This window comes from Bradyrhizobium sp. Kon69, assembly GCF_055807515.1.
In genome coordinates this window covers 56,475-171,817 of record NZ_JBVVOS010000013.1, presented here as the reverse complement: position 1 = coordinate 171,817, position 115,343 = coordinate 56,475, and the positions used below count along the sequence as shown (strand labels likewise).

The window sequence follows — 115,343 nt, the reverse complement described above, 5'->3', positions numbered from 1 at the left end:
GCCCCGAGCCGACATAATCGCCGATCTGCTTGAACGGATCGGTCTGCGCAATGCGCTCCGGCATGATGAAGGCGCAAGGCGAGTTGTTCTTGCCAAGCGCATAGAGCATCTTCGGGAATGGCTGCTTCAGCACCCATTTGAACGTGCGGTCGTCGACAGCGGTGAGCTCCTGCTGCAGCGCCTTGAGCATCAGCCCCATCGGATCGCGCGCCGCCCAGCGCGTCAGGCTCGCAACGACGTCCTTGCTTAGCACCGGCTCGCCATCGTGGAATTTGAGCCCCGGTCGCAATTTGAACGTCCAGGTGGTGCCGTCGTCCGTCACTTCCTCGGATTCGACCATCTGCCGCTGCGGCTGCAGCGCGGAATCGACGCCGTAGAGCGTATCCCAGACCAGCGCGGCGGCATTGCGCACGACATATTGCGTGCCCCAGATCGGGTCGAAATTGGCGAGGTTTGCCTGCGGCACGAAGCGCAGAGTGCGCGCCGAGGCGCCTTGTGCGATCGCCGGGGCCGAAAGGCCGCTCAATGCCAGACCGCCTGCGCCGGCCAGTCCCTTCAATACGGTCCTGCGATCCATGAAATCCTCCCAATAGTGCCGTGATGCCGGCCATCGTTGGCCAAGAACAGGTGAAACCAGAGCTCATTGGCGTGCAAATGGTATGCCACTAGCCGGACCTTCGCCAGCGGGATATCCGCACCATCTGGGCCGGTCGAGACCTCAAAGCGCGGCCGCCAGCACTGGGCCGGTCTCGATATGCGGAATCGCCTCGACCAGCTTGCGCGTGTAGTCGGTCTTGGGATTGTCGAACAGCGCCCGGCTCTCGCCCTGCTCCACGATGGCGCCATTGCGCAGCACGATGGTGCGGTCGCAGAGCATGCGCACCACGTTGAGATCGTGGCTGACGAACAGAAGCGCGATGTCGTTCTCGCGCCGCAAGCGGTCGAGCAGTTGCAGCACCACCGCCTGCACGGAGACGTCGAGCGCAGCGGTCGGCTCGTCCAGCACCAGAAGCCGCGGCCGGCAGGCAATGGCGCGGGCGATGCCGACGCGGGCCTTCTGGCCGCCGGAGAGCTGATGCGGAAAGCGCGGCAACAGATCCAGCGGCAGCCCCACGCGAACGGCGCAGTCTTCCACCCGCTTGCGCAGCGCATCGCCCGCACGCATACGATCGAGCCGCATCAGGGGATGGGCGATGCAATCGAAAGCCGTGAAGCGCGGATTGAGGCTCTCGTTCGGATCCTGGAACACCATCTGGATGTCTTTGCGGAACTGCGAGCGGTGAAAATCGCGCGACGCCACGTGGCCGATCGACTGCCCGTCGAACACGATCTCGCCTTCGCTCGGATCGATCAGGCGGCAGATCATGCGCGACGTCGTGCTCTTGCCAGACCCGGATTCGCCGACGAGGCCGACGCTCTCGCCGCCGGCCATCGTCATGGAGAAGTCCGCCACCGCCGCGGCGCCCTCGTCGAAGCGTTTTGCGAGCTTGCGCACTTCCAGCAGCGGCGGAGTCCCGTGAACGGGCTCCTGCCTGGGTCTGCTGACGACAGCCGCGTAGCCTTCCCGCTCCTCTTCCGTCACGAGGTCCGCGATCCCGGAGGTCGCGGTCGGCGACGCTGCCACCAGACGCCTGGTATAGGCGTGCTGCGGCGCGCCGAACAGCGTCCTGGGGCTTGCTTCTTCGACGATGCGGCCGCGCTCCATCACCGCGATACGGCGACAATATCGCGCCGCAAGTCCGAGATCGTGCGTGATCAGGATCGTCGCCATGCCGCGTGCGGCGGCAATCTCCGCCAGGAGGTCCATCACCACCTTCTGCGTGGTAACGTCGAGTCCGGTCGTCGGCTCATCGGCGATCAACAGCGCGGGATTGCAGGAAATCGCAATCGCGATCATGACGCGCTGGCACATGCCGCCGGAAAGTTCGTGCGGATAGGCGTTCATCCGCGTCTCGGGGTCGCGGATCTGAACGGCACGCAACAACTCCAGCGCCTCGGCGCGGGCGGCGTCCTTCGAAATCCGCTTGTGCGTGAGGATTGCGTCCGCGATCTGCAGGCCGATCGCGCGGATCGGATTGAGCGCCGCCCGCGGGTTCTGGAAGATCATCGACATCGCGGCGCCCTGGAGCTGCCGGAGATCATCGCCCCTGAGTTTTGTCACGTCCTGGCCGCGAAACAGGATTTTTCCGCTGGTGACGCGCCCGGCTGCATCGAGCAGGCGCGTCGTGGCAAAACCGGTCACCGACTTGCCCGATCCGCTTTCGCCGACGAGGCCGAGCATCTCGCCGGCTTCGACCGTGAGCGTCACGCCGCGCACGGCCTCGACCATCCCTCGTCGCGTCGAGAATGCGACGTGGAGATCGTCGATCCTGAGCAAGTCCCCGCTCATGTGCGCATGCGCGGATCGAGAATGTCCCGCATCCCGTCACCGAGGAGGTTGAAGCACAGCACGGCCATCATCAGCGCGAGGCCCGGAAAGGCCACCAGCCACCATCGCCCCGTCGAGATGAAGCGGGCACCCTCCGCGACCATGATGCCCCATTCCGGCGTCGGTGGCTTGACGCCAAGGCCGATGAAGGACAGGCCGGCGGCGTTCAGGATGGCCCAGCCGAGATTGAGCGATATCTGCACGGCCATCGCCGGCAGGATGTTCGGCAGCAGGAAGCGCAACACGACCGAGAAATGACTCTCGCCGCAGGAACGCGCCGCCTCCACCCAACCGACATTGCGCCGGACGTTGACCTCGGCGCGCGCGAAGCGGATGTAGAACGGAAGATTGATGATCGCGGTCGCGATCACGATGTTCTCGATCCGGTTGCCGAGCGCCGCAACCATCGCCATCGCCAGCACGAACAGCGGAAAGGCCATCATGACGTCGACGAAGCGGCCGACCGAGCGGTCGAGCCTGCCGCCGGCATAGCCGCAGAAGGAGCCGACGACGGCGCCGATCACGAAGGAGATGCCGACCGCCGAGACCGCGATGGCAAGGTCGAGGCGGGCCGCAACGACGAGGCGGCTGAACACGTCGCGACCGAGCTGGTCGGTGCCGGCAAGGTGCGCCGCGCTCGCCGGCTGCAGGGCCTCCGAGACATTGGAGACGATGGGATCATAGGGCACGAGCCACGGTCCGAAGATCGCGACCAGGACAAACAGCAGGACGCCCGCCGCGGCGACACCGGTCAGCGGGTTGCCGCGCAAAATCCAGACCGAATGGCGGAGGGTTGCGCTGGTCATCCGATCGACACCCTGGGATCGGCGATGCCGTAGCAGATGTCGACCACGAGATTGACCAGCACGAAGATGCCAGCCATCAGCAGCACGAAACCCTGCACCGGCGCATAGTCGGACGACAGCAGCGCGTCGAGCGCGTAGGAGGCAACACCCGGCCAGGAGAACACCTTCTCCACCAGGACATTCGCGCCAAGCATGGTCGAGAACACGATGCCGGCAATGGTGATGACGGGAAGGATCGCATTGCGCAGCGCATAGGTGACGACGACCTTCTGCCAGGACAATCCGACCGAGCGCGCGGTGCGCACGAAATCGCTGCCGAGCGAGACTAGCATCGAGGCACGGGTGATCCGCGCCAGTGGCGCGATGACGAACAGGGCCATGCTCACCGCCGGCAGGATCAGCTGCTTGCAGGCCGCCCACCAGCCCTCGATGTCTCCCGCGAGCAGGAAATCGATCGACAGGAATCCGGTGCGCTGCGGCGGCAGCGAGGTGAAGACGTCAATCCGCCCGGTCGGATCAGGTGCAAGACCGAGCAGATAGTAGAACACATAGATCAGCAGCAGGCCGGACACGAAGGTCGGCACGCAGACGCCGAGCGCGCAGAACAGCCGCACGCCGTGATCGACCAGCGATCCCGGTTTCAAGGCTGCGACCACGCCGAGCGGCACCGCCGCGATCAGCGCGATCAGGAGCGCCGTGAAGGTCAACTCCAGCGAGGCCGGCAGCCGTTCGCGCAGGTCCTTCAGGACCGGCTGTCCCGTCATCATGGAGCGGCCAAGATTGCCGCGGCCGATATCGGACAGATAGAACACGAGCTGCTCCGGCACCGACTTGTCGAGCCCCATCTGCTTGCGGATCTGCTCGATCTCCTCCTTGCCGGCATTGGGCCCCGAGGCGAAGAACACCGCGGGATCTCCGGGGAGGACCCGCATCAGCAGAAAGGTGAAGACCAGCACGCCGAACAACGCCGGCAGCGACGACAGAAGCCGCCTCCCCGCCCGCGCCACCGTCGCACCAAGACCGGTCATCACCTTTCAGAGCCTCTGGCCACTTCTGACATCACTTGCGGCTGACGTCGCGATAGTCGACCTGACGATGGAACTCGTAGGTATAACCCTCGATCGACGAAGCCATCACGGCGTCCTGGTTCGGCTGCCACAGCGGAATCTGCGGCATCTCGCTGAAATGGATCGCGTTGAGCTTGCGGCCATCGTCCTCATACTTGGCCTTGTCGGGCTCGAAGCGCGCTTCCTGCGCGATCGTCGCCAGCTCCGGATTGTTGATCGAGCTGTAATTCCAGCGCTGATTGCCGGTGTAGAAGTTGCGGTAGAAGTAATCGGTCGAGGGCAGCCAGGCGACAATGCCTTCCGTGAACAAGGGCAGCTTCTTCTCGTTGATCTGCGTCGACATCTGCGCGTCCGGCAGCTTCTGGATGTCGACCTTGATCCCGATCTTGGCAAGCGATTCCTTCACGAGAGCCGCCATCGGCTCCGCGGTCGAGGCCTGGCCCACATTGAAGCTAAAGGTGGTCGAAAAACCCTCCGGGAGTCCTGCGGCCTTGAGATATTCCCTCGCCTTGTCGAGATCGGTCTTCACCGGCGCCTGGAACGGATAGATGCCGTTCAGCGGCTTGCCATCCGGCCAAGTCGCACCGAACAGCGGGGCACCACGGCCGAACAGGGCGGCCTTGAACATGTCCTCATAGGGCAGCGCGAAGGCGATGGCGCGGCGGACATTGACGTTGTCGAAGGGCGGGATCTGGTTGTTCATCGAGACGAAGGTGATCGAATTGTATTGCGGCGTCGAGATCACCTTGAGCTTGCCCTTGGCCTCGAGCGACTGCACGTCGCTGGCCTGGAGATCGACGACGAGATCGGCGTCGCCGCGCTCGACCAGATTGGCGCGGGTCGCGGGCTCCGGCACGGACTGCACGATCACGCGCTTGAAAAACGCCGGCTTGCCGGGCGAGCCGCGGTTCCAGTCCTCGTTGCGCTTGATGATCACCTGCTCGCCGGGCTTGAAGCTCTCGATCACGTAAGCACCGCTGCCGGCGGTGTGCTCCTTCAGCCAGGCGGTGGCCCAGGGATCTTCCGGGGTCGCGTGCTCCTTGGCGACCTTGGAGTTGATGATCAGCGGGTAGACCGTGGCGAGATTCGGCAGCGCGAGCTTGTCGGGCTTCGGCAGCGTCACTTCGATCGTGAGGGGATCGATCACCTTGAACTGGTCGGCCGACGTCAGCGATCCCGTCAGCAACTGTGCCTTGCCGAGGATCGGCGCGGTGACGCATCGATCGAGCGACCATTTGACGTCCTCGGCGGTGACGGGCGAGCCGTCCTGGAACTTGGCATCCTTGCGCAGACGGAACGTCAGCTTCAGTCCGTCCGGGCTGACGTCGTAGGATTCGGCGAGCTCGCCGGTGATCTTGTCGAGATCGAACACCCATTTGCCGTTGAGCTGCTTGCGGCCGAACGCGACAAGGCGGTCGTAGGTGCTCATGCTCAGCGCGAAGGATTCGCGCGTCGAGCCCGGGATGTTGGGATCAAGGGTGTTGACGGACGCGCCGGTGACATAGCGCAACGTCTCGGCCCTGGTCTGCGCTTGCGAGGGCGCGGTGGCGACGAGCAACAACGCGGTGGTGGCGAGCACGAAGGATGCCGACCTGAAAGACACAAAACGCATTTGTTTTCCCCAAAATTCTCGACAGGAACGCCAGCAGGACAGGTTAAGAAAGAAGCAAGTTGCGCGCCAGTCTCATGATGCGCTGTTGTGGACGCTTTGTCGCGGTGGCGCATGAACGATCATCGAGATTCCTGCATTTTTCGCGCTGACCGCGTGACCATGGCCTGCGGCACGTCATAGGCGCGGAGCGAGGCCCAGTGCCGTTCCACATCGGCACGAAACAGGCCGCGCGTCAGGCCATTCACCAGCTTCGGCACTGCGGTCGTCATCGCGTTGATCGGCGATCCCGACGGACCGAAACTCATGGTGGAGGCGATGGCGAAAAGATGGATATTCGAGATCCACGGCGTCTCGCCCGCGACACGCTCGGTGAAGGCGTAATCGTCGGCGAGATAGGGAAAGCGGCCGAGCCGCGCGCTGCGTTCGCTCTCCGGGGGATGGTAGCGGTCGGCCCAGGTTGCGATATTGCCGGCAAATTTGCGCAGCTCGCCACGCCCGGAAAAATCCATGTCGATGCCGGTGCCGCAGATGACGAAATCCAATGCGATGACGCCGCGCGGCGTCTGCAATTCGATGCCCTTGCCGGTCTCGCGCGCGGCCTCAAGCGGCGCGCCCTCGTGCAATGTGAAATTGGCATGGCGCGCACAGCGATCATAGGTCGGCTGCGGAAAGCCTTCGCGCATGTCGAGGATGGTGCGCATGAAGCGCCAACGCCAGGCATCGTCGAGATCGCTGAGATGGCGGAGGAAGCCGCGGAAGGTCAGCCAGCGATAGGGCTGGATCAGCTGGATCTGCGCCCGACGACACAGCAGATGCACCTCCGTCGCGCCAGCCTCCAGTGCGGTCGCCGCATTATCGAAGGCAGATGCGCCGGCGCCGATTACGGCGACGCGCTTGCCGCGAAGCTTTTCGAAATCGATGTCGTCGGCGACGGTTGCGACCGAGCTCATGGGCAGATAGCTCAGCGGCTCGGGGATCATCCAGTTCCCCATTCCCTCCTGCCCCGTCGCCAGCACGATCTTGCGCGCATAGAGCGTCTCGACTTCATCGCCACGTTTCACGCGTGCGGCCAGCAAACCATCCGGCGCCGGCTGGATCTCCAGAAGCTCGCAGCCGTTCCGCACCGGCAATGCGATTGTACGTCGCAGCCAGAGCAAATACTCGGCCCAGTGCTCCCTCAGGATCAGATTCAGCGTCTGCCAGCTTTCCTTGCCGAAGCGGGCTTCGTGCCAGGATTGATAGGTCAGGCTCGGGATGTCGAGGTCAGGTCCCGTATAGTCCTTCGGGCTGCGCAGCGTCGGCATGCGGGCATAGGTGAGCCATGGCCCCTCCTTCCCCTCCTCGGCCTTGTCGAGCAGCAGGATGTTGCTGACGCGGGAGCGCATCAGGCCGAAGCCGATCGCGATGCCGGATTGGCCGGCGCCGATCACGAGCACATCCAGCGCCGGCTTACCGTCCGGTCCCTGCTTCGGTTCGAGCCAGGCGGCACCGGGATGCGCGATCCGGGCGAGATCGGCGCGAACGTTCACTTCGAGCTCTGTCAGCGCATTGCTCATGCCGCGAGCCAGCCTCCATCGACCACCATCACGGTGCCGGTCGTGAACGAGGATGCATCGCTTGCGAGGTGAAGCGCGGTCTGCGCGATCTCCTCGGCCTGGCCGAACCGCTTCATGACATGGCGGTTGCGGGAGGTTTCCCGCACCTCGTCCGCATTGGCGTGTCGGGCAAAGCTGCGGCGAAGCATCGGCGTGTCGATCGCGCCGGGTGCAATCGCGTTGACGCGAATGCCGTCGGTCGCAAAATCCACCGCCATCGTCCGCGTCAGGCTGATAATCGCGCCCTTGGCCGCGATATAGGCGCTGTTGCCCTTGCCGCCGGCAATCGCAAGCTGCGACGCCAGCGTGATGATCGAACCACTCTTCTGCCGCTGCATCTGCGGCACGGCCGCTCGCGCCCACAGCCAGGTGCCCCCGACATTGGTGCGGAACACCGCATCCCAATCTTCAGGGCTGGTGGTTAGCACCGTGCCGCCGCAGGAAAAGCCCGCGGCGGTCATCAGGATATCGAGCCGGCCGTGCCGTGCCACGACGTCGTTTGCAACAGTCCCGGCGAAATCAGCATCCCCGACGTCGCCAACATGCGTCATGGTCTCGCCGACCAGGCTCAGGGTCTCCTGAAGTCCCGCGGCATCGCGATCGACCAGAGCGAGATGCGCGCCCTCTTCCGCGAACAGCTTGGCGCTGGCACGGCCGATGCCGGAGCCCGCTCCCGTGATGATGGCCGTGCGCCCCTGCAGCCGCATCTCAGATCCACTTCTTGTGCTGCGTCAACCAGGCGCTCATCGCGGCCGCCGACTCGGCGCAGCCAAACCTCGCCCGCCAGCCGAATTCATCCGCCATCCGGTTCACCGACAGCGGTGCGCGATAGGCCCCATGCAGCTTGATGGCCGTGCTCTCGCCAGGCACCGCGAGCCGGCACTCCAGGCCAGGATGCAACGCTGCAAAAGCCTCGCCCCATTGCAGCGCAGGCCAAAGTTCTCCGCGGGAGATGTTGTAGAGCCGATGGCGCGGCCGCTCGGCTTCAATCAGCAGTGCGACGGCCTCGGCCGCATCCGGCGCGTAGATCCAGTCCCTCATGCCCGCTTCAGGCATGATCGCCAGCTCGCCGCGGGCGAACGCGGCCAAGATCTGGAACTGGAGGCTTGGCGTGTCGCGCACGGAGCTCGGTCGCTCCCACGGTCCGAACAGGGCGCTCAGCCGTACGCTCAGGAAATCGCCGCCGAAGAGTTCGGCATGGCGCGCGACCGAGCGCTCCGAGGTGAACTTGCTGATGGCGTAGAACGAGACCGGATCGCAAGGGGTGTCCTCGTGGAGAATCTCGACCCGTGCACCCGCAGCACCATAGGCCGATGCCGAGGAGAGATTGACGACCCGGCGCACGCCATGACGGATCGCGGAGAGCAGGATCGGGATCTGCGCCATCACATTGATCTCGAGCACTCGCGCGGTCGATGCCCTCTCCAGTTCATCACCGGCGGTGATCGCAGCGCCAAGCACGATCGCATCAACGCCTTCGGCGATGAGGGCATCGATGGCATCGGCGTCGGTGATATCGCCCTGCACGGCTTTGAGCCGTGCGCCGTAGCCGGCAAGAGACCGCCGCGCGGATGGCGGCAACTCTGCACGATCATACAGCGTGACGTCACGCCCACGCGCGAGCAGCACCTCGGCGAGATTGAGGCCGACAAAGCCGGTGCCGCCGAAGATGACGATTTTCATCGCGCGCGATCCGCCATCACAGTAGCTTCGCTCCGAAATTACGTTCAGGATCCATGTCGGCCACGAGCCGGCCGGTGGGCTTGGCCGCGTCGCCGCCGCTGCGTGCCAGGAACTGGCCGCTGCCGGCGCTCGCGAGGCACTTGTTGCCGTCGATGATCACCCGGCCGCGCGACAGCACCGACACCGGCCAACCCTTCAGCTTCCGTCCCGCAAACGGCGTGTAGCCGGTGAGATCGTGCATCATCTCGTCGGCGATCACGGTCTCGCGATCGGGATCCCAGATCGCGATATCGGCATCGGCGCCGACCGCGATCGAGCCCTTGCGCGGATGCAGATTGTAGATCTTGGCCGGCGCGGTCGCCGTCAGCTCGACGAATTTTTCCAGGCCCAGCCGTCCTTTCGACACCATCGCGTCGAACAGCAGCGGCAGGCGCAGCTCCAGTCCCGGCAGGCCGTTGGCGACCTGCTTGAAGTTGGGATTGGGACCGGCGCGCAGCTTGCCGGTCTCGTCGTAACGATAAGGCGCGTGATCCGACGAGATGGTCTGGAGATCGCCGAGCGACAGCGCCTGCCACAGCGCCTCCTGGTCGGCATGCGTCCGCGGTGGCGGGCTGCACATCCACTTGGCGCCCTCGGCACCCGGCTTGTCGAGATCGGCCGCGGTCAGGAACAGATATTGCGGACAGGTCTCGGCAAACACCTTCAACCCCTGCCCGCGCGAATCCCGGATGACCTTGGCGCCCTCGGCGGTCGAGACGTGGAAGATCATGATGGGCTGGTCGATCAGCGCCGCCATGCCGATCAGCCGGGTAAAGGCTTCCGCCTCCGACACGCGGGCGTGGCTGACGGCGTGGTATTTCGGCATCGTATAGCCGCGCGCGAGCAGCCGCTTCACCATCCAGGCGATGATGCCGTGGTTTTCGGCATGGGCGCACAGCATCGCGCCGGACTGGCGCGCGGCCAGAAGAATATCCAGCAGCGGCTCGTCGTCCACCTTGAGCCGGTCATAGGTCATGAAGATCTTGATCGAGCCATGGCCCTGCTTCACCAGCGCCGGAATGTGCTCCTCGACCGTTTCCTTGGTCGCATCCGCAATGATCATGTGAAAGGCGTAGTCGATCACGGCGCCCTTTTTCGCCAGCGCGTGATAATCCTCCACCACCTGCGGCAGCTTCATGCCGACATGCTGGGCGGCAAACGGGATCACCGTGGTCGTGCCGCCAAAGGCGGCCGAGACGGTCGCGCTCTCGAAGGTGTCGGCGTTCATGATGCCGGCAGCGGACAATTGCTCGATATGGGCATGGCTGTCGACGCCGCCGGGCAGCACCAGCTTGCCGCGGGCGTCGATCTCGCGCTTCGCGGACGGAAGCCCGCGGCCGATAGCGGCGATGGTCTCGCCGGAGATGGCGACGTCGGCCTCGAACACGTCGGTCGTGGTGGCAACGCGTCCGCCGCGGATGATTAGGTCGTAAACTGGTTCAGTCATGAGGCACTCCGTGATAGCCTAAAGCCAAGTGATCGCCATTTCGCAGGAAGACCAGCATGTCTCGGCCGCGCATTCTCGTCATCAATCCGAACTCGAACCCCGCGGTCACGCAGGGGCTCGAGGACGCGCTGAAGCCGCTCGGTTTCGAGGGCGGGCCGGAGGTGGTCTGCCAGACGCTGGCCGAGGGTCCGTTCGGCATCGAGAGCCAGGCCGATGTCGATAGCGTCGCGATGCCGCTGCGCCGGCTGGTCGAGGGCGACAACAGCTCGGCTGCCTTTGTCATCGCCTGCTACAGCGATCCCGGGCTTCAGGTCTGCCGCGAAGGCACCGACCGCCCCGTGTTCGGCATCGCCGAGTGCGGCGTGCTGACTGCACTGGCTCGCGCCGAAACCTTTGGCGTCATCGCGATCGCCCAGCGCTCGATCCCGCGTCACATGCGCTATCTCAGGCAGATGGGACTGACCGAACGCCTTGCCGGCGAGCGGCCGCTCAACATGAGCGTCGCGGAAACCGCCTCGGGCGAAGGCACGCTGGCCAGGATGATCGAAATCGGCCGCGCGCTGCGCGACGAGGACGGCGCCCGCGCCATCGTGATGGGCTGCGCCGGCATGGCGCGCCATCGCGGTCCCCTCGAAGACGCGCTCGGCATTGCCGTGATCGACCCAACACAGGCGGCGGTCACCATGGCGCTGGGTACGGTGCAGTTCTCGAACCACTAGGCGTCCTTCAGCTCTTTGGCGTCCTGCCGCGCGAGCCACTGCGCGTGGCTCTCGCGGACAAGCGCAAACGTATCCCGCTGCGTCGTGTAGAGATTGCCGAACATGCGACCGATCGGCCGGTAGGCGTCGAGGTCGACATACATGTTGGCCTCGTCGACGAGGCCCTCGCGGGCGTGAACCCGGAGCACCTCGCCGACCAGCAGATCGCGATCGGGCGAAAAATTCAGGGCGACATGGCGCCGGCATTCCAGCGCGAACGGCGCCGCGGCGAGGCGCGGCACCTTCACGTCTACAGAGGGAAGGGTCGCGAGCCCTGCCGCAGCGACCTCGCTGTCGCCGGACGGAAAATCAACCGCGCAGTCGTTCATCGCCACCGACAGCGCCTCGTCCACCATGTGAACGACGAACTCGCCGTCGCGATGGATGTTGCGGGTGGTGTCCTTCGGGCTGTGATCCGGCTTGTGCTGGAGACCGAGCACGATCAGCGCCGGGCTCTCCGAGAACACGTTGAAGAAGCTGAATGGCGCGGCGTTGACCGCCCCGTTGGCATCGAGCGTCGTCACCAGCGCAATCGGCCGTGGCACCACCACGCCGCAGAGCAGCTTGTAGCGGTCGCGCGGATCAAGCTCGCGCAAGGATATGCCGGATGTGCTCTGGCCAGTCATCGACGTCACGTCTCCTGCGGCGGCACCGCACCGGTACGGCTGGTGATCAGGCCGTAATGCTCGATGCGGCGGTGCTGCGCGAAATTGAAGATCGTGGTCTTGCCGAAGGTGGTGGCATCGAGGTCGCAAGCGTGGACCAGCAGTTCGTCCTCCTCCGTCTTCGCTTCGGCGACGATTTCGCCATTGGGATCGACGATCAGGCTGCCGCCGAAAAGCCGGTGTCCGTCCTCGTTGCCGGCCTTGGCCACCGCGACCACCCAGGTCGCGTTCTGATAGGCGCCGGCCTGCGCCGAGAGGCGGTTGTGGAACAGGCGTTTCTCGACGCCCTCATCGCTCCTCTCCGCATTCACGGACGGGGTGTTGTAGCCGATCAGTACCATCTCGACCCCCTGCAAGCCCATCACGCGATAGGTCTCCGGCCAGCGCCGGTCGTTGCAGATGGCCATACCGATGATGCCGCCGAGCTCGCGCCAGACATTGAAGCCGAGATCGCCCGGCTCGAAATAGCGTTTCTCCAGATGCTGATGCGAGCGCTTGGTGTCGTATTCCACATGGCCGGGCAAATGGATCTTGCGATATTTGCCGACGATCTTGCCGGAGTTGTCGGTCAGGATCGCGGTGTTGAAGTGATGCCCGTCCGGCGTCAGCTCCGCATAGCCGAAATTCATCGCCATCTGGTGCTGCGCCGCGCGCTCGAACAACGGCCGGGTCGCCGCGTTCGGCATCTCGCGCTCGAACCAATTGTCGAACTCGGCCCGGTCCTCCACATACCAGCGCGGGAAGAAGGTCGTGAGCGCCAGTTCCGGATAAACGATCAGGTCGGCGCCCTTGCTCTTGGCCTCATCCATCAGCGCGATCATGCGCTCGACCACGGCCTCGCGGCTGTCGGCTTTCTGGATCGGGCCCATCTGGGCGGCGGCAACATTGACGATACGCATCAGCGATTTCCTGGTGATGTCCTGGGCCAAGCCACAATTTCAATAATGTGCCGGCGCGCGGCAGCATAACGCAGCATCGCCCGGACTTTCCAGCCGGCGCTTGCCGATCGGCATGGTGTGCACTGCATGGTCGGCAATCACTTCCGCTCCTCATCGGCAATATCCAGGCCATGGTCGAGTGCATCGAGAAGCTGCCCGGCCTCATGCTCGGAGATCACCAGTGGCGGAGCGAGGAACAGCGAGGTCTGCTCGCCGCTGGTGCCGATCACGGCGCCGGCCTCCAGCGCCCGCTCCGCGACGCGCGAGGCGATCGGCACCTCGGTGGTGTCGGCATGCCAAGAGCGCCAGTCCGGCCCGTGCAACTCCACGGTCCAGTGCAGCCCCTGCCCCGCCACGCGCCGCACGCTCGGATGTTTCTGCGCGATGGCGAGCAAACGGCGGGTGAACAGCTTTTCGAGGCTCTTCACGTGCTCGAGAATCTTCTCTTCGCTGACGACCTTCAGGTAAGCGCTAACGGCGGCCATGCTGATGGGATGCCCGCGCAGCGTGCCGTAATTCTGCCAGCTCGTGCCCTTGAGCCGCTCGACGATGTCATTCGACACCACGACCGCGGCAACCGCCGCCGCGCCGCCGCCGAGCGATTTTCCGAGCGTCACGATGTCAGGTCGGCTTTCGGCTCCCTGGAACGCGAACCATCGCCCGGCGCGGCCTGCTCCGGTCACCACTTCGTCGGCGATCCAGTATGAGCCAACCTGCCGAGCGCACCGCGCCACCTCGTCCTGGTAGGCGCCATCGTAGTAGATGCCGCCTTGCGTGTAGTCGATGATCGTCGCTGCGGTATCCGAAAGCAGGCGGGTGGCATCGGCAAGATATTCGCTGGGCGGGGTGTTGTTGGCGGGCGCGCCGTAGATCGCGCCATCTGGCGCTGGCAATATCCGCACCGGCGCCATCGGCGCCGGCAGCTTTGAGCCGCCCGAGTGCACCGCAAGGCCGCCATGCCATTGCGGCTGCACCGTCATGCTGCGCGACAGGCCCGTAATGCCGTGATAGGCGCGTTCGCGCGTCGCCAGCGCGGACCGCTGCGTCAGGGCCTGACAGAGCGACAGCGCCATGTCGTTGGCCTCGCTGCCGCTGATGCAGAAGCGCACCGCGCCGACCCAATCCTCTTCGCCACTGAAAGCGGTGGCCATCAAGTCGTCAGCGGCCCGCTCGCGGCCGACCCAGGTCCAGCCCTCGTTCACGACGGGCGTATCCGCGGCGCGGCGGATCGCCTCCACCATCGCGGGATGACGATGTCCGAGGCCGCCGCCGGTGTTGCTGCCGTCGATGAGCTTGCGACCATCCGACAGATGAAAATAGACGCCCTCGCCGCCGACCACGGCCATGGGCGCGCTGTCGCCGGCATTCAGCCCGGTTCGCAACAATCTGCTCATTGCAATCCCTTCATTCCGCAGCCTCGGCACCGTAGCCACCGCCGCCGCAGGTCTCGATCGTGACGAGATCGCCTTGCTGCAGCACCAGGTTCGACTTGCCGTCGATCGCGACGCTCGCGCCCTGCCGGATGAGCGAGATGCGGCAGGCCTTGCCGGGTTCGCCGCCCTGCATGCCGAACGGCGCGATCACCATGCGCTCGATGCAGGTGGTCAGATGCATCGACGGCGCCAGAATGCGATAGCTACGAATGACGCCGTCCCCGCCGCGATGTGCGCCAGCGCCGCCGGACTGCCGGCGAATGGCCTGCTGCTCGACTTGAATCGCGTAATTCGCCTCGATCACCTCGACCGGCGTGTTCGAGGTGTTGGACAGATGCACCCGCGTCGCCGAGATACCGTCCCGATCATGCCGCGCGCCCTCGCCACCGCCGTGAACCTCGTAGAGCATCTTCCACGAACCGTTCTGCCGCGGTTCGGCGAAGAAGAGGACGCCCGCCGTGGTCGCCCCGCCGGCCGACAGACGTTCGGGAATGGTGTGCTGCATGGCGCGGCAGATCGCATCGACGATGCGCATCGAGGTCTCATGGTTGCCGGCTGCAACCGAGGCATTCCAGCCCGGCTCCAGGATCGAGCCCGGGCGTGTGATGATGGTCAGCGGCCGCAGCGCGCCCGCGTTCTGGTTCATGTCGCGCCCGCTCATGATGCGCGCGGCATAGGCCACCGCAGAGCGGGCCATGAACGGCGTGGTGTTGCAGAAATTCGAGACGCGGTCGCAGCTTCCTGAAAGATCGAAGGTCGCTTCGTCGCCTGCGATAGTGATCTTGACATGAATGCGCGCGGGCGCGTCATCGACGCCGCCGTCGTCCAGATAATCTTCGCCCTCGTAGATGCCATCAGGCAGATCGCGCAACGCCTCGCGCATCTCGATTTCGGAGAGATCGTGCAGGCGCGACTGTGCCGCCGTGAAGACCGCCTTGCCGTGCTCGCGGCAGAGCTCGACGATGCGCTTCTCGCCGGCTTTCGTTGCGGCGATCTGGGCGAGCAGATCGCCTTCGCAGGAGTCGGGATCGCGAACATTGGCCTTGAGCAGCTGCACGATCGGCGTATTGACGCCACTTGCCGTGGCGATCAGAACCGGCGGAATGCGCATCGCCTCCTGGAAGGTGTCGATGGCTTTCGCAAAATAGCTGCCGGGCCAGGTGCCGCCGATATCGGGCCAATGCGCGAGGCTGACCGCGAACGCGACGATCTCGCCATCGACGAAGACCGGCCGCACGACCTTGACGTCGTTGAGATGATTGCCGCCGAGCGGGCCGACATTGTAGATCAGTGCGTCGCCGTCGTTCAGGCTGTCCCGCGGCACCACTTTCAGCAATTCGAGGACCGTATAGGCCATCGCGCCGAGATGGATCGGGATGTCGCGGCCCTGCCCGACCAGGTCGCCGCGGGCGTCCGTGATCGCCGACGACAGGTCGCCGGCCTCGCGCAGCAACGGCGAGCGCGCCGAGCGCGTCATCACCAGGCTCATCTCCTCGGCCGCGGCCGAGAGCCCGTGCCTGATGACCTCGACGACGAACGGATCGAGCTTCATGCTGCCCTCCGCGTCAGGAACAAATTGCCTGAAACATCCGGCCTCGCCTGCCAGCCGGGCGGGACCATCACGGTCGACCATGCGTCTTCAATGATGGCCGGGCCGCTGACGATTTCGGTCAGCGAGGCGCGGTCGATGATGCTTGTCGCGATGTCGTGAAAGCCATCGAACGAGCAGATGCGCTCGCCTTTGGAGACCGTTCTGACCGCGACGGCCGGCCGATTCACAACGGTCGTCGATGGACGGCGTGCCTGCACCCGCACGGATTCGATGACGCAGCTCTCGCTCGTCGCATAGCCGAACAGCTGGTGGTGCCGGGCCAGAAAATCCTTCTTCAGCGCGATGACGTCGAGCGGTCGCACGAACGGCACCGGAATGGCGTCGTTCTGCGCGGCGTAGCGCATCAAGGCCACCAGCTCGACCCGAATTTCAGTCATGGCAACGCCGTTGGCGATGAGCGGCGCCGAGGCATCGTCAATCAGCGTTTCGATCCGCTCCGACATACGGGCGAAGTCGATGCCGTCGAGCGCAGCGCGCAAGGTTTGCTGCTGGAGGAAGCTGAAATCGGCGGTGAGACAGCCCAGCGCCGAGAACGCGCTCGATGCGCTGGGAACGACGATCTCGGCGATCCCGTAGAGATCGGCAAGGCCCGCGGCATGCATCGGGCCACCACCGCCAAAGGCGAGCAGCGTGCAGTCGCGCCCGTCGATGCCGCGCTCGACCGTGACGCGGCGGAGCGCGCGCGCCATTGTCGCATTCGCGACCTTGATGATGCCGAGCGCGGTTTCGGTCAGGTTCAGCCCCAGAGTGCGCGCGATCGGCGCGATGACATTAGACGCTGCCTGGATGTCGATTCCGATCCGGTCGCCGAGCCTGGTTTCAGGATTGAGATAACCGAGCACGGCGTTGGCGTCGGTGATAGTCGGCTCGGTACCGCCGCGGCCGTAGCAGGCCGGTCCCGGCTCGGAGCCGGCGCTTTCCGGTCCGACGGTCAGGCCGCCGGGACCATGGCGCACGATCGATCCGCCGCCCGCCCCGATGGAATGAACCGCAAGCATCGGCTGACGCAGCGGCTTGTCGCCGAGCATGCGGCCGTCTGTCATCTCCGCCTGGCCGTCGACGATCAGGCACACGTCGGTGGTGGTGCCGCCCATGTCGAACGTCAGCATCCGCGATGTGCCGAGCTGACGCGCGATGCTGACCGATGCAGAGACGCCGGCCGCCGGACCCGACATCGCCATCACCAGCGGCCGCCGCTTCACCGCCGAGATCGGGACCATGGCGCCGGCCGAATGAAACACCTGCAGGCCAGGGCCGATCGGCAATCGCTGCTCCAGCTCGCTGAGATATTCCACCGCGATCGGCATGGCGGCCGCGTTGAACACGGTCGCCGAAGTCCGCTCGTATTCGCGCGCCTCGGGATTGACCTCGTGCGACAGCGAGACGTGGGCAACGACGCCCTTGAGCCGCTCGCCGAGCATTCTCTCGTGGACGGGATTCACATAGGCATGAAGCAACGCGACCGCGACGCTCTGCACGCCGGTCGTTTTCAGCCACGCCACCAGGCGCTCGATCTCCGCTTCATCCAGCGCCTTCAGCACCCGGCCATCGTGATCGAGGCGCTCGGCAAGCCCAAAACATCGTTCCGGCGGCACCAGCGGCGGCGATTTCGGCGGGATGTCGAGACGGTAGAGATCGCGGCGGCGATAGCGCGCGATCTCCAGCACGTCGGCAAAGCCTTCGGTCGCGACCAGCGCCACCTTCGGCAGCCGTCCTTCGACGAAGGCGTTGGTCACGCGCGTGGTGCCGTGGACGAAGCGCTTGACCTCGCTCTTGCGCAGGCCCACCGCCTCGATCGCCTCCAGCATCGCCTGAACCGGAGCCTGCGGGCGCGATGGCACTTTCGCGATCCGTGCCTCCGCGGGGGAGTGTCGGATCGCGATGATGTCGGTGAAGGTGCCGCCGATATCGGTGCCGACTTCCCAGTGATTTTCGTCAGCGCTCATGTGTGGGTCAGCTGCGGACGACATTCGAACCGGACGCCGGGTGGTTCCCGTCCGTCCCGAAATTCAATCCCAAGCCGAGCGCGCTCATCGTCATCCCCTGTCATGCCACCGCTTGCGAGCGTGCGACAGAGCGATGGGCTCGGGATAGGGTCAGCGTTGTCGCAACGCACTGGAGCAGCCCGCAACCGGCGCGGCGCGCCAAGGCACATTTTAGTGCAGCGCTGCCCGCGGGGAGTGCAAATTCCTGTGGATCGTTCCACGCGGGATAAGTGCAGCGCACCACGTATTTCCCCGGACGAAACGCCACATCTGCTGCACCGCAATTCATGCGCCGCGCACTCGCTGTCTAATTTGCAGGCGATCGACTGGCGCTACGGGCCATGAGATTGCTTATGAGCTATGCATGGCAGTCGGCTCAGCCTCTCTTTATTGTACGATCAGTAAGCGTGGTTTTGCCCGCTCAACGCATCGCGACCAAGCGGCGCCAGCCGATGACGATTCCCGTGACGGAGAACACAAAGCCGAGGGCGCAGAGCCCGACGACCAGACCGTCGCGCAGCAACGGACGCGCGACGAGAACCGGAAAATCCAGCGTGTGCAGCGCGCCGTAGAGCCAGCGATAAGCCCGCCGCGATGGATCCAGCCTTTGCAGCAAATTGCCGTCGGCGCCGTCGATGTCGAACCAGAGGTCACCGCAGTATGAGCGGTAGACCGGGGCGCCCGGGACATTGGACCGCGCGGGATAGTCGTCGTTGTCGGCAAGTACGGACGGACCGCTGCAGCCGGCCGCAAGGCGCGCGGTCAACCGCTGGACCTCCTGCACATCCAGAGATCCCGTTGGTCCGCCGCGGCGCGCATCCCCTGCCTTGATCAAGGTCTGAGCGGCAAGTCCCGTGCGATCCCGCCGATAGAGAGTGCCGTTGAAGGCAAACCATTCGATCTCGCGGGTCGACGGCGATACAGGCTGCCGATCGAGCGATGCAGCCGCCGACCAGTTCGGTGCAGCGTTCATCACGCTGGATTCGGCCGAGGTCAATTGCCCACGCGAGAACAGCCGGCCGTGATCCATGGAGAGCCAGCCGCTGAAAATCCAGGTCAGTACGAACACCATGGCCGCGAGGCCGATGAGATGATGCAGGGCATGCCAGCCACGATAGGGCGAGCCGATCAGACCGCCTCGAGGTTTGATCCGCGCAAGCCCGAGCACAGCGCCAAGCAACGCCGCGATCAGGGCCAGCAGCGACAAGGTCCAGACCACCCGATCCCACAGCGACCAGTTGCTTCGCAGGACTGTTGGATAGATCCAGTGCAGCACGCTCCCGACGAGATTCCATCCGCGCTCGCGGCGCGTCGTATCCAGGACGATCTCGCCGGTGAGCGAGGAGACATAGAGCTCCGTTGCGGCGGAGTCCCCCAGGGTAGCCCGAAACAAGGGCCGATGGCGGTCAAAGCCGTTCGGCACGCTCCATTGGTCGTAGTCCGAGCGCGCAACGATCGCGGCCCGCGCGGCATCTAGCCCGCGGCTGCGGGCGTGATCTCGCGCGATGGCTAGCGCGACGTCGGAAGACGCGACCGACGCGCCGGCCCCGTCGGAGGCACGAACAGCGCCCGCGCGCGACGGCCCCGCGACGACATAGACCGGTCCGTCGTTGCGCTGGATCAGACGAATGCGCGTCGCATCCGCGATCCCGCTCGCGGCCACGGCATCGGCGACCGCAAGCTGCCTCGTCTCAGCGCGATCGAGCGGCAGGAGCCCGGCAAAGCGTTCCGCTTCCGTCAACGACGGAAACGGAACGAAGTGCATCACGATTCCCGTCGCGAACCACATCGCGAACAGCAGGCAGAACGCGATCCCGAGCCATCGATGCAGCAGGACGATCGCGCGCATCATCGATCAGCATCCTACCATTTGAACGCGGCCGAGAGTTCATAGGTGCGCGGCGCGCCCAGCAGGATCTGGTCGGGATAGAACGGATCGCCCCAGATCGCATAACGCTTGTCGGCGATGTTGCGCACCCGGAAGGTCAGGCGGGCCTGATCGACCGCATTGAACACGGTCTTGGGGATGTCGACGAAGGCATAGACATCGGCCACGGTGTAGGCCTTCAGCGTCACGGTGTTGGCATCGGCGTTGTAGCGGTCGCCGACGTGGCGGCCGGTGATGCCGAGCTCGACCGCCCATGGCGTGAAGAACCGGTACGACGCGCCGGCATTGGCGACGACGCGCGGCACGTTCGGCGGCGTGTTGCCGGAGAACGAGCCGCCGACAAAATCGTAGTCGGCGTAGCGCGCATCGACATAAGCGATGTTGCCCCAGAGACGCAGAGGCTCGATCGGCCGCACGGACGCGGCGAGCTCCACGCCCCTTGATTCCTGCCGCCCGGCCAGGTTGAGCTGCATGCCGCCGGCCGCTGCATAGACGTTCTTGCGCAGGATGTCATAGGCCGAGAACGACCACTCCGCTCGATTGTCCCAGAACAGGTGCTTGACGCCGGTCTCGTAGGTGCGCGCGGTGGTCAGGTTGAGCGGATCGGTCGGATTGAGCAGGAAGATGTTGTTGGCCGCGATGTCGGCGCCGGTCGCATATTGGCTGAAGAAGGTCAGGCCCGGAACGGCTTCCCAGGTGTAGCCGATACGGCCCGTCGTCGGGACCCAGGATTGCGAGAACGGGAAACCCGCGTTCACAAGCCCGGTCTTGTCGGTCGAGTTGCGGTCGAGCCCGATATGCTCGACGCGGAGGCCGCCGACCAGCGCGAAGGTCCGTGTCAACTTCAACCGGTCCTCGAACGACAGCGCCTCGTTATCGATCCGCGCGGTCTGCTGCTTAGTCGTGAGCAGGCCGTAATAGCCGCGATCGGGATTGACCAGCGAGACGGAATCATCGGGGAAATTTGCGGCGCCCGGCCTCACGAAATCAAGGTAGCTTGACGACAGCGTCGTGACCAAGCGGTTGTCAAAGCCGGCGATATTCGCATCCCAGATCAAGTCGGTGATGTTGCCGACCAAGCGTTGGCTGTGCGCGACATAGAAGCGCCCACGGTCGACCATGTTCGTCCCGGAATTGAACGCCTCGACCTCGTTGTTGAGCCACGTGCGCTCTGCGCCATAACCATAGGCCTGGCTCTTCAGCGTCAGGTCGGGCGCCAGCTTCAGCTCGAAACCGCCGCGCAGCCACACCTCCTTCGCCACGTTCTTGTTGTCGAGGACGTTGTAGTTGGTGTTGAAGGTGCGGTCGTCGATCGTGACGGCCCCGAGATCAGTCTTGTTGAAATAAGTGCCGGAGACGATCCCCGTCGTCGCATGCGAGCCGCTGAAGGCAATCGGCACCAGCGGCGCACCCCAATAGGCTTTCGAGCGGTCTTCCCGATACTCGATCGCGCCCCAGACCTTGAGACTGTCGGAGATGCGGTAGTTGAGCTGGCCCGACACGTCGAGCGTCTTGGTGTTGGTGTCGTCGGCAAAGCCGTTGAGCGAGGAACGGCTGACGTCGAAGCGGTAGTCCAGCCCCTGCACATTGGTGCTGCCGCCCGAGCCGTAATGCGCCCGGAACGAATTGAGCGAATCCCAGGAGAAGTCCGCCTCGTTCCGGACCGGACCGGTGTGCGGCTGCTTGGTGACGAAATTGATCGCGCCGCCGGCGGCGCCCTCGCCTGACATCAGTGACGCCGGCCCCTTCAGGAATTCGACAGCCTCCAGATTGGCCGTGTCCATGATCCGCGAAGTCATGTTCTGCGGACCGATCTTGATGCCGTTGTAGAGCGTGTTGATCTGGCTGTTGGTGAAGCCGCGCATGGAGAAAGCCGACGGCTCGGCCGGATTGTCGCCCGCTGTGACACCCACCGCTCCCTGCGCGACGTCGGACACGGTGCGATAGCCCTGCTCGCGCATGATTGCGGCCGAGATCACCTCCACGGTGGCGGGTGTTTCGCGCACGGTCAGGCCGAGGCGCGAAGCGCTTTCGGCAACGGCGTTGGTGTTGAGCGGCGTCTGTGCCGCCGTGGTCGGCACGACGGGCTTGGGCACTGCGGATGCAGTCTCCGGCCGGCGCGCTGCTGCGCGGCGTGAGCTCTGCGTGTCCCGTCCGGCCGGCCTGGCCTGCCTGCGGGATTGTGGCGCCGACACCTCGACGGGCGGCAGTGGCTCGCGGGCCTGCTGCGCCAAGGCCGCTGGCATGTCGATGGCGACGAAAGATGTGAGAGCGGCGGATGCCAGTAGGAAACGGCGTGGTCGTACGATACGAAGGGAAAACACGGTCTTGGACCTCGGAGTGACGTCAGTGGCACGTCACCGCGAACCAGGGTCCCATCGTCCGGCTTGCAGCCTTCCGATGAAGCCGAATGTCTGTACTCCCCGACCGACATCTTCGCGTGTGACCACGGCTGACGGCAGGTCTCCTGGCTCGCGGGTCATTACCTTGCGTCGCCTTCCCGGGACCGAGATACCCAGTGGCATGTGATGCAAGATTCGCCGCTTACAGTTGCGGGGGCAGCCACGGCATTGGGGACAATGTCCCCGCACCGCATTCCCTTTTCATCCCCTCTCGGGGAAACCGTCGCGAGCATCTAGGATTACGATCCAGACAGAGTCAATGTGCCAGTTGCGGCGTTATTGCCACAACGAGCAGTTTCCTTGGAGATAAGCATGGAAGGCGAGACCTTCCTTTGGCTGATACGACATGCGCCCGTCGATGGCGTCAAAGGGACGATCCATGCCGCCGACGCACCGGCCGATCTCGGCGCTCGCGCGCAGCTGGAGGCGTTACGGCAGCGCCTGCCGCGGGACGCGGCGAGCTATGCGAGTCCGTCGCGGCGCACGGTCGAGACGGCCCGCGCGCTGGGGCTCGAGCCGCTGCAGCTGGACGAGTTCAGCGAGCAGAACTTTGGCGACTGGACCGGCCGTCGGCACGACGAGCTCGCCGCGACCGGTGGCGAGGCCTATGCACGGTTCTGGAGCGATCCTGCGCGCGGACGGCCGCCGGGCGGCGAAAGCTTTGAGGAACAGGTCGCGCGCGTCCGGCTGGGTCTGTCAAGGATCGGCGCCGGGGCCGCGACGCTCGTCGTGCATTCCGGCACGATCCGCGCGGCGCTGTGCATCGCGCTCGATCTGACCCCACAAGCCGCCCTGCGCTTTGTGATCGATCCGCTGTCGCTGACCCGGATCGACCGGCTCGCGACCGGCTGGCGCGTCGTCTGCGTCAATCAGCCGATGATTTGATCAGGCCGGACGATCAGGCACATTGGCCTGCGCAAAGGTCGCCATGCCATTGTGGAGCGCACAGGCCGACCGCACCAGCGGCAGCGCGATGGCCGCGCCCGATCCTTCGCCGAGCCTGAGATCGAGGCTGATCAGCGGCTGCAGATTCAGCGCGCGAAGCACCAGCCGATGGCCCTGCTCGGCGGATTGATGCGAGGCCAGCAGGAACGGCTGGCACGAGGGGTTGAGCCGCGCCGCCGCCAGCGCCGCCACCGACACGATAAAGCCGTCGATCAACACGGGGATGCGGCGCTGTGCAGCCGCGATAATTGCACCGCAGATGGCCGCAATCTCGAGACCGCCGACGGCGCACAGGATCTTTTCGGGCGAAGCGCCCGCAATGCCATGGCGTGCGATCGCAGCGTCGATCACCCGCGCCTTGTGCACACGGCCGGCCGCGTCAACGCCGGTCCCGCTGCCCGCGATCTCCTCAGCGCTCACACCGAGCAAGCCGGCCGCGATCGCCGCCGATGTCGTGGTGTTGCCGATTCCCATCTCGCCGAAGATCAGAAGATCGGGCTGCCCGGCCTGCGCGCGCGTCACCGCACGTCGGCCGGCTTCGAACGCAAATGCCAGCTCTGCGGGGGTGAGCGCAGCTTCGATGCTGAAATCGCGCGTGCCGCTGCGCGGCTTGTCGGTCACGATTCCAGCCATCTCCTCCTGCGCCAGCGTGCCGGAATCGACGACCTCCAGGCTGGAGCCCAGCTCACGCGCGAGCACCGAGATCGCAGCACCGCCGGAGGCGAAGTTTGCCAGCATCGCGATGGTCACTTCCTGCGGATAGGCCGAGACGCCCTGCGCGACGATACCGTGATCGCCGGCGAAGATGGTGATCGGCACCCGCGCCGCGCGCGGTTGCTCATTTGCTTGCAGGCCCGCAAGCTCGATCGCGAGCTGCTCGAGCCGGCCGAGCGCGCCGGTCGGTTTCGTCAGTTGCGCCTGCCGCGCCACCGCCGCCTCGCGGTGGACTGCGGAGATGTCGGGGCATTTTTGGGTGACCCATTCGGGGAGCATGCTGCCTCGCTTGCCTCACGGCCTGCGCTTGAGGATGTAACTGTCCATGATCCAGCCGTGTCGTTCGCGCGCCTCTTGCCGCACCGCGACGATGCGCGGGCCGATCTCGGCCAGCGCGCCGGACATCACGATCTGATCGGGCATGCCGAGATAAGCCCCCCACCAGATGTGCAGGCCTTCCGGATCGAGCGACTGGAACGCCGTGCCGCCGTCGAGCATCACCACCACGGTATCGACACCTGTCGGCCAGCCGCCATCGCGCAAGCGGCGTCCCGTCGTGACCAGGAAGGGCTCGCCGATGTCGTTGAGCGGCAGCGCATGCGTCGCACACAGCGCCTGGATCGAGGTGATGCCGGGAACGACCTCGATCCTTGGCGAGGGATCGAGCCGCCGCGCAATGCGCAGTGAAGAATCATAAAGCGAGGGATCGCCCCAGATCAGCAGCGCGACCTTGCCCTCGCCTTCAAGATGATCTGCGATCGTCTGCGACCAGGCAGCGGCCACCGCATCGTGCCAATCGTCCACGCCCTTGCGATAATCCGCTTCAGCGGCGTCACGGACGGGCAGATCGAACTCAGCAATGCGCGTCGTGTCGCTGGTGAGCACATCGGCGCAGATCGTCCGCCTGAGATCGGCGAGATCGGATTTTGCGGTTCCCTTGCGCGGGATCAGGACGAGATCGGCCGCGTTGATGGCGGTGATCGCGGCGCGCGTGAGCTGCTCGGGATCGCCGCAACCGATGCCTATCAGGGAGAGCGTGAGCATCGTAGCTGCGAAGGGCGGCCATAACGGCCGCCCACTCGCTTGTCTCTAGGCCGCGTTGTGCAAACGCGGCGTGACGAGGCCGGCCGCGGTGACGCCGCGCAGCGACTTCGCCAGCGCCAGCACGCCGAGATCGGCGAGCGGCTCGATCACGATGACCAGCGCATAGGACGCGGCGAAGGTCGCAATGTTGGCGAGGTTGGTCGCACCGAAGCCGGAGCCATAAATCGCCCAGAACGCCACCCAGGCGATGACGCCGGCCTGATAGGTCGTCGAAAGCGCCAGCGCCTGGCGGTACTTCAGATCGACATAGGCCGTGTTGCGCGAAATGATCCGCGTGGCGATTGCCTGGATCCCGAACAGCGGCACCAGCAGCGTGGTGACGTTCATGCCATATTGCGGCAGGTCGGGCGGCTCGAAGAAGATGCCCTGGAACAGCAAGCCGAACGCGAGGCCGAAGGCCGCAGGCGCAGCTCCAAACAGCAGGAACAAGGTCGAGCCGAGGATGAAGTGCACTTCGGAGACGCCGACCGGGAAGTGCGGCAGGATCTCAAAGAAGATAAACACGAGTCCAGTGGTGGCGAGCGTGCGCGCCGCGAACGAAATGATGCCCTGCTCGCGCACGGTCTCGACCGCGAGTTTCAAGGCAACACCGCCCACGGCGATGCCGGTTGCGTAACTCAGCACGAGCTTGGCGTCCGAGACTAGTCCGGGTTCGATATGCATGGCTCAGATCCTTCTTGCCGTCACACCCGACGGCCTTGGCCTCAAAACGTGCACGGCCGGTCTCCTGGCTCGCGGTTCACTGGGAGTCTCCGGCCTTCCCGAGCCTTGCGGCCCAGTGGCTGATCGAAGTCCCTCACCGCTGACAGTCGCGGGGGCGGCTGGGGTTTTGGGCGCCGCAACTGGGTCCGCCCATCCCCATTCCCGATTATGCTCCAGCGCTTTGCGCCGCGTCGAGCACCATGCATCCTCTGTGTGCCCCTTTCGCCAGCCGGGCGTCAAGGGGCGAAGGGCGGACGAGGCGGTCATGACCGATAATCCCCCGCCAGCGCGCCGAACAGGATGACGGCCGCCGTGGAGGCAGCCCCGCCCCGCGCAAGCTGCTCGGCAAGTTCCGAAATGGTGGTGCGGACCAGCCGCTCATCGGGACGGCCGAGCGATTCGGCAAACAACGCCGGCGTGGTTGGGGCGAGCCCGTGCTCGATCAATTTGACGACAAGCGCCGGAAACGTCCGCCGGCCCATATAGACCACGGTCGTCGCCTCGGGATCGGCCAGCGCTACCCAGTTGAGGTCTGGCGGCAGCTCGCCGGTGACGTCCGCGCCGGTAATGAATTGCACCCGGCGCGAGGTATGGCGCCGGGTCAGGGGAATCCCGGCCTGAGCCGCAGCCACGCAGGCCGTGGTGACACCGGGAATGATCTCGTAGCCGATGCCCGCTTCCCGCAGCGTCTCGAGCTCCTCCTCGAGCCGGCCAAAGATGCCGGCATCGCCCGACTTCAATCGCACCACGCGCGCGCCTGTTACGGCATAGTCGACCAGCAATCGATTGACGTGGTGCTGCTTGGTCGAGGCCCGTCCTGCCCGCTTTCCCACCGCGACGAGATTGGCGCCGGGCCGGGCCAGATCGAGGATCACGCCTGAAGCAAGATCGTCATAGAGCACGACGTCGGCCTCGCGCAGCCGCGCGGCACCCTTGAGCGTGAGCAGCTCGGGATCGCCGGGGCCGGCAGAGACAAAGGAGACAAAACCGCTCACCGGTCCTCCGCGATCAGGTGGAAGAACGTGCCGGTGGCTTGTCCCCGCCGCGAGCCGGTCTCGGCGATGACCGCGCCTGTCGCGTCGTGCACGACCGCCAGCGGCGTGTCGGGCTGCGCGACGATCGTCGAATAGTGGAATTCGTGGCCACGCAGGCGTGCACCGGCCTGATGACCCGGCATCGGCGCGGCGAGCTCCGCCAGACGATAGCCCAGATGCATGCGGCGTTTGGCAAAACTCGTCTCCAGGCCGAGCAGGCCCGTCATCTCGTGGCGGATGCCGTCGGCGTCGGTCAAAGCGGTGCCCAGCACCATATAGCCTCCGCACTCGCCGTGCACCGGGCGCGTTTCCGCGAAGGCCCGCAATCCGCTGCGGAAGCGCGCATTGGCAGCGATCCTGCCGGCCTGCAGCTCGGGATAACCGCCCGGCAGCCAGCACACATCGGCGCCCGGATCAGGGCCTTCATCGGCGAGCGGCGAGAATGTCGAGATCTCCGCACCCGCCGCGCGCCACGCTTCCAGCATATGCGGATAGACGAAGGAGAATGCAGCGTCACGGGCGAGCGCAATGCGCTGGCCGGGCGGCGTTACGTTCACGCCGCTTGCGGCAGGTTGCGGCGACCAGGTGGCAGCCGAACGAAGCACCGCGTCGAGATCAACATGCTCGGCAACGAAGCGTGCGGCCTCGTCGATCAGCTTGCCGATTTCCGCCTGCTCCTCGGCCTGGACCAGCCCGAGATGCCGCTTCGGCAGGCTGATCTCGGCATGGCGCGGCAGCGCGCCGAACACGGCGATGCCGGCGTCCAGCAGCGCACGTCGCACGAGGGCTTCGTGGCGCGGGCTCGCAACGCGATTGAGCACGACGCCCGCAAGACGCACACCGGGACGGTAATCGCGAAGGCCCGCGGCAATCGCCGCCGCCGTTTGGGCCTGTCCTGAGGGATCGATCACCAGCAGCACCGGCCAGTCCAGCATCTCCGCGATGTCGGCGGTCGCCCCGGTGCCGCAGACGCCACGCGCGGCGACGCCGTCGAACAGGCCCATCGAGCCTTCGGCCAGCACGACGTCGGCGTCAATGCCGCGGCTGACGAGATGCGAGATTGTCCCACGATCCATCGCCCAGCTGTCGACGTTGACCGAGGCGCGTCCCGTAGCGGCGGCATGAAACGCGGGGTCGATGTAATCGGGGCCGCTCTTGAAGCACTGCACCCGCAATCCGCCGTTGCGCCAGGCGCGGGCGAGCGCCAGCGTCAGCGTGGTCTTGCCAACGCCGGAAGCCGGCGCGGAGATGACGAGCCCTGCCGCCATCACGACACCTCCGGAAAGCGCGGCTCGGCGCCCACGGGGCGATAGCGGCGGTCGTAGTCGGCGGCATAGAGACGGCTCTCGGAAAAATCCGCCGCGCCCAGCGTCCTGCCGACCAGGATGAGCGCGGTGCGCTCCATCTCGCTGCCGACATTAGCGTCGAGTGTTGCGAGCGTGGCGCGGACGATGCGCTGGTCGGGCCAGCTCGCACGCCAGACGATCGCGACCGGGCAGTCCGCGTTGTAATGCGGCGTCAGCTCGGCGACGACCTTGTCGAGCAGATGGATCGACAGATGGATCGCGAGCACCGCGCCGGTGGCGGCGAAGGCGGCGAGCTTCTCGCCTTCGGGCATCGCACTGGCGCGGCCCGGCGTGCGCGTCAGCACCACCGTCTGGGCAAGGCCGGGCAGCGTCAGCTCGGCCTCCAGCGCAGCCGCGGCGGCCGAGAAAGAGGGAACGCCAGGCGTCACCGTGTAGGGAATGTCGAGCGTGCGCAGGCGGCGAAGCTGTTCGCCCATCGCCGACCAGATCGAGAGATCGCCGGAATGCAGCCGCGCGATATCCTTGCCTTCCGCATGTGCGGCGGCGATCTCCGCCACGATCTCGTCAAGCGACAGCGGCGCCGTATTGACGATCCGCGCGCCGGGCGGGCAATGCGCCAGCACGCCTTCGGGGACAAGCGAGCCGGCATAGAGGCAGACCGGACAAGCGGCGATGAGGTCGCGGCCGCGCAACGTCAGCAGGTCAGGAGCGCCCGGCCCGGCACCGATGAAATGCACCGTCATGCGCCGTCTCCTTCCGCGATCGCCGCGGTCGCGGTGCGATCCTGCGAGACCACCCGCGTCGCGATCAACCGCGCACGAGGTCCAGCTGCCGCCAGCGCTGCGGCCTCGGCGACCGATCCCGTCCCGAACTTTTCCGCGACGAGTTTTGACTGTGTTGGCGTGTCGATGCCAACCAGCATTTCGGCGGCGACCGCCTTGATCGGCAAGCCGCATTCGCGCGCAAGCTGCTTCAGCGCCTGCGCGTCCGCTTTATCACTCACGGTCGCGACCGCCGCAAGGCCTTCGGGACCGCCCGCCGCCATCAGCACCTCGCGCAGCGAGGCTAGCGTGACATCCTTCCTGAATCCGAGCCCGGCGACCTTCATCGGACCGCGCTCCATTGCACCACGGGTCGCACCGCCTCCCAGGAGCGATAGCGGCCGAGCGGAGTGGCGTGCGCAATCTCGACCCGGATCAAGTCGCCGCCGTGGCGCTGGTGCAGTTCACCCACCAGCGCTTCCGTTTCCAGCGTCACCGCATGCGCAACGAGTCGCGTTCCGGATGCGAGCCGCGACCAGATGGCATCGAACATCGCTCCATTAAGGCCGCCGCCGATGAACACGGCGTCAGGCGCGTCCAGCGCAGCAAGGGCTTCAGGCGCTTGACCTGTAACGATGGTGATCCGATGTGCCAACCCGAACGCCGCTGCATTGCTGCGAATGTTGGCGGCGCGATCCTCGCGCGCCTCGATTGCGATCGCCGCCCCGCCGCTCAGCGCCCACTCGACCGAGATCGAGCCGGAGCCAGCACCAATGTCCCACAGCCGTTCACCGGGACGCGGCGCCAGCGCCGAGAGCGCGAGCGCACGGACCGGACGCTTGGTGATCTGGCCGTCATGGACGAAGAGTTCGTCCGACAGTCCCGGGCTGCGGGGAAGGCCCTGCGCTCCTCTCGCCTCCACGGCCACCGTGACCAGACTGCCAGCAAGATCGCCTGCGAAGCCGTCGGCGCGACACTCGTCGATCCTTTCGCGCGGCCCGCCAAGCGCGGTGAGTGTCCAGAAAGCCGAGGCGCCCCAACCGCGCGCCGTCAGCCATTTCGCTAGATCAGCGGCCGCTTTGCCGTCGCGTACGAGGCAAATGATGCGCGCATCGTGCGCCAGATGCGGCACGAGACGCTCGAATGGCGCGGCGTGGAGACCGAGACAGGCAACGGATTCCAGACGCCAGCCAAGTCGCGCAGCGACGAGCGAGAAGGTCGACGGCGCGGAATGCGCAATCCACTCGCCGGCCTCCAGCTTTTCCGCGAGGCTTGCGCCCACCCCATGCCAGAACGGATCTCCGGAGGCGAGCACCGCGGTTGGGCGCCCGCGGCAGCTGAGCACGACCTCCGTATCGAACGGCACCGGCCATGGACGGCCGCGCCCGGTTATGCCGGCCAGTGCAAGATGCCGTTCACCGCCGAAGACAGTTTCGGCGTCAGCAAGTGCCTTTCGGCTTGCCTCGGACAGCCCGGCAAGGCCATCTTCGCCGATACCGATGATGGTCAGCCAGGGATCAGCCATGACGCGCGCCCTCATTCTGGGCGGAACGGCCGACGCGAGCCTGCTCGCGGCGGAGATCGCGCGCGCCGGCATCGACGCCGTGTATTCCTATGGCGGCCGCACCCGCGCGCCCGCCGGTCAGCCGTTGCCGACGCGCATCGGCGGTTTTGGCGGCGTCAGCGGTCTTGGCGATTACATTCGTCGGCAAGACATCACGCATGTGATCGACGCGACGCATCCCTTTGCCGCCGAGATGAGCCGCAATGCGGTCGCGGCATGCGCGGAAACCGGCACGCCGCTGGTCGCTCTCGAGCGTGCGCCCTGGACCAAAGCGCCCGGCGACAGCTGGATCGAAATACCTGATGTCGACGCCGCGGTCGCCGCACTGCCCGAGGCGGCGGCAAATGTGTTCCTCGCCATCGGCCGCCAGCACATCGCGCCGTTCGCGACCAGGCCGCAACACGCCTACACGCTGAGATTCGTCGATCCGCCCGAAGCGCCATTGGCCTTTGCTGCGGATGTCATCGTGTCGCGTGGGCCGTTCACGCTCGAGGGCGAGCTGGAGATGCTGCGCGCGCGAGGCATCACCCGGATCGTCGCCCGCAATTCGGGTGGTGACGGCGCGCGCGCCAAGATCGACGCTGCGCGGGTACTCGGCCTGCCGGTGATCATGATCGCACGACCGCAACTGCCGGAACGATTGCGGGTCGAGAGCGTGGCCGAGATCATGCAGTGGCTCGGTCATCGGGCCTGCCTCGGCGCATAGACCCAGCGGCCGACGCGGCGCGTCTGCGAGTTGCCGACGATCACCAGCGTGCGCATGTCGGCCATTTCAGGTGTCGCTTCCTTCAGCCTGACGGTCTCGATCTTTTCATCGGCGGCGCTGATCGCGCGCGCGAAGATCACGAGGCGCTCGCCGCAGCCGGCCTCGTTCAGCACTGCGAGCGCACGGCCAAATCCCTCCAGCCGACTCACCGAGCGCGGATTATACATCGCAATGGCAAAATCGGCGTCCGCGGCGAGCCGCAGGCGCTTCTCGATCACCGCCCACGGCTTGAGATTGTCGGAGAGATTGATCGCACAGAAATCATGGCCGAGCGGCGCGCCGGCGCGCGCGGCAGCCGCCAGCATCGCGGTGATGCCGGGCAGCACACGGATCGGCAGCTCCTGCCATTGCGGCGCGTGTTCGAGCGCCTCGAACACGGCGGAGGCCATCGCGAAGACGCCGGGATCGCCGGAGGACACGACGACGACTTGTCCGCCTTCGGCCGCGAGCCGCAGCGCCTCGCTCGCGCGCTGCAGTTCCTCGCGGTTGTCGGATGGATGCAAAGTGAGGCCTGCCCGCGCTGGCACGCGCGCGACATAGGGCGCATAGCCCAGAATGTCGGTCGCGGCGGCAAGCGCCGCGGAGACTTCGGGCGTCACCAGCGCATCGCTGCCCGGCCCGAGGCCTGCGATGGTCAGCGTGCCCGTCATTCGGCGGCGTCCGGATGCCGGCCCTTGCCGTGCACGAGTACGATCGCGAAATAGGGGCAATCGGCGGCATCGATCTCCGCGAGCCGCACCACGCGCTCGCCCGGCATGGTGCCGCGCTCGACCAGCCAGGCATCGTCCAGCCGTCCGGCGGCAGCGAGCGCGCGGCGGACCTTTGCGAGATTGCGCCCGGTCTTCATGACCACGAGCGCATCGGAATCGCGCATGCGGCGTTCGAGCTCGTCCTCGGCGAGCGTGCCCATGAGCACCGTCGTCACGTCATCACCGAGCGCGATCGGCTGTCCCACGCCATTCCAGCAGCCGACCATGCCGGGAATGCCGGCGATCACCTCGATCTCGACACGGCCCTGCAGGCGCGTGTGCAGATGCATGAAGGAGCCGTAGAAGTAAGGATCGCCCTCGCAGAGCACGACGACATCGACCGCGCGCGCCAGCCGCGCCAGACGTTCCGCCCATTCGTCATGGAAGCCGGCCAGCAGCTGGACATATTCAGGCGTGTCGAAGGCGATTTCCGTGGTGACCGGATATTCCATCGGATATTCGGTGACGTCGGCAGCCAGCATGCCCTCGACGATGCGGCGCGCCTGGCCGGGCCGGCCCTTCTTGCGGAAATAGGCGACATGCTTTGCGCCGCGCACCGTGCGATCTGCGCGCACGCTCATCATGTCGGGATCACCGGGGCCGAGACCGCAGCAAATGATGCGTCCCATCGCTATTCGCTCCGGCTCGCCAGCGCGTTCACGGCGGCGACCGTGATCGCGGAGCCACCGAGGCGGCCTTCGACCGTGAGCGCAGGGACCTTCGGATCGGCCATCAGCGCAGCCTTGGACTCCGCCGCGCCGACGAAGCCGACGGGACAGCCGATGATCGCCGCGGGCCGCGGGCAGCTCCGGTCCTCCAGCATGTTGAGAAGATGAAACAACGCGGTCGGTGCGTTGCCGATCGCCACGATGGCGCCGCCGAGATGCGGGCGCCACAGCTCCAGGGCCGCAGCCGAACGGGTGTTGCGCATGGACTGCGCGAGCGCGGGAACGCTCTCGTCGCCCAACGTGCAGATGACGGCGTTGGCGGCGGGAAGCCGCGCCCGCGTAATTCCTTCAGAGACCATGCGCGCGTCGCACAGGATCGGTGCGCCCTTCTGCAAGGCCGCGCGTGCGGCGACCGCCATGCCTGATGTGAAGCGGATATGCGCTTCGAGGCCCACCATGCCGGCCGCATGGATCATTCGCACCACCACCTGCTCCTCGTCCGGCGTGAAGCGCGCAAGATCGGCTTCAGCGCGGATGGTCGCAAAGGACTGCCGGTAGATCGCCGCGCCGTCGGTCTCGTAAATGTGCGGCATCAGTGCCCTCCCATCAGGATGGAGGGATCTCTGACGATGTCGTCGCGGTTCAGCCCCCGCAGGATGGGCTCATCGCGCGTCGACCCGGCGCGCACGAGGTCGAAGCCGGCGCCGGTCGCAACCAGAGTGATGGCGGCGGGACCGGAATGGGCGCAGCCCTTGGCACAGCCGGAGACGTGGAGCCGTGCGGCCGCGCCGATGTTCGGCGCCAGGGCCGCAGCAAGACCGCGGGTATCGGCATGCGCCTCGCGACAGCGTGGCGCGCCGCTGCACGCGATGACGCGCAGCGCAGGATCGTAGGCCTCGGTGATGAGACCGGTCGCGTTCGGCATCGCGCGCTTGCCTTCGCTCAAAACCATCCGCCATGGCGTCATGCGCAGCGCATGTCCGCAGCCGGCGAACTGGTCGAGGGTCGGATGCGCCATCTGCCCGAAGGCGACGCCGACCATCGCACCTTGCGAATAGAGGCCGGGACGCGCCGCCGCCATGATCGGCGCCGGCTCGGCCTCGCCGCGCAATGCCTCCGGCAGGATTGCACCGGCTGCAAGATGCGCCGCCATCCGCCCTCGCCCGCCTCTGGCGCCGCCTGAGGTCACGAACCAGTTGGCGAATGCGAGCGCCGTGGTCACGGCCTCGCCGCGCGCGACGGAGCGGCCGAGTTTGTCGCCATCAGCCCGCACCAGCAGTCCGCCGGCACGATCGCGCTCGATCCGCACGTCCGCGGAATCGCCCGCAAGCACGCGTGAGGTGCCGTCATCGATGGCGAAGCCGAATTTGGTTGGAAGTTCGAGCTGGCTGTCGGCGAGCGCCTCCTCGAGTTCGGCGGCGAGCGATTGGGTCGCGTCGCCGGCACGCCAGAACGGAGTCACAAGGATATTGCGACGGGATTCGGTCTCAGCGTCCGGGTCGAGCAGCGCCAGTTGCGAAAGGCCGTCGAGCAGCAGCCTGTGGCTGGTCTCGTTGACGCCCCTGATCTGGAGATTGGCCCGGCTGGTCACGTCGATCAGGCCGTTGCCATGGCGTTCGGCAAGATGAGCCAATCCGGAGATCTGTGCCGCTTCGAGCCGTCCGCCGAACGGACGCACGCGGACCACGAGCCCGTCGCCCGATTGCATCGGGCGCAGCGCGCCGGGACACCAGCCCTTGACCACCGAAGCGCTCATGACGCCTCCCGCAGCGCCGCCGCGATCGAATTGCGGCGCGTACGCCAGAGCGAGGCTTCATGCAGGCGCGTGAAACACGTCTCCATCGCGCCGAGCGCCGCCGGGTTTTCGCGCGCCATGAAGGCGCGGACGTCCTCATGGCCGAGCGTCGCATCGTAGTAGATGTCGAACAGATGCGGCGGCACCGCGCCGGCCAGATGCGCGAAGGCGGCCATGTGCTCGAGCGTCGCGGTGATCTCGGCCGCGCCGCGAAAACCGTGGCGCATCATGCCGGCGATCCAGGCCGGATTGGCCGCGCGCGCGCGGACGACACGGGAGATTTCCTCGGTCAGCGTACGCGCATGCGGCTGCTCGGGGCGCGTTGCATCGAGATGATAGAGTGATGGCGCTGCCGCACCGAGATGTGCCGCGGCGGCCGCAATGCCGCCCTCATGCGCGGCATAGTCGGCTGCGAGCAGAAGATCGGTTTCCGGCAAATCCTGCACGTGAACAAAAGCATCAGCCGACAAGAGCCGCTGCTCGATGCCGGCACGATCGAGCTTGGTTTCGCCATCGGCCGAGAACGCCCATGACGACGCCGAGAGCCACGCTTCGCCGGCGGCCTCGCGCGTCTCGGGCGTGAAGGCGTCCGGGATTGCCGAGAGACCGACGCCGTATTGTCCGGGACGCGGCGCGAACACGCGCGATGTGCGATGGCGATATGGATTTTCGTCGCCCTCGTCCTCGCGGGCCGACAGCGCCTCGGCTGCCGCCTCGAACAATTGTGCAAGGCCCGAGAAGACGTCGCGAAACAGGCCCGAGACCCGCAGCGTGACGTCGATGCGGGGCCGGCCAAGCTCGGCAGGCGCGATGATACCGTAGCCGGTGACACGGCCGGAAGCATGATCCCAGCGCGGTGCGAGGCCGGCCAGATGCAGCGCCATGGCAAACTCTTCGCCTGCGGTGCGCATCGTCGCCGAGCCCCAGAGATCGACGACAAGGCCCTTCGGCCAGTCGCCGTGATCCTGCAGATGACGACGGAGCAATTCTTCGGCGAGCTTGATGCCTTGCGCGTGCGCCGACGGCGTCGGCACCGCGCGCGGATCGACGGCGAAGAGATTACGCCCCGTGGGCAGCACGTCCTGGCGCCCCCGATAGGGCGAGCCTGACGGACCCGGCGCAACACGCCGGCCCGCAAGCGCGGCCCGCAGCGCGTCGCGCTCCGCGTCATCGCAGGCGCCGCGGCCGAACACATGCAGGCCGTCGCCGAACTGGCTTTCCTTGAGATCGCAGACGAAGCGGTCGATCCGCGGGATCGCTTCGGCCGGAGCGGCCGCTGCATCAAGGCCGAGATCGCCTTCGAGGCCAGCCGCGCGCGCCTCGTCACGGATCGCGGCGATCAAGCGCTGGCGGCGGGCCGGATCGAGGCCATCGGCCGTCGAGTATTCGTCGAGGAGCTGTTCGAGCCTGCGCAGCCCGTCCGGCACCGCTGATGCTGCGAGCTGCGGCGGCAGATGGCCGATCGTGACGGCACCCAGGCGCCGCTTGGCCTGCGCGGCCTCGCCGGGATCGTTGACGATGAAGGGATAGATGACGGGCAGATCACCGATCAGGGCTTCCGGCCAGCACGCCTGCGACAGCGCCACGGATTTTCCCGGCAGCCATTCCAGCGTGCCGTGCGCGCCCATGTGCACGACGGCATCACAGCCCTGCCCTCGCAGCCAGAGATAGAACGCGACATAGGCGTGGCGCGGCGTGCGGGCGAGATCGTGATAGTCGGCATCGCGCGTCGTCGCATCGCCACGCTCCGGCTGAACCGCGATGATCGACCGGCCGCATTGAACCGCAGCGAAATGGAACGCGCCATCGCGACAACCCGGATCGGTCTCCGGCTCGCCCCAGACTTGCGCGAGATCATCCTGCAAGGATTGTGGAATGCGCGCGAGCGCAGCGCGGTAATCGGCAACGCTCCAGCTCAAGGTCCGCTTCAGCAGCGTCTCGCCCAGTTCATGGACCCGATCGACATCGAAGCCGACCTCAGCGAGGTCGGACACCAAAGCCTCCACCGACGCCAGCGCATCGAGACCCACCGCATGGGCAATCTGATGCGGACGGCCCGGATAGTTCGAGAGTACGAGTGCCACGCGCTTGTCGGCGGCCGGCTTCTCCGCAAGGCGATGCCAGGCCGCAACGCGCGCAGCGACGGCCTTCACGCGCTCCTCGTCGGGCCTGTGTGCCAGATGCGAAAATTGCAAATCGGGATCGCGCATCGCGGCCGATTTGAAGCTGACCACGCCCGCAAACAGCCGGCCGTCGACCTCGGGCAGCACCACATGCATCGCGAGGTCGCCGGGCGACAGCCCCCGGAGCGAACTCGCCCAATCCTCGCGCCGTGCCGTGGAGAGCGCGACCTGGAACACCGGGCAGGATGCGGCATCGAACGGCGTCGTGCCGTCGTCGCCCATCGCCGAGAATGCCGTCGCATTGACGATCGCGGCCGGAGGATTTTGCGCCAGATACTCGCGCAACCAATCCGCAACCCCCGCGGCTTTCAGCGAGGTGACGAACACACCATGCGCGTCGAACCCCTTCTCGCGCAATGCGCCGATCAGGGCATCGACCGGGCCGGTGTCCGCGGCGGTGAGATAGGAGCGATAGAAGGCCACGAGCGCGCGCGGCCTGCCCTCACTCGACGCGGGCGCGGCGATGACACCGCGCGCCGGATCGTAAAAGCCCATCTCGGGCACGGTCATCGAGCCGATAACAGGACCCGCATAGAGGCCCGAAGCCAGCGCAAGCTGCGCGATCGCGGCTTGCGATGCGACGGGGCCGCCGGTGTCGCAGAGCACCTTGAGCCGTCGCAATGTCGAGACCGGCAGGGTCGAATACGCGTCCAGCCGCGTGTCGTCGCGACCGTCGGCCGGCAGCACGGCCAGCACGATGCCGCGCTCCTTCGCCAGTTGCTGCAGGGCCGCGAGCCCATACGACCAATAGGACTCACCCCCGATCAGACGCACGAGGATGCCGCGCGCCTGCGCCAGCGTGCGCTCGATATAGGTGTCGACCGAGAGCGGATGACGGAGTTCGGCGAGATTGACGAGCCGTAACGAGGGCAGGCTGTCGCGGCCACGGCGCCAACCGGCCGCGAATGCGGCAAGATCGGAATCCGAATACGAGAGCACCACGAGATCGGCCGGGTCCTGGCCGATGTCCCTTGGTATCGCGGTCTCCTCGAGACCGCGGCTCTCGCGGAAGACGACGTGCATCAGATACCGAGTCCCGCCTTGATCGCGGCTTCATCAATGTTTCCGTGCTCGCCGATCACCACGAGCTTTGACCGCCTCGCACCCGCGCCCCAGGGCTTGTCGAACTGGTGGCGCACGCGCTCGCCGACCGCTTGCAGCAAGAGACGCATCGGCTTGCCCTCCACCGCGATGTAACCCTTGACGCGCAGCACATTCTGCTCGCGCGCCAGCCGCTGAACGGATGCGACCAGCGCGTCGATATCGGTGACCTCGGGAAGATCTATCACGACGGACGCAAAATCGTCGTGCTCATGATCCTCCTCGCCGTCGTGATGCGAGGGACGCGCGGCGAGATCGTTCTCGGCGGCAGCACCGAGACCGAGGATGACGCGCGCGTCGATCGCACCGTCGGTGATCGCCAGCATCGGCACGCGGCGCGACATCTCGGCGGTGATCGCCGCCTTGGCTGTCTCGAGCCCTGCCGCACCCGCAAGATCCGCCTTGGTCAGCAGCACGATGTCGGCGCAGGCGATCTGGTCCTCGAACACTTCCGACAGTGGCGTCTCATGGTCGAGATTGCCGTCCGCCGCGCGCTGCGCTTCGACGGCAATTGGGTCGGGCGCGAAACGGCCAGCAGCAACAGCTTCGGCGTCGGCGAGCGCGATCACGCCATCGACCGTAATGCGCGAACGGATCTCCGGCCAGTCGAACGCCTTCAGCAGCGGTTTGGGCAGAGCCAGGCCCGAGGTCTCGATCAGGATATGATCGGGCCGCACCGGCCGCGACAGCAGCTTCTCCATGGTCGGAATGAAATCGTCGGCGACAGTGCAGCAGATGCAGCCATTGGCGAGCTCGATGATGTTCTCTTCCGGGCAATTCGCATCGGCGCAGGATTTCAGAATCTCGCCATCGACGCCTTCGCTGCCGAACTCGTTGACGAGCACCGCCAGCTTCTTGCCGTTGGCGTTGGCAAGCAGATGCTGGATCAGTGTGGTCTTGCCGGAGCCGAGAAAGCCCGTGACAACCGTGACCGGGACTTTTGCGAGCGAATTCATTCGGCGGCCTCCGGCACGACGGCCAAGGGAAGAATGGGGGGAATGCGGGCAAGCGATTGCTTGCGGAAGATCTCCGGGCGGCTGCGCCAGGGCACGAGGCCGTCGGGCGCGGCTGCATAGGCCGCCGCACCCGCGACCACATCGCTCGCATTCACATCCGAGAGGCGACCATAGACATAGGACCAGCGGCCGGGAGCGCTGAGCGCGACCGAGCAACCCTGGTTGCATGCAGACAGGCATTCGACGGGAACCACGCTGACGCCGTCGGGCACGCCGACCTCGAGGATCGCGCCATGCAGGCGCTTGCCGGGCGTCGTCTCGCCCTCGCCAAGCGTCTCGCCGGCGCGGCAGGTGATGCAGACATGAAGTGTGACGGTCATCGCTTCATCCAGAATAAACAGCGGGAAGCGAAGAGGCCCACGAACCGTTCTTGCGAAGGCCCGTTTCCCCGTCGCGGAACACCCCGTCCGCCGGTCCAAAATCGTCCGCGTTGGCAGGTCTCCCGGCTTCCGGAGCAGGGTTTCCCCTTCGATCCCCGCCTTCCCGATCCCATGGGGATCAGTGGCTTCGGGCATCTCTCCGGTCACGGTCGCGGGGGCGGCTGCATTTTGGAACCAAATCTTGCCGATTCGGACCCTATCGCATTCCCTCTTCGCCTGTCGTAGGACAGGAACCAACGTCGGGCCACCATTTGCCCCCGACCGCCTCTTGTCAAGCCGAAGGACCCCGTCCGATGACGTCAGAACCGGATACCCAGACGGCCGACGAAACCGACGCCCGTCACGCCTCGAAAATGGCGAAGAAGAAGGTCGCCCGCGACAAGATCATGGCGACCAAGAGCGGCGAAAAGGGCCTCATCATCGTCCACACCGGCGCCGGCAAGGGCAAGTCCTCCTCGGCCTTCGGCATGATCGTCCGCTGCGTCGCCCATGGCTTCCCATGCGCGGTCGTGCAGTTCATCAAGGGCGCCTGGGATACCGGCGAGCGCCGCATGCTCACCGGCCATTTCGGCGACCTCTGCCAATTCCACGCCATGGGCGAAGGCTTTACCTGGGAGACGCAGGACCGCGCCCGCGACATCGCGGCCGCCCGCGCCGGCTGGGAGAAGGCCAAGGAGCTGATCCTCGACCAGAATCTCCGCATGGTCGTGCTCGACGAGATCAACATCGCGCTGCGCTACGACTATCTCGACATCGCCGAAGTTGTCGATTTCCTCACGACGCAGAAGCCGCCGATGACGCATGTCGTGCTCACCGGCCGCAACGCCAAGGACGAGCTGATCGAGATCGCCGATCTCGTCACCGAGATGACGCTGGTCAAGCATCCCTTCCGCTCAGGCATCAAGGCGCAAGCCGGCGTCGAGTTCTAAGAAACTCGCGATGGCGCGCGCATTGATGATCCAGGGGGCCGGCTCGGACGTGGGCAAATCGCTCATCGTCGCCGGCCTCGCGCGCGCCTTTGTGCGACGCGGCCTGCGCGTGCTCCCGTTCAAGCCGCAGAACATGTCGAACAATGCCGCCGTCACCGTCGACGGCGGCGAGATCGGCCGCGCCCAGGCGCTCCAGGCGCTCGCCGCCGGCGTCGAGCCGCACACCGACATGAACCCGGTGCTGCTCAAGCCCGAGACCGATGTCGGCGCGCAGGTGATCGTGCAGGGAAAACGCATCGCGACCGCGCGTGCGCGTGAATATGCGGCGATGAAGCCGTCGTTGATGGGCGCCGTGCTGGAGAGCTTCGAGCGGCTGAAGGCGCGCGCCGATCTCGTGCTGGTGGAGGGCGCAGGCAGCCCGGCCGAGGTGAACCTGCGCAAGGCCGACATCGCCAATATGGGTTTTGCGCGCAAGGCCGACGTGCCGGTCGTGCTGGTCGGCGACATCGACCGCGGCGGGGTCATCGCGCAACTCGTCGGCATCAAGACGGTGATCGACCCGGATGATGCCGCGATGATCCAGGGATTTGTCATCAACAAGTTCCGCGGCGATCCCACGCTATTCGACGACGGCTATAAGCTCATCGAAGAAAAGACCGCATGGCGCGGCTTCGGCGTGCTGCCCTGGTTCGCGCGCGCCGGCGAGCTGCCGGCCGAGGATGCGCTCGGCCTGAGCGATGCGCGCAAGCCGGGCCAATGCAAGATCGCCTGTCTCGCGCTGTCGCGGATCGCCAATTTCGACGATCTCGATCCGCTCAAGCTCGAGCCCGGCGTCGATCTCGTGATGGTGCGGCCGGGCGAGGCCATTCCCGGCGACGTCAGGCTCGTCATCATCCCCGGCTCGAAATCCACGCGCGGCGATCTCGCCTTCCTGCGCGCCCAGGGCTGGGACATTGATCTGCTGGCGCATCACCGCAGAGGCGGCCATGTGCTCGGCCTCTGCGGTGGCTATCAGATGCTCGGACACAGCGTCACTGATCCCGATGGGATCGAGGGACCTGCAGGCGACACAGCGGGTCTCGGACTTCTGGATGTCGAGACGGTGATGAGCCCGCAGAAGACGCTGACGCGTGTCGCGGCCGTGCACGCCGCGACGGATCAGCCGATCGAAGCCTACGAAATTCACATCGGCCGCACCGACGGCCCCGATTGCGCGCGGCCATTCGCAAGGCTGAACGGCGAACCGGAAGGCGCGATCTCACGCGACGGGCGCGTGCAGGGCAGCTATCTGCACGGCCTGTTCACGTCGGATGAGTTCCGCAAGGCGTTTTTGGCGAAGCTCGACATTCCCGCAGGCCGCGAGCCCTATCACGCCAGGGTCGAGAGTGCGCTCGATGCGCTCGCCGATCACATCGAAGCCCATCTCGACGTCGAAGGCCTGCTCGCGCTAGCGCGCTAGAGCCTCGGCCAGGCGCGACCATTCGGATTCGCCGCCCGGAAGTCCGAGGCGCAGCCATGTCGGCTCTCGCGTGAACACGCGCGACCAGATATGGCGACGCGCCAGCTTCTCCTGCGCGGCAGGCGCGTCAGACGTCTGGTAGAGACGAAACAGCTGCGTCCCGCCAATGACCGTCCAACCTTGCGACTGCACCAAGCCGTCGAGGCGATCGCAGTCTCGCGCGAGCCGCGCGGACGTGGCCTCGGCCCAGGCGTCGTCATGAAGAGCGCGGCAGCCGATCGCGATCGCCGCTCCCGAGACCGGCCATGGCCCCGACATCGATGCGATCCTGGCGATGTCGGACGCATTGCCGAGAGCGAAACCGAGCCGCAGGCCGGCAAGGCCGTAAAACTTTCCGAAGGAGCGCAGGATCAGCAGCCCCGGCCGGTCCTCGGATGCAAGTGACAGCTGCGGGGCCGCATCGGCGAAACTCTCGTCGATGACGAGACGGCCGACGCGCGGCAGCAGCGCCAGCAAATCCTTTCCCGGATGGCATCGGCCGTCAGGATTGTTGGGATTGACGATAATGGCGAGGTCCGCGCCCGCCAGCGCGTCGAGCTCCCCGACCTCCTGGACCTCCCAGCCCGCGGCCGAGAGGACCCCGGCATATTCATTGTAGGTCGGCGCGAGGATGCGCGCGCGGCCGGGTGGTGCGAGTTGCGGCAGCAATTGAATTGCGGCCTGTGCGCCGCCAAGCGCGACAACCGCCGCGCTCGTGCGGTAAGCGTGCCGCGCCGCCTGATGCAGCGCCTCGATCTCGGCGCGCGACGGCAACGCGCTCCACGCGCGCGAGCTCACCTCGCCCACGGGATAAGGCAGGCTGTTGATCCCGGTCGACAGATCGATCCAGTCTTCCGCGCCACCGCCGAAACGCTGCTGGGCCAGATCGAGATTTCCACCGTGCTCGCGCATGCGCTGTTCTTTCACGCGAAGGCCAGGATCGCAAGGACGCCGGCGAGCAGCAGCATGGCGCGGCGGTAAACTGTCAATCCCCGATCGATGTCGGCGGCAAGCGGATCGCGCGCACCTTCATTCAACCATGGCTCGTTCGTGGTGCTGCCGTGATAGATCCGCGGACCGCTGAGCCGCACGCCGAGCGCACCCGCCATGGCGGCTTCCGGCCAGCCGGCATTGGGCGAACGGTGACGGCGTGCATCCCGCGTCATGCACGACAGTGCCTCGGATCGCTGGGGCGCCAGCAGCACGAACAGAAATCCGGTCAGCCGCGCCGGGATGACATTGGCGACATCGTCGATGCGCGCCGCGGCCCAGCCGAAGGCTTCGTGGCGTTCGGAGCGATGGCCGATCATGGAGTCCAGCGTGTTGATCGCCTTGTAGCCCAAAATGCCGGGCAGACCGAACAGCGCGCCCCAGAACACCGGTGCGACGATGCCGTCGGACGCATTCTCGGCGAGGCTCTCGATCGCCGCGCGCGCGATCCCGGCCTCGTCGAGCGTCAGGGGATCGCGGCCGACGATGCGCGAGACCGCGTCTCGGGCGACGGCGATGTCACCGGCCCGCATGGGATTTGCGACGGCAGCCACGTGGTCGAGCAGCGAACGCAAGGCGACCAGCGGCCAGGCCACGACGCCGACCAGCACGATCTGGATCGAACCCAACGGAAGCAGAGACTGAAGTGCCCAGCCGAGCGCGACGGAGAGCCCGATCACCGCGAGCGCTCCGGCGAGACCAGCGGCGCGGCGAAATGCCGGCGGATCGGACGGTCGATTCCAGGCGGTGTCGATGGCAGAGATCAGCCAGCCCAGCCATGTGACGGGATGGCCGATGCGCGCGAACAACCACGACGGCCAGCCCAACAGGGCATCCACCGCCATCGCCACCGCCATCGCGCCCGCAAAACCCACACCCGTCTCCTGTCCTGCCCCTGTTGCGCAAAGGGTGGCCGGAGCGCAAGCCCCTGATTGGCGGATTTCGGCTTTGTTTTTGGCCGCGTTTGGTGATTAGTGCAGGCCCACAGGAGACCTTTATGGCCGTCATCTTGATCACCGGCGGAGCGCGATCGGGCAAGAGCAAGCGCGCGGAAATGCGCACGCGCGCCTTTCCCGGGCAGCCGGTCTATCTCGCGACGGCCGAGGCTCTCGATGCCGAAATGGAGGCGCGCATCGCCAGACATCGCGCGCGCCGCGGAACCGACTGGATCGAACGCGAAGTGCCGCTCGGTCTCGTGCCCGCGCTGCTCGCCACCGACGGCGGCGGCGCGCGGCTCGTCGATTGCCTGACGCTGTGGCTCTCCAACCTGATGCATGCGGAGCGCGACTGGGAACGCGAGATCGAGGAGCTTGCCGGCGCCCTGCCCCGGTTGAAAAGCCCCGTCGTTCTCGTCACCAATGAAGTTGGCCTTGGCATCGTGCCCGACAACGCGCTGGCGCGCAGCTTTCGCGACGCCGCCGGGATCATGAACCAGGTCATCGCTGAAGTCGCCGACGAAGTCGAATTCGTCGTCGCCGGCCTGCCGATGAAACTGAAATGATGCCGCGCGACCAATTCTTGCGAGACGTCATCGCCGATCTCAGGATGGCGGCATCGTTCGTGACGATCCTCCCCGTCGCATCGTCGAAGCCCGCAGCCGACGGCGCTGTCGCACGCGCGACATGGGCGCTGCCCGTCGCAGGACTGCTGGTCGGCCTTGCCGGCGCCCTGGTCTACAAGGTCGCCAGCCGGTTCGGTCTGGCACCGAGCCTCGCCGCCCTGCTCGCGCTAGCCGCGACCGCCCTCGTCACCGGCGCACTGCACGAGGACGGCCTCGCCGATACCGCCGACGGGCTCGGCGGCGGCTGCACGCGCGAGCGCAAGCTCGAGATCATGCGCGACAGCCGGATCGGCACCTATGGTGTCTGCGCGCTGATCCTGTCGTTCGGCCTGCGTTGGAGCGCGCTCGCGGCGATCGCCAACCCGTGGGCGGTCGCGCTCGCGCTGTGCGCTGCGCATACTGCGGCCCGCGCGGGCTTGCCGGTCTTCATGTCACAGATCGCGCCTGCACGACCTGACGGTCTGTCGGCGAGCGCCGGGTCACCGCCGGGCCGCAGCATCGCCATCTCCTTCGCTGTTGGAATCCTCGCGCTCACGCTCGCGCTTGGGCCGGGCAAGGCGCTGGTGAGCCTGATCCTGCTCTGCCTCGCCGGCCTGATGCTGGCGCGACTTGCCATCCGCCAGATTGGCGGGCAGACCGGCGACATCCTCGGCGCATTCGAGCAGACTGGCGAGATCCTGATCCTGCTGGTTGCCGCAGCTTTCCAGATCGGAGGGTGACGCGATGGTCGAATTCGACGACACCTTCCGCCAGCACTTGCGCGAGCTGTTCGTGTGGCGCCGCGACGTGCGCCGCTTTCGCGCCGATCCGCTGCCTGACGGCGCCATCGATCGCCTGATCGAGACGGCCTGTCTCTCGCCTTCGGTCGGCCTCAGCCAGCCCTGGCGCTTCGTCATCGTCGACGACGACGCACGGCGTCGCGCCGTGATCGACGACTTCAAAGAGTGCAACGCCGACGCGCTGAATGCCTATGCCGGTGAGCGCGCAGCGCGCTATGCCACGCTGAAACTCTCGGGTCTCGAACAGGCCCCCGGCCACCTCGCCGTGTTCGCGGACAAGGCCAGCGACGTCGGTCACGGCCTCGGCCGCGCGACGATGCCGGAGACGACGGAATATTCCGTGGTCGCGGCGATCACCGCGATGTGGCTCGCCGCGCGCGCCGATGGCATCGGGCTTGGCTGGGTCTCGATCCTCCATCCGGATCGCATCCACGCCATTCTCGACGTGCCCGATACCTGGAAATTCATCGCCTATCTCTGCATCGGCTATCCGGAAGTCGAATGCGAGCAGCCTGAGCTCGAGTTGGCGAAATGGGAGCATCGGCGCGGCGCGGACGCGTTCACCCTGAAGCGCTAGACGACTCAATGTCCGCTACGGTAGCTCAACGATTCTGCGTTGCGTGAGCACTTTCAACGCCGCACCCACACCACATCGCGTATCTTTCAGATTTGGATCATACGTAGCGTCACGTCCGAACTTTCCGGAAACGTACAAATTGGTGCACCCCCAGATATACGGCGATCTGGCATTGTGATTCCGATAACCGAGCCCGTTGTAGGTTTCCAGCCGGAATAGGACAGTTCCGACGCCGGACCAATCGATGCCTTGCCAACCAACGAGGGTTAGGAGGTCGATTGTGCTATCCTCCCAAGGGAACGGCGGATCACCCTGCGAAGGATGCCCCTTCGGCACATTCACAGTTCTGGCGGACAGCGGGTCGCCGTTCAAATGACGCGAAAAATCGAAATTGACGTCACCGTGAAGCAACGCCACGACGTACCATGGCACACTGGTCTTGGTTTCAATGGCTTGGTATCGCTCCTTGTTGGCCTGGATGCGCCCAACCATCTTATCGACATCGGACATGCGCTGAGGATCAATGATGGCCTGGTCAAAGAGTTGCTCAGCCTCCGATTGAATGGCTTTCGAATCGAACCGCGGGGCAACGGCCGGTAGGCTCGGCACAGTGATATTGCTGTCCTGCCTTGCGTATCCGACCTCCGCGTAATTCCAATAGAGCTCTCTTCGCAAGGCCGCCATTTTGATCTGTTCGGCCTCGCTCGGTTTAGGAAGCGCGCTCAGATGCGCCGCGTCCATCTCCTTGTCATTGATGCTCTTTCTTATCGCGTCGCGCCGCTTCTCCAGCTCGTCATGATACAGCCTCCATTGGTCTCTGCTCTCCTTGTCCGAGACATAGGAGAAGTATTCCGAGAAGCGCAGACGCAGTTCGATGTCCTGGTTCAGAGCCGTGTCGATGAATTTCGAGATGTAGGTTTGGTGTAGATCCTGGGCCTTGCCCTCGATCTCTTTTTGCTTGAGAGCAACCTCCTGCTCGGCTTTCCTGAGATCGAGCCGCGCTTTGTAGGCTTCGACCGCGGCCGGAATGGCGACAGCCACGCCGCCACTGATCAGCGTGCCCCAGATGGCCTGCCAGAAGCCGAGGCGCAGGCGATAGCGCTCCAGGCTCTGCACGACCGGCTCGGTTGGTTCTGTGGCGGCCATCTGCGTTCGCCCGTCCAGTAGCGGAACTGGCCTATGCAACCGCAAGGCGTCGATTTAATCAACCCCGGAATGCTGATCCGGGCGGCCAGGTGCTGCCGAACCACTCCGCCGAAATCACTACGACTTGCTCCTGCCGGCAACCGCCGCCACAGGTGTGGCGCTCTCCTGCTTCTGGAACATCAACAACGGCCGGAGAATGACACGGCCATAGGCCTCGTAGTGGTGCTGGGTCGAGACCGCCATCTTGAGCGGTGTCGCGTAATTGGCCTCGAAGGTCATGAACGACGCGTAAGTCCAGGAGAAGCCGACGCCGACCGAGCCCAGCTCGGTGATCCCGGGGAACGTCGAATACACCGCACCCCAGTCGGTGAAGATGTAGGTGTCGAAACCCCTGAGCCATTGCGACCAATTGTAGTGCAGCTCGGCGTTGAAATAATAAGCCACTGTCGCCGGACGCCGAGTTGGAGGGATAACCGCGCACGGTGGTGGGACCGCCGATCGAGAAGATCTGGTCGCCCGGCAGCAGCTTTTCCTGCGTGTACTGCCAGCTCGCCAGCACGTTGGTGCTGAAATTTGCAGGTCCTGCGGCGCTGGTCGCGAACATCGAGCCGGTATAGGTGTTGAACGTGCGATTATTGCCGAGCACGTGGTCTTGCCACGTGATGTAGTTCACCGCCGGCGAGACCGTGATCGAATAGGTGTTGCCGGAATTGGTCACCGAGAGGCCGGCCGTGGCCTTGTCGTAATGATCCTGAGTCACGGCGACCGTGGCGAAGCGGCTGACCGTCTTACCCTCGGTCTCCGCGGCGTTGAGCAGCACCAGCCAATTCTGTGTCACCCAGACCGGCTGGCTGAAATTGACCGCGGCCTGGCTCGAGCGTCCGGTGACGTCGAGCGCGACGAACGGTCCCTGGATGATCTTGATCTTGCCCTCGGTATAGCTGACGCCGGCGCGGCCGCCCCAGGGATTGACCGGGATGCTGTAGGCGACGTTGCCGTTGAGATTGCCGTCGGAACGGACGCCGTAGAAGGTCAAGCGGTCGTCGACGCCGAACAGGCCGTGGCGTTTGTAGAAGGCCCCACCCTCCCAACGCCCGGTGTTTTCCGCGCCCTGGTTGTCGGTGAAGAGCTGCAAGGTGTCGACCGGCGGCTCGATCACGGCGAACTGGAGATCGGTCAGGCCGAAGCTCGTGCCGGGCTGCAGCAGCGCCTTGATCTGCACGTCGTTGGTACGATTGAACCAGATCACGTCGCGATTGAGTTTTGGAACGTCGAGGACCTCGCCTTCGGGCTCCTTCACGCGCTGAAGGATGTACTCGGTGCGGGTCTGCTTGTTGCCCTCGATGGTCGTCTTCTGGAGCCGGCCTTCGGTCAGCTTGACGCGGACGATGCCGCCCTTGGCATCCTGCTCGGGCAGCGTCGCGATGCCCGTGACGATGCCGCGCTCCGTATAGATGGCGTTGATGTCGGCGACGAGCTGCAGCAGCGAGGCGATGTCGACGTTCTTGCCGACATACTTCTTCGCGATCTCGTCGAGCTCGGCCGGCGTGATGAACTTGGAGGCGTCGAACTCGACCTTGCGCAGGCGGAATTTCGGCCCGCCCGGCTTCAGGAGCTGGGACTTCTCCCGCTCGCCGCCGATCACCGCCGGCCCGTTGAGCTTGGGCGGCGCGCTCTGCTGTTCGAGCTGCCGGCGTTGCCGGTCGACGTCGCTCTGGATCACGCCGGGATTGATCGACGGAATCTGCGCCCGCGCGGGGGCGATGCACGACGCTGCCAGCCCAAGCCCTAACGCTGCCCTCCAAATCCGCATCCCTGGTCCCGTTACCATGCCTGTGCGAGACGGCCGATGGCCGGCTTCGCCGCCTCGATCGCCGCGTCCTTCCAGCCGGTGCGTCCCGCGCGCTGGCCCTGCCGGCGCAGCTTGCGCATGTCGCTCAGCCCCTCGATGTTGACGGCGGGACCAGAGCCGATGGTTTCGACCGGCAGCGGCGTCAGCAGCGCATCGAGCCGCGCCTTGCCGGAGAGACCGAGCAGGTAGAACGTCCCCCCGTCCTTCTTCGCGAGCCAGGTCTCGATGCTCTCGGTGCCCTCGCCGTCGACCGAGACGTTGCGCACCATGCTGGCGCCGGTGAAGTCGTTGCAGCAGGTGTGGGTCGGCCCGTAATTGGTGACGGTCGCGGAGACGTCGCCGGTGTAGAACACCACATAGGCGTTGCTGACATTGGCATTCCCGACCTGGCTCATCGTGAACACGCCACCCGGCTGGTAGAGTTGGAGCGACGGCCAGTTGGACGGCGCCGGCGTACGGTTGTTGAGCAGCACCTGCTGGGTTCCCGTGGTCAGCATCAGCTGACCCGGCACATAGCCGTTCAGGATCGCGACGGCGTGGGCGTCGGTCCAGAAGTTCGCATCCACCACCCTGAATTGGTTGATGATGATGCTGTCCGGATCGATGGAGACGTTGGCGGAGGTCGCGGTGCCGCCGTTATGGCCGGTGATGTTCATGATCAGCGGAACCGACGGGTTCGAGCGGACCTGCTCGCCCTTGACGTTGATGGTATCGGCGGCGAGATCGAGTTCCTTGACCACGCTGACCCAATCGATGGTCAGGTCGCCCGACGAAGTCAGCTTGATCACATTACCGCTGACCCGGTCGAGCGAGACCGATCCGGCCACATCGAAATGCGTATCTCCGCTGGCCGCGATCGATCCGCCACGGAGCGAGCCGGTGTCGGACTTGACGTTGAGGTCGCCGGCGTCCCCCGGGATGCCTGTCGTGGTGAGCTGGCTGAAGACGATGTCGTTGACGGCGTGCAAGGTCTGTGTGCCGCCGCTGATGGCGGTGCCAACGGTAATCCCCCCGGCAGTCGCAGTGACGTCGAGTGTGCCGCCGGCCGTGAGATTATCCCAATGGACCACGGTGCCGCTCAGGACCGCGGTGCCGGTCGTCGCCGTGAGGTTATGACCGGTGTTGCTGCCCGCCGCGATCAGCCTTGCCGAGCCGTTGGCGGAGACCGAGCCGAGCGTGGTCACGCCGCCCGACATCACCGTCTGCGCCAGGATGAAGCCGTTGTCCGCATTGACGTTGATGCTGCCCGCATCGCCGCTGTAGCCGGTGGAGGTGAGCGACTTGAACGTCACGTTCTGGGTGGCATGGACCGTCTGCGAGCCGCTGCTGTCGGCGGTGCCGATGACGATGCTGCCATTGTTCGCGACGGCGCTGAAGGAGCCGCTTGCGCCTGCATCCGTACCTGCCAGCACCTGGTCGAGCGTCAGGCCACCGCTGCCGAGGATGTCCACGCTGCCCTTGACCGCCGAGAGCAGGCTCGCCTCGGTGTCGGTCAGAGACTTCAGATAGATGTCGCCGGCACTCGTGCTTGCCGACAACCGCGCGGCGCTGAGGATGAACCGGCTCGTCGCGTTGCCGATGCCGTTGGATGCGCTCAGCGAAACTTCGGCCCCGGAGCCGGACGCGACGAATTTGGTCTGGCCGTCGCCATTGTCGATGATCGCTCCGAGCGAGGCGACACCGCCGGCGGTGACGATGATCGAAGCTGCATTCGAGGCCGCCGCATAGGATAGCGATGAATTCAGCTGGCCGATGCTCGCGTCGCCGGTGGTGGTCACGGAGATCACGCCGGCCGCGTTGATGGCGGAGTAAGCTCCCATCGACAGTGTCGCGGCTACCAGCGTCACCCCGCCGGCGCTGCTGGTCGCCGTCACGGGGGCCGTGCCGGTGCCGGCCGCGAAGGTCATGCCACGGTTGGCGAGGAGCTGCATCAACCCGCCGCTGGCGAGGTCGGCATTGATGGTGAGCGCGCCGCGCGCAACATTCAGCGTCAGTGCACCGCCGGATGTCAGCGTCCCATAGGCGCCGTTGGTGCCGACCACGAGATCGCCGGTGACCGCGAGGATGCTGAGATCGCCGAGCGCCGAGCCGGTCACGGTGCCGGAGATATTCACCTGCACCGGCTGGAAGGTCGAGCCGTTGAAGCCGATGCTGCCGCCGGCGCGCAGATCGAGGTCGGTGCCGAGAATATGGATCGCGGTTCGATCCGTGAAGCCGGATTCGGCGTAGATGCTGCCCGTCGCCGCGAGCTGGATTGCATTGCCGGCGGCAATGTTGCCGAGGATGAGATCGCCGGTGGTCTGCTTCACATAGATGCCTTGCGCCGACGAGACCTGGTCGAGCTGGTCGTTGCTCGGATCGGCGAAGGCGATCTGGATCGCGTTTGCGTTGGTCGCGGGATTGCTTCCGGCAGCGCCGGGGGCACCGACATTGCCGTGCTCGGCGATCAGAGTCAGATTGCCGATATCGCCGGAGATCACGGGCGTACCGGTCACGCCGGCGGCGGCGGTGATGCTGGTCACGGCGTCGAGCTTGACGTCGCCGCGGCCGGTCACCTCGATGCCGTTGGCCTGCGCGGCCGCGATCGGGCCGTAATTCGCGGTGATGCCGCCGAGCGTGAGGCTGTTCTTGCTGCCGAGATAGACGTTGGTCAGCGCCTTGGCCGAGATCGCGATCGGGTTGTCGACAACGACGAGGTTCTGCTGCGACAGGCTGACCGTATAGGTCACGACGTGGGTGGTCGGATCCGTGACCGCGCCGACGGTGAGCTGACCCGGACCGGCCGTCGCGAGCAATCCCCGCTGCGCCGGCGTCAGCGACGAGGAATCGACGCTGGTGAATGTGAACGTCTGGGGCGCTGCCGAATTGCCGACCGAGCCGTGCGGCGCGTAGAGCATGATCTGGTTGGCGCTGACATTGGCCACGACGTTCTCGTCGATCGGCGGCGGTGCCGCGCCGACGGCCGACGACGAGACGGTGTAGGCAAGCTGGCTCTGGGTCCACTGCGCGCCCGCGGTGATGATGCCGTAGACCCGCTCGGTCGACGCGAGCGAATAGGCGTAATTCGCATTGTAAGTGTTCAGCGCCGTTTGCAGCGCCGTATTGCTCGGTAGGCGCTGATTGGCTGTCGTTACGCCGTCGAACAGCTTCGTGAACAGGGTCGACGACAACGAGCTGCCGAACACGGTTCCCAGCGGATCTGCCGGTGCGGTGCCGAGCAATGCCGTCAACGAGGTTTTGAGCTCGTCGGTCGTGATCTTGCCGAGCAGGAACTGGTCCCTCAGGAACCGCGTCGTGGCCTCGACCTTCATGTCCGTCGTCGAGACGTTCGCGGGATCGATGCCGAGCTTGGCCGCCACCTGCGCCCGCAGCACCGTCAATCCCACCGAGGTCGGGTTGTAGGTGCTGCCGTTCGCGAAGGCGATGTTCTTGAGCTGGAAATAGTCGTTATAGGCCGAGGTCACCATCGACTGGTAGCTGTTGACGGCGTTGGTCGCGGCGTTGCCGCTGAGCAGGTCGAGGCTGGTCCAGACGTCCTGGAGATGCTGGCTCTGCGCCTGGGTGAGACCAACCGCCGCCCTTCCGTTCAGGATGCTGGCCTGGTTGCCGTCCGAGCCGGCCGCCTCGAGGAACACCGGGCCGCCGCTCGACTGGACCGTGCCGAGACGCAGATCGCCCTTGGACTGCACGATGTAGGTGCCGGTCGCCGATGCGCTGTCGAGAACTCCGCCGTCGACATTGCCGCCGGCCTGAATCGTGCCCGTCGCCTGGATCACCAGCGGATTGATATTGGTCAGGGTGCTCGCACCGTTGATGACGGCGCTCGTCGCGCCGATCGCGCCGGCGGTGGAGTTGATCTCGACGTTCTTGCCGATCACGACGGGGTTGGCGACGTCGTAGGGCGAGGCCGAGTTGATGTCGCCGGTCGCCGAGATAAAGACGCTGCCCTGCGGCGTGCTTCCTGCCGAATTCACCTTCACCTGGTTGATCGAAAGCGAGCCGACGGCCGCGATCGCGATGTCGTGGTCGATCGAACTGGCCGTCAGGCTGCCGCCATAGACCTGCACCTGGACGGGAACGCCGTTCGCGCCGATCGTGCCGATGCCGCCATCCGCCGAGAGAATGACGCTCCGGCCCGATATCATGGGATTGTTCGCGTTCGTGCCGCTGGTGATGGCCGAATTGGCCCCGGTGGCGCTGACCGTGGTCGTGCCCGAGAGGTTGTTGATCGGACCGTTGACGACGATGCCGGAATTGGAAGTGACCAGAACCGTGCTGTTGCCGCCGCCGCTGAACGAGATGTTGATCGGGTTCGACGCCTTGACCGTATTGGTCAGCGTCAGGGTCAGGTGATCGTAGATGTTCTGGTACCAGTTGTATTGGTTGTCCGTGCCGCAGCACTTCTCGGGATGGGTGTTGCCGCCGCCGGAGTGATAGGAGCCGGTCGCGGTGACGACTTCCTGAAAGTTCGATGTCTGTGGGCCAGTGCTGCCGCCGCCGCCCTGGGCCTGTTGCACGTCCGAAACCAGGCTGATGGTGCGGGTCCAGTTCTGCCCGGTGGCCGAGTTGGGCGTATAGTGCCATCCGTAGTCGAACTGCGTCGAGCTGGTCGGACGATCCAGCATAGCCGTATCGACCCACTGGTAGAACATGTTTGCCTTGGTCGCGTACTGGATGCCTGCCGTGCCGCTGAGGCTGGTCAGCATCGTGTCTGTGTACTGGCTCGCATTGACGCCGCTCGTCTGATACGTCGACACCTGCTGGCCGCCCGCGGCGGAGGGATTGTAGACGTACCACGTCGTCTGCTGCTTGAGCTGATCGACGATCTCGATCACGCTCGGCGCGCTGACGCCGGTATTGATGGTGTTGGTGACGAGCTGCAGGCCGGTCGTGTTGTTGACCGTGATCGAGCCGGCGCCACCTTTGACCGCGATCGTGCCTTGGGAGACCCCATCCTGGGTCGAGGTCGAGATGATCTTGCCGTTCAGATAGACGTAGCCGCCCGAGCCCTGCACCACGCCGTTCACGAGGATCTGGTCGGTGAGAGCGTTGTACTTCACCCCGATCTTGATGTCGCCGGCGGCCCCCGTCGTCGCAGACGCCGTGATGTCGTAATAGCTGCCGTTCCGGGCGTTGACCTGGGCCTGGGCAAAGTCTGCGCCCGCATTGCGGCTCTTGAGGTCGTTGATGGCGGTCAACGTGGAGCCGCCGATGTCGACCGAGTAATCGCTGCTCGTGCCGCTCTGGATAGTGCCGTTGATGTTGATGACCCCCGCCGAGATGATGATCGCCTTGCCGAAGATGAAGGGCGCGTTAGCCGGCGGGTTGGTCCCCGTGCTCGAGTTCGCGGCTGAGTTCGAAGACGCAGTCTTCGGCGTGATCACGTCGGGCTGGATATTGACGACCTGGAAGTAGGCAGAGCACCCCGCGCAATTGAATGGCGAGTAATACGTGGCCGTGTGGTTGGTGGTCGTGGTGTTGCCCTGCGCATCTGTCGAGGTCGTGGTGTAGTCGTAGGTCGAGTTGCTGTAGACGCCTTGGCCAGTATAGGTATTCCGCTCCCACGGCGCGGTGGAGATGGTCTGAACCGTCGGCCCCTCCATGATTGCGAGCGTAGCAGCGTTCGGCACGCCGCCGGCGTTCGGGTTACCACTGCCGGGCGCGCCCTGGCCCATCGGCAGGAAAATCGCCGAATAGAGCGACAGGCCGTCGTAATACAAATCCAGCATGCGCGCGGTGAAGATGGTGCTGTTGCTCGCCGTTTGCTGAACGCCGTTATTGCCGTCGACGCAACAATAGTAGGAATACGGGTGACCGCCGCCCGCGCCGATGTGCGGGCTGTTCGCGTAGTCGCCATAGGCGCCGAGATAGGTCGCCGCCGCCATCACCGCCGTCAGCGTGTCGTCGTCACCCGGCTTGAACTCGACACCCGACCATTGCGAGAGAACATCGTGGTTGGAGGTGTAGAAGCTGCCGATGCCGCCGAGGAAGACGAACGAGCCGTTGGGCGCCACCATCTGGACGGTCGCGGCGTTGAGCGACTGCGAGGCGACGATGCTGCCGAGATTGTTGGTGATCTTGAGCAGGCCGTTCTCGTTGTTGACGACGCCGTCGAAATAGATGTCGGGCGTGCGGGTCAGCTGGTTGCCGTTCTGGTCGACGCCGAGCCCGCTGGAGGGATCCAGGCGATTGTAGGTGGCCGAGATGTCGATGATCGGCGTCGCGCTCGGCGTGGCGGTGAAGGTCACATTGGAGTGCGAATCCGGGTCGACATGGTCGATCTGGCGGTAGGTGACGTTTCCTCCGGTGATATTGGTGACCGTGAGGTTGGCCAGGTCCATGAAGTCGAGACCCCTGTTCTCGATCTTGATCATCGGCGAGCTGCGCGCGATGACCGCCGGCGCAATCGGATTCGTGCCGCTGTTTCCGGTCAGCTTCTGCGCCAGGATCGAGACGTTGCCGGCGGACACCAGCATATCGCCGAACGCGAAGGCATTGCCGGCGGCGTCGGAGGTATACGGCGCCTGCTGGATCAGCGCGTTGATCTGGCGCTGGAAGTCGCCGGTCGGATCGGTGCCGGATGGCGACATCGTGGCGGGGGCCGCGGGCGTCGCCGCCGCGAGCTGTGTGCGGATCTGCGTCGCGGTCAGGCCGGTCAGCGCGGCGAGCTGGTTGACGACGCTCTGATAGGGATTGAAGCCGCCGACGATGGTGTACTGGACCACCTGGTGGTTCCAGCTCATCATCGGGTTGAAGTGATCGACGTCGGCGACATATTCGAGCGTGGGTGTCGACGAACCGCCGGACAGCAGTGACGAGTAAGGACTCGTCGTGCTCGCAGTCGGCGCGCCCGCACCTATGTCGATCGTAATGGTGATATCGTTGTTGATACCCGCGACCACGAGGCCATTGAGCGCGACATCGCCGGTTCCGCTGGTGTGGCTGTGATTGTCGCTGTTCTTGGCGCTGAAGATGTCCAGATACGGATTGTAGTTGCTGCCGTTGCCGGAGGCCGTGACCTGACCCTGGGTCGCTCCCAGGGAAATGTTCTGGACGCCGAGCACGCTCGAGGTGTTGGCGAGCGTCAGGCTCGTAGTGTCATCGGCATTGGCCGTGCCGCGGTAGAGCGTCGAGATCGGAATGGCGGTGTTGTTGTAGACGACCGTCGTCGCGGTAGCCTGAACGCTGCTGAAGATGATGGTGTCGCCCGACATGCCAGCATAGATGTTGATCTGGCCCCAGGCCTCGACCTTGGCGTTGTTGCCGACGGTGACAGCCTGGTTGGCGTGAACCCAGCTGTTGGTGCTGGCGCCGACGCCGGCGATCGCGCCGTAGAGACTGGCATTGGCGTTGTTGGCCGCCGCCATCTTGGCGGCCGTACCGATATAGATCTTGCCGGCGCTGAAGAGTTCGCGGGCATTGATGTTGACCGCAAGCGTGGCGTTCGCCGTCATGTTGGATTCGGCGCCGCCGCCGGCGAAGAAGGCGGCCGTGGCCAGGCTCGCCGTGTCGTTGGTATCGAGCGTGTTGTAGGCCTCGATGTTGATCACCGCCGCCGATGTCCGCGGATCGCCGTTGAGGCTCAGCACCGTCCCGGCGCCGATATTGGTGGTGACGGTCTGGGTGACATGCGTATTGCTCAGTGCCGCAGCACCCGCGAACACGCCACCGGAGCCCGACCGCGCGCCGCCACCAGCCTGGTTGACGATGTCGTTGGCGATGACCACCATGTCGCCGCCGGCCGAGTTGATGATCAGATGAGGTCCAATGTCGACGGTCGTGGTCGCGTTGACGTCGTTCTGCGCGCTGCCTCCGGAGACGCCGGCCGTGGACGCCTGGTACGCATCGCCGCTGGCGGCATAGTTCGTGGTGTGCTTGGCCTGGACGTTGAGGCCACCGAAGAACAGCGTGTCATCCGTCGTGCCGCCGTCGAACCGCGCATTGGTCACCGCGGTCGAGCTGGTCGTTGCGACCGCGGCAGCGCCGGCATAAGTGCCACCCGCGCCAACGGTCGCGTTGGAGACGTTGATGTCCTTGCCGGTCGCCGTGATCTGGAGGATGCCGGTGTAGTCGGCGTGATTCAGATGGGTCGCGTCCATATCGTCGGGGGCGCCCAGATAAGCGTAAGTGTGCGCGCTCGACGACGTCTGGGCGACCGTCGCACCCACTGCCAGGAAGCCGGTCGAAAGGCCGGTCGCCTGGGCGTATTGGCTGCTGTCGTTCTGGGCCGTGATGACCACGTCGGCGTTGGGGAGCGTTATCCCGGTGCCGCCATACGCGCTCACCGTCGCGTTCTCGGAGGCCCTGGCGTAGCTGCCCTGTGCGCCGATCAGCGAGCCACCGCCGCCAGCGAGCGACCAGGCGTAGGTCGTCGTGCCGCTCGTTGGAACCAGCGCCATCGCGGTCACGGCGAGCGCACCGCCCGAGAAGGTGGTGTTGTCGCCGACATCGGCCGTGACGGTGGCCGTCACCATCGATTCCGCGACCGACACGCCGATGGCGCCGCCGCCGACCGCGACGCCGATCGCTTCGCTCGAAAGATTGGGGGTGAGCGATGCCGACACCAGCGTGCCGACGCCGGCCGCGGAGGTGGTGATCGAGGCGCTGGAACCGATCTCGGCCAGAACAGTCGAATTTTCCTTTGCCGTCGCAACTGCGCCGTCACCGGCGACGATACCGCCGGCAACCGCCGTCGCGGAGGCCGACATTGCGCCGGCCTCGCCTGCGCCAACCGCAAGGGTCGAGCTGTTCACCGTCGCGTTCGAGAGCACCTTTGCCGCGACCGAACTGGATCGTCCCGTGGTGGCGATCGACACCCCGATGGCCGCAAGGCCGCCGGTGCCGCCGCCCGCGGTCACGCTCTGGGTCGAGCTGTCCATCGCCATGACGGCGACGCCGGTGCCGCCCGTGCCGGTGACGGAGCCGCCGAGCTGGGCTGTCACGGTGTTGGCGACGTTGCCGACCGCCACGGCAGCATCCGCGCCGAAGTAGAGCGCTGCACCGCCGGCAATCGCCTCGCTGTCGACGGTCTTGCCCGAATAAGGGCCGGTGTCGGCGTCCTTGACCCGGGCGGCGACCGTCACGGAAGGCGCCGCAACGATCGCGCTCAGATTGGCGAGCACGCTGCTGTTGACGCTGGTGTAGCCGATGCCGGCACCGATCCCGACATTCTTGGCAAAGCCGGCGCCGAGCAGGAACATCTTGGTCGCATTGGCGCTGGTAGCAGCGACGTTGACCTGCGTGCCGGTGACGTTGCCGCCCGCGATCTGGGCGGTGACACCGTCATTACCGCCCGTCAGGACGGTGCTGACGTCGTAGGTCGAGGTTGCGTTGGCGTTGCCCGGATTGCCCGAGGTGCCGCTCGCGACCGCGTCGCTGCCGTGCGAGGAATTGGTGCCCGCGTTCACCGACGCGAGGGTGCCGTTGTTGCCCTGGTTGAGCTGGCCGGTCTGCTCGCCCTGCGTATCCGGATCGGCGGTGTTGGTGCCGACGATGATGACGCCGACGGTCGCACCGATGCCGACACTGCCGCCGATGCCGGCGGTGACCGCGTAGGACAGCACTTCCTTGGTGCTGAGCGCGCCGACGTTGATCGCGCCGGACGAATTGAGGTTGCTGTTGCGGCTTTCCGCAATGGTCTGGCTCTTGAAGACGATGACGTTGGCCGCAGCGCCGACGCCGACACCGGATCCGCTGGCGGCAATCGAGAGCGCGCCGGCAATCTCCTTGATCGCGACGTCTTCGGTGGCGTTGATGGTGACCGCCCCAGCCGCGCCGCCCGTGGGCGATTGCAGCGTGGTGTCGTAGACGCCCGCGATGGTGGTGTTGTTGGCGATCTCGATGTTGGCCATGCCGGCGATCGCCGCCGTGCCGGTCGAAAGCGCCCCGCCGATTGAATAGGCCTGGAAGCGGTTCTTCGTCGTTGCCTCGACGTCGAGCGCGCCGCTCAGATTGACCGCGGTCGTGTGCGCCGCACCGTTGCCCTGGTAGTGGAACTCGTCGCCGACATAGGCCTCGGTCCGGTTCGCCGAGACCTGAACCAGGAACGCCGCGCCGATCGCGGCCTGGCTGCCATAGGCGCCCGAGCCGTTTGCCGACGCGATACCGGTGGCATCGTAGGCATTGACCGTGAGCGAGGACGCCGTGAGGGAGCCACCGTCGACATAGGCCTCGGTGGTTGCGACGAAGACGTTCAGCCCGACCGAGCCGGTGCCGAAACCGACCGCGATCGATGACGCGTCCTGCTCGGCATTGGCCTTCACGGTGACGACGCCCACTGTTGCGCTCGTCGACTGCACGCCGCCGACGGTCGCATTGGTGATGTACGCCTCGGTGTCACGCGACATCGTCGTGCTGAGAATGGTCGCACCGCCGCCCCCGCTCCCGGTCGGCGGCACCACGCCGGCGCCGAACGCGCCCGAATAGGAGAAGCTGCTGGCGGCCACGTCGATCTGCGGGTCCAGCGTCGAACTTGCGAGCCGCGTGTCGATTGCCGCGCCGTCGATATAGGCCTTGGTGGATCCGCTCATCACATTGGTGATCGGATTGATCATGATGGAGATGCCCGAGCCCGCAGACACGGTGGCAACGTTGGTGACGACGGCCTGGTGCGAGCTGGCGACGACGGCGAGGCCGCGTACACTCTCCTGGGTCTCGCTCAGATCGGGCGTGGCGTCGGTGGGCGCGCTGAAGCCGCCGAGATCGATCGCGTGCGCGAGCGTGCCGCTGTTGACCGAAAGCACGTCGCTCGTGCTGGTTCCGAGCGCATCCACTTTCGTCGTCGTCCCGCTGATATAGGCCGCGGTGGTGCCGGTGATCTTGTTCGTGACCATCGAGCCCGCGCCGCCGGCCGCGCCCTTGCTGATGGACACGGCGCCGGCAAAAACACCCGCTTTGTCATTATTGCCGGCAATCACGGCAACGTTGTCGTTCGCGGTGACGTCGGCCCCGCCGGCAATGCTGGCGGTGACGTTGGTTCCCATCAGATTGGTGGCGACCGAACCGGCAAGGCCGATCTGCGAGGAAATCGCAATACCGACGGCAACCGTCGAGATATCGGCATTCGAGTTCACGTTGACGACGACATTGCCGGAGGCGGTCAGCTTGGAGCCGGTGACACCGGCACTGACGTCGTTGGCAATGCTGCTGTAGACGAGGGCCAAGCCCGCTGCGCTGCCTTGCGTCGAGGCGCCAGCGACGGCGGCGGCGCCGGTGATGCTGGAATTGTCGGTCGCGGTGACGGAGATGTTGGAGGCCGTCACGGTCGATTGCGTCGTGTCGGACTGGTTGTTGCCGATTGCCGCCGAAACATTATTGGCGATCGAGCTGATTGTCATGCCGCCGACGCCGGCAAACTGGCCGGTCGCCAGGCCGAAGCCAATCGTGACCGACTGGATCTTCGTGGTGTCGACCGCATTCACACTGACGCTGCCGATCGTCGACATCCGCACGTTGGCGATATAGGCCGAATGCGTCGTCGCGATGGTATCGTACACCATCGAGGCGCCGACATTGTTCTTGCCGGCCTGGATAATGCCCGCAACGGAGATGATGCCGGCGCCCGGACCGTTGGCCGCGCCGCCGTTGAGCGCCGCTGCGCTAAAATCGATGCAGTTCTGCGTGCCACCGCCGGCGGCGGCCGTGCAGGTGTCCGATGCCAAATGATTGTTGTTCGACTTCTTGACGAGATTGCCGAGCGCCGTATCGAGGTCCGACACAGCGCCGCTGTCCGCCAGCACCGTCACACGGCCGACATTGATGTTCACCGTCGAGTTGCTGCTGATATAGGCCGTTGTCGTGGACGTGATTTCGTCGACGACGATCGAACCCGACAGGCCGTTCGACCCTGCCCCGGCCGACGCGGCACCGGCCGCGATGATGCTGGCATTGTCGGCGAGCACCAAAAGCGAGTCGTAATTGCTGATCGAGGTGGACTTGATGTGCGCGTCAGTCGCGTTGCCGCCGGAGGGATCGCCGATCGAAGCATACGTCATGGCGACGCCGAAGCCGCCCTGTCCGCCGGAAATATAGAGCGAACCGCCGCCGACCGCGATGTTGCTGGTCTGATAGGCATCGACCTCGAGAGCCCGCAGGACGCCTGTGCTCCCGCCGGCGATCGTCGAATTTTCGATGTAGGCCTGCGCACTGTCGGTGATGATGCCGACGGACAGCGCGATCGAGGCGGCGTTGGACCGCGTTGACGCGGCAAGGCCGATCGCCACGACCGTTTCCGATCCGCCGTTCAATGCCTGCACGGTCACGGACTGCTGGTTGTTGACCGTGGAGTTGGAGATGGAGGCTTTGGTCACATTGTTCGAGATCGCCGCGGCGATGGTGCCGTCGACGGCCACGCTCGTCGAGCCGGCGCTGCCTCCCAGATTGGCGGCGGCGCCGCCCGAGCCGTTGTTGAGGATGGTGTCGTTGAGCGCCTGGACCAACAAGGTGGCCGTTGGGCTCGGCGAGTAGCGGTTGATCGTGACGCCGGTGCTCGAGGCGGTCGTGCCAAGGCTCACATCGCTGATGGAGGAGCTGCCGGCAAGATCGATCGTGAAGCCGCTGCTGGAGGCGCCCGACGACGACCCAACCTTGGCCAGCGCGGTTGAAATCCCGCCCGCTCCGCCGGTCGCGGCTGCGCCGACGGCACCGGCCTTGGTGCCGAAGTCCGAAACCGACGGTTCCGAGATCGCAGCCGCAATCGACGCCGCGGTGATCCGGCCCGCGGTCGTCGCGGAAATCGCCAGATGGTCGGCCGTGACCGACCCGTTACCGCTGCCAGTTCCCGAGAACGGATCGTCCGAACTGAACGGGCCCGGGCGGATGTCGCCGTGATTGTCACCGACATAGGCGGCGGTGTCGGTGGTCGCGCCGAGATAGGCGACGGCGAGGCCGACGGCGGAGTTGCCGCCGGCGGACACCGCGCCGGCAACCGACAGCATCGACAGATCCTGCTGGGCGAGCACATTCACCGTCGGAGCCGACACCGTCGCGCCGATGCCTATCGAGGCATGGGTCGTGTTGTTCACGAGCGCAATCGAGGTGATGCCGTTCAGCGCGAGCGCGCCGGCCGCCTTGCCGGACGTCGGCGCGACGCCAAAGAACTGGTCGGTCGTCGATGCCGTGACGGAGACGTTGTCGGTCGCGCCGAGCGACGCGCCGGACGCCACGCCGGCGACCGTGTTATTCCAAAACTGGACCAGATTGAGCGCGCCGCCCAGCGATGAGCCACCCGAGGTGTTGCCGGGAAGGAAGCCGAGCGTGCCGACATTGCCAGCAGCGTCAATCGAGGCCGAATAAGCCGTCGCCGCGATGGCGAGCGTCGCGTCGAAGGCCTGCGTCGCCCCGCTGTCCAGCGCGGCCGTCCACGCGCCGCTGCCGCAACTCGCAACGGTGCAGGTCGACGTCAGGCTGGCGCCGGTCGCAACCCATGCCGTGGTGTTGTTGTGAACCATGAAATTGTTCAGCGACCCCGAGATGCCGACGGTGTCGCCTGCGTCAGCGGTCGCATTGGCGTAGCTGGTCAGGATGCTGCCGCCGACGCCGAGATTTCCGTTGAGATGCCTCAGTACGTCGGTCAGCGAGGCCCACTGCGTCCAGGTGTTGGTGATCGGCATATAGGTGTTTGCCGAGACGCCGATCTCCGGCGCATTGATCAGGGTCCCGCCGCCGATATAGGCGTTGGAATTGTGCGTGAAATCGCCCCAAGCGACCGCCGCGGCGACGGCCGTCGATTGACCATCGACCGGGCTTGAGCTGATCGCCGAGGCTGTGGCAATGCTGCGCACGCCCACGTCGATCACGTTGCTGATGACGGCGACGTTGCCCGACGTATAGATCGACGGTGCACCGCCGCTGGGGTTTTGCGCAATCGCTGCCGTCGCGCTCTCCGTGCTGCGCGCGATCGTCAAGGCTGCTGCTGCCTTCAGGTTCAGATCGGCGGTGAAGAGCGTGCTGAACTGCTGCGAGAACAGGCCTGGATCCATCGTGCCCACGACCAATGCCCCTTGCAGACCGGCGATCAGCGCCGGCGTGCCGGTAATGGTCGAGGACATCGTCGAATTCGATGTGGTGTTCGAGGTCGCCTCGACCGTCACCGAGCCGGTCATCCGGTTCGACGTGCCGGACCCCAGCGACGAGCCGAGGGTCGCGGTCGCCGCGGTGTTGACGTTGCTGATCGCGACGGCACCGCCGACGCCGCCGTTCAAGGCCGGATTATCCAGTCCCACGGAGGTCGCAGACGTCGAGAAGCTGTTGTTATTCAGCGCGCGCACCGCGAATCCACCGGTCGATCCGATCGCCGTGCCGACGCTCAGGTGGGCGCCGGTCGCGACGTTTGCCGTGGTCGTCACCGACGCCGTCGAATAGGCCACCGTCGCCACGAGAATCGCGCTCGAGGTCAGCGATACGGCAGTGACGTTCATCGTGGCATCGTTGGTGGCCTTGATGTCGAGGGTACCGCCCGCGCTGATCGTCGCGTTGCTTGCGACATTGGTGGTGACGTTGCCGGCGATGTTCCCGACCACGACCGCCGCGCCGACCGGCGATACGCCGAAGAGCGACGCGGCGATAACGGGATCCTCGGCCCTCTCCGATCCGTAAGCGCTGATCGAGACGTTGCCGCTGCCGGAAATATTGGCATGGCCGTTGATGTTCACGGTCGCGGTTGAGCTCGCCGCGACATAGCCTCCGTTGAGGCCCAGGATCATGCCGGGGACCGACTCGCCGATCAGCGCGAACGTCGAAGCGAGCGAACTCGTGAAGCTCGCGACTGCGGTGGAGCTCGCGCTGATCGAGATCGCGCCGCCGGTGATCGTGCCGTCAACGGTGATGCCCGTGGTCGCATGGGCGTGGCCGGACATCAGGGTCTGGCTTGCCGTTGCAGTCAGCGTGACACTACCGCTGCTGTAGGTCGTTCCACCAACATTGATCGCCTGGGCGAGGATCTGCGCCCCGTTGACGATGCTGATGGTGGGCGCGTCGATCTCGACATTGATGGCGTTGCCGACGGAATGAGTTTTGGTGGCGTCGAGGTTGCGGGCATCGATCACCGCATGCGCGGCCAGCGTGACCGAATTGTCGGCCTGAACCAGATAGGTGCCACCAGCGCTGAGCGCCGCGATGGCGTTGGCCACGGACGTGTTCCCGAGGGTTACGCCGACGTCGCCCTGGCTGGCGTCGCCGATCACCACATCGGTCGGGTCGATCAGCAGCGTGCCGGCCCGGCCGTTCGGTGCGGCAAGGTTGATGGTAACGCCGCTGCCCACGTCGATGATGCCGTTTCCGCTCAGCTCGACCAGGCCCGCATTGCCGGTTTTCGAGCTGGCATTGATCTTCGCGCCGCTCTTCACGGTCACGTCGTTGCCGGCCTTGACGAGAACGCCGCCGGCATCCGCGGTCCTGCTCGCCGTGCTCAACCGCGCATTCTTGCCGAGTTCGGCCTGGTTGCCGGCCACGACCGTGATGTTGCTCGGCGTCGTGGTCTTGCTGCGCGCGGTCAGCCGTCCGTTGACGCTGGCGTTGTTGACGGCGCCGATGTGGATCGAACCGTTGCGCACGGAAATCGCGGCGGCGCTCCGCAGCCCTTTGGAATTGACCGAGGCCGCGAACTTCGCGGCGTGATCGAGATTGGCAATGTCGCGCTGGCTGGCACCACCGACAAGGACGTTCTGCCCGGTCAGGCGCACGCCATCGATGGCATTGACCCGGCCGTAGATCCGGATGTTGCCGTCCGGCGAGACCGGGAACGAGCCCGCCATCAGATTGGCGACAGCCGAACCGTTAATCTGCCCCTGCGCGCCGATCAGGCTGTCGGTGAACTCGCGCGTCGGCGTCGAGACGTTGAGGCTGCCGACATTGACCGTGCCGCTGCGGCCGACCACGAAGCCCTTGGGATCGGCGAAATAGACGTTACCGCCGATCGCGCCATTCATGTAGGAGTTCAGTGTTCCGTTGACGTAGACCGGTGCGTCGCGAACGATGTTGACGAGATTTTGCGTGCCGGTCGGCAATTGCAGATTGACCGTGTTGCCCTGCCCGACGCTGAACTGCGAGAACGAGTTGAAGGCACTGGTGCCGGAGACGGTCGACGTCGTGACGTTGGTCACGCTGCCGGACGTCTGAAGGCTGGTCCCGGTGCGGCCGTCCGGCGTGATCACGTTCGCCGGCTGCGCCTGCAGGCGGACGCTGAACACCGGCAGGAAGACCATCTGCATCGCGCAGAGCAGTGACATCGAACGGAAACGCGCAAGCCCCCGCAGCGTCAGCTCGTCATTGTCTCGCCTTGCAGATGGTCGGCGCATTTCAGATCCTCTTCATCGGCACTGGGGCCGATCCACAACCGGGTGGGAGAATGTCGTGGCAGCGCGGCATCAGAACTGGCCGGGCGGCAGCTTGAAGATGTCGGGACTTTTGGCGTCGGCGACGTAGAACAGCAACAGGCTGGTCGGCGTCAGCACTCGCTGGTTGTTGTCCTTGTTCTCGAACGTGCCCTGGAGAAGCAGGATGACCGAGCGATCCTTGGCGTCGCTGCCGCGGAACATCACGATGCCGCCGTTGACGGGCATGTTGACCGCGATGGAATCGGGCTTGAAGCCCTCGCTGAGGAAATGGGCGCGCAGGATGTTGGCGTTGGAGAACAGCTTTTCCGGCGTGATCGTCGTGTCGGTGCCCTTCGACCAGACCGCCCCGATCTGGATCAGAGACTTCGACTTGTAGCCGAACACGTAGGAGAGCTCCGCGGTGCCGCCGTTCGGCAGCAGCTCGGGCGCCGAATAGAGCAGGCTGTGCGTCAGCTCGGACGCATTGTCCTGCGCCCTGACGGCGTCGGGCTTCGCGCTGAAATCCTTGGCTATCGCCGCGCGCACGTCGGCCTCGTTCATTCCGAACTTGGCGGAGCGGAAGCCGTCGATCGCCTTGGAGTCGATCGCCTTGGACTTGTCGTCCGGGGCCGTGGTCTCGGCCGCGGCCGCCGACGTCGCGCCGGCAGCGACCGGCGTCCCGGCTGCTGCGGGAGTGGCACCGGCGGCGGCAGCTCTCGGTGCCGGTGCCGCTTTCTGCTTCGGCACGGCGACTTGGGCCGCAAGGGGCCCCGCTGCAACAGAGGTGAGCAGGCCGACGAGGGCCGGAATGAGATAGATTTTGCGCATCGAAAACCTTCGAAAAAATTTGAAACAACGCTTCAAAAATCGGCAGCTACGAAATCGACCTTCCCGAACCGTCATCACGACCGGGACGGAAAATGTTGCAACGCCGCAGTGCGTTACAAGGTGTCACGGAGGAGACAAGGTTCGAAACAGCGACTCTTTGGCGGCGTAGGAATACGGTATCGGGTCGCCAAACGCTGCGAATGAGCAGTCACAAACGCATTTTTTCATCAATTGTGGATGCCGGCCGTTCGCGCTAAGCATCGGGTTGGGGCACACCATCATGCAAAGACATCCATGACCGAACGGCCTTCCGCTCTCGCGGTCGATCGCCGCGGGTTCATTCGCCTTGCGGGCACGACCGCCGCGGGCTGGCTGGCGCTCGGCGCGACATCTGATCGCATGCGCGTCGTCGCATCGCTGACGGCGTTGCCGCTCGACGACGAACTGACCAGAAGGAGCATGATCGACAGCCCGACCTCCCGCCTGGGTGGCCTCATCGTGGGCTTGAGGCAGCGAGGCTGGGTCGAAGGCGTCAATTTCCGCCTCGAACTCCGTTCGACCTTCGGCGCGCCGGACAGACTGAAAACCGCGGTTCAGGAATTGCTGGCGCTCAAGCCGGATGTGATCCTGACCGGCTCGACGGTCGAAACCGCAGCAGTCCTGGCGGCCACCAAAACCATCCCGATCGTGTTCGCGACCGCCAACGATCCCGTGGGCAACGGCTTCGTCGAAAGCCTCGCCCATCCCGGCGGCAACGTGACCGGCTTCACCAACAGCAGCGCCGAGATGGGCGGCAAATGGCTTCAGCTCATCCGGGAGGCCGTGCCGGATCTTGCGCGCGTCGGTATCCTGTACAACCCGGCGACCACGCCTCGCGGCGGCCGCTTCTTCCTCGATTCCATCGAGCAAGAGGCAACACTGGCCGGCGTGTCCGTGGTCCTCGCCCCCGTCAGCGCGCCAACGGAGATCGACGAAGCCGTCAGGCCCTTCTCCGAACCGCCCAAGGCGGCGATGATTGCGCTGGTCGACAGCTTCCTGGTGGTCCACCGGCAGGCTGCGGTGGCCGCGGCGGCCAAATATCGCGTGCCCACGATTTACCCGTTCTATTATTTCATGGATGCGGGCGGCCTGATGAGTTACGGGCCGACGCTCGAAGTGCGCTCGGCTGACTATGTCGATCTCATCCTGCGCGGCACCAAGGCCGGCGATCTGCCGGTGCAATCGCCGCGGAAATACGAGCTCCTGATCAACCGCACGGTCGCCCGCACGCTGGATTTGACCATCCCATTCACGCTGCTCGCGCGCGCCGACGAGATCCGCGAGTGAACGAGACGATCGACCAGGGAGATTTGCGGCCACCTCCCGGCCGGCTGTTCCGCAAATACCTCTACTCGATCGTCGCGCTCGCTTTCGCCGCGCTCGCCATCAACACCGGCTTCGACGTCTGGTTCTCCTATCGCGAGCAGAAGCAACTGCTGGCGGCGACGCAGCGCGAGCAGGCAGCAAGCGCCGCCATCCAGATCGGCCAGTTCATTGGCCAGATCGAAAACCAGATCAGATGGCTGTCGCGCCTGCCCCCGGAGCTGTCCACGAACGAGGACCAGCGGCTGAACGCCATCCGCCTCCTGCGCCTCTCGCCCGCGGTCGCGGAAATCGCCGAGCTCGACGCCCAAGGCCGCGAGCAGGTGCGCGTGTCGCGCCGTGTCGCGGACAGGATCGGCAGCAAGGCCGATCTCTCCGCTTCGCAGGCCTTCCGCGGCGCCAATGAAAGCCGCGCCTATTACGGACCGGTCTACTTCCTCGGCGACACCGAGCCGTTCATGACGCTCGCCACGCGCGGAACCGGCCTCACGCCCGATGTCATTGTCGCCGAGGTCAATCTTCGCTTCATCTGGGACCTCGTCGCCGGGATCAGGGTCGGCAACACCGGCAAGGCCTATGTGGTCGATCGGATGGGGTTGTTGATCGCGCATCCCGATTTGTGGCCGGCACTGCGTCGCAGCGATCTCTCCGGCCATGCCGACGTCCGCGCCGCGCTCGATGGCGTCGGGCCGCCCTCCGGCGGCCTGGTCAAGGAGGATCTGTCCGGTCAACGCGTGCTCTCGACCTATGCGACGGTCCCCTCGCTGGGCTGGCTGGTATTCGTCGAGCTGCCGCTCACCGAGGCCTATGCGCCGATCTATGCGTCGATCGGACGCTCGACTTTTCTCCTGGTCATCCTGCTCGCATGTGCGGTGCTGGTCTCTCTCTTTCTGAGCCGGCGCATGACCGTGCCGATCCAGATCCTGACGCAGGGCGCGCGGCGGATTGGCAGCGGCGACCTCGGCCTGCGGCTCGCGATCAAGACCGGTGACGAGCTGGAGGCGCTCGGCGATCAGTTCAACCGGATGGCCGCTCACTTGCGCGAATCCTATGCGACGCTCGAGCGCAAAGTGATCGAGCGCACCTCCGAACTGGAAAAGACCCGCGACCAGGCCCTTGCCGAGCACGATGCCGCCGAGCGCGCGCGCAGCGCGGCGGTCGCGGCCAACGAGACCAAATCGCGCTTTCTCGCGGTCGTCAGCCACGAGCTGCGCACGCCGCTGAACGGCGTCATGGGGGTGCTGCAACTGCTCGACGACGGCAGCCTCGGCGAAGCGCAGCGGCGCCACCTCACGACCGCGGCCGCGTCGGGCGAAACGTTGATCGCGCTGGTCGACGGCATCCTCGAATATGCGCGCCTGGAGGCCAGCGCCGAGACTCTGGAGACCCGCGATTTCCGCCTCGACCGGCTCGTCGAAACGGCGGCCGATCTGATGCGTCCGCAGGCCTCTCACAAAGGTCTCTCCTTCGATCTGGCCTGCGCTGCGACGGTCAATACCTCCGTGCACGGCGACCCGGTGCGGCTCAATCGCATTCTGCTCAATCTGATCGGCAACGCGATCAAGTTCACCCCGCGCGGCGGCATCGGCTTGAGCGCGGCCGCCGAGGCACATGACGATCATGTCCTGCTGCGCATCACCGTTCGCGATACCGGCATCGGCATCGCGCCCGACATGCACGAGCGGATTTTCGAGGATTTCGTCCAGGCCGACGACAGCATCGCGCGGCGGTTCGGCGGCACCGGCCTTGGACTGGCGATCGCGCGGCGCCTCACCCGCCTGATGCACGGCGAGTTGACGGTGGCGAGCACGCCGGGTACGGGCAGCTCGTTCATGCTTGAGGTCCCGCTTGGCCTCGCCGCGAACGGCATCGCGCAAGGCGCGGACCAGCCGCCATCGCGGCAGCTTCGCGTGCTGCTGGTCGACGACGACCCCGTCAATTGCGAGGTCGGCGAAGCGATGTTGCAGAGGCTCGGCCACCACGCCACCATCGCCACGAACGGCGCGGCCGCCGTTGCACTCGCTCGCGATCAAGCCTTCGACATCATTCTGATGGATCTGCACATGCCCGATATGGACGGCGTCGAGGCGGCATCGCGGATTCGAACGCTCGGTCTGCCGACCATGCCGCGGATCATCGCGGTAACCGCCGACATGTCGCGCCGCGCCCGCGAGCGGCTCGCGGGGGCAGGCATTGCCAGGATCGTCAGCAAGCCGATCCTGATCAATGCGCTGCGCGAGGCGATCGAGGACGATGCCCAGAATCAACCCGCCGCGCCGCAGCTCGCGGCAGGCGCTTTGATCGACCGGCATTTCCTCGATGACCAGAAGGAGCTGCTGGGCGCGACGCAGATCGCAAAACTCCACGACCTGCTGGAACAGACCAGCGAAAAGCTGGTCGAGGAGATCGCCAAGGCAGCGGCGACTGACGATCCCACGCAGCTCGCACGTTGCGCGCATCAACTCGGCAGCGGCGCGAGTGCGCTCGGCCTCGTTCGCCTGTTCGAGCGCAGCCGCGAGGTCGAGCTAGCAGCAGCCTCGATGACCTCGCCCGAATCCCAGAGCGCCGCCCGTGAACTCGCGGCGCTTCGAGAGGCCTCGATGAGCGCGCTGGACGATCTGCTTCGTCCGGCGGAGCAGCGTACGATCAGCTAGATGCGCTCGAGTTCTTCATTTTGGGCCCGAAGAAAATCTGGCGGAGCCTTATCAGTCCAGATCAAGGCAGGCGCCTTACATCAGACCGCCGGGGCGACCTTTTCCGCACTCGCCTGCACCGGCTTTGTCGCCTCCAACTCTCCCCCCCTCATGGTTTGTCGATACCAGTACGGAATCGTGACGCCAAAGAGCGCACCGATTGAGGCGCTGAGCAGGCACGGTATCAACAGCAGGTGCTGTACCGTCGGCTGGTTCACGCTCAACCAGTGCATCACGAGAAAGCCCGAAAAGCCCATGAGTACAGCCAGCCCGGCGCTCTCCGCCCACCTGAGCCACCACGGTTCGTGATCCGCTTCGATCGTATCGTCACACGCAAAGGCCAATGCCATTGAAAGCACGGTGGGGAGCAGCAGCCATTTGGCTTGGGCCACGAACGGCAGGACCGGATGAACGGCATCGACTGGAATATGCGACCGGAGCAGATAGAAGCAAAACGATATCGGCAGCGTTATCGTGAGGGTGCATGCGCCGGAGATCAGATAAGACAGAGTAGGCCTTTCCCTCACGCAACGATAATCGGCAAAGTTCCACAACTGCTTCGGTGCGAGGGCACACACCGCCGCGATTGACTGATTGACCGCCACAAGCATCCCGATGCCTAATGCCCTGCCCAAATCGCCGCCGGCCAGGGAAATCGTCACTATGACGAACAGCGCGACGACCCCGGCGAAGTCCAAGCTCAGCAGATTTAACGGCAGGCGGATCAGAGACGGCCGTTGAATGGAAAAGCCAATCCTTGCAAACTGGTGAGCGACTTCGCTGTCGCTATTGCAACTGTAAAGGAGCACTCTGGCAAGCATCAACCGAATGTCCTCGTAGGCTTCGAGTGCGTAAGAACGAAATTGGTCAACCGGCTCCGCCGCTGGCTCAAGCTGACGCTGAGCGATCTGACTTGTGAGAGTGAAAAACGCCACGGACTGAGCGAAGAAGCTGCTCATCTTCTTCTCGAAAGTGGCTCGCTCTTCGGGAAAGTCGGCGGAATAAGCAGTCCAACCGGGCAGATTGCTCAAGGCAACGTAGAGCGCCAGACATCGCGTAAACCGAAAGCGCACGCTATCCAACGTGAAATCCGGCTGCAGCTGCGCGGCCAGAGAGTCAGGCAGAAGCGTGCTGTTGGCGATATAAAACTTGGTGTCTGCGACCAATCTTTCAGAAATCGTAAGCTGCGTCATGTTGATCCGCTGCGCCCAGCGAACAGCTCCAAGCGGGATCGCGCCCATACGGTGAAAAAAACGCAGCATGGCACCATCAATATCCCGCAGAACAGGAACCGATGGCAGCAACGTCGTTAGGATAAGCGCGGCCACAAGTGGCGCATCAAGGCTCTTCAATCCTTCAGGAATGGGACTTGGCGAGTACAGGAGACCAAGCAATTCCGGCTTGTGGGCAAGGGTCCAGCTCAAGAACATCAGAAGACCGATGCACGAAATGACATACATCACGTAACTGCTGTAATATTGAAAGCGGGTTGTCTCTGACCTGAGCGTCCTAGGCGTGGCAAAACGATGTCCGGCGTAAAAGGCCGTCAACACTCCCGCCACAAGGTGCGCGGCGTCGAGGTGGATTGTTGTGAAAAATTGATCGATCATAGCGTGCCTCCAAAACAATAAGGCATCTGCAATCGGCTGAATCCATTCGCACAGCCGCACTACGCGTTAGATTGCCAGAAATACTGGCAAGCGGTTGTGAACCAGCTCACAATGCTCGCGACGTTTGGTATCGGACGGACTCTCGCAAACCCTCCTGCCGGCAGATCCATGGATCTATAGCCTGGCCTCTGTATGTCTGCTCCCGCCGGCTTCGTCGCCCTCCCGGCCAAAACGCTCGACCAGAAAATCGATGAACAGCCGCACTTTCACCGAGAGATGCCGGGTCGGCGGATAGACCGCATAGAGCGCCAGCGGCGGCGCGGAATAATCGTTCAGCACCGTTCGCAGTTCGCCTTTCCTCAAGGCGTCGGCGGCGATGAACTCTGGGAGCAGCGCGAGCCCCCTGCCCTTGATCGCGACATCGCGCAGCACTTCGGCATTGTTGACGCAGAGCGACCAGGCCGGCTGAATCCAGTGATCGCCGTCGGTGCCGGTGAGCTTCCACTGATTGCCCGTCAGCAGGAAGCCGTAGGTCAGGGACGCGTGGCCGCGCAGATCCTGCGGATGTTGTGGTGTGCCGTGACGTGCGAGATAATCGGGTGAAGCGCAGATCATGCGCCCCACCGGCATGATTTTTCGCGCGATCAAACTCGACGATTCCAATTCCGCGATCCGCAAGGTCACATCAAAACCGTCCTGGACGGGATCGAGCAGATCGTCGCTGAGCACGAGCTGGAGCTGCAGCTCCGGATATCGCGCCATGAAATCGGCAAGCACCGGCCCGAGCCGCAGGGTGCCGAACGACATCGGCGCGTTGACGCGCAACAGGCCGCGCGGCGCCGACTGGGCTTGCGCCACGGCCTGGTCGGCAGCCTCGATCTCCGACAGGATCACGACCGCGCGCTCGAAATAGCTCTGGCCGTTCTCGGTTGGGCTCGCATGGCGCGTGGTCCGGTTCAGGAGCTGCACGCCGAGGCTTTCTTCGAGGTCGGCGATGTATTTGCTGATTGCCGAGCGTGACAGCCGCAACTGCCGGCCCGCCTCGGCAAAACTGCCGCTTTCGACCACCCTTACGAAGGCCCGGAGGCTGGCGACCTTATCCATGGGCTGGCGCCGGCGATTGTTTCCAAATCGTAGACATAGACGTCATATTTGCATGGATTGTCTCCAATCCAAAGCGGAACGATATTTCCGGCCAGAGCAAGACCGCTCCCCGAATTCAGGAGGACGACAATGTCTGGACTGCACCACGTGACCGCGATCGCCGGCGACCCGATCAGGAATTTCGGCTTCTACACCCGGGATCTCGGCCTGCGCTTCGTCAAGAAGACGGTCAATTTCGACGATCCCGGCACCTATCACTTCTACTATGGCGACGAGACCGGCCGCCCCGGCACCATCCTGACCTTCTTTCCCTGGGCCGGCGTGCCGGCCGGGCGCCGCGGCGTCGGCGAAACGCACCAGACCGCCTTCCGCGTACCGCAACGCTCGCTCGGCTACTGGACGCAGCGCTTCGTCGAGAAGGGCATCGCCTACGAGGCGCTCGAGAAGCGCTTTGGCGAGTCCGTGCTGCCGTTCACAGACCCTGATGGCATGGCGCTCGCGCTCGTCGGCATCCCCGGTGCCGAGAGCGAGCCCGGCTGGAGCAACGGCGACGTTCCCGCCGAACATGCGATCCGCGGCTTCCACGGGGTGACCTTGCTGCTCGACAGCGCGGCGAAGACGGCTGCCGTCCTCACCGACGTGTTCGGCTTCAAGGAGACGGCGCGCGAAGGCTCGGTGATCCGCTTCAAGGCGCCGGGCGATGTCGAAGGCAGCGTCGTCGACATCTACGAGGCCAAGGGCTTTTTGCGCGGGCACCAAGGTGGCGGCTCCGTGCATCACATCGCCTTCCGCGCGGCCGACGACGCCGAGCAGGGCAAGATGGCCGAGAGGCTCGTGAGCGATCACGGCCTGCACCCGACCGAGCAGAGGGACCGCAACTACTTCCGCTCGATCTACTTCCGCGAGCCCGGCGGCGTGCTGTTCGAGATCGCGACCGACATCCCCGGCTTCGCCGTCGACGAGCCCGTCGCGACGCTGGGACGCGACCTCAAGCTGCCGAGCTTCCTCGAAGCGCAGCGCAAGCAGATCGAGGGTGTTTTGCCGAATTTGGACGAGAGGGTGTCGTGACCGAGAATTCATTCATCCATCGTTTTGAGCCCGCGACCGGCGCGGGCTTCCCTCCGCTCCTGCTGCTGCACGGCACCGGTGGCGACGAAAACGATCTGCTCGGGCTTGGCAAGATGATCTCGCCCGGCTCGGCCCTGCTCTCGCCGCGCGGCCGCGTGCTCGAGCATGGCATGCCGCGCTTCTTCCGCCGCCTGGCCGAGGGCGTGTTCGACGAGGACGACGTGCGCCGCCGCGCCCACGAACTCGGCGGCTTCGTCGCGGAGGCACGGCAGCGCTACGGCATCGCCGCGCCAGTCGCGGTCGGCTTCTCCAACGGCGCCAACATCGCAGCCGCGCTGTTGCTGCTGGAGCCGAACGTGCTGGCGGGCGCGATCCTGATCCGCGCCATGGTGCCGCTGTCGGATCCGCCGAAGGCTGAGCTCGGCGGCAAGCCCGTCATGCTTCTGTCAGGGCAGGCTGATCCGATCGTTGCGGCGAGCAATTCGGCGAAGCTTGCCTCGTTGTTGTCGGAAGCCGGAGCGCGGGTCGAACACAAGGTTCTGCCGGCGGGCCATCAATTGTCGCAAGCGGATGTGACGCTCGCCCGCGACTGGATCGGCAAATTCGCCGCCGAAGTCGCCTGATCCGGAAAAAGCGGCGCATCGTTGTCGAACGGTGCGCCGCGGCTTCATTCGAACCAGCCGCGCCGCTTGAACCAGATCAGCGGCAGCACGCCGCTGGCAATGATGGCGAGCCACGCCAGCGGATAGCCGAACGTCCAGTCCAGCTCCGGCATGTGCTTGAAGTTCATGCCCCAGATGCCGACCAGAATCGTGGGCGGCACGCCAACGACCGAGACGATCGTCAGGATCTTGAACAGCTCGTTCTGCTGGATGTTGATGAAGCCGAGCACGGCATCGAGCAGAAGCTGGATCTTGTCCGACAATCGCGTCTCGTAATCGCCGAGCGAAGCGACGTCCTTGGAGACGGCCTCGAGGCGCTTCTTCGACGCGGGCGTGATCCACTCGCTCCCGACATCGCCGGCAAACGAGGCGACGCGGCCGACGCCAAGCAGGACATCGCGCGCCTTGGCGAGCCGATCGGCCAGCTCGCCGATGTTCTCCAGCGCCTCGCGCATCCTGCGGCTGGAGCGGACCGGCCGCTTGGTGCGAACGAGCCCCCCTTTGAAGACGCCCCGCGAGAGCCTGTCGACCTTCGCGCCGAGATGCTCGAGGACATCGGCGCCGCGATCGACCATGGCCTCGACCAGGCTGGTGAACACGCACATGCCGTTCTCCAGGCTGTCATCGGAACCGATGCGCTTGCCGATGTCGTCGAAGATCGGCAGCTGCGCGAAGCGCACCGTCACCAGCACGCGCGGGCCGATGACGAATCCCACCGGCGTGATCTCGGCCTCGTTGTCCTCGTTGAGCCGGACCGCCGGCGAGCTGAGATAGAGCGTCCCGTTGTCGAGGATCAGGCGGCTCGACGCTTCGATCTCGCTGAGCGAATCCTCGGACGGAACGCGTATCCCGAGCAATCGCTCGACGAACTGCTTTTCTTCTGCCGTCGCGTCCAAAAGATCAGCCCAAATGATTTCGGACGGCATTTCCGCGCCGATCTTCTGCCAGTCGTCGGATGGCCACCTGTACAGCTTGAGCAAGGAATCGAACTCCGTTGCTGCGTCGTCACGCCGGATGGTTCATTGGGCTGCCATCCACCGGGCTAACGCCTGGGGGTTCCAAACGTTCATTGCCTTGCCGCGCAGACCCGCGCTGAAGAGCCGGCCGCGATCGCCAACTGAAATCTACGCAAGGGCCGCTCAAGCCGCCACGTTGGCGAGGAAGCGATCCACCGACGAGCGCAGCTGTGCCGCCTGGCTGGACAGATCGTGGGCGGTTGCCAGAACCATGTCGGCGGAACGGTTGGCATTATCGGTAGCTTCGGCCGTTCCGGCAATGCTTCGGGCAACCTGGGCCGTACCAGTCGCGGCCTGACCGATATTTTTGGAGATCTCTCCCGCCGCCGCATTCTGCTGACTGACAGCCGCAGCGATCCGGCCCGTGAAACTGTCGATGTCGCCAATGATCAAGGCGATCGCTCCGACGTTGTCGACTGCCTGCCGTGTCGCCAACTGCACCTCGTTGATTTGCGACGAAATCTCCTCGGTTGCCTTCGCAGTCTGGGTTGCAAGCGCCTTGACCTCCGACGCGACGACGGCAAAGCCCCGACCCGCCTCGCCGGCCCGCGCGGCCTCGATGGTGGCGTTGAGCGCAAGCAGGTTGGTCTGTCCGGCAATGGTCCGGATGAAACCGACCACTTCGTCGATCTGCTGTGCCGCGCTTGCGAGCCTGCCGATGGTCTGGTTGGCGGACTCCGCCATACCCGAGGCGCGTTGGACGATTGTGGAGGCGTCGGCAAGCTGAGAGCTAATGGCCTGCACGGATTGACCGAGTTCGCTCGCGGCGGTCGCAACGGTCTGGACGTTGCTCGACGTTTCCTGGGCAGTCGAAGCCGCCTCGCTCGACTGTGTGCCAGCGACGCGCGCCGTCTCGGCCAAGTTCTGCGCCGTGTCCGTCAACTCCCCGGTCATGCGGTCGGTGTGGCTGAGCGCGGAGGTGAAAGCGGCGCGGAACGCATCGATCTCGGCCTCCATACGTTGCCGGCGGCCGATCTGCGCGGCGCTGCTCTGATCTTTGGCGGCGATCAAGGCCAGGTCTTCATCGGCGCGGGCCTTCAGGCTGGATTGCATCACGGCCAGAGACTTCAGGAGCCGACCAAGCTCGTCGCGACGACGGACGGATATATCGTCCATGAAGTTGCCGGCTGCCACGCGTTCAGCGATCCGGACTGCGGCCGAAATCGGCCGGCTCATCGAGTAAGTGAAGGCGAGCGCGATGACGAGTCCGATCAGCGCCGTCCCGACCGCCACTGACACCATCGTGGTGCGGGCCGAGTCGACCGCTGCTTCCGCCTCCGTGCGATATTCATAGCCGTAAGCAGCGACAAGCTCGACGAGATCGTCGATCGACGTCATCAACCGGTCGCCCTGTTGCGCGAGCAGGAAGCTGGTCGGAATCTCCGTCGTACCGCCGGCGGACGACTTGAGAATCTTCAGCGCGCCGCTGGACCACTCCTTGAGCTGGCCCTCGACCTTCTCGCGGACATTCGTGACATTCGGCGACGCGGCGCGTTCGCGCACGACTTTCAGATCTTCGAAGCTGCTGCGCACCAGATCCTCGAACTTCTTGACCTGTTCGCCCGAGCTGCCCGCCAGCAGGTTTCGCTGGAGCACGAGGCGGGCCTCATGCAGCGCCGCGTGGGCGGCCCGCGCGTGGTTGATCCCCATCAGCGGCCCGTCATAGAGACGGATCACCAGGTCGCCGGAATTGCCGATGGCGCGTATGCCGTAGAACGCGATCCCGCAGGCCAGCAGGATCACGACACTGAAGGCACCGAATATCTTGTAGCGTATCGACATCATCAATCTCCGGCGCCACGTGGTCGTTAGTCAGTTACCTTGACCATCATCTTCATGCGCGGATGGATGGCGCAGATCACCAGGACCTCGCCGGCATCCTTGAAGCTCACGTCCGTCGAGGTACCGGGCGCCTGCGATCCGAGGTTGAATTCGTTGCCTTTGCTGGCCGACATGATGTTGTGAGGCACCGTGTCATCGTTCAAAAACGTGACGGCAGCGCCCTTCTTGACCGAGATGTTCTCGGCTGAGAAGACGCGCCCCTGCTGGTGGATTACTTCGGTGGCCGCATAAGCGCCGACCGAAAGCCCGCTGACGATGACGCAAGTGAACAGAGCAAGTGTACGCATGGGGTATCCTTTCAAATTCAGCGCGGCAGGACCGGCACGGCCGTCGGGGCGAGTTCGCTGGTCAATGTCTTGAGGAACGCAACGAGATCGGCCTTCTCCTGCGCTGTCAGTTCGAGAGGGCGCATGAGATCCGAGCGGCTAGGTCGATCGACACCCGCGTGATCATAGTGCTCGATGACCTCTTCGAGCGTTGCGAGCGAGCCGTCGTGCATGAAGGGGCTGCGGCGGCTGATCTCGCGAAGGCCCGGGGTTTTGAATGCGTGCTTCATCTTGATGACACCAGGAAGGTACTCGCCACGGCCGACGTCGCTGCTCGGCAGCCCGATGTCCTGAAAACCTTCATTGGTGAAGTTCCAGCCTTCGTGACAGGCCGCGCACTGCGCCTTGCCGTTGAACACCGCGAAGCCCCGCTTGGCATCTTCCGAGATCGCCTTCTCGTCGCCGTCGATCCAGCCGTCGAACGGCGCCCGTTCGGAGACGACGGTACGCTCATAGGTCGCGATCGCCTGACCCAGCGTCTTCGCCTTGATTCCCTCGCCCGGGAAGGCGGCCTCGAACATCGGCTTATATTCGGGAATGCCGGAAAGCCGCTGCATGAGCTCGTCGAGCTTCATGTTCATTTCGCCGGGGGACTGGATCGGGCCGAGCGCCTGCTCTTCCAGCGTCGGAAGACGGCCGTCCCACATGAAGATGGCGCTCCACGCCGCGTTGACGATGGTCGGCGAATGACGACCGAGCTTCGCCATGCCGTGGCCGACCCCGACCGCCAGCCCGTCGCCCCAGCCGAACCCGGGGCTGTGGCAGCTCGCGCAGGACTGCGCCGATGTCACCGACAGACGGGTGTCAAAATACAGCTTCTTGCCGAGCGCCGCTTTCTCAGGCGTGTATGGATTTTCTTTCGGGAACGGGATTGTCGAGGGTCTGCGATACAGCGCCTTGAGCGCGTCGAGCCCGCCCGGCGCCTTCTGTGTGATCTCGACCTTGCGGCTTTCACCAATGACGGCTGCGCCGAAGCCGATCGTGCTGAAGCCGATAACGCCAATACCGGCCGATGCGACTGCGGCGGCGAAGATGGTGTAACGTGAGGAGCCGAACATCGGCATGCAATGTCCCTCGAGAGGGTGTCATTCGCGACACTGGAAAACCTTCGAGGCAATGCACCGCCCTTCTGGCGTGATGAAAATAGAGGCAGATCGTTAAAATAGAATTGTTGCCCTAGCCAATCGAGTGTCGATTTTCGGCAAACCCGCAAATACAAATTGCAGGAAAAAGCGGCAACAACCGTAATGGTGACGAAGTTGGATGGCGGGTTCTCGGAGGTTAATCTACACCATTACGCGACATCCGGACTTTTCCAGTCCGGGCTGCTCCAGCACGCATAAGCGGGAAGCGGTGGCAATTTCACTGCGGTGCGAAGGTAATCCCCGGCCAAGAATGGACAGCCGGACGACTTGCGATCATGCTTGAGCAGCGATCCTGTTCATGGCTCCAGCTTCGCCGTGATCGCAAGGCGCACCAGCTCGGCGGGATTTTTCGCGCCGACCTTCTGCATGATATTGACCCGATGGCTCTCGACGGTTCGTGGGCTCAGATCCATGCGGTCTGCGATCTCCTTGGTCGACCTCCCGCCGATCAGTTCGAACAGAACTTCCCGCTCGCGAAGCGTGAGCGGCGGCCGTCCGGGAAAGTGAAAGACAGCCCGCGGACTCCTGGACTCCTCAGGTTTCAGAGCTGCCGCAACCCGCGCAACGAGGTCGTTGCCCCGAAATGGCTTCTCGACGAAATCAAAGGCGCCCTGCTTCATCGCGCGAACAGCCGTCACGACGTCGCTGCGGCCGGACACCATGATGATGGGCCGATCAAAACCCCGGTTCCGGAGTTCCATCAGAATTTCCAACCCAGAGAGGTCATTCAGAACGACATCGACGAGCACGCAGGAAGGATTGGAGTCGAGGCACAATGCAATGAATGACTTCGGATCGCTGCAGCCGATCACATCGAACCCCGCCCTGGTGAGCACCAGCGAGACCGTCTGGCAGACCGCGGGTTCGTCATCCAGCACCAGAACAGGTCCGGCAGGTACTTGAACGGAAGGACTACCCGTACAATTACGTCTCGCGTGATTCATATGCTGTATGCCAAAAGATCAGTGTTGATGCTCGCCGAATCGCGCGAGGCTTTGCATCGACGCTTAAACATGCGCGGTTCATCCGCTCGGCTTATTGGGTCCAATCAATCGGCCAAGGGGGAATTGGGAGCAGATTTATGGAGGTCGCATTCTCCACCTCAGACGAGCATCCGCGGGACCGTTTCGACTATTGGCAAGCTGCCACGCGCGAGCGGATCGCCGACCACGACTCCTCGACTTCGTCTCGCGACAGCTTCAAAGCAGAGCTGTCGGTCGGACGCGTAGGCTCGCTAGGCCTGGTTAGATCGAGTAACTCCGAGATTCAGGTCGCTTCCACAAGCCGGCACGCGGCCCGCTCGGACCCCAGCGAAGTCCTGTTATTCTGTTTGCTCGCTGGTCGAATCCTGCTGGAACAAAGCGATCGCAGAGTGTCTTTGGACGCAGGCTCACTCGCATGTGTGGACCCGCGGCTCGCCCACACGATGCAATTTCTCGGTCAGTCGTCTACATTGATCATCAAAGTTCCGAGAACGGAACTTGAAGCAAGGCTCGGTACGAACTTCGATATTTCGGCCTGCCGCATCGCTCCGTTGGGTCCGCAGGATCGCCTAACCCTGTTCTTTGCAGCCAACCTGGGAAAGCTGAGCGGTACGCTCGACAGGTCAAGTGAAGAAACCATCTCGACGCAGGCAATCGACCTGATTGCGCTCTCCCTCGGCAATGCAGTCGATAAACCAACGCAACTTCCGGCGAACAAATCGCGCCTTGTCTGGCACATTCACCGCGCCATCGACGCGAGATTGCAGAATACCGACCTCACGCCGGAGCGGATCGCCGAAGGTGTGGGAATCAGCGTTCGCCACGCCAACAAGTTGCTCGGAGCGCAAGGCAGCTCACTTATGCGGCTCGTCCAAGCCAAGCGGCTCGCTCGATGCCGCCACGCGCTGGAAGACCCAAGACAAATACACCGTTCAGTCAGCGACATCGCGCTCGGGTGGGGATTTTCGGACCTGACCCACTTCAGCCGATCCTTCAAAAGAGCTTATGGAATTTTGCCCAGCGACCTCCGAAAGCTCAAGCAAAGCCGGTGAAAGCGGCCCCTTCGTCTCCGCTACGGCTTGGCGCGCAAAGTATCGGCGAATGTCGCAGAGCTGCTTCTCCAACACGGTCAGCTCCTCAACGGCGGCTTTCAGCTCGCTCCGAAGCGCCCGAAAGCGTATGCGATAGCCGTGCCGCTTCGCACCATTCAAGGCTTCGATCGTCGATTCCAGTTCGGCGAAGCACTGTGCAAATTTCGCCGCCTTTTCCCTTGTCTCCTCGCTTTGCGCAATGAGATCGGCTGCGATGAGACGCTGTTTCAACACAGGCTCGCTTAGGTGCAAGGTTGTGACGTTCGACATCTTTGACAATCGAGACTCCAGGGAACGAGGTGGCGCCTGGCGTTCACCAAGCGCCACCTCCGTTTCAGATCAGGCGGCGCGTACGGTGGAGAGGAACCGCTGCACCTGAGCTTTCAGCCTATTGCTGTCGGAGGACAGTGACTGCGCCGAGGACAGCACCTGGCTGGACGCCCCACCCGTCTCGGTCGCTCCCCTCTGAACGTCGACGATGTTGGAGGAAACCTGCTGGGTGCCCTGTGAGGCCTGCTGGACATTGCGGGCGATCTCCTGAGTCGCCGCGCCCTGTTCCTCCACTGCTGCCGCGATCGTCGACGAAATTTCAGAAAGTCGCTCGATCGTACCGCTGATACTTTTGATCGCCGTAACGGATTCCTGGGTTGCGGCCTGGATGCTGGTGATCTGCTGTCCGATGTCGCCGGTTGCCCGTGCGGTCTGTTCGGCCAACGCCTTCACCTCGGAGGCAACCACTGCAAAGCCGCGGCCCGCGTCGCCGGCCCGCGCTGCCTCGATGGTCGCGTTCAGCGCCAGCAGGTTGGTCTGTCCGGCGATCGTGTTGATCAGTTCAATGACGTCACCAATGCGGGTCGAGGCCCTCGACAGCTCGCTGACCTGGGCCATTGTGTTGCGGGCCTGGCCGACGGCTTCGCCCGCCATGCGGGCCGATTCCTGAACCTGCCGTCCGATCTCGTTGACCGAACCCGACAGTTCCTCCGTTGCGCTCGCAACCGACTGGACGTTGGCCGAGGCCTGCTCCGAGGCGGCGGCAACGGTCGTGGTCACCTCCTGAGCCCGCGTGGCGGAATGGGTCAACGTATTGGCGGAGGCTTCCAGCTCGGTAGAAGCGGACGCCACGGCATCCACGATCTCGCCGACGGCGTGCTCGAACTCGTCGGCAAGCTTCTCCATTTCCTGCTTGCGACGCCTTGCTTCCACCTGCTCGTTCGCCTTTTGCTCGTCCTCCATCTGGCGCACGCGCAGGCCGTTCTCCTTGAAAACGAGAAGTGCCTTGGCCATATCGCCGATTTCGTCGTTGCGCGTCGTGTAGACGACGTCGGTATCGAGCTTTCCGTCCGCGATGGTCCGCATCGTGCCGTTCAGCCGCTGGAGCGGCGAAGTTACCCGCATCAAGACAAAGCACGCAGCGACCAGGCCTATCAGGAGCGCGACGCCCCCGACCGTGAACGTCACCAATTTTGCGAGCGAGTAGGTGCCGCGCGCGTCCGAAACGGCCTGAGCGGCGCCCTTCTCATTGAATTCGACGACGGCGTCGATGGCGTTCTGCGCCTCACTGAACGCCGCACTCCCAGAGCCATTGTACTCGCTTATCGCCTTGGCCGGATCAGTCGAGGCCAGCATGAGGATGCGATCCTGCTCATTCTTATAGAGACCCGATTTTTGCTGGAACTTATCCCAAAGCGCTCTCTCCTGAGGCGATACGATGGTGGCCTCATAGACCTTCGCCGCCTTCTCGGCATTAGCCAAATATTGCGAGAGCTGCCCTTCTGTGGTTTTGCGCTGCAAGGGCTCGGTGGTCACGATCAGGCGACTGCCGGCGACCCGGCCGCGCGTTGACCAGTACTTGACGTCACCCAGCGCTTTCGTTGCAGGCAGCCAATTGGTGGCAAGGTCTTCCGAATTCGCATTTAGCGCTGCCGCGCGTGAGAGTGCCATCCAGGCCTGCCCCACTAGAAGGACAACGAGGATGGAAACGATTCCAAGTAGGGAGATTTTGACAGTCAGGCGCATGTTTGCTCCGGCAAGCAAAGGGTTAATAAAACGCCCTGCATCCTTGTTCGAGTTGGTTGATGAAAGCTAACCGGAGACTATCGTGTGACTACGGGATTGCCGCAGCAAATTTGTGCGGCGCTTTCAAGCACCGCTCCGGCTCAGACTGACGCGAGACAGCCGACCTGTTGTGAGCAGCGCGAAAGAAGCGGCCTGGACGAGTAAGCTTGGGTCAGGTGCGCCTGCCAGGTCTTGACGAAAGCGCGCCCGCAAGTTTGCTCGCGTAGTGACGTCCAGTCAGATCTTCACCTCGTCCCGGCAGACCTGGCATGTTGCCATGACGGCGCCCGACGACTTCTTCGATGATGCCATCATGCCAGTGTTTTGCCCGACGCGTCAACGGCATCGCGCGACGCGCAAGCCATCGATCGCGTGATGCGCAAGCCATTGAAATGATTATCCCCGGCTACTGTGCATGGGGTTGTTTTTCAGGTTTTTTGTTTGGACCGGTGTTGTGACGATCTCTGCCAGTGGGAGAGATCGTCACCGACATCGCGCGATCGACCTGCGCGACCCTACTCCCAGGCCCACGTCGAGAAGTCGTTCTCGTATTGGGGCACGTCCTTCCAGACGCCCTTCAGCTTCTTGTTGGTGATGGTGATCAGCTGTGGCTGATACAAATAGCCCGAGACCGCGTCGGTGGCCAGCATGCGCTGGGCGTCGCCGAGAAGCTTGACACGGGCGGCTTCCTCCGGCGTCGACACGATCTGCTTGTAGAGCGCGTTGAAGGCGTCGTTGTTGTAGCCGAGATAGTAGTCCGGCTCGGTGATCTTGACGAGATCGAACGGCTCGACATGGCTGACGATGGTGAGGTCGAAATTGTGCGGACCATTGCCGGCGAATACCTGCGACAGCCATTGCGCCCATTCGACGTTCTCGATCTTGGCGATGATGCCGACCTTGGCGAGTTGGGCTGCGAGGATCTCGCCGCCCTGCCGCGCATAGGATGGCGGCGGCAGCTTCAAGGACAGCTCGAGCGGGGTGGTGATGCCGGCCTCGGCGAGCAGCTTCTTGGCCTTCTCGGGATCGTAGGGGTTGATGCCTGTGGTGTCGACATAGCCGAGCGCGGTCGGGACGTAGAAGCTGCCGATCGGCGTGCCGAAACCATCGACGGCGCCGTCGATCATCGCCTTGCGATCGATCGCGGCGAGGATCGCACGGCGCACGCGGACGTCGTCGAGCGGCTTCTTGCGGTGGTTGATACCGACGATGGTCTTCGCCCTGGAGCCGCCGACCATAACGTTGAAGCGCGGATCAGCCTTGAACTGCGCGATGGTGCGCTGGGCCGAGACGCGGGGAAACGCATCGACGTCGCCCGACAACAGCGCCGCCGTCTGCGCCGACGGATCGGAGATGAAGCGGATCGTCACCTTCGCGAGCTTGATCGCGGCGGCGTTGCGATAGTCGGCCCATTTGGTCAGGGTCATCGAGGAGCCCTTGGCCCAGGCGCCCAGCTGATAGGGCCCGGTCCCGACCGGCTGCGTGATATTGGTGGCAGCGCTCTTCGGCTCGACGATCGAGCCGCTCGCCTGCCCCAGCAGGAACGGCAGGTTTGGCTCCGAATTTTTCAAGCTGATCACGACCGTATCGGGATCGGGCGTGGCAACGGACTCGAAGCTCTGGAACAGGCTCTTGTCCTTGTTGGTGCTGGTGGCAACAGCGTTGCGCTCGAACGAGAACTTCACGGCCGCGGAGTCGAACGGCTCGCCATTGTGGAACTTGACGCCCTTGCGCAGCTTGAACGTATAGGTCTTCAGATCGGGCGATGCGGTCCAGCTCTCCGCCAGAAGGGGCGACGTGGTGCCGTCCTCGTTGATCTTGGTCAGGGTCTCATAGATGTTGTAGAGCGTGACCTCGGCGATCGCGGCGGCTGCGGCGTTGGTTGGATCGAGCCCCGGCGGCTCCAGCGCCATCGCCATGACGACGCTGTCCTTCTTGCCCTGCGCCAGCACCGGCAACGGTGCCGCGGCAAACGCGGCGGCGAATGCGACGATCGATAGTTTCCTGAACATGCGTAACTCCCCGGCCTTGTCTTGTCTCAAGCCTACGCCAATCCCGCCGCGGACGCTAACCTTCCACGGGCAATTGCGGCAACGCCATCACGGGTTCCGCCTTATGGCAGGCGGCCAGATGCGTCTCGCCCACCTTGCGTAGCTCAGGCAGAACCTCGCGGCAATGCTGGTCGGCAAGCGCGCACCGCGAGACATAGGGACAGCCGGTCGCGGCCGCCGATTGCGACGCGATCGCCTGGGCTCCGCGCCGGCGCCGGCCGCCGCCGGCGCGCACCCGGGGCACGGCCTCCAGAAGCGCCCGCGTATAGGGATGGGCGCAGCGCTCGAACAGATCCTCAGGCCTGCCCTGCTCGACGATACGGCCGAGATACATCACCGCGACCTCGTCGCAGAGATAGTCGACGACGGCGAGGTCGTGGCTGATCAGGACGTAACTGAGGCCGAACTGTTCCTGGAGGTCCTGCATCAGGTTCAAGACTTGCGCCTGCACGGAAACGTCGAGTGCCGAGACCGGCTCGTCGGCGACGATCAGCTTCGGCTGGGTGATCAGCGCGCGCGCAATAGCGATGCGCTGGCGCTGACCGCCGGAGAACTCATGCGGATATTTCTCCATGTCGGCACTACGCAGTCCCACCTGCTGCAGCACCGCGGAGACGCGGGCACGGAACGTATTGCGGTCGGCGCCATCAAGCACGGTGAGCGGCTCGGCCACGATGCGCGCGATGGTCTGGCGTGGGTCCAGCGATCCGTAGGGATCCTGGAACACCATCTGGAAATCGCGGCGCGCGCGACGCAATTCGTCCGCGGAGATGCGGTTGAGGTCGCGGCCGAGCAGCGCGACCTGGCCCGATGTCGGTCGTTCCAGCGCCATCACCACCCGCGCAAAGGTCGACTTGCCCGAGCCGGATTCGCCGACGATGCCGAGGCTCTTGCCGGCGTCGACCCGCACGCTGACACCGTTGAGCGCGCGCACCTGCCCCGGCGGGCGGAACACGCTTTCGCGCGGCAGCGTGTAGCGCTGCTCGAGATCCTTCACGTCGAGAAGAGGCGCCGTGCTCATACGATCAGCGCTCCGACGCGTTCGGCCATGGAGACGTCCGTCCGGATGCAGCGCACGAAGTGGCCGGGTCCGACGTCCACCATCGGTGGAAGCGCGGCCCGGCACTGCTCGATCACGAGCGGACACCGATCGGCGAAGGTGCAACCGAACGGCAGATCGGCGAGATCCGGCACCGAGCCCGATATCGTCGTCAACCGCGTCCCCTTGCGCGCGCCGAGTTTCGGTCGGGCGCGGAACAGGCCCTGCGTGTAGGGATGCCCCATCCGGCGGAACACCTCGTCTGTCGGCCCGCTCTCGATGATCGTGCCGCCGTACATCACCATCATGCGTTGCACGTTCTCGGCGATGACGCCGAGATCGTGCGAGATCAGGATCATCGACATGCCGCGCTCTTCGACGAGATCGGCGATGAGGTCGAGGATCTGGCCCTGAATGGTGACGTCGAGCGCCGTGGTCGGCTCGTCCGCGATCAGAAGATCCGGCTCGCAGGCGAGCGCCATCGCAATCGTGACGCGCTGACGCTGGCCGCCGGAAAACTGGTGCGGATAGGCGTCGACGCGCCTCGCCGGATCGGGCAGCCCGACACGGTCGAGCAAGGCGATCGCTTCCTTGCGCGCCTGCGATGCCGAAAATTTCCTGTGACGCCGCAGCGGCTCGGCGACCTGGTGGCCGATCGTGTGCATCGGGTTGAGCGCGGTCATCGGCTCCTGAAAGATCATGCTGATGCGGTTGCCGCGCAGCCGACAATAGTCCGCGTCCGACAATCCAGCGAGTTCGCCGCCATCCAGCTTGATGCTGCCGGTGACGACCGCGCTGTCCGGCAGCAGCCCCATCAGCGACAACGCCGTCACCGACTTGCCGCAACCGGATTCGCCGACCAGCCCGAGCGTCTCGCCGCGCTTCAGGGCAAAGCTGACGCCGCGCACGGCCTGCGCCGGCCCGCGGCTGGTGTTGAGGCGCACGCCGAGATTTTCGACCTCGATCAACGGCATCGTCGAGCGCTCGCCCATCCTCATCGCTCCCGCGCCAGTCGCGGATCGAGCAGATCGCGCAGTCCGTCGCCGAGCAGATTGAGACCGAGCACCGCGATTGCAATCGCAGCACCCGGATAGACCGCGAGCATCGGCGACTGGAACAGCAGCGTCTGCGCGTCGTTCAGCATCCGTCCCCAGGACGGCTGCGGCGGCTGCGTGCCGAGACCGAGATAGGACAAGGCGGCCTCGGCAAGAATCGCGAGCGCAAACTGGATGGTCGCCTGCACGATCAGGATCGACAGGATGTTGGGCAGCACGTGCTCGATGGTGATGCGAAACTTGCCCTTGCCCGCCGCGCGCGCGGCCAGCACGAATTCGCGCGCCCAGATCGCGTTGGCCGAGCCGCGCGTCAGCCTGATCAGTGTCGGGATCTGGAAGATGCCGATGGCGACGATCGAAGTCACCATGCCCGGACCGGCCACCGCAGCCAGCATGATAGCGGAGAGCACGGCCGGAAAGGCGAAGGTGAAATCGGAGAAGCGCATGATGATCTCTTCGGTCCAGCCGCGCCTGGCCGACGCGATCAGGCCGAGACAGACGCCGAAGGTGAGGCCGATGCTGACCGCGATGATGCCGACCATGATGGTGGAGCGGGCGCCGGCGAGCAGCAGCGAGACGATGTCGCGGCCGAAGACGTCGGTGCCGAGCCAGTGCGCGGCCGAGGGCGGCCGGAGCTTTGAGGCGATGTCGATCTCGTAGGGCGACCAGGGCGTCCACAGCAGCGACAGCAGCGCCGAGGCGAGCACCAGCAAGCTCAGCGCGCCGCCGAGCACGAAGCTGCGATGACGCAGCGCGCGGCGCCAGAAGGTCCGGGCTGGCAGAGGGCGCGCGATGGCCGGCGCGTCGACGAGGGTGGTCAGCGGCGCGCTCACAGATCGTGGACCTTGATGCGAGGATCGACGAAGGCATAGAGCACGTCGACCACAAAATTGACGATGACGACCATGGTTGCGAGCAGCATCACGCAGTTGCGCACCACGATGAGGTCGCGGTTGGCAATCGACTGGAAGATCAGGCGGCCGAGGCCGGGCAGATAGAACACGTTCTCGATCACGATGGTGCCGGCGAGCAGATTGGCGAATTGCAGCCCCATCACCGTCATCACCGGGATCATGGCGTTGCGCAGCACATGGCTCCACAGCACCTCGCGCTTGCCGAGCCCTTTTGCGCGCGCCGTGCGGACGAAGTCTTCACGCAGCACTTCCAGCACCGCCGAGCGCGTGACGCGTGCGAGGATCGCGGCCTGCACCACCGCGAGCGACACCGCCGGCAGCAGCAGCGATTTGATGCCGGCCCAGATGCCGTCCTCCCAACCGGGAAAGCCGCCCGCGGACAGCCATTGCAGCCGTACCGAGAACAACAGCACCAGCAGGATCGCGAACCAGAAATTCGGCAGCGCGATGCCGACCTGCGTCAGCGACATCACGCCCACGTCGCCGAGCTTGTTGTGGTTGGCGGCGGTGTAGATGCCGGCCGAGAGCGCCAGCGTCACCGTGATCAACATCGACATCATCGCGAGCGGAATGGTCAGCACTAACCGCTCCGCGATCAAGGCGGCAACCGGCGTACCGTAAACATAGCTGTTGCCGAGATCGCCGACGAGCAGCCCCTTGATCCATTGCAGATAGCGAACCGCCAGCGGCTGGTCGAGCCCGAGCTTGACGGTGAGCGCACGCACCGCGTCGGCCGAGGCATCGGCGCCCATCAGCATCTGCGCGGCGTTGCCCGGGAGAGCATCCAGCACCAGGAAAATGATCACGGATGCGCCGACCAGCGTCGCCAGCAAGGTCAGCACACGTCGGAGGACAAATACGCTCATGCGCTCACGAGCTCCGACGTCGTCCTGGCGAAAGCCAGGACCCATAGCCCCAGGGAGCAGTTTGGCGAAGACTCGTCGTTCGGTACTGGCACTGCCCGTCCCCAATCAATTCCGCGGTATGGGTCCTGGCTTTCGCCAGGACGACACCGAGGGAATTGCGGGCGCCATGCCGTATTGGGACAAATACGCTCATGCGCGCTCGGATTCAGGGTTCATCCGTGGCACGATCAACATGTCCGGGCACCGGAGGCAAGTGCTTTGCAAACAAGTCCCTTGCATGCCCCTCACCCTCAACCGGGCCAGCGGGACAGAAGGCCTTGCGACGCCTCGAACAGCGCGCTCACGCGCAGCAAGTCCGCATCAGCGCGGAAGCGGCCCACGAGTTGCAATCCGATCGGCAGGCCGTCGCGGCCGAAGCCGCAGGGCAGGCTGATCGCGGGGTGCCCGGTCATGTTGAAAGGCATGGTCCAGGGGAACCAGTGCGGCCGGACGCTGTCAAAGTGCTTGCCGTCGATCTCGATGGTGCCGAACAGGTCCTGATCGATCGGCAGGGCGGTGCGGGTGATGGTCGGCATCGCCAGCAGATGTCCGCGCGCAAGCAGGGATTGCACCCGGCGGAACAGCGCCGTGCGCGCGAACATCGCCTCCTGATAGGCGACGCCGCTGACGTCGGTGGCAAGCGCAAGCTGCCTGAGGAAGGCCTCGCTCAGCGCGTCCCCATGCTCGGCCGCGAGTTTCGCAAAGCGCGTCCGCCAGACCGTGTGGTTGATGGCACGCCAGATCGGCTCGATGTCGAACCCCTCGCCCGAAAATTCCTCGAGCTCGGCACCCAGACCCGCGAGTCGATCGAGGCTCGCCTTGAAGCTGGCTGCGACGTCGGCAGAGACAGGGCGTGCGGGCGGCGACAGGCAGTACAGGATTTTCTGCCCACGCAGATCGCCGCGCGGGGCGGCCGTGCCGATAAAGTCGGGCACGGGAACGCCGATCGACCAGGGATCGCAAGAATCCTCGCCGGCCATAGCCTGCATCATCAGCGCGGTGTCGGCGACGGTCCGCGTCATCGGCGTGACATAGGTCTGGTTGCCGAACACGTCCAGCGCCTGGCTGTGCGGGATGACGCCGTTGCTCTGCTTCAGCCCGACCACGCCGTTGCAAGCGGCCGGAATCCGCGTCGAGCCGCCACCATCGGTCGCGATCGCAAGCGGCGCGATGCCGCTCGCCACCGCCACCGCCGCGCCGCCGCTGGAGCCGCCCGACGAGCGCTCGGCGCTCCACGCATTGCGGGTGCGGCCGAATAGCGGCGAGTCGGTCAGGCACTTGCTGCCGAATTCGGGCGTCGTGGTCTTGCCGATCAGGATCGCGCCTTGCGCGCGCAGCCTTGCAACCGCGACGGCATCCTCGTTCGGAACATTGTCCTTGTAGGGAATGGCGCCGAAAGTGGTCTTCACGCCCTTGGTGTTGACGATGTCCTTGACGGTGACGAGGATGCCGTGCAGCAGGCCGAGCCGCTCGCCGGCCATCACCTTGCGCTCGGCCTCGCGCGCGGCGGCAAGCGCCTCGTCGCCGCAGATCGTGATGAAGCAGTTCAACTCAGGCTGGAGCGCCTCGGCACGGGCGAGCACCGCGCTGACGAGTTCGACGGGCGAGATCTGCTTTGTCGCGATGAGGCCGCGCAGCACGGTTGCGGATAGCAGGCAAGGATCGCCGTTCATCGTCACATCGCTCCGAGGCCGGCCGCCGTTGGCCGATTACATTGACAGCGAGGATGACAGTTTTGTTAACTCGCCGTCCAATACGATTTTGGACGCCAACCCATACGATTTCGGTATGCCAATGGATCTTCGCCGGCTCCGCTATTTCGTCGCCGTCGCCGAGGCGCGCAGCGTCGGCAAGGCCGCCGAACGGCTGCGGATGGCGCAGCCGCCGCTTTCGGTCCAGATCCGCAAGCTCGAAGCCGAGATCGGCGCGCCGCTGTTCCGCCGTGGCACGCGCGGCATGGACCTGACTGAGGCAGGCCAGGCCCTGCTGGCGCGCGCCGGCGAAGCGCTCGCACTTGCGGCTGACGGCGCCGAGGCCGCGCGTGCAGTGGCCTCGGGCCGGCGCGGGAGGCTATCGGTCGGTTACATGATCGTGCTGGGCAATGCAGTGCTGCCGCGGCTTATCCCCGAGTTGCGCCGGTCCGTGCCCGGCGTCGACCTCGAATTCGCGGAACTCAGCGCATCGACGCGAGAGGCGCGGCTGCTCGACCGCAGCGTCACGGTCGCGCTGTGCATGCCGGCGATACATCACCCCGAAATTCAGGTGGCGCGGATCGGCGCGCAGCCGCTCCTGCTGGCGATGCCGAACCATTCGCCGCTCGCCCGCCTGAGCGCGGTGCCGATGGCGAAATTGCAAGGCCGTCCGCTGATTGCGCTGCCGCCGCCGGACCAGGATTCCGCCTCCTCCGCGGTCGCCGCCTTGCTGCGGCGCCACCAGATCGTGATGCCGGTCGCAAGCCGGGTGGAGACGGTGCATGCGGCGATGAGCCTGGTCCTCGCCGGTGAAGGTCTTGCGATCCTGCCAGCCTGCGCCAAGCTCGGGGCGCCGCGCGGCATCGTGTTCAGACCGCTGCGTGATGCCTCCGATTCGATCGACATCGCGGTGTGCTGGCGCCGGGATTCCCAGAGCCCGCTGATCCGCACCTTTCTCAAATGTGCCGAGAAGATCGTCGCGCGGCTGTGAGGCGGATTACCAGTTCCAGGTGATCTCGTGGCTCCAGGGCGGATCGGCACCGGCACGGGTGCAGGTGAGACCGGCGCAATTGGCGGCAAAGAACAGTGCACGGCGAAGCTCGTCTGCGCCGATATCCTTCAATTGCTCTCGGGGAAGACGTTCCTGCTTGTGCAGGGCGAACAACAACGCCGCCTGAAAACTGTCGCCCGCGCCGATGGTGTCAGCGACCACGACTTTGGGGGCGGCGACCTCGATCTGCCCTGCCCCCGCATGCCACGCGATCGCGCCGCTGTTGCCGCGGGTGATGACGACCAGGCTCGCGCCCCCCGCTAGCAGCGTGCTCGCACGCTGGTGATATGGCTCGTCGCCGAACAAATAGGCAAAATCGACATCCGACATCTTGATGAGATCGGCGCTGGCCGCAAATTCGGTCATGCGCGCGAGATAAGCCGGTTTGTCCTTCACGAGGTTGGGTCGGCAGTTCGGATCAAAGGAGATTGTCGAGGACGCCCGCGCGTCCGCGATCAGGGCCTTGGTCTCGGTCGCGCCCTGGTCGTTAACGAGTGTGGTCGAGCCGACATGGAGAACTTCGACCGTATCGAAGGGAATGGAGCCGCGCCGGTAGGCCCAGTTCCGCGCCGCCGTTTCGGCGTCGTAGAACGCATAATGCGACTCGCCCGCGACGATACGAACGAAAGCGAGCGTGGTCTGGTGATCGCTGCTTGTGGCGAGCGCGAGCTCGACATTGGATGCAGCGGCGTGGTCGGCGATCATGCGCCCGAACATGTCCGTCGAGATCCCGCCGACAAAGCCGGTCGGCGCGCCGAGCCGCGCCATGCCGATTGCGACATTAAGGCAGGAGCCGCCGACCGCCGGCATCACCGCTTCGCGCCCGTCGATGTTTCGCGTCGGGACGAAATCGATCAGCGCATCGCCGCAGGAAATCAGCATCCGTCTCACCCTCTCGCGACGTCGCGCATCGCGGCACGGCTGCCGCGATCGACCTCGCGCAGCAACTTGTAGACCTCGCGCTTGCGGGCGTGAAAGGCGGCGATGTCGGGCGTGGTCGGCTCGTTCTTGCGTCCCAGCGCCGACATCTTTGCCATGGTCTCGCCGATCGAGGCATAGGCGCCGCCGGCGACGGCGCCGAGCATGGCAGCGCCGAGCAGCACAGGTTCTTTGGTCTGCGGCAGCGCGACCGTGAGGCCGGTGGTGTCCGCCATGATCTGCCGCACCAGCGGACTGCGGCTGGCGCCGCCGCCCATGATCATGATGCCGGCATGGACGCCATGCGCGGCAAAGGCCTCGATCACTTCGGCAAGCCCATAGGCGAGCCCGCACAGACCCGCGACGAACAGCCGTTCCATCGAGGCGATGCCGGTGTCGAGATCGAGGCCTGCGATCACCGCGCGCGTGTCAGGGTCGGCGTAGGGCGAGCGGTTGCCGATGAATTCAGGAAGTACATGGACGTCGCTGGCCAGCAGCGCGGCACGGCTGGCGCCACCTGCGCGGGCGATGATGCGGCGCTCGAGGAACTCGATGAGGTCGACGCTCTCACTGCGCGCCGCCGCGCTCGCCTCGGCGTGGCCGGGGTGCGACTTGAGAAGATGGTCGATCGCAGCGCCCGCAGCCGACTGCCCGCCCTCGTTGAGCCAGAAATTTGGTACCATGCCGGAGTAATAAGGACCCCACACGCCCGGCACGAAGCACGGTTCTTTCGTCGTCGCCATGATGCAGGCAGACGTTCCCATGATGTAGGCAAGGCGGTCGGAGACATCTGTCGCGCCGTCCGATTCATCGCGCCCGCCGATCGCCCCGATGCCGCCGGCATGCGCATCGATCAGGGACGCTCCGACCGGTGTGCCCGCTGACAGGCCGAGATCGGCCGCGGCAATGCGGGAGAGACCTGCACCCAGGCGCGTACCGGGGGCGACGATCTCGGTGCCGATGCGGGCGTATTTCTCGTTGACGAAGTCCGACAGGCCGATGCGCTTGAAGAATGGCGCGCTCCAGCCGCCGCCGTCATGGGCGAGATAGTTCCATTTGCAGGTGACCGTGCAGGTCGAGCGCTGAAGCGAGCCGGTTGCGCGCCAGGTCAGGTAATCCGCCAGATCGAAGAAGTGCCCTGCAGCATCGAAGCTCGCGCGCATGTGCCGCTTCAGCCACAGCAGTTTCGGCATCTCCATCTCGGGCGAGATCGAACCGCCGACATAGCGCAGCACGGCATCACCGGTTTCGTTGATCAGCCGCGCCTCGGCCGTGGCGCGGTGATCCATCCAGACGATGACGTTGCGCTGCCTGTCGCCGGAGGCGCTGACGGTGAGCGGCTCGCCTTGCCGGTCGAGCATCACGAGGGAACAGGTGGCGTCGAAACCGATACCGCCGACGCTGTCAGGCGCGATGGCGGCTTCCGCCATCGCGGCCCGCACCGACGCCGTGCAAGCGTCCCAGATATCCTGGGACGATTGTTCGACGATGTCGCCGGCCTCGTGCCATATCCTGATCGGATGCCGTGCGATCGCCAGCAAGGTGCCCGCCTCGTCGAACACCCCTGCCCGCGTGCTCGTGGTCCCTACATCGACGCCGATATACGCTCGCGGCATTGTCGCCCCCGGAAGCTCTCGTCAATTTTGACGCAAGCCTACCAGCAAGTGTAGCCGCCATCCACCAGCACGATGCTGCCGGTCATCAGGCTCGCGGCCTCGGAAGCCAGGAACAGCACCACTGAGGCGATCTCCTCGACCTGCCCCATCCGCGCCATCGGGGTTCCACCGATCCAAGCGTCGTACATTCTCGGATTGCTCTTCACGAAGGCGTTGAGCGGCGTCTCGATATAGGTCGGCGCGACCGCGTTGACGCGGATGCCGCGCGCTCCCCATTCGGCTGCGAGCGATTTCGTGAGATGGTGCACGCCGGCCTTGGACGCATTGTAGAAGCACTGCTCCTGCGGTTTGTTGACGATGAAACCGGACATCGATCCGACATTGACGATGGCGCCGCTCTTCGCTTTCAGCATGTGCTTGCCGAACTCGCGGCAGCACCAGAAGGTGCCATTGAGATTGACGTCGATCACATTGAGCCAATGCTCGTCGGTCACGGTCTCCGCCGGCGTCTCGCTGCGGGCGATGCCGGCATTGTTGACGAGGATGTCCACCTTGCCGTGGCGGGCAACGAGGTCGTTGGCCACTTCCGCCACGCGCTTGGTGTCGGTGACGTCCATGATCGCCATCTCGGCATCATAGCCCTTCGCCTTCAGGCTGGCTTTCGCACTGTCGGCGACCTTGCTGTCGCGATCGCCGATGACGACCCGGGCGCCAGCTTCAGCCAGCGCTTCGGCGCAGGCGAGCCCAATGCCCTGCCCGCCGCCGGTGATGAACGCGGTCTTGCCGTTCAGCTTGAATTTTTCCAGGTACATTTTGGTCTTTCCGATTCTTGCCGCTTCTTGCCGTTTCTTCAGTTCCGGATGGCGTTGCCGCTTGCGTCGAAGCGATGGATGCGCGCGGGCTCCGGCACCAGCGACACATGATCACCGGCGTGCAGGCTCAACTCACCGATGTAGCGCGCCGTCAGCATGCCGAGCGGACCGGCATCGACATAGAGGAAGGTGTCGCTGCCGAGGTGCTCGGCCACCGCGATCGTTCCCTGCCAGCCGCCGGCACCGTCGCGCTCGATCTTGAGATGCTCCGGCCGTACGCCGATCGTTGCCGCGCCCTTCTGCAACGCGTGCTCGCCCGTCACGAAGTTCATCTTGGGCGAGCCGATGAAGCCGGCGACGAAGAGGTTGGCCGGTTTCTCGTAGAGATCCAGCGGCGAGCCGTATTGCTCGATCTTGCCGCCGTTGAGCACGACGATCTTGTCGGCCATGGTCATGGCCTCGACCTGGTCGTGGGTGACATAGATCGCGGTGGTGCCGAGCTGCTTCTGGAGCCGCGTCACCTCGATCCGCATCTGCACGCGTAGCGCCGCGTCGAGATTGGAGAGTGGCTCGTCGAACAAAAACGCCTTGGGCTCGCGGACGATGGCACGCCCGATCGCGACGCGCTGGCGCTGGCCGCCGGAGAGCTCGCGCGGCTTGCGATCGAGATAAGGCGTGAGGTTCAGCGTTGCGGCGGCGGCCTCGACCTTGCGGTTGATCTCGTCCTTGGCCAGCCCCGCCATCTTCAGGCCGAATCCGATGTTGCCGCGCACGCTCATATGCGGATAGAGCGCGTAGGACTGGAACACCATCGACAGCCCACGCTTGGCGGGCGGCGTGTCGACCACGTTCTTGCCGTCGATCAGGATCTTGCCGCCCGAGACGTCCTCGAGCCCCGCGATCAGCCGCAAGAGCGTGGTCTTGCCGCAGCCTGAGGGACCTACGAACACCACGAAGGAGCCGTCGGCAATCTCGAGGTCCGCGCCCTTGATGATGTGCACGGGGCCGAAGGATTTCTGCACGTCCTGAAGTCTGATCTGACCCATGATCCGGCAGCCCTTCCTACTTTACCGCGCCAAAGGTGAGCCCGCGCACAAGCTGCTTCTGGCTGAACCAACCGAGGACGAGAATGGGCGCGATCGCCAGCGTCGACGCCGCTGACAGCTTTGCCCAGAACAGCCCTTCCGGGCTCGAATAGGACGCGATGAACGTGGTGAGCGGCGCAGCGTTCGAGGTCGACAGATTGAGCGTCCAGAACGCCTCGTTCCAGGCCAGGATCAGGTTCAGCAGCATGGTCGATGCGAGTCCCGGGATTGCCATCGGCGTCAGGACATAGACCAGCTCGCGGCCGATGGTGGCGCCGTCCATGCGCGCGGCTTCCAGGATGTCGCGCGGGATCTCCTTGAAATAGGTGAAGAGCATCCAGATCACGATCGGCAAGTTTCCCAGGCACAGGATGAAGACAAGCCCGATGCGGGAATCGAGCAGGCCGAAGGACTTGTAGATCAGGTAGATCGGCACCAGCACGCCGACCGGCGGCATCATCTTGGTCGAGAGCATCCAGAGCAGGATGTCCTTGGTGCGCTTGGTCGGCGAGAACGCCATCGACCAGGCGGCGGGGATCGCGATCAGCAGTGCGATCAAGGTCGAGCCGCCGGCGATGATGATCGAGTTCATCGCGTGGAGGAAATAGTCGCTGCGCTCCTGGACCGTTGCGTAGTTCTCCGTGGTCCAGTGGAAGAACAGGAAGGACGGCGGAATCGCGAAGGCCTCAAGTTCGGTCTTGAAGCTCGCCAATACCATCCAGAGGATCGGGAAGAAGATCAGGAAGCCGAAGAACCACGCGCCGATGGTCGAGACCACCACCCGCTGCCTCGTCGCCATCCGCGCCATGTCTCATGCCTCCAGATTGCGGCCGACGATGCGGACCAGGAAGAACGCTACGACGTTGGCGATCACGACAGCGACGAGGCCGCCCGCCGAGGCGGTGCCGACATCGTACTGGATCAGGGCCTGCGAATAGATCAGGAAAGCGATGTTGGTGGTCGACAGTCCCGGGCCACCGCCCGTGGTGACGTAGATCTCGGCAAAGACGGTGAGCAGGAAGATCGTCTCGATCAGGATCACCACTGTGATCGGACGCGCGAGGTGCGGCAGGGTGATGTAGATGAAGGTCGAGACTGCGCTGGCACCATCCATTTCGGCGGCTTCCTTCTGCTCCTCGTCGAGCGACTGCATCGCGGTGAGCAAAATCAGCGTCGCGAACGGCAGCCATTGCCATGACACGATCAGGATCACGGCGAGCAGCGGCGCGTCGGTGAACCAGTCGATCGGCGTCAACCCGAACAGCGACGCGATCCAGGCAAACAGCCCGGACACCGGATGCATCAACAGGTTCTTCCAGACCAAGGCGCTCACCGTCGGCATGACGAAGAACGGCGCGATCACCATCAGCCGCACGATGTTGAGGCCGATCACGGGCTGGTCGAGCAGCAGCGCCAGCGGAATTCCGAGCAGGACAGTCAGCGCCAGCACCGAGCCGACCAGCACCAGCGTGTTCTGGAGCGAGGCGAGGAACGCGGGATCGGTGAGGAAGTAGCGGAAATTTTCCAGCCCGACGAATGATTCCGAGCCGGGATCGAGCAGGCTGTAATGCAGCGTCGAGAAATAGATCGTCAGCGCGAGCGGGACGATCATCCAGATGAACAGCAGCCCGACGGCCGGCGTCAGGAGCGTCCGTGCGAGAAGCTGCGTCTGCCGGGTCGCCATTGTTGGCTTCTCCGCTTGCGGGAAGAAGGCGGCCATCCATCCTTAGGGGCGGATGGCCGCAAGTCTGAGCTCAGGAGGGAGAGCTCGAGCTCACTTGATATAACCCGCGCGCTTCATCTCGCGCTCGGTTGAGGATTGCGCCGCGGTGAGCGCGGCATCGACCGTCATCGATCCCGCAAGCGCGGCCGAGAATTGCTGGCCCACCTGCGTTCCGATGCCCTGGAATTCGGGGATCGCCGCATATTGCACGCCGACGTAGGGCACCGGCTTCACCGTCGGCTTGTTCGGATCGGCGGCATCGATCGAGGCCAGCGTCAGCTTCGCGAACGGGGCGACCTTCAGATATTCAGGGTTTTGGTAGAGCGAGGTTCGGGTGCCCGGCGGCACGTTGGCCCAACCATCCTTCGCGGCGACTGTCTTGGTGTAATCCTTGCTCGTCGCCCAGGCGATGAACTTCTCGGCCGCTTCCGTCTTCTTGGAGCCCGCGGGGATCGCGAGATTCCAGGCCCACAGCCAGTTGGCATTCTTGCCCAGGCCCGTGTTGGGCGCCAGCGCGAAGCCGACCTTGTCCGCGACCTTGGAGTCCTTCGGGTTGGTGACGAAGGAGGCTGCGACGGTGGCATCGATCCACATCGCGCACTTGCCGGCATTGAACAGCGCCAGGTTCTCGTTGAAGCCGTTCGAGCTCGCACCGGGAGGGCCAGCCTGCTTCATCAGGTCGACATAGGTCGTGAGCGTCGCCTTCCATTCCGGGGTGTTGAACTGCGGCTGCCACTTCTCGTCGAACCAGCGTGCGCCATAGGAATTGGCCATGGCGGAGAGGAACGCCATGTTCTCGCCCCAGCCGGCCTTGCCGCGGAGGCAGATGCCGTAGACGCCGGTGCTCTTGTCGGTGAGCTTCTTGGCGGCGTCGACGACGAAATCCCAGGTCGGCTTTTCCGGCATCTTGAGGCCGGCCTTGTCGAACAGGTCGGTGCGGTACATCACCATCGAGCTCTCGCCGTAGAACGGCGCGGCGTAGAGCTTGCCGTCGACGGAGACCGCATCCTTGATCTTGGGCAGGAGGTCGGCGACGTCGTAGTCGGCGCCGAGATTGGCGAGCGGCACCAGCCAACCCTTCTTGGCCCAGATCGGCACCTCGTAGGTGCCGATGGTGAGGACGTCGAACTGGCCGCCTTTGGTGGCGATGTCGGTGGTGACGCGCTGGCGCAGCACGTTCTCCTCAAGCGTCACCCATTTGACCGATATATCGGGGTTCTTCTTGGTGAATTCGGCCGTCAGCCCCTGCATGCGGATCATGTCGCCGTTATTCACGGTGGCGATCGTCAAGGTGGTTTCGGCCATCGCGGGGACGGCCAGCAACAGGCAAGACGCGCCGCAGACGGCGCCGAGGACGTGTTTCACGGTGACCTCCCTAAGCTCGCGCTTTTGAGCATATGCCCACGCGTTGGGCGTATGTTCGGCTGAGGCCGGGCCGTTGTCAAGCAGGCGCAAAGATGTTCGCGCAACTTATGAGTGCTGCGGTGCGGGAGGGGGTGGAAGCACGCGGCGTGAAAGTGATGGCGTTGTTCGAAACAAGCGGCGCGGCTTGCTCAACCTCTCCCGCTTGCGGGAGAGGGAGCGCAGCCCCGTTGCCGCGGCGACTTACGCCTCAGCGCTCCAGAATCGCCCTTGCGGTCGCCTCGTCCGTGATCAGCCCGTTGATCAACCGTCCATTCAACGCCGCCGCGATCGCCGGCACCTTGGCGGCACCGACGGCGGCGCCGATCGTCGTGGTCTTCGCTGGCACTTCCGGCGGGATGCTGGTCAGGCGCCTGTTGGTGCCGGCCTTCAGCAGGCGGCCCTTGGAATCATAGGCCCAGCCGGTGATCTCGCCGATCGCCCCTTGCCGCATCATCTCGAACAATTCGTCGCGGGTGACGAAGCCGTCGACATGGACCTGCGCCTTCTGGTCCATCTGGCCGATGCCGACGAGGCGCAAATCCGCCTTGGCCGCGACCGCCTTCACCTTCGCGATCGGCTCGATCCGGACCATCTTGTTGCGCTCGTCCTCGGACGACATCAGGAACGGCAGCGGCATCGGATAGTGCCGTGCGCCGGTGCGGTCGGCGAGCCGGCCGACGGTGTCGTAGAAGCTCGCCGAACCGTCGGCGGAGATGTTGCCGACCAGCGAGACGATCTGGTGATTGGGCCGGTCGATCGGCGTGACGCGCTCGACCGCGGCGCGTACCGCCCGTCCCGTCCCGAGCGCGACGATGACGGGGGTCTCCGAACGCAGGGTCGAATCGAGCAGGTTGGCGCAGCGCTCGGCAATGCCCGCTGTGGCCTGGGGCGCGGCGGAATCCGCCGGAACAACCTCGCAATGGGTAAGCTCAAAACGCTCCTTCAGACGCGCCGCCAATTCCATGCACGCGGCGATGGGATGTTCCAGCCGGAAGGTGATCAGCCGTTCGGCGAGACATAGCGACACCAGCCGCTGCGCCGACGCGCGCGACACCTGGAGCATCTTCGCGATCTCGTCCTGGGTGTGACCGGCAATGAAATACAGCCAGCCGGCACGCGCGGCGTCATCGAGCCTGGTCTTTTCGTTCTCGGCGGCCATGGCAGGCGTCAGACGTCCTTCCAGAAATCGATCATGCGCGCGAAGACCCGGTCGGCCCCCGCACCCGACAGTATAGCCTGCCCGTTGCGTCCGCGATAATGGCTGCCGCCGGCAAATCCCCAGACCATCATGCCGGCCGCCTTGCCCGCCTGCACGCCGCTCGCACTGTCCTCGATCACCAGCGTGCGCGCAGGTTGGATGCCCATCTGCTCGGCCGCGTAGAGAAAGAGATCGGGCGCCGGCTTGCCGTGCCTGACCATCTGCGCGGTGTAAATCCGGTCGCCGAAATGCGCCCGCAGGCCAGTGACGTCAAGGGAGAGCGCGATACGGTCGATGTCGCTGGACGAAGCCACGCAGAATGGTGTCCGCAGGCCCGACAAAACCCTATCAATATCCGAAACCGGATGAAGCGCTTTTTCGAACGCCATCAACACGCGCGACTTCAGCCGAGACGGAAAATCGACCGGCATTGCGTGGCCGAGCTCGCGATAATGCCGGGTGATTGCGCTCGTGCTTTGCCCGAGGAACAGCTCCAGCGCTTGTGCAAGTGTTAGCGATATCCCGGAATCGGACAGCTCGTCCGACAGGCACTGACAGCTCAACAGCTCGCTGTCGACGAGCACCCCGTCGCAATCAAAGATGATCAGATCGAACTGGCCATGGTCCATCCGGCCATTCGATCATATGCTCAGCCTTTGGGCAATAGCTCGCCGAGTCGACCGTGGTCGGCGGCCCGCCTCATCTGCGCTGATTGTACACGTCGATGCACACCGCCCCGAGCAGCACCAGGCCCTTGATGACCTGCTGATAGTCGATGCCGATGCCGAGAATGGACATGCCGTTGTTCATGACACCCATGATCATGGCGCCGACCACGGCACCGCCGACGCGGCCGACCCCGCCATAGGCTGAGGCGCCGCCGATGAAGCAGGCGGCGATGACGTCTAGCTCGAAGCCGAGACCCGCCTTCGGCGTTGCGGTGTTGAGGCGCGCGGCGAAGACGAGGCCGGCGAGCGCGGCGAGCACGCCCATGTTGACGAAGGTGAGGAAGGTCAACCGTTCCGTCTTGATGCCCGACAGGCTTGCGGCCTTGGCGTTGCCGCCGACCGCATAGATTTGCCGGCCGATCACGGTGCGGCGGGTGACGAAGCCGTAGAGCGCGATCAACGCACCCATGATCACCAGCACGTTGGGCAGGCCGCGATGCGAGGCAATCAGATAGGTGAAATAGAGCACGGCGCAGGCCAGGAGAATGCTCTTGCCGAGGAAGAACGCGTAAGGTTCGACTTCGATGCCGTGCAACTGCTCGCGCGACCTTCCCCTGGCGCTGGCGTAGACGAGGCCGAGCGCGAGCACCGCACCGATCAGCATGGACGTCGGATGCAGGGTGCCGGCCTCCGGCAAGAGCTCCGGAATGAAGCCGGAGGACAGTTTCTGGAAGGTCGCCGGGAACGGTCCGAGCGACTGGCCCTGCAACACCGCGAGCGCAAGCCCCTTGAACACCAACATGCCCGCTAGCGTCACGATGAAGGACGGGATCTTGAAATAGGCCACCCAATAGCCCTGCGCGGCGCCGATCGCCGCGCCCAGCAGCAGGCAGGCGATGAAGGCGAGCGTGTAGTCGACCTTGTATGTCACCATCAGCACGGCGGCCACCGCGCCGACGAAACCCGCGACCGAGCCGACCGAGAGGTCGATATGGCCGGTGACGATGACGAGCAGCATGCCCAGCGCCATGATGACGATGTAGCTGTTCTGGAGCACCAGATTGGTCAGGTTGAGCGGCTGCAGCAGCGTGCCGACGGTCATGACCTGGAAGAACAGCATGATCGCGATCAGCGACATCAGCATGCCGTAGTTACGCAGATTGTTCTTGATGAAGCTGCCGTTCCGGCGCTCCTCGGGCAGCGAAACCGTCTTGTCGGTCATGGCTGCGATCCTCCCATCTCGGCACCCGCCAGGGCGCGGCTTCCATAATTTCTGTCGTTGCGCATGATGGCGCGCATGATCTTTTCCTGCGTTGCGTCTGCGCCCTTGAACTCGCCGACGAAGGCGCCGTCGTTCATGACGCAGATGCGGTCGCAGATGCCGAGCAGCTCGGGCATCTCCGAGGAGATCACCACCACGCCACGGCCGGCCTCTGCAAGCTCGTTGATGATACAGTAGATCTCGTACTTGGCACCGACGTCGATGCCCCGGGTCGGCTCGTCCAGGATCAAGACCTTGGGGTCGGTCATGAGCCATTTCGACAGCACGACCTTCTGCTGGTTGCCGCCGGAGAGCTGGCTGGTCTCCTGATAGACGTCGGAGCAGCGGATGCGCATCCGGTTGCGGTAGTCGCTGGCGACCTTCAGCTCGGCGATGTCGTCGATCACGCGGCGAGGAGCGACCTGGTCGAGGCTTGCGAGCGTGATGTTCTTGCGGACGTCGTCGGCAAGGATCAGCCCGAGCTGCTTGCGGTCCTCGGTGACATAGGCAAGGCCGGCGTCGATCGCAGCCGCGACGCTCGGCAGCGCGATCTCACGGCCTTCGAGCCGGATGCGACCGCTGATCGTGGTGCCCCAGGAACGGCCGAACAGGCTCATGGCGAATTCGGTGCGGCCAGCGCCCATCAATCCGGCAATGCCGACGACCTCGCCGCGTTTCACGCTGAAATCAACGTTCTTGATCACCTGCCGCTCGGGATGGATGGGATGGTAGACCGACCAGTTCTCGACGGTGAGGACGGGCTCGCCGATCTTTGCGCTGCGCTCCGGAAAGCGATGGGCGAGATCGCGGTTGACCATGCTGCGGATGATGCGGTCCTCCTGGATCGGCTCGGCGCGGCAGTCGATGCCGTCGACGGTGCGGCCGTCGCGCAGGACGGTGATGTGATCGGCAACGCGGGCGACCTCGTTCAGCTTGTGCGAGATCAGGATCGAGCCGATGCCCTGCTCGCGGAAGGCCATGAGACGTTCGAGCAACGCGGCGCTGTCGGCCTCGTTGAGGCTCGCGGTCGGCTCGTCCAGGATCAGCATCCGCACCCGCTTGGACAGCGCCTTGGCGATCTCGACGAGCTGCTGCTTGCCGACGCCGAGATCGGTGATCAGCGTGTCCGGCGATTCCTTGAGGCCGACCTGCGCCAGGAGTTCCCGGGTACGACGATAGACCTCGTCGCGATCGATCACGCCGAGCTTGGACGGCGGATGCGAGAGGAAGATGTTTTCGGCAATCGACATCAACGGGATCAGCGCCAGCTCCTGATGGATGATGATGATGCCGAGCGCTTCGGAATCGTTGATGTCGCGGAAGCGGCGCTCCTCGCCATCAAAGATGATGGTGCCCTCGTAGCTGCCGGCCGGGTAGACGCCGCTGAGCACCTTCATCAGCGTGGACTTGCCGGCACCGTTCTCGCCGACGAGGGCGTGGATCTGCCCGGCTTCAACCGAGAAGTTGACATCGCGCAGCGCCTGGACGCCGGAAAAGCTCTTGCTGACGTTACGCATCTCCAGCATTGCGGTCATCGATTCATTCTCCCCGGGGCTTCCACAATCGTCATGGCCGGGCTTGTCCCGGCCATCCACGTGCAGCCGCTTGCGAAGAGGGACGTGGATGCCCGGGACAAGCCCGGGCATGACGAGTTGATAAACATGCGCTTCGCTCTAACCCTAAAGAACTCCCTCTCCGCAGGTCGGGAGAGGGAGTAGACCTCTTACTGGAACTGGGCCTTCTTGTAATAGCCGCTCTCCACCAGGACCTTCTCCCAATTGTCCTTGTAGACCACGACCGGCTTAAGCAGATAGGACGGCACGGTCTTGGCACCGTTCTCGTAGGTCTTGGTATCGTTGACGGTGACCTGCTTGCCGGCAAGCGCAGCGTCGACCATGTCGGCGGTCACCTTGGCGAGATCGCGGGTGTCCTTGAAGATGGTCGAATACTGGTCGCCGCGCAGCATCGCCTTGATCGAGGGCACTTCGGCATCCTGGCCCGAGATGATGGGCATCGGCTGGCCGGCGCTGCCATAACCGACGCCCTTCAGCGAGGAGATGATGCCGATCGACAGGCCGTCATACGGCGACAGCACCGCGTTGACCTTCTTGTTGCCGTAGTAGGCGCTGAGCAGATTGTCCATGCGGGCCTGCGCGGTGGCGCCGTCCCAGCGCAAGGTCGCGACCTTGTCCATGCCCATCTGACCGGAGACGACGACGAGCTTGCCGCTGTCGATGTACGGCTTCAGAACGCTCATCGCGCCGTTGTAGAAGAAGTAGGCGTTGTTGTCGTCGGGCGAGCCACCGAACAGCTCGATGTTGAACGGACCCTTGCCATCCTTGAGGCCGAGGCCCTGCACGATCGACTCGGCCTGGAGCACACCCACCTGGAAATTGTCGAAGGTCGCGTAATAGTCGACGTTCGGCGTGCCGCGGATCAGGCGGTCATAGGCGATCACGGTGATGCCTTTTGCTTTCGCCTGCTTGAGCACGTCGGACAGCGTGGTGCCGTCGATCGCGGCGATCACCAGCGCTTTCGCGCCCTTGGTCACCATGTTCTCGACCTGCGAGAGCTGGTTCGGAATGTCGTCCTCGGCATATTGCAGGTCGGTGTTGTAGCCGCGCTCCTTCAGGACCTTGACCATGTTGTTGCCATCGTCGATCCAGCGCGCCGACGATTTGGTCGGCATGGCGATGCCGACTGTTGCTTTGTCCTGGGCCGAGGCGGTGACGCCCGCGGCCATCGTCGCAGCGCCGGCCAGCGCCAGCGCCAGGAAGGTCGTCTTCAGTTTCAACATGTTTCTCTCCCTTGGATGTCAGACTGTTTTTTGGTGTCGTCGAGAAATTTGGTCGTGTGCAGCTTCTAGCCTCCTATGCGAGCTTGACGTCAGGCTCCGCGCGACCGCGCGCGGAGGCCTCCAACAGGAAGGTGTGGCCTGCTTGCGGATCGGCGGCACGCGCCGCCGCGTCCATGTCCTGCCAGGCCGAGGTGACGAGGAGAAGCGACAGATCAGGGCCGACAAAAGCGGGGCAGCTCGCCTGCTTTGCCGGCACGCCGAACGAGCGAAGCCGCTCGCCTTGCGGAGAGTAGACGTCGACGCGGCTCGCGCCCCAGCAGGCGTTCCAGATGTTTCCGTCCGCGTCGCACACCGATCCGTCGAGACCGCCGATGCCGGTGTGGCGCAGCAGCACTTCCGGCTCGCCGCGCGGCAGGCCCGTCGTGGGATTGAGCGGCACCGCGTAGAGCACCGCGCGCGCGGTGTCGGCGAAGTAGCCAGTGGCGCCATCGGGCGAGAAACAGATCGAGTTGGGAATGCTGATGCGCGGAAACAGCATCGATATCTCGCCGTGATGGAACGCGTAGATCGCGCCTGCCCCTGCTTCCGCCTTGCGGCCCATGGTGCCGATCCAGAACGTGCCGGAGGGATGCACGCGGGCATCGTTGGAGCGGGTCCCGGGGTTGTCGGCTTCGAGCGGACAGAGCAGCCTCATCGCGCCGTCGGCAATTTTGCGGATATAGAGCCCGTCTTCCGCGACGATCAACTGCCGTTCGGCATCGATCCGCCCAAGCGCGCTCGCCATCCGGCCCAGCGCATGAACGCGAATGCCGCCGCTGCCGAGCTGCGCCTCGAACAGTCGCCCCTCGCGGATATCGAACCACCAGGCGGTGTCGGTGGTCACGTCATAGGTCGGTCCCTCGCCGAGATGGCAAGGATCGTCCGAAAGAACCGAGGTCGGCACCTGTTCCATCAGGACCTCCTCACCGCAAAGCGATAGACCGTATGATGGCGATAGACCTCGCCGGGCGCTAGGCGCGGGCTCGGGAAATCCGGCCGGTTCGGTGCGTCCGGCCAGATATGCGGCTCCAGGCACATGGCGTCCGACTGCCGGTACAGCTTGCCGCCCTTGCCCGAAATCGTGCCGTCGAGATAATTGCTCGAATAGACCTGCAGACCAGGCTGATCCGTGAACAGCTCCATGATGCGCCCCGAGCGCGGCGCCTCCAGCCGCGCCGCGAGCGCAAGCTTGCCGTCACGCGCGAGACAGTAGGTGTGATCGTAGCCCTTGCCGTTGCGCAATTGCTGGTCGCTCTCGCGGATGCGCTCGCCGATCGCCCGCGGCTCGCGGAAGTCGAACGGCGTGCTGGCAACGCTGCGCGGCGGCTCGGGCAACGGGATGGCCGTGGGGTCGATCGCGAGGAAATGCCCGGCCGCGACCGTCAGCTTGTGATCGAGAATGGGCGTGCCTGATGTCGCGCCTTCCAGATTGAAGAAGCTGTGGTTGGTCAGGTTGACGATGGTCGGCCGGTCGGTCCGCGCCTCCATGATCAGAGATAGCTCAGCCGGGCCGGTAACACGATAGGTCAGGCGCACATCGAGCCGACCGGGATAGTTTTCCTCGCCATGCGGGCTCGTGTAGGTCAGCGTGACCGCGGGCTCGGCGCCATCGTCGATCTCCGCAATGTCCCAGAGCTTGCGATCAAAACCGTCCAGTCCGCCATGCAGCGCATTCGGACCGTTGTTGACGGGAAGCTGGACCGCCTCGCCGTCCAACGAAAATTGTCCGTTGGCGATGCGATTGGCGTAGCGGCCAACGGTGGCGCCGAAGAACTTTCGTTCAGCGAGATAGCCGGCGAACCCATCATGGCCGAGCACGACGTCGTCGTAGCCGCCTTTGGCGTCCGGCGCGATCAGCGCCTGCAAGACTGCGCCATGGGTGATGATGCGCGCCTCGAACCCGCCCTCGCCGCGCAGCACGATGCGCTCGACCTTGCGGCCGTCAGGCAGCGTTCCGAAGACGTCTTTTTCTGTTTTCGATCCAGCCATGATCAATCCACAAACGGTTCGACGATCGTGCGCCTGCCGAGCAGGAAGGCGTCCGCAACGAGACGAAGCGGCGCCAGATCGACGTCGCTCGCCCCTGTCGCGGCGAGCGTGACGAAGCGCCGGTAAAGCTCCCGATATTCCTCATCGGGCGCCTCGGCAACGGTCTTGCCGTCGATCGCCATGATCCGGCCGCCGCGGGATAGCGTCATCCGGCCCTGGTCGGTTTCGACCAGGATATCCCAGCTCTGCAGCCCGGTCTGGCGGAAATCGAACTCGGCGGTCACAGGCAGGCCGTCGATGTCGGTCAGCGTCAGCTTCGCGGCAATCGGCGCCTGGCAATTGGCGGGGAAGGCGAGCTCGGCCGCGGTGACGAACACCTGAGACGGCAGGATCCTGGTCAGGATCGACAGCGCATTGATGCCGGGATCGAACACCCCGAGCCCGCCCGGCTCCCAGATCCAGGCCTGCCCGGGATGCCAGACGCGGACGTCCTCTTTCCAGTTGATGTGCACGGAACGGATGCGGCGGGCGGCGAGCCACTCGCGCGCCGGCTCGACCGCCGGCGCATGGCGCGAATGCCAGGTCGCAAACAGCGTTCGCTTGGCCTCACCGGCCATCGCCATCAATGGATCGAGCTCGGCAACGCCGGCGCCGGGCGGCTTCTCCAGCATGACATGCTTGCCGGCCCTGAGCGCTGCGACCGCCTGGGCGCGGCGTACTTGGGGCGGCGTGCAGAGCGACACCGCGTCGATCGGCGGACCTTTGTCCAGCAGCTCTTCGATGGTCGCGAAATGCGGCAGATCCGGCAGGGAGGCATTGCGGCTGGCGACGGCCGCCAGCGTCGCGCCGGGAACCGCTGCGATGGCGCCGACATGCTGGTCCCGCGCGATCTTGCCGAAGCCGACGATGGCGATGCGAAGTTCAGTCACGATCTTTCTCCAGCTTCCGCGGACGGCAGCGCTTCGGCCGGTACAGTCTCGATCACTGTCCCCTCGTGGCGGCGCATGCCGTTGTGAATGACGTAGACCATCGCCTCCGACGCAGTCGTGGCATCACCGGCCGCGATGGCATCGACGATCTTCTGATGCCAGAGCAGAACGGTGTCGCGGTCTTCCGGTTCGACCGGTGCGCTGAGCAGGAACGAGGCGCGCAACGCAGCCTCGATGACGTGCCCGATCGAGCGCATGAACAGATTACCGGAGGCGCGCGCCACACCGACATGGAGCGCGAGGTCGGCATCCGCGAAGCCAACGGAGTCGGAGGCTTCAAGCCGCATCCGCTCCATGCAGCGACGGAGCTCGGAGAGATCCTGCTCCGACCGCTGCGCCGCCGCCAGCGCGGCCGCGCGCGGCTCGACCGCGAGGCGGATCTCGGCGAGGTCGTTGAGGAAGCGCTTGTCGATCCCGGCGTCCAAGTGCCAGGCCAGCACGTCGGCGTCGAACATGTTCCAGGCGACGCGCTCGCGCACGACGGTGCCGACGCGGGCCTTGGTGGTGAGCAGGCCCTTGGCGACCAGCGTCTTCACGCTCTCCCGCAATACCGGCCGCGACACCCCGAACATCGCGATCATTTCGGCATCGCCAGGCAGGCGCGTTCCCTCCGCGTAGCGGCCGGCGATGATGTCGACGCCGATCGAGCGGGCCACTTCCGCGTGATTGGAGTGCGCCCGGCGCGTCGGAATGACGAGGATGCGCGAGGTGGTCATCAGACTGCTCCCGCGCGCTTTGCCACGGGCCGGCGCGCGAGCGCAACCAATCCCTGCTGCAAGGCGATGAAGGCGAACAGCAGCACACCGGTCGCGATCTTGGTCCACCAGCTCGACAGCGTCCCGTCGAAATTGATGTAGGTCTGGATCATGCCCTGGATCAGCACCCCGAGGAAGGTGCCGATCACCGAGCCCTGCCCGCCCGTGAGCAGCGTGCCGCCGATCACGACGGCCGCGATGGTGTCGAGCTCGACGCCAACCGCGGACAGCGAGTAGCCGGCGCTGGTATAGAAGGAGAAGACGATGCCGGCGATGCCTGCAAGCAGGCTCGACAGCATGTAGATCTTCACCGTCATCCTGCCGACGGCAACGCCCATCAGACTCGCGGTCGCCCGGCTGCCGCCGAGCGCATAGACATTGGCGCCGAACCGGGTCAGCTGCAGCAGCAATGCGCCGCCGATCACGATAGCAAGCATGATGATCGCGACCGCCGTCAGCCGTCCACCGCCGGGTAGTCGCAGAGCGAAGTCCGACACGGTCGAATAGACCGGTGCTGTGATTGGCACCGATTCCGTCGAGAGCAGGAAGCTGGCACCTCGGGCCAAAAACATCCCGGCGAGCGTCACGATGAAAGGCGGCAAATCGAAGACATGGATCACCGCGCCCATCGCCGCGCCGAAGGCCGCCGAGAGTGCGAGAATGGCGACGAAGGCGACCAGGGGCGGCATTCCCCAGCGCTCGATCGCCAGCGCGACGAACACCGTGGTGAAGCCGATCACCGAACCGACCGAGAGATCGATGCCGCCGGAAATGATGACGAAGGTCATGCCGGTCGCGACAATGCCGAGGAAGGCGTTGTCGGTCAGCAGATTGCCGACCACGCGGGTGGAGGCGATGTTGGGAAACTGCATCGCGCAGAGTGCGAATCCCGCGACGAGCACGATCGCCGTGATGAGGACGGGCGGCAGGCCTTTCATGCCTTGGTCCCCCGCAGCCGCATCACGATTCCGGCAAAGCCGGACAGCTTCGGCGATTGCAGCAGCAGCACGGCGAGCACCACCACCGCCTTGACCAGCAAATTGAACTCCGGCGGATAGCCCGACAGCAGAATGCCGGTGTTCATGGTCTGGATGATTAGCGCGCCGAGTACGGCCAGCACGAGGCTGAAGCGGCCGCCGAACAGCGAGGTGCCGCCGATCACCACCGCAAGGATGGCGTCGAGCTCGAGCCAGAGGCCGGCATTGTTGGCATCCGCGCCCATGATGTCGGCCGCTGCGATCACGCCGGCAAGCGCAGCGCAAACGCCGCACCAGACATAGACCGCCAAAATCATCGCGCGCGTGCCGACGCCGGCAAGCTCGCTCGCCCGCGCATTGCCGCCGGTCGCCTCGATCAGCAATCCGAGTGCGGAGCCGCGCACCACCGCGCCGGTGAGGATCAGCATCCCCAGCGCGATCGCGACCGGCACCGGCAGGCCGAGGATGGACCCATTGCCGAGCCAGACCAGATCGGGCGAGGAGAAGGTCACGATGCGGCCTTCGGTGATGAGCTGGGCGATGCCGCGTCCCGCCACCATCAGGATCAAGGTCGCCACGATCGGCTGCATGCCGAGCACCGCGACGAGAAATCCGTTCCACAATCCGCAGATCAGGCCCGCGCCGAGCGCAGCCGCCAGCACCACGGCCAGACTGTGGCTGTCGGCGAGGCTCGCCGCGATCGCGCCCGAGATCGCCATGACAGCACCGACCGAGAGATCGATCCCGCGCGTGGCGATCACCAGCACCATGCCGAGCGAGAGCAGCGCCACCGGCGTGCCGCGGTTGAGCACGTCGATCATGCTGCCGAACAGCCGGCCGTCCTGGAGGCGCAGATCGAAGAATTGCGGCGACACCACGCGATCGACCGCCAGGATGACGATCAATGCAAGGATCTGGGCAAGGCCGCGGCGCGGCAGCAGCGCGGTCATGTGTGAGCCTCAAGCGCAACGGCGACGCTATCGGCGGCAATGGCGGCGAGAATGTTGCCGACGTCGATCGCCTCGCCCGCGAGCTCCTCGACATGGGCGCGGTCGCGCAGCACCACCACGCGATCGGAATAGGTCACGATCTCGTCGAGCTCGGAGGAGATCACGAGCAGCGCGAGGCCGTCGTCGCAGAGCTCGCGGATCAGACGGATGATCTCAGCGTGCGCGCCGACGTCGATGCCGCGGGTCGGTTCGTCCAACACGAGCAGCCGCGGCGAGGTCGCGAGCCACCGTGCCAGCAGCACCTTCTGCTGATTGCCGCCAGACAGCAGGCCGACGGGACGCTCCGGATCGGGCGGACGAATGTCGAGCATCTTGACGTAACGGATCGCGATCTCGTCCTGCTCGCGCCGCGACAGCGGCCGATGCAAACCGCGCTTGGCCTGAAGCGCGAGCACGATGTTCTCGCGCACGGTGAGCTCGGCGACGATACCGTCGGTCTTGCGCTCCTCAGGGCAATAGCCAAAGCCGTGGCGCACGCCGTCACGCGGCGACTGAAGCCGGACAGGCGTTCCTTCCATCCTCGCCTGCCCTCGATCGGCGCGCTCGGCGCCGAACACCAGCCGGGCCGTCTCGGTCCGGCCCGAGCCGAGCAAGCCGGCGAGACCGACCACTTCGCCATGCCGCAGCTCGAGATTGAACGGCGCGACATAGCCGGCCTTGCCGTAACCCTCGAAGCTCGCACAGACTTCACGCGTGGTCTGTGCGCCTGCCGATGCCCGCGCGCTGGTGGTCTCGGCCAGCTCGCGGCCGAGCATCATCCGGATCAGCTCGAGCCGCGACAGCGACGCGGTCTCGCGCTCGCCGACCAGGCGACCATTTCGCAAAACGGTGATTCGATCGGAGATCTCGTAGACCTGGTCGAGGAAATGGCTGACGAAGACGATGCCGATGCCGCGCCTGGCGAGCTGACGCATGATACGAAAGAGGATCTCGACCTCATGGCGGTCGAGACTCGCGGTCGGCTCGTCCAGGATCAGCACGCGTGCCGAGAGATCGACGGCGCGCGCGATCGCGGTGACATGCTGGATCGCCACCGAATAATTGCCAAGCGGCGCTGATACGTCGATGTCGAGACCGAAATCCGCGAGCAGCGACTTCGCGCGACGCCGCATCTCGCCTTCACGCACGATGCCGAAGCGCATCGGCTGCCGGTCGAGAAACAAATTCTGCGCCACCGAGAGGTTCGGCAGCAAATTGACCTCCTGGTAGACCGTGGCAATGCCGGCCTGAACCGCCGCCTTGGCCGAGCGCGGCGCGACCTCTTCGCCGCTGATCCTGACGATGCCGGCATCGCGCGGGAACACGCCCGTGATCACCTTGATCAGCGTGGACTTGCCGGCGCCGTTCTCACCGAGCAGCGCATGGATCTCGCCGGCGCGAAGCGTGAAGTCGACCTCCTGCAACGCACGCACGGCGCCAAAGCTCTTGCTGATCCCACGCACCTCCAGCAGGGAAGCAGCGGAATCCGGGCTGTTCTCCATGACAAATTCACTCCCAGCGGCGCCCGCTGACGATGCGGACACGGAGCCTGTTCGTTCGCGCGGCGGTTGCGAGCGGGATCGCCGGACTGCCGAAACACGGCCGTCCGGCGACACTCTCGCCTCAGTAACCGAGGCCCTTCTTGCTGTCGTAGATCTTCTGCGGATCATCGGTGGGCGTGTAGAGCTTCGACTCGGTCTGGATCCATTTCGGCGGAATGGTGCCCTTGTCCTTGAAGGCCGCGATGGCATCGAGCGCGGGGCCTGCCATGTTCGGCGTCAGCTCGACCGTGGCATTGGCTTCGCCGGCCACCATCGCCTTGAAGATGTCGGGGACCGCATCGATCGAGACGGTGAGGATCTCCTTGCCCGGCTTGAGGCCGGCTTCCTTCATTGCCTGGATCGCGCCGACCATCATGTCGTCGTTGTGCGCATAAACTGCGCAGATCGACTTGCCGCCGCCTTCGGCCTTGATGAAGCTTTCCATCACTTCCTTGCCCTTGGCGCGGGTGAAGTCGCCGGTCTGGCTGCGCACCACCTTCAGGTTCGCATGCTTGGCGATGGCGGTGTCAAAGCCCTTCTTGCGATTGGCGGCGACGCTGGCGCCGACCGTGCCCTGCAGTTCGACGATGTTGCAGGCCTTGGCCCCGACGGTCTTGGCCAGCCAGTCGCCGGCGACCTCGCCTTCATGCACGCTGTCTGAGGTCACGGCGGTGAGATAGAGTTCCTTGCCGGAGGGATCGATGTCGCGGTCGAGCAGCACGACCGGAATCTTGGCCTCCTTGGCTTCCTTCAGCACCGAGTCCCAGCCGGTCGAGACGACGGGCGCGAGGAAGATCGCATCGACGTTCTGCGCGATGAAGGAGCGGATCGCCTTGATCTGGTTCTCCTGCTTCTGCTGCGCGTCGGCGATCTTGAGATTGACCTTGCGCTTGGTGGCCTCCTGCTTGGAGACCGAGGTCTCGGCCGCGCGCCAGCCGGATTCCGATCCGATCTGCGAGAAGCCGATGGTGAGCTCGGCGGCATTCGCCGGCAGCGCGAGCAGCAACGCGGCCGTGGCGCTAGCCGCAAAGAGGGCTTTGAGGATCATCAGGCGTATCTCCCAAAATGTTATCCGGGGCGCCGATCGGTAGCATCGCACCCACAGGCCGACCTTTGAGGCGGCGGGAGGGACTATTTCACGGAAGTTTGGTTCCGACTAGTCATATTATTTTACTATTGAGGGGGAAAGCGCACGCGAGCGGATGGGAGACTTCTATGACACGTCCAGCGCGATTTTGTTCCACGGATGCAACGCGGAGATGAACGAAATGATGCGGCAGTTGGGACGAGGAGAATGTCTTGGAGGACGGTGAAAGCCGAACCCGCAACTCCTCTCCCCATCATTGCGAGTGCACGCAATCCAGAGTCTTTCCGCGGAGGGATTCTGGATTGCTTCGCTATGCGCGCAATGACGGTGGGGAGAGCTTCTTCGTCGATTGAGCGAGGTGACTCGTGGAGAGTCCCCCCACAACCGGAAGGCAGCGCGCTAGACCAGCTTGCGCTGCGCGAGATTCTTCATCAGCGCGCCGATGCCGAATGTCCAGGGCTCGCACTCGTCGCTGGTCCGCATGCGGTTGACGAGTTTGCCGAGCTGGGGCGCTGAGATGGTGACGATGTCGTCGCGCTTGTGGGTGAACCCCTGTCCCGGCGCGCTGCGATCCTTGACCGGCGCGAACATGGTCCCGAGGAACAGCACGAAGCCATCAGGATATTGGTGCACCTTGCCGATGGTCTGCTCGACCAGATCGGTCGGATCGCGGCTGATCATGCTGATCGAGGAATGACCGTCCAGGACGAAACCGTCCTGCCCCTTTACGTTCAGGCTGATGTCGAGCTTGCGGGCGTCGTCTAGGGTAAAGCTGTCGTCGAACAGACGGAGCAGCGGGCCGATGGAGCACGAGGCGTTGTTGTCTTTGGCCTTCGACAACAGCAGCGCCGAACGGCCCTCGAAGTCGCGCAGATTGACATCATTGCCGAGCGCGCCGCCGACGATTTTGCCGCGGCTTGAGACGAACAGCACCAGCTCCGGCTCGGGGTTGTTCCAGGTCGACTTCGGATGCAGCCCCGCATCCATGCCGGTGCCGACCGATGACAAGGTCGGCGCCTTGGTGAAGACCTCGGCATCGGGGCCGATGCCGACCTCGAGATACTGGCTCCAGGCGTTCTGATCGATCAGCACCTGCTTCAGGTGCATCGCCTGGTCCGAACCGGGCTTGAGCTTCGACAGATCGTCGCCGATCAGCCGCGTAACCTCTTGCCGGATCGCTTCGGCCGAGGCCGGATTGCCTTTCGCCCGCTCCTCGATCACGCGCTCCAGCATCGAGATGGCGAAGGTCACACCGGCCGCCTTCAGCGTCTGGAGATCGACCGGTGCGAGCAGCCACGGCTTCTTGGGATCGCGCTGATCGGGCGGCGTGTTGGCGACGATTGCCTCGAGATCGCCGATGCGCTCGCCCTTGATCGCGGCAAGCGCCTTCGCCGGATTGTCTTCCTCGCAGAGTGCACTGACGGTCGGGAATTTTGCGGTGACGTCGAACACACCATCGCCACGAACGGCGACCACGGCCGGGCCATTCGCCTGCGGCAGCCAGACGCGGCCGACAAGCGTTCCCCGCGTGCCGTCCTCGGGGAGAAGGTCCTTAACCGTCAATGTCGTCATGGGCGCATCCTCGCTCTTTTCGGATCGGCCTCGATCGCGGAGGCCTATCACATTGGCGAAGACCAATAAACGTCTGGGACGGGAAGTCCAGCGCGGCAGCCCGCCGCGCTTCTATGCCCCCGCCCGCGCTTTTCGGGCCGCAATCTGCTGAAGCGCCCAGCGCGCGTTCTTGCGCACCTCGGGATCGGGATCGTCGGCGATGACGGCAAGGAAGGCTTCGCCGTCGGGGTGCGCGATCTCGCCGAGCGCGGCAGCCGCCTCTTTCCGCAAATTAGCCTGGTCGTGGTTGACGCAATTGCCGATCGGGCGAACCGCGCGCTCGAGCTTCATCCGGCCAAGGCTGCGGATTGCCTTCAGACGCACCTGCCAGAACTCGTCACCGAGCGAAGCGATGAGCTGGTCGGCAGCAATCGATCCGTTGACGTTGAGGCCCAGCGTTTCCGCCGCCATCTCCCGCACCATCCAGTCCGAATCCTTCAGAGCGCGCGTGATCATCTCGGCCGCAGGCTTCATCTGCGAGAAGGCGAGCGCGCTGACGGCGGCACGGCGCACATGCGCGTCGGGATCGTTGATCAGCGCGGTCAGCGCCGGAATTGATTCCTCCAGCTTGAGGAACCCGATCACGCCGATCGCCTGCACC

The 115,343-nt window shown here is 64.9% G+C and carries 88 protein-coding genes and 3 riboswitches (2 of these 91 cut by a window edge); of the genes, 15 read left to right on the top strand and 73 right to left on the bottom strand.

Features of this window, described 5'->3' with window-relative positions; translation table 11 throughout:
* From AC0L3U_RS19070 to hydA, 9 genes are all read right to left on the bottom strand, one after another.
* Window positions 1–577: the start of an ABC transporter substrate-binding protein gene (locus tag AC0L3U_RS19070; protein ID WP_473362775.1), read on the bottom strand. The gene continues 1,025 nt to the left of window position 1, outside the view; 577 of the gene's 1,602 nt are visible here — the first part of the coding sequence; its start codon is at window positions 575–577; its stop codon lies beyond the left edge, outside the window.
* 141 nt (window positions 578–718) lie between these two features.
* Window positions 719–2,389 (bottom strand): nickel ABC transporter ATP-binding protein NikE, encoded by a 1,671-nt coding sequence (gene nikE / locus AC0L3U_RS19065; protein WP_473362774.1) that lies wholly within the window; start codon window positions 2,387–2,389, stop codon window positions 719–721.
* Complete coding sequence (locus AC0L3U_RS19060; protein WP_473362773.1) at window positions 2,386–3,234, bottom strand: ABC transporter permease; 849 nt, start codon at window positions 3,232–3,234, stop codon at window positions 2,386–2,388. Before AC0L3U_RS19060 ends, nikE begins: the two co-directional genes overlap by 4 nt.
* Window positions 3,231–4,265 (bottom strand): ABC transporter permease, encoded by a 1,035-nt coding sequence (locus AC0L3U_RS19055; protein WP_473362772.1) that lies wholly within the window; start codon window positions 4,263–4,265, stop codon window positions 3,231–3,233. Before AC0L3U_RS19055 ends, AC0L3U_RS19060 begins: the two co-directional genes overlap by 4 nt.
* Window positions 4,266–4,293: 28 nt before the next feature.
* Window positions 4,294–5,913, bottom strand: coding sequence for an ABC transporter substrate-binding protein (locus AC0L3U_RS19050; RefSeq protein WP_473362771.1), 1,620 nt, complete (start codon window positions 5,911–5,913; stop codon window positions 4,294–4,296).
* Window positions 5,914–6,032: 119 nt separating this feature from the next.
* On the bottom strand, window positions 6,033–7,469 hold the full coding sequence (locus AC0L3U_RS19045; protein WP_473362770.1) for an NAD(P)-binding domain-containing protein: 1,437 nt from the start codon (window positions 7,467–7,469) through the stop codon (window positions 6,033–6,035).
* Window positions 7,466–8,215, bottom strand: a complete 750-nt coding sequence (locus AC0L3U_RS19040; RefSeq protein WP_473362769.1) for an SDR family oxidoreductase — start codon at window positions 8,213–8,215, stop codon at window positions 7,466–7,468. The genes AC0L3U_RS19045 and AC0L3U_RS19040 overlap by 4 nt, the downstream gene beginning before the upstream one ends.
* Before the next feature lies 1 nt (window position 8,216).
* A complete protein-coding gene (locus tag AC0L3U_RS19035; protein WP_473362768.1) occupies window positions 8,217–9,191 on the bottom strand; it encodes an NAD-dependent epimerase/dehydratase family protein in 975 nt (324 codons plus the stop codon).
* A 16-nt stretch (window positions 9,192–9,207) separates the two neighbouring features.
* On the bottom strand, window positions 9,208–10,677 hold the full coding sequence (gene hydA, locus AC0L3U_RS19030; RefSeq protein ID WP_473362767.1) for a dihydropyrimidinase: 1,470 nt from the start codon (window positions 10,675–10,677) through the stop codon (window positions 9,208–9,210).
* A gap of 56 nt (window positions 10,678–10,733) precedes the next feature.
* Here hydA and AC0L3U_RS19025 point away from each other — a divergent pair, with 56 nt between their 5' ends.
* Window positions 10,734–11,396, top strand: a complete 663-nt coding sequence (locus tag AC0L3U_RS19025) for an aspartate/glutamate racemase family protein (RefSeq protein ID WP_473362766.1) — start codon at window positions 10,734–10,736, stop codon at window positions 11,394–11,396.
* Here the strand turns inward: AC0L3U_RS19025 and AC0L3U_RS19020 are convergent.
* From AC0L3U_RS19020 to AC0L3U_RS18990, 7 genes are all read right to left on the bottom strand, one after another.
* Window positions 11,393–12,061, bottom strand: coding sequence for a flavin reductase family protein (locus AC0L3U_RS19020; RefSeq protein ID WP_473362765.1), 669 nt, complete (start codon window positions 12,059–12,061; stop codon window positions 11,393–11,395). The two genes, AC0L3U_RS19025 and AC0L3U_RS19020, sit on opposite strands and share 4 nt — an antisense overlap.
* A 5-nt stretch (window positions 12,062–12,066) precedes the next feature.
* Window positions 12,067–12,999, bottom strand: a complete 933-nt coding sequence (locus AC0L3U_RS19015) for an N-carbamoyl-D-amino-acid hydrolase (protein WP_473362764.1) — start codon at window positions 12,997–12,999, stop codon at window positions 12,067–12,069.
* Window positions 13,000–13,136: 137 nt separating this feature from the next.
* Entirely contained in the window at window positions 13,137–14,432 is a 1,296-nt protein-coding gene (locus tag AC0L3U_RS19010; protein WP_473362763.1) for an aminotransferase class III-fold pyridoxal phosphate-dependent enzyme, read from the bottom strand.
* 10 nt (window positions 14,433–14,442) lie between these two features.
* Entirely contained in the window at window positions 14,443–16,023 is a 1,581-nt protein-coding gene (locus AC0L3U_RS19005; protein WP_473362762.1) for a hydantoinase B/oxoprolinase family protein, read from the bottom strand.
* Window positions 16,020–18,029: a hydantoinase/oxoprolinase family protein gene (locus tag AC0L3U_RS19000; protein WP_473362761.1), complete on the bottom strand. Its 2,010-nt coding sequence runs from the start codon at window positions 18,027–18,029 to the stop codon at window positions 16,020–16,022. The genes AC0L3U_RS19005 and AC0L3U_RS19000 overlap by 4 nt, the downstream gene beginning before the upstream one ends.
* A 460-nt stretch (window positions 18,030–18,489) precedes the next feature.
* Window positions 18,490–19,920, bottom strand: coding sequence for a PepSY domain-containing protein (locus AC0L3U_RS18995; RefSeq protein WP_473362760.1), 1,431 nt, complete (start codon window positions 19,918–19,920; stop codon window positions 18,490–18,492).
* 11 nt (window positions 19,921–19,931) lie between these two features.
* Window positions 19,932–22,280 carry a TonB-dependent receptor gene (locus AC0L3U_RS18990; RefSeq protein WP_473362759.1) on the bottom strand — a complete coding sequence of 783 codons (2,349 nt, stop codon included), beginning with the start codon at window positions 22,278–22,280 and terminating at the stop codon, window positions 19,932–19,934.
* Window positions 22,281–22,396: 116 nt separating this feature from the next.
* Window positions 22,397–22,598: riboswitch (cobalamin riboswitch) on the bottom strand.
* Between the two features lie 72 nt (window positions 22,599–22,670).
* Here AC0L3U_RS18990 and AC0L3U_RS18985 point away from each other — a divergent pair.
* Window positions 22,671–23,243: a histidine phosphatase family protein gene (locus AC0L3U_RS18985; protein WP_473362758.1), complete on the top strand. Its 573-nt coding sequence runs from the start codon at window positions 22,671–22,673 to the stop codon at window positions 23,241–23,243.
* On the opposite strand, the gene cobT is transcribed toward AC0L3U_RS18985, so the two are convergent.
* The 8 genes from cobT to cbiT form a co-directional block, all read right to left on the bottom strand.
* Complete coding sequence (gene cobT / locus AC0L3U_RS18980) at window positions 23,244–24,296, bottom strand: nicotinate-nucleotide--dimethylbenzimidazole phosphoribosyltransferase (protein ID WP_473362757.1); 1,053 nt, start codon at window positions 24,294–24,296, stop codon at window positions 23,244–23,246.
* 15 nt (window positions 24,297–24,311) lie between these two features.
* Window positions 24,312–25,061, bottom strand: a complete 750-nt coding sequence (gene cobF / locus AC0L3U_RS18975; RefSeq protein ID WP_473362756.1) for a precorrin-6A synthase (deacetylating) — start codon at window positions 25,059–25,061, stop codon at window positions 24,312–24,314.
* Window positions 25,062–25,106: 45 nt separating this feature from the next.
* Window positions 25,107–25,784, bottom strand: a complete 678-nt coding sequence (locus AC0L3U_RS18970; protein ID WP_473362755.1) for an energy-coupling factor ABC transporter permease — start codon at window positions 25,782–25,784, stop codon at window positions 25,107–25,109.
* Window positions 25,785–25,821: 37 nt separating this feature from the next.
* Window positions 25,822–26,041: riboswitch (cobalamin riboswitch) on the bottom strand.
* A 45-nt stretch (window positions 26,042–26,086) separates the two neighbouring features.
* Complete coding sequence (cobA, locus tag AC0L3U_RS18965; protein ID WP_473362754.1) at window positions 26,087–26,818, bottom strand: uroporphyrinogen-III C-methyltransferase; 732 nt, start codon at window positions 26,816–26,818, stop codon at window positions 26,087–26,089.
* The gene (locus tag AC0L3U_RS18960; protein WP_473362753.1) at window positions 26,815–28,125 is read right to left on the bottom strand and encodes a cobyrinate a,c-diamide synthase; all 1,311 of its coding nucleotides are present in this window, start codon (window positions 28,123–28,125) and stop codon (window positions 26,815–26,817) included. Before AC0L3U_RS18960 ends, cobA begins: the two co-directional genes overlap by 4 nt.
* Entirely contained in the window at window positions 28,125–28,907 is a 783-nt protein-coding gene (cobM, locus tag AC0L3U_RS18955; RefSeq protein WP_473362752.1) for a precorrin-4 C(11)-methyltransferase, read from the bottom strand. Before cobM ends, AC0L3U_RS18960 begins: the two co-directional genes overlap by 1 nt.
* Window positions 28,904–29,272, bottom strand: coding sequence for a cobalamin biosynthesis protein (locus tag AC0L3U_RS18950; RefSeq protein ID WP_473362751.1), 369 nt, complete (start codon window positions 29,270–29,272; stop codon window positions 28,904–28,906). The genes cobM and AC0L3U_RS18950 overlap by 4 nt, the downstream gene beginning before the upstream one ends.
* On the bottom strand, window positions 29,269–30,450 hold the full coding sequence (gene cbiT, locus AC0L3U_RS18945) for a precorrin-6Y C5,15-methyltransferase (decarboxylating) subunit CbiT (RefSeq protein WP_473362750.1): 1,182 nt from the start codon (window positions 30,448–30,450) through the stop codon (window positions 29,269–29,271). The genes AC0L3U_RS18950 and cbiT overlap by 4 nt, the downstream gene beginning before the upstream one ends.
* Between cbiT and AC0L3U_RS18940 the strand changes: the two genes are divergently transcribed.
* Window positions 30,449–31,195, top strand: a complete 747-nt coding sequence (locus tag AC0L3U_RS18940; protein WP_473362749.1) for a cobalt-precorrin-6A reductase — start codon at window positions 30,449–30,451, stop codon at window positions 31,193–31,195. The two genes, cbiT and AC0L3U_RS18940, sit on opposite strands and share 2 nt — an antisense overlap.
* Here AC0L3U_RS18940 and cobJ read toward each other — a convergent pair.
* The 7 genes from cobJ to AC0L3U_RS18905 are packed head-to-tail and all read right to left on the bottom strand — an operon-like array spanning window position 31,171 to window position 39,087.
* A complete protein-coding gene (cobJ, locus tag AC0L3U_RS18935; RefSeq protein ID WP_473362748.1) occupies window positions 31,171–31,905 on the bottom strand; it encodes a precorrin-3B C(17)-methyltransferase in 735 nt (244 codons plus the stop codon). The genes AC0L3U_RS18940 and cobJ overlap by 25 nt on opposite strands.
* Window positions 31,902–32,633: a precorrin-2 C(20)-methyltransferase gene (locus AC0L3U_RS18930; protein WP_473362747.1), complete on the bottom strand. Its 732-nt coding sequence runs from the start codon at window positions 32,631–32,633 to the stop codon at window positions 31,902–31,904. Before AC0L3U_RS18930 ends, cobJ begins: the two co-directional genes overlap by 4 nt.
* A gap of 2 nt (window positions 32,634–32,635) precedes the next feature.
* Window positions 32,636–33,265, bottom strand: coding sequence for a precorrin-8X methylmutase (locus AC0L3U_RS18925; RefSeq protein ID WP_473362746.1), 630 nt, complete (start codon window positions 33,263–33,265; stop codon window positions 32,636–32,638).
* Window positions 33,265–34,428 (bottom strand): precorrin-3B synthase, encoded by a 1,164-nt coding sequence (cobG, locus tag AC0L3U_RS18920; protein ID WP_473362745.1) that lies wholly within the window; start codon window positions 34,426–34,428, stop codon window positions 33,265–33,267. Before cobG ends, AC0L3U_RS18925 begins: the two co-directional genes overlap by 1 nt.
* On the bottom strand, window positions 34,425–37,673 hold the full coding sequence (gene cobN / locus AC0L3U_RS18915) for a cobaltochelatase subunit CobN (protein ID WP_473362744.1): 3,249 nt from the start codon (window positions 37,671–37,673) through the stop codon (window positions 34,425–34,427). The genes cobG and cobN overlap by 4 nt, the downstream gene beginning before the upstream one ends.
* Window positions 37,673–38,707 (bottom strand): cobalamin biosynthesis protein CobW, encoded by a 1,035-nt coding sequence (gene cobW, locus AC0L3U_RS18910; RefSeq protein ID WP_473362743.1) that lies wholly within the window; start codon window positions 38,705–38,707, stop codon window positions 37,673–37,675. The genes cobN and cobW overlap by 1 nt, the downstream gene beginning before the upstream one ends.
* Window positions 38,704–39,087, bottom strand: a complete 384-nt coding sequence (locus AC0L3U_RS18905; RefSeq protein ID WP_473362742.1) for a DUF1636 family protein — start codon at window positions 39,085–39,087, stop codon at window positions 38,704–38,706. The genes cobW and AC0L3U_RS18905 overlap by 4 nt, the downstream gene beginning before the upstream one ends.
* Before the next feature lie 95 nt (window positions 39,088–39,182).
* Window positions 39,183–39,400, bottom strand: a riboswitch (cobalamin riboswitch).
* A gap of 40 nt (window positions 39,401–39,440) precedes the next feature.
* Here AC0L3U_RS18905 and cobO point away from each other — a divergent pair.
* Window positions 39,441–40,076, top strand: coding sequence for a cob(I)yrinic acid a,c-diamide adenosyltransferase (cobO, locus tag AC0L3U_RS18900; protein WP_473362741.1), 636 nt, complete (start codon window positions 39,441–39,443; stop codon window positions 40,074–40,076).
* Window positions 40,077–40,086: 10 nt separating this feature from the next.
* Window positions 40,087–41,535 carry a cobyric acid synthase gene (locus AC0L3U_RS18895; protein WP_473362740.1) on the top strand — a complete coding sequence of 483 codons (1,449 nt, stop codon included), beginning with the start codon at window positions 40,087–40,089 and terminating at the stop codon, window positions 41,533–41,535.
* Here AC0L3U_RS18895 and cobD read toward each other — a convergent pair.
* On the bottom strand, window positions 41,524–42,486 hold the full coding sequence (gene cobD, locus AC0L3U_RS18890; protein WP_473362739.1) for a threonine-phosphate decarboxylase CobD: 963 nt from the start codon (window positions 42,484–42,486) through the stop codon (window positions 41,524–41,526). The genes AC0L3U_RS18895 and cobD overlap by 12 nt on opposite strands.
* 11 nt (window positions 42,487–42,497) lie before the next feature.
* Entirely contained in the window at window positions 42,498–43,439 is a 942-nt protein-coding gene (gene cbiB, locus AC0L3U_RS18885) for an adenosylcobinamide-phosphate synthase CbiB (RefSeq protein WP_473362738.1), read from the bottom strand.
* Between the two features lie 122 nt (window positions 43,440–43,561).
* Here cbiB and cobU point away from each other — a divergent pair, with 122 nt between their 5' ends.
* Genes cobU through bluB form a run of 3 tightly spaced genes read left to right on the top strand, consistent with a single transcriptional unit; the run spans window position 43,562 to window position 45,481 of the window.
* A complete protein-coding gene (gene cobU / locus AC0L3U_RS18880) occupies window positions 43,562–44,065 on the top strand; it encodes a bifunctional adenosylcobinamide kinase/adenosylcobinamide-phosphate guanylyltransferase (RefSeq protein WP_473362737.1) in 504 nt (167 codons plus the stop codon).
* Window positions 44,062–44,844 (top strand): adenosylcobinamide-GDP ribazoletransferase, encoded by a 783-nt coding sequence (cobS, locus tag AC0L3U_RS18875; protein WP_473362736.1) that lies wholly within the window; start codon window positions 44,062–44,064, stop codon window positions 44,842–44,844. Before cobU ends, cobS begins: the two co-directional genes overlap by 4 nt.
* Window positions 44,845–44,848: 4 nt before the next feature.
* The gene (gene bluB / locus AC0L3U_RS18870) at window positions 44,849–45,481 is read left to right on the top strand and encodes a 5,6-dimethylbenzimidazole synthase (RefSeq protein ID WP_473362735.1); all 633 of its coding nucleotides are present in this window, start codon (window positions 44,849–44,851) and stop codon (window positions 45,479–45,481) included.
* A gap of 15 nt (window positions 45,482–45,496) precedes the next feature.
* On the opposite strand, the gene AC0L3U_RS18865 is transcribed toward bluB, so the two are convergent.
* From AC0L3U_RS18865 to AC0L3U_RS18850, 4 genes are all read right to left on the bottom strand, one after another.
* Entirely contained in the window at window positions 45,497–46,627 is a 1,131-nt protein-coding gene (locus tag AC0L3U_RS18865; RefSeq protein ID WP_456765042.1) for a hypothetical protein, read from the bottom strand.
* 58 nt (window positions 46,628–46,685) lie between these two features.
* Entirely contained in the window at window positions 46,686–48,440 is a 1,755-nt protein-coding gene (locus AC0L3U_RS18860; protein ID WP_473362734.1) for a ShlB/FhaC/HecB family hemolysin secretion/activation protein, read from the bottom strand.
* A gap of 11 nt (window positions 48,441–48,451) precedes the next feature.
* Window positions 48,452–64,774, bottom strand: coding sequence for a leukotoxin LktA family filamentous adhesin (locus AC0L3U_RS18855; protein WP_473362733.1), 16,323 nt, complete (start codon window positions 64,772–64,774; stop codon window positions 48,452–48,454).
* 69 nt (window positions 64,775–64,843) lie between these two features.
* Window positions 64,844–65,620, bottom strand: a complete 777-nt coding sequence (locus AC0L3U_RS18850; RefSeq protein ID WP_473362732.1) for a hypothetical protein — start codon at window positions 65,618–65,620, stop codon at window positions 64,844–64,846.
* A 294-nt stretch (window positions 65,621–65,914) separates the two neighbouring features.
* Here AC0L3U_RS18850 and AC0L3U_RS18845 point away from each other — a divergent pair, with 294 nt between their 5' ends.
* Both AC0L3U_RS18845 and AC0L3U_RS18840 read left to right on the top strand, forming a co-directional pair.
* A complete protein-coding gene (locus AC0L3U_RS18845) occupies window positions 65,915–66,946 on the top strand; it encodes an ABC transporter substrate-binding protein (protein WP_473362731.1) in 1,032 nt (343 codons plus the stop codon).
* Entirely contained in the window at window positions 66,943–69,636 is a 2,694-nt protein-coding gene (locus AC0L3U_RS18840; RefSeq protein WP_473362730.1) for a hybrid sensor histidine kinase/response regulator, read from the top strand. Before AC0L3U_RS18845 ends, AC0L3U_RS18840 begins: the two co-directional genes overlap by 4 nt.
* 80 nt (window positions 69,637–69,716) lie before the next feature.
* Here AC0L3U_RS18840 and AC0L3U_RS18835 read toward each other — a convergent pair whose 3' ends face one another.
* Window positions 69,717–71,285 (bottom strand): hypothetical protein, encoded by a 1,569-nt coding sequence (locus AC0L3U_RS18835; protein ID WP_473362729.1) that lies wholly within the window; start codon window positions 71,283–71,285, stop codon window positions 69,717–69,719.
* A gap of 174 nt (window positions 71,286–71,459) precedes the next feature.
* A complete protein-coding gene (locus AC0L3U_RS18830; RefSeq protein WP_473362728.1) occupies window positions 71,460–72,389 on the bottom strand; it encodes a LysR family transcriptional regulator in 930 nt (309 codons plus the stop codon).
* Window positions 72,390–72,518: 129 nt separating this feature from the next.
* On the opposite strand from AC0L3U_RS18830, the gene AC0L3U_RS18825 reads away from it, so the two are divergent.
* Together AC0L3U_RS18825 and AC0L3U_RS18820 are read left to right on the top strand one after the other, a co-directional pair.
* Entirely contained in the window at window positions 72,519–73,457 is a 939-nt protein-coding gene (locus AC0L3U_RS18825) for a ring-cleaving dioxygenase (protein WP_473362727.1), read from the top strand.
* Window positions 73,454–74,080 (top strand): alpha/beta hydrolase, encoded by a 627-nt coding sequence (locus AC0L3U_RS18820; protein ID WP_473362726.1) that lies wholly within the window; start codon window positions 73,454–73,456, stop codon window positions 74,078–74,080. The genes AC0L3U_RS18825 and AC0L3U_RS18820 overlap by 4 nt, the downstream gene beginning before the upstream one ends.
* Window positions 74,081–74,124: 44 nt before the next feature.
* Here the strand turns inward: AC0L3U_RS18820 and AC0L3U_RS18815 are convergent, their stop codons facing one another.
* The 5 genes from AC0L3U_RS18815 to AC0L3U_RS18795 all read right to left on the bottom strand — a co-directional run bounded on the left by AC0L3U_RS18815 (window position 74,125) and on the right by AC0L3U_RS18795 (window position 79,392).
* Window positions 74,125–75,099 carry a magnesium transporter CorA family protein gene (locus AC0L3U_RS18815; RefSeq protein ID WP_456765052.1) on the bottom strand — a complete coding sequence of 325 codons (975 nt, stop codon included), beginning with the start codon at window positions 75,097–75,099 and terminating at the stop codon, window positions 74,125–74,127.
* A 159-nt stretch (window positions 75,100–75,258) separates the two neighbouring features.
* Window positions 75,259–76,878 (bottom strand): methyl-accepting chemotaxis protein, encoded by a 1,620-nt coding sequence (locus tag AC0L3U_RS18810; protein ID WP_473362725.1) that lies wholly within the window; start codon window positions 76,876–76,878, stop codon window positions 75,259–75,261.
* A 65-nt stretch (window positions 76,879–76,943) separates the two neighbouring features.
* Window positions 76,944–77,264 (bottom strand): plastocyanin/azurin family copper-binding protein, encoded by a 321-nt coding sequence (locus AC0L3U_RS18805; protein WP_456765054.1) that lies wholly within the window; start codon window positions 77,262–77,264, stop codon window positions 76,944–76,946.
* Between the two features lie 17 nt (window positions 77,265–77,281).
* Window positions 77,282–78,367 carry a cytochrome-c peroxidase gene (locus tag AC0L3U_RS18800; RefSeq protein ID WP_473362724.1) on the bottom strand — a complete coding sequence of 362 codons (1,086 nt, stop codon included), beginning with the start codon at window positions 78,365–78,367 and terminating at the stop codon, window positions 77,282–77,284.
* Window positions 78,368–78,744: 377 nt separating this feature from the next.
* Complete coding sequence (locus tag AC0L3U_RS18795) at window positions 78,745–79,392, bottom strand: response regulator transcription factor (protein WP_473362723.1); 648 nt, start codon at window positions 79,390–79,392, stop codon at window positions 78,745–78,747.
* A gap of 137 nt (window positions 79,393–79,529) precedes the next feature.
* On the opposite strand from AC0L3U_RS18795, the gene AC0L3U_RS18790 reads away from it, so the two are divergent.
* Both AC0L3U_RS18790 and AC0L3U_RS18785 read left to right on the top strand, forming a co-directional pair.
* Complete coding sequence (locus AC0L3U_RS18790; RefSeq protein ID WP_473362722.1) at window positions 79,530–80,483, top strand: helix-turn-helix domain-containing protein; 954 nt, start codon at window positions 79,530–79,532, stop codon at window positions 80,481–80,483.
* 27 nt (window positions 80,484–80,510) lie between these two features.
* Complete coding sequence (locus AC0L3U_RS18785; protein WP_473362721.1) at window positions 80,511–80,768, top strand: hypothetical protein; 258 nt, start codon at window positions 80,511–80,513, stop codon at window positions 80,766–80,768.
* Window positions 80,769–80,861: 93 nt separating this feature from the next.
* On the opposite strand, the gene AC0L3U_RS18780 is transcribed toward AC0L3U_RS18785, so the two are convergent.
* The 7 genes from AC0L3U_RS18780 to AC0L3U_RS18750 all read right to left on the bottom strand — a co-directional run bounded on the left by AC0L3U_RS18780 (window position 80,862) and on the right by AC0L3U_RS18750 (window position 90,214).
* Window positions 80,862–82,538, bottom strand: coding sequence for a methyl-accepting chemotaxis protein (locus AC0L3U_RS18780; RefSeq protein ID WP_473362804.1), 1,677 nt, complete (start codon window positions 82,536–82,538; stop codon window positions 80,862–80,864).
* A 554-nt stretch (window positions 82,539–83,092) separates the two neighbouring features.
* Window positions 83,093–84,589, bottom strand: a complete 1,497-nt coding sequence (locus AC0L3U_RS18775) for an ABC transporter substrate-binding protein (RefSeq protein ID WP_473362720.1) — start codon at window positions 84,587–84,589, stop codon at window positions 83,093–83,095.
* Window positions 84,590–84,644: 55 nt separating this feature from the next.
* Window positions 84,645–85,649 (bottom strand): ABC transporter ATP-binding protein, encoded by a 1,005-nt coding sequence (locus AC0L3U_RS18770; protein ID WP_473362719.1) that lies wholly within the window; start codon window positions 85,647–85,649, stop codon window positions 84,645–84,647.
* On the bottom strand, window positions 85,646–86,659 hold the full coding sequence (locus AC0L3U_RS18765) for an ABC transporter ATP-binding protein (protein WP_473362718.1): 1,014 nt from the start codon (window positions 86,657–86,659) through the stop codon (window positions 85,646–85,648). The genes AC0L3U_RS18770 and AC0L3U_RS18765 overlap by 4 nt, the downstream gene beginning before the upstream one ends.
* Before the next feature lie 2 nt (window positions 86,660–86,661).
* Window positions 86,662–87,555 (bottom strand): ABC transporter permease, encoded by an 894-nt coding sequence (locus AC0L3U_RS18760; protein WP_473362717.1) that lies wholly within the window; start codon window positions 87,553–87,555, stop codon window positions 86,662–86,664.
* Window positions 87,552–88,502, bottom strand: a complete 951-nt coding sequence (locus AC0L3U_RS18755) for an ABC transporter permease (protein WP_473362716.1) — start codon at window positions 88,500–88,502, stop codon at window positions 87,552–87,554. Before AC0L3U_RS18755 ends, AC0L3U_RS18760 begins: the two co-directional genes overlap by 4 nt.
* A gap of 290 nt (window positions 88,503–88,792) precedes the next feature.
* Complete coding sequence (locus tag AC0L3U_RS18750) at window positions 88,793–90,214, bottom strand: amidase (protein WP_473362715.1); 1,422 nt, start codon at window positions 90,212–90,214, stop codon at window positions 88,793–88,795.
* A 121-nt stretch (window positions 90,215–90,335) separates the two neighbouring features.
* Between AC0L3U_RS18750 and AC0L3U_RS18745 the strand changes: the two genes are divergently transcribed.
* Window positions 90,336–91,223: a LysR substrate-binding domain-containing protein gene (locus AC0L3U_RS18745; RefSeq protein WP_473362803.1), complete on the top strand. Its 888-nt coding sequence runs from the start codon at window positions 90,336–90,338 to the stop codon at window positions 91,221–91,223.
* A 6-nt stretch (window positions 91,224–91,229) separates the two neighbouring features.
* Here AC0L3U_RS18745 and AC0L3U_RS18740 read toward each other — a convergent pair whose 3' ends face one another.
* The 22 genes from AC0L3U_RS18740 to AC0L3U_RS18635 all read right to left on the bottom strand — a co-directional run.
* Complete coding sequence (locus AC0L3U_RS18740; protein WP_473362714.1) at window positions 91,230–92,165, bottom strand: carbohydrate kinase family protein; 936 nt, start codon at window positions 92,163–92,165, stop codon at window positions 91,230–91,232.
* 5 nt (window positions 92,166–92,170) lie between these two features.
* A complete protein-coding gene (locus tag AC0L3U_RS18735) occupies window positions 92,171–93,817 on the bottom strand; it encodes an FGGY-family carbohydrate kinase (RefSeq protein WP_473362713.1) in 1,647 nt (548 codons plus the stop codon).
* Between the two features lie 38 nt (window positions 93,818–93,855).
* Window positions 93,856–94,629: an SDR family NAD(P)-dependent oxidoreductase gene (locus AC0L3U_RS18730; protein ID WP_473362712.1), complete on the bottom strand. Its 774-nt coding sequence runs from the start codon at window positions 94,627–94,629 to the stop codon at window positions 93,856–93,858.
* A gap of 38 nt (window positions 94,630–94,667) precedes the next feature.
* Window positions 94,668–95,675 carry an ABC transporter ATP-binding protein gene (locus tag AC0L3U_RS18725; protein WP_473362711.1) on the bottom strand — a complete coding sequence of 336 codons (1,008 nt, stop codon included), beginning with the start codon at window positions 95,673–95,675 and terminating at the stop codon, window positions 94,668–94,670.
* A gap of 16 nt (window positions 95,676–95,691) precedes the next feature.
* Window positions 95,692–96,522 (bottom strand): carbohydrate ABC transporter permease, encoded by an 831-nt coding sequence (locus AC0L3U_RS18720; protein ID WP_007608460.1) that lies wholly within the window; start codon window positions 96,520–96,522, stop codon window positions 95,692–95,694.
* A 3-nt stretch (window positions 96,523–96,525) separates the two neighbouring features.
* Complete coding sequence (locus AC0L3U_RS18715; RefSeq protein ID WP_247288934.1) at window positions 96,526–97,398, bottom strand: carbohydrate ABC transporter permease; 873 nt, start codon at window positions 97,396–97,398, stop codon at window positions 96,526–96,528.
* 90 nt (window positions 97,399–97,488) lie between these two features.
* On the bottom strand, window positions 97,489–98,802 hold the full coding sequence (locus AC0L3U_RS18710; protein ID WP_456765070.1) for an ABC transporter substrate-binding protein: 1,314 nt from the start codon (window positions 98,800–98,802) through the stop codon (window positions 97,489–97,491).
* 247 nt (window positions 98,803–99,049) lie between these two features.
* Complete coding sequence (locus tag AC0L3U_RS18705) at window positions 99,050–100,000, bottom strand: sugar-binding transcriptional regulator (RefSeq protein WP_473362710.1); 951 nt, start codon at window positions 99,998–100,000, stop codon at window positions 99,050–99,052.
* Window positions 100,001–100,008: 8 nt separating this feature from the next.
* Window positions 100,009–100,668, bottom strand: a complete 660-nt coding sequence (locus AC0L3U_RS18700; protein ID WP_473362709.1) for an HAD family hydrolase — start codon at window positions 100,666–100,668, stop codon at window positions 100,009–100,011.
* Between the two features lie 70 nt (window positions 100,669–100,738).
* Window positions 100,739–101,929, bottom strand: a complete 1,191-nt coding sequence (gene mmsB, locus AC0L3U_RS18695) for a multiple monosaccharide ABC transporter permease (RefSeq protein ID WP_473362708.1) — start codon at window positions 101,927–101,929, stop codon at window positions 100,739–100,741.
* Window positions 101,926–103,503, bottom strand: a complete 1,578-nt coding sequence (mmsA, locus tag AC0L3U_RS18690) for a multiple monosaccharide ABC transporter ATP-binding protein (protein ID WP_473362707.1) — start codon at window positions 103,501–103,503, stop codon at window positions 101,926–101,928. Before mmsA ends, mmsB begins: the two co-directional genes overlap by 4 nt.
* 188 nt (window positions 103,504–103,691) lie before the next feature.
* Window positions 103,692–104,765 (bottom strand): multiple monosaccharide ABC transporter substrate-binding protein, encoded by a 1,074-nt coding sequence (chvE, locus tag AC0L3U_RS18685; protein ID WP_473277797.1) that lies wholly within the window; start codon window positions 104,763–104,765, stop codon window positions 103,692–103,694.
* A gap of 73 nt (window positions 104,766–104,838) precedes the next feature.
* A complete protein-coding gene (locus AC0L3U_RS18680; RefSeq protein WP_473362706.1) occupies window positions 104,839–105,717 on the bottom strand; it encodes an SMP-30/gluconolactonase/LRE family protein in 879 nt (292 codons plus the stop codon).
* Window positions 105,717–106,793: an aldose epimerase family protein gene (locus AC0L3U_RS18675; RefSeq protein ID WP_473362705.1), complete on the bottom strand. Its 1,077-nt coding sequence runs from the start codon at window positions 106,791–106,793 to the stop codon at window positions 105,717–105,719. Before AC0L3U_RS18675 ends, AC0L3U_RS18680 begins: the two co-directional genes overlap by 1 nt.
* 2 nt (window positions 106,794–106,795) lie before the next feature.
* A complete protein-coding gene (locus AC0L3U_RS18670; RefSeq protein WP_473362704.1) occupies window positions 106,796–107,722 on the bottom strand; it encodes a Gfo/Idh/MocA family protein in 927 nt (308 codons plus the stop codon).
* Window positions 107,719–108,498, bottom strand: coding sequence for a FadR/GntR family transcriptional regulator (locus tag AC0L3U_RS18665; RefSeq protein ID WP_473362703.1), 780 nt, complete (start codon window positions 108,496–108,498; stop codon window positions 107,719–107,721). The genes AC0L3U_RS18670 and AC0L3U_RS18665 overlap by 4 nt, the downstream gene beginning before the upstream one ends.
* A complete protein-coding gene (yjfF, locus tag AC0L3U_RS18660; protein WP_473362702.1) occupies window positions 108,498–109,475 on the bottom strand; it encodes a galactofuranose ABC transporter, permease protein YjfF in 978 nt (325 codons plus the stop codon). Before yjfF ends, AC0L3U_RS18665 begins: the two co-directional genes overlap by 1 nt.
* Entirely contained in the window at window positions 109,472–110,464 is a 993-nt protein-coding gene (locus AC0L3U_RS18655) for an ABC transporter permease (protein WP_456765082.1), read from the bottom strand. Before AC0L3U_RS18655 ends, yjfF begins: the two co-directional genes overlap by 4 nt.
* A complete protein-coding gene (locus AC0L3U_RS18650) occupies window positions 110,461–112,005 on the bottom strand; it encodes a sugar ABC transporter ATP-binding protein (RefSeq protein WP_473362701.1) in 1,545 nt (514 codons plus the stop codon). The genes AC0L3U_RS18655 and AC0L3U_RS18650 overlap by 4 nt, the downstream gene beginning before the upstream one ends.
* A gap of 121 nt (window positions 112,006–112,126) precedes the next feature.
* On the bottom strand, window positions 112,127–113,092 hold the full coding sequence (ytfQ, locus tag AC0L3U_RS18645) for a galactofuranose ABC transporter, galactofuranose-binding protein YtfQ (protein WP_473362700.1): 966 nt from the start codon (window positions 113,090–113,092) through the stop codon (window positions 112,127–112,129).
* A 438-nt stretch (window positions 113,093–113,530) separates the two neighbouring features.
* Window positions 113,531–114,703, bottom strand: coding sequence for a fumarylacetoacetate hydrolase family protein (locus AC0L3U_RS18640; protein WP_473362699.1), 1,173 nt, complete (start codon window positions 114,701–114,703; stop codon window positions 113,531–113,533).
* A 111-nt stretch (window positions 114,704–114,814) separates the two neighbouring features.
* Window positions 114,815–115,343, bottom strand: the 3' portion of a protein-coding gene (locus AC0L3U_RS18635) for a HEAT repeat domain-containing protein (RefSeq protein WP_473362698.1). It continues 449 nt past the right edge of the window; 529 of the gene's 978 nt are visible here — the last part of the coding sequence; its start codon lies beyond the right edge, outside the window; its stop codon occupies window positions 114,815–114,817.

What these genes read in the sequence shown, in the direction of transcription:
- nikE (WP_473362774.1), bottom strand. Translation starts at nt 2,389, where the DNA reads ATGAGCGGGGACTTGCTCAGGATCGACGATCTCCACGTCGCATTCTCG.
- AC0L3U_RS19060 (WP_473362773.1), bottom strand. Translation starts at nt 3,234, where the DNA reads ATGACCAGCGCAACCCTCCGCCATTCGGTCTGGATTTTGCGCGGCAAC.
- AC0L3U_RS19050 (WP_473362771.1), bottom strand. Translation starts at nt 5,913, where the DNA reads ATGCGTTTTGTGTCTTTCAGGTCGGCATCCTTCGTGCTCGCCACCACC.
- AC0L3U_RS19045 (WP_473362770.1), bottom strand. Translation starts at nt 7,469, where the DNA reads ATGAGCAATGCGCTGACAGAGCTCGAAGTGAACGTTCGCGCCGATCTC.
- AC0L3U_RS19040 (WP_473362769.1), bottom strand. Translation starts at nt 8,215, where the DNA reads ATGCGGCTGCAGGGGCGCACGGCCATCATCACGGGAGCGGGCTCCGGC.
- AC0L3U_RS19035 (WP_473362768.1), bottom strand. Translation starts at nt 9,191, where the DNA reads ATGAAAATCGTCATCTTCGGCGGCACCGGCTTTGTCGGCCTCAATCTC.
- hydA (WP_473362767.1), bottom strand. Translation starts at nt 10,677, where the DNA reads ATGACTGAACCAGTTTACGACCTAATCATCCGCGGCGGACGCGTTGCC.
- AC0L3U_RS19025 (WP_473362766.1), top strand. Translation starts at nt 10,734, where the DNA reads ATGTCTCGGCCGCGCATTCTCGTCATCAATCCGAACTCGAACCCCGCG.
- AC0L3U_RS19020 (WP_473362765.1), bottom strand. Translation starts at nt 12,061, where the DNA reads ATGACTGGCCAGAGCACATCCGGCATATCCTTGCGCGAGCTTGATCCG.
- AC0L3U_RS19015 (WP_473362764.1), bottom strand. Translation starts at nt 12,999, where the DNA reads ATGCGTATCGTCAATGTTGCCGCCGCCCAGATGGGCCCGATCCAGAAA.
- AC0L3U_RS19010 (WP_473362763.1), bottom strand. Translation starts at nt 14,432, where the DNA reads ATGAGCAGATTGTTGCGAACCGGGCTGAATGCCGGCGACAGCGCGCCC.
- AC0L3U_RS19005 (WP_473362762.1), bottom strand. Translation starts at nt 16,023, where the DNA reads ATGAAGCTCGATCCGTTCGTCGTCGAGGTCATCAGGCACGGGCTCTCG.
- AC0L3U_RS19000 (WP_473362761.1), bottom strand. Translation starts at nt 18,029, where the DNA reads ATGAGCGCTGACGAAAATCACTGGGAAGTCGGCACCGATATCGGCGGC.
- AC0L3U_RS18995 (WP_473362760.1), bottom strand. Translation starts at nt 19,920, where the DNA reads ATGATGCGCGCGATCGTCCTGCTGCATCGATGGCTCGGGATCGCGTTC.
- AC0L3U_RS18985 (WP_473362758.1), top strand. Translation starts at nt 22,671, where the DNA reads ATGGAAGGCGAGACCTTCCTTTGGCTGATACGACATGCGCCCGTCGAT.
- cobT (WP_473362757.1), bottom strand. Translation starts at nt 24,296, where the DNA reads ATGCTCCCCGAATGGGTCACCCAAAAATGCCCCGACATCTCCGCAGTC.
- cobF (WP_473362756.1), bottom strand. Translation starts at nt 25,061, where the DNA reads ATGCTCACGCTCTCCCTGATAGGCATCGGTTGCGGCGATCCCGAGCAG.
- AC0L3U_RS18970 (WP_473362755.1), bottom strand. Translation starts at nt 25,784, where the DNA reads ATGCATATCGAACCCGGACTAGTCTCGGACGCCAAGCTCGTGCTGAGT.
- AC0L3U_RS18960 (WP_473362753.1), bottom strand. Translation starts at nt 28,125, where the DNA reads ATGGCGGCAGGGCTCGTCATCTCCGCGCCGGCTTCCGGCGTTGGCAAG.
- cobM (WP_473362752.1), bottom strand. Translation starts at nt 28,907, where the DNA reads ATGACGGTGCATTTCATCGGTGCCGGGCCGGGCGCTCCTGACCTGCTG.
- AC0L3U_RS18950 (WP_473362751.1), bottom strand. Translation starts at nt 29,272, where the DNA reads ATGAAGGTCGCCGGGCTCGGATTCAGGAAGGATGTCACGCTAGCCTCG.
- AC0L3U_RS18940 (WP_473362749.1), top strand. Translation starts at nt 30,449, where the DNA reads ATGACGCGCGCCCTCATTCTGGGCGGAACGGCCGACGCGAGCCTGCTC.
- cbiT (WP_473362750.1), bottom strand. Translation starts at nt 30,450, where the DNA reads ATGGCTGATCCCTGGCTGACCATCATCGGTATCGGCGAAGATGGCCTT.
- cobJ (WP_473362748.1), bottom strand. Translation starts at nt 31,905, where the DNA reads ATGACGGGCACGCTGACCATCGCAGGCCTCGGGCCGGGCAGCGATGCG.
- AC0L3U_RS18930 (WP_473362747.1), bottom strand. Translation starts at nt 32,633, where the DNA reads ATGGGACGCATCATTTGCTGCGGTCTCGGCCCCGGTGATCCCGACATG.
- AC0L3U_RS18925 (WP_473362746.1), bottom strand. Translation starts at nt 33,265, where the DNA reads ATGCCGCACATTTACGAGACCGACGGCGCGGCGATCTACCGGCAGTCC.
- cobG (WP_473362745.1), bottom strand. Translation starts at nt 34,428, where the DNA reads ATGAGCGCTTCGGTGGTCAAGGGCTGGTGTCCCGGCGCGCTGCGCCCG.
- cobN (WP_473362744.1), bottom strand. Translation starts at nt 37,673, where the DNA reads ATGCACGTCGTCTTCCGCGAGAGCCGCGGTCTCGAGGAGACCGCGATA.
- cobW (WP_473362743.1), bottom strand. Translation starts at nt 38,707, where the DNA reads ATGAATTCGCTCGCAAAAGTCCCGGTCACGGTTGTCACGGGCTTTCTC.
- AC0L3U_RS18905 (WP_473362742.1), bottom strand. Translation starts at nt 39,087, where the DNA reads ATGACCGTCACACTTCATGTCTGCATCACCTGCCGCGCCGGCGAGACG.
- cobO (WP_473362741.1), top strand. Translation starts at nt 39,441, where the DNA reads ATGACGTCAGAACCGGATACCCAGACGGCCGACGAAACCGACGCCCGT.
- AC0L3U_RS18895 (WP_473362740.1), top strand. Translation starts at nt 40,087, where the DNA reads ATGGCGCGCGCATTGATGATCCAGGGGGCCGGCTCGGACGTGGGCAAA.
- cobD (WP_473362739.1), bottom strand. Translation starts at nt 42,486, where the DNA reads ATGCGCGAGCACGGTGGAAATCTCGATCTGGCCCAGCAGCGTTTCGGC.
- cobU (WP_473362737.1), top strand. Translation starts at nt 43,562, where the DNA reads ATGGCCGTCATCTTGATCACCGGCGGAGCGCGATCGGGCAAGAGCAAG.
- cobS (WP_473362736.1), top strand. Translation starts at nt 44,062, where the DNA reads ATGATGCCGCGCGACCAATTCTTGCGAGACGTCATCGCCGATCTCAGG.
- bluB (WP_473362735.1), top strand. Translation starts at nt 44,849, where the DNA reads ATGGTCGAATTCGACGACACCTTCCGCCAGCACTTGCGCGAGCTGTTC.
- AC0L3U_RS18865 (WP_456765042.1), bottom strand. Translation starts at nt 46,627, where the DNA reads ATGGCCGCCACAGAACCAACCGAGCCGGTCGTGCAGAGCCTGGAGCGC.
- AC0L3U_RS18860 (WP_473362734.1), bottom strand. Translation starts at nt 48,440, where the DNA reads ATGCGGATTTGGAGGGCAGCGTTAGGGCTTGGGCTGGCAGCGTCGTGC.
- AC0L3U_RS18855 (WP_473362733.1), bottom strand. Translation starts at nt 64,774, where the DNA reads ATGCGCCGACCATCTGCAAGGCGAGACAATGACGAGCTGACGCTGCGG.
- AC0L3U_RS18850 (WP_473362732.1), bottom strand. Translation starts at nt 65,620, where the DNA reads ATGCGCAAAATCTATCTCATTCCGGCCCTCGTCGGCCTGCTCACCTCT.
- AC0L3U_RS18845 (WP_473362731.1), top strand. Translation starts at nt 65,915, where the DNA reads ATGACCGAACGGCCTTCCGCTCTCGCGGTCGATCGCCGCGGGTTCATT.
- AC0L3U_RS18835 (WP_473362729.1), bottom strand. Translation starts at nt 71,285, where the DNA reads ATGATCGATCAATTTTTCACAACAATCCACCTCGACGCCGCGCACCTT.
- AC0L3U_RS18830 (WP_473362728.1), bottom strand. Translation starts at nt 72,389, where the DNA reads ATGGATAAGGTCGCCAGCCTCCGGGCCTTCGTAAGGGTGGTCGAAAGC.
- AC0L3U_RS18825 (WP_473362727.1), top strand. Translation starts at nt 72,519, where the DNA reads ATGTCTGGACTGCACCACGTGACCGCGATCGCCGGCGACCCGATCAGG.
- AC0L3U_RS18805 (WP_456765054.1), bottom strand. Translation starts at nt 77,264, where the DNA reads ATGCGTACACTTGCTCTGTTCACTTGCGTCATCGTCAGCGGGCTTTCG.
- AC0L3U_RS18800 (WP_473362724.1), bottom strand. Translation starts at nt 78,367, where the DNA reads ATGCCGATGTTCGGCTCCTCACGTTACACCATCTTCGCCGCCGCAGTC.
- AC0L3U_RS18795 (WP_473362723.1), bottom strand. Translation starts at nt 79,392, where the DNA reads ATGAATCACGCGAGACGTAATTGTACGGGTAGTCCTTCCGTTCAAGTA.
- AC0L3U_RS18790 (WP_473362722.1), top strand. Translation starts at nt 79,530, where the DNA reads ATGGAGGTCGCATTCTCCACCTCAGACGAGCATCCGCGGGACCGTTTC.
- AC0L3U_RS18780 (WP_473362804.1), bottom strand. Translation starts at nt 82,538, where the DNA reads ATGCGCCTGACTGTCAAAATCTCCCTACTTGGAATCGTTTCCATCCTC.
- AC0L3U_RS18775 (WP_473362720.1), bottom strand. Translation starts at nt 84,589, where the DNA reads ATGTTCAGGAAACTATCGATCGTCGCATTCGCCGCCGCGTTTGCCGCG.
- AC0L3U_RS18770 (WP_473362719.1), bottom strand. Translation starts at nt 85,649, where the DNA reads ATGAGCACGGCGCCTCTTCTCGACGTGAAGGATCTCGAGCAGCGCTAC.
- AC0L3U_RS18765 (WP_473362718.1), bottom strand. Translation starts at nt 86,659, where the DNA reads ATGGGCGAGCGCTCGACGATGCCGTTGATCGAGGTCGAAAATCTCGGC.
- AC0L3U_RS18755 (WP_473362716.1), bottom strand. Translation starts at nt 88,502, where the DNA reads ATGAGCGTATTTGTCCTCCGACGTGTGCTGACCTTGCTGGCGACGCTG.
- AC0L3U_RS18750 (WP_473362715.1), bottom strand. Translation starts at nt 90,214, where the DNA reads ATGAACGGCGATCCTTGCCTGCTATCCGCAACCGTGCTGCGCGGCCTC.
- AC0L3U_RS18745 (WP_473362803.1), top strand. Translation starts at nt 90,336, where the DNA reads ATGGATCTTCGCCGGCTCCGCTATTTCGTCGCCGTCGCCGAGGCGCGC.
- AC0L3U_RS18740 (WP_473362714.1), bottom strand. Translation starts at nt 92,165, where the DNA reads ATGCTGATTTCCTGCGGCGATGCGCTGATCGATTTCGTCCCGACGCGA.
- AC0L3U_RS18735 (WP_473362713.1), bottom strand. Translation starts at nt 93,817, where the DNA reads ATGCCGCGAGCGTATATCGGCGTCGATGTAGGGACCACGAGCACGCGG.
- AC0L3U_RS18730 (WP_473362712.1), bottom strand. Translation starts at nt 94,629, where the DNA reads ATGTACCTGGAAAAATTCAAGCTGAACGGCAAGACCGCGTTCATCACC.
- AC0L3U_RS18725 (WP_473362711.1), bottom strand. Translation starts at nt 95,675, where the DNA reads ATGGGTCAGATCAGACTTCAGGACGTGCAGAAATCCTTCGGCCCCGTG.
- AC0L3U_RS18720 (WP_007608460.1), bottom strand. Translation starts at nt 96,522, where the DNA reads ATGGCGCGGATGGCGACGAGGCAGCGGGTGGTGGTCTCGACCATCGGC.
- AC0L3U_RS18715 (WP_247288934.1), bottom strand. Translation starts at nt 97,398, where the DNA reads ATGGCGACCCGGCAGACGCAGCTTCTCGCACGGACGCTCCTGACGCCG.
- AC0L3U_RS18705 (WP_473362710.1), bottom strand. Translation starts at nt 100,000, where the DNA reads ATGGCCGCCGAGAACGAAAAGACCAGGCTCGATGACGCCGCGCGTGCC.
- AC0L3U_RS18700 (WP_473362709.1), bottom strand. Translation starts at nt 100,668, where the DNA reads ATGGACCATGGCCAGTTCGATCTGATCATCTTTGATTGCGACGGGGTG.
- mmsB (WP_473362708.1), bottom strand. Translation starts at nt 101,929, where the DNA reads ATGACCGACAAGACGGTTTCGCTGCCCGAGGAGCGCCGGAACGGCAGC.
- mmsA (WP_473362707.1), bottom strand. Translation starts at nt 103,503, where the DNA reads ATGACCGCAATGCTGGAGATGCGTAACGTCAGCAAGAGCTTTTCCGGC.
- chvE (WP_473277797.1), bottom strand. Translation starts at nt 104,765, where the DNA reads ATGTTGAAACTGAAGACGACCTTCCTGGCGCTGGCGCTGGCCGGCGCT.
- AC0L3U_RS18680 (WP_473362706.1), bottom strand. Translation starts at nt 105,717, where the DNA reads ATGGAACAGGTGCCGACCTCGGTTCTTTCGGACGATCCTTGCCATCTC.
- AC0L3U_RS18675 (WP_473362705.1), bottom strand. Translation starts at nt 106,793, where the DNA reads ATGGCTGGATCGAAAACAGAAAAAGACGTCTTCGGAACGCTGCCTGAC.
- AC0L3U_RS18665 (WP_473362703.1), bottom strand. Translation starts at nt 108,498, where the DNA reads ATGACCACCTCGCGCATCCTCGTCATTCCGACGCGCCGGGCGCACTCC.
- yjfF (WP_473362702.1), bottom strand. Translation starts at nt 109,475, where the DNA reads ATGAAAGGCCTGCCGCCCGTCCTCATCACGGCGATCGTGCTCGTCGCG.
- AC0L3U_RS18655 (WP_456765082.1), bottom strand. Translation starts at nt 110,464, where the DNA reads ATGACCGCGCTGCTGCCGCGCCGCGGCCTTGCCCAGATCCTTGCATTG.
- AC0L3U_RS18650 (WP_473362701.1), bottom strand. Translation starts at nt 112,005, where the DNA reads ATGGAGAACAGCCCGGATTCCGCTGCTTCCCTGCTGGAGGTGCGTGGG.
- ytfQ (WP_473362700.1), bottom strand. Translation starts at nt 113,092, where the DNA reads ATGATCCTCAAAGCCCTCTTTGCGGCTAGCGCCACGGCCGCGTTGCTG.
- AC0L3U_RS18640 (WP_473362699.1), bottom strand. Translation starts at nt 114,703, where the DNA reads ATGACGACATTGACGGTTAAGGACCTTCTCCCCGAGGACGGCACGCGG.